The following is a 111,044-nucleotide window of genomic DNA, read 5'->3' on the forward strand; positions in this document are numbered from 1 at the left end:
CCGGCGGTGAGGAAGAAGCCCACGGCGTTGTGCCCGTACCACCACTGGACCATGGCGTCGGTGGCGCCGGCGTACAGCGAGTAGGACTTGGTGAAGGTCACCGGCAGCTCGAGGTTGTTCACCACGTGGAGCATGGCGACGGTGAGGATGAACCCGCCGAAGAACCAGTTGCCCACATAGATGTGCTTGACCTTGCGCTTGACCAGGGTGCCGAAGAACACCACCGCGTAGGCGACCCAGACCACCGTGATCAGGATGTCGATCGGCCACTCCAGCTCGGCGTACTCCTTGGACGAGGTGTAGCCCAGCGGCAGGCTGATGGCGGCCAGCAGGATCACCAGTTGCCAGCCCCAGAAGGTGAAGGAGGCGAGGGTGTCGGAGAACAGTCGCACCTGGCAGGTGCGCTGCACCGCGTAGTAGCTGGTGGCGAACAGCGCGCAACCGCCGAAGGCGAAGATCACCGCGTTGGTGTGCAGCGGGCGCAGGCGGCCGAAGCTCGTCCACGGCAAGCCGAAGTTCAGGTCGGGCCATACCAACTGGGCGGCGATCAGGACACCGACGGTCATGCCGACGATGCCCCAGACCACGGTCATGATGGCGAATTGGCGGACCACCTTGTAGTTATAGGCGGACTCTGGGTTAGTGGTGCTCATGCTATGGGCTTCCATCCACGGTTATACGCTATGGCTTTTCCGGCAGTTGGGATGCCGGGCGTCCCCCCATTGGGGCTGGTCTAATTGGCGTAATTAGCGAGAGGAAGCATGGATAATGGGCCGTTATGAAATATTGATCGGGATCAATTGGCTTCCCGACCCCCACTGCATACGAGGTGTGGCAAGTTGTCGCTGAAATGGAACCGCCCGGCCGGCTCGCTGTCGGCCACCCTGATTCTCGCCCATGGTGCCGGGGCGCCGATGGACAGCCCGTTCATGGAGCGCATCGCCGAACTGCTCGCGGCCCAGGGCATCGCCGTCGCGCGCTTCGAGTTTCCCTACATGGCCCAGCGCCGCGAGGACGGCCGCAAGCGTCCGCCGAATCCGCAGGCGCAGTTGCTCGACTGCTGGCGGCGGGTCCATGCGCAGGTCCGCGAGACCCTGGACGGGCCCTTGGCCCTGGGCGGCAAGTCGATGGGCGGGCGCATGGCCAGCCTGCTGGCCGACGAGCTGGGCGCGGATGCCCTGGTCTGCCTCGGCTACCCGTTCTACGCCGCCGGCAAGCCGGAGAAGCCGCGGGTCGCGCACCTCGCCGGGCTGCGCACGCCGACCCTGATCGTCCAGGGCGAGCGCGACGCCCTGGGCAACCGCGAGGCGGTGGGGGGATATGCGCTGGCGCCGACGATCCGCCTGCACTGGCTGGCCGCGGCGGACCACGACCTCAAGCCGCTGAAGGCCTCCGGCCTGACCCACGAGCAGCACCTGGCGGCAACGGCGCGGGAGGTGGCCGGCTTCCTTCGCGGGCTCCAGGGCCATTAACGGTTCCTTAAGGCATCCCCTCATAAGCTGCGGCGCAACCACCCTCGCATCGAGGCGTGGGCGACTGACTTCTCTGAGGGGGGAAGACATGAACATGCATGCCGACGGTGAGCAGATCACCGCTATCGATACCCGCGAACGCATCCTGCTGACGGGGGCCACCGGCTTTCTCGGCGGTTCGGTCGCCGCCCAGCTGATCGCCGCCGGGCACGGCGCCAACCTGTCCTTCCTGGTCCGCGCCGAGTCCCGCCAGCAGGGGCTCGAACGCCTGCGCGGCAACCTGCTGATGCATGGCGTCGACGAAGCCGACTGCCTGGCACTGCGGGCGGAGCAGATCCTCTGCGGCGATTTCCTCGACACCTCCTGGCTGGCCCGCGAGACGCCGCGCCTGATGCAGGTGGAGCGGGTGATCAATTGCGCCGCCGTAGCGTCGTTCTCGAAGAACCCGACCATCTGGCCGGTCAACGTCGACGGCACTTTCGCCTTCGCCGACGTGCTGAGCCGTTCGAAGCGACTGAAGCGTTTCCTCCACGTCGGTACCGCGATGTGCTGCGGACCGCAGCGAGAGTCGCCGATCAGCGAGTCCTGGGAATTCCCGGCGGCGGAGCAGCAACTGGTGGACTACACCGCGTCCAAGGCGGAAATCGAGCGGCGTATGCGCGAGGAACTGCCGGGCCTGCCCCTGGTGGTGGCGCGGCCATCCATCGTGGTGGGCCACCGTACCCTTGGCTGCCAGGCCTCCGGCAGCATCTTCTGGGTCTTCCGCATGGGCTTCGCCCTGGAAAGCTTCACCTGCGGCCTGGACGAGCAGATCGACGTGATCCCGGTCGACTACTGCGCCGAGGCGCTGATCGGCCTGGCGCTGAAGCCGTGCCTGGGGCACAGCCTCTACCATATCTCCGCCGGCCATCGCGCGGCCTGCACCTTCGGCGAGATCGACGAGGCCTTCGCCCGCGCCAACGGGGCGGCGCCGGTAGGCGAGCGCTACCGCAAGGTGGAGGTGGACGACCTCAAGGAACTGGCGAAGAGCTTCGAGTCGCGCATCGGCCCGGCCAATCCGCGTCTGGTCCTGCGCGCGTTGCGCTTGTACAGCGGCTTTGCCGACCTCAACTACCTGTTCGACAACAGCCGTCTGCTTGAGGAGGGGATCTCCGCGCCACCGCGCTTCACCGACTACCTCGACGTCTGCGTGCAGTCGTCCAGCGCGGTGAGCATCCCGGCGCAGATGCAATGGGACTTCAAGTGACGGCAGGCGCGGGGAGCTTCCTCCCCGCGGCCTGATCTCAGCGGTTGAAGCGCTCGACCAGGGAATACTGGCTCTGCGCGGTGGTGGTCAGTTCCTCGCTCAGTTTCGCCGTGCGCAGCGCCTCGTCGGAGGTCTGCTCGGCCAGGGCGGCGATGGTGCTGATGTTGCGGTTGATTTCCTCGGCCACCGCGCTCTGTTCTTCCGCGGCGGCGGCGATCTGGGTGGTCATCTCGGTGATGTTGCTGACCGCCTCGCTGATGCCGACCAGCGCGCTGTCGGCTTCCAGCACCCGCTGGACCCCTGCTTCGGCCTGCTGCAGGCCGCTCTCCATGGTATGCACCGCATCGTTGGCGGTGTTCTGCAACTTGGCGATCAGATGGTGGATCTGCTCGGTGGAGGCCGCGGTGCGTTGCGCCAGCGAGCGCACTTCGTCGGCTACCACGGCGAAGCCGCGCCCCTGGTCGCCGGCCCGCGCCGCCTCGATGGCGGCGTTGAGGGCGAGCAGGTTGGTCTGGTCGGCGATGCCCTTGATCACATCGACCACACCGCCGATCTCGTTGCTGTCCTGGGCCAGGCGACTCACCGCGGCCCCGGTCTCGCCCACCGACTCCGACAGGCGCTGGATGGCGTTGCGCGTCTCCGCGGCGATGTCGCGGCCGCGCGAGGTCAGTTCGTTGGCCTTCTGTGTGGCGTCGGCGGTCAACTGGACATTGTTCGCCACTTCCTGGGTGGTGGCGGCCATCTCGTTGACCGCGGTGGCCACCTGTTCGGTCTCTGCGCGCTGCTGTTCCAGACCGGCGGAGCTGTGGTGGGCCAGGGTGTCGGCCTGGCGCGCCTGTTCGGTGAGGTATTCGGCGGTGTCCTGCAGGCGCGTCAGGCAGGTCTTCAGACGCGCGTCCTGGCTGAGGATGGCCATTTCCAGGCGCGCCTGGTCGCCGCGGCTGTCGGTGTACATCTGCGCGATCAGCGGGTCGGAGGTGGTCTGTTCGGCGAGCCGCATCAGGCGCTTCAGCCCGCGCTTCTGCCAGCGCAGTCCGGCCAGGCCGAGCGGAACGGCGAGCAGGCCGGCGAGGATGAAGCCCCACCAGGAGTTCAGCCAGATACCGATGAGGAAGCCGATCTGGCTGATCAGGATGAACGGCAGCCAATCGAGCAGTACCGGCAGCCAGCGGTCGCGCCGGGGGATCGCCGGCTTGCCGGCGCCGAGGCGACGGTAGAGGGCCTCGGCGCGCTGGATCTGTTCGGCGGTCGGCTTGACCCGCACCGACTCGTAGCCGACCACCGCGCCCTGGTCGTAGATCGGCGTGACATAGGCGCTGACCCAGTAGTGGTCGCCGTTCTTGCAGCGGTTCTTGACGATCCCCATCCACGGGCGGCCGGCTTTGAGGGTGGTCCACATGTGGGCGAACACCGCCGGCGGGACGTCGGGGTGACGGATCAGATTGTGCGGCGCGGACATCAGCTCCTCGCGACTGAAGCCGCTGATGTCGATGAAGGCTTCATTGCAGTAGGTAATGATGCCTTTGAGATTGGTGGTGGTGATCAGGCGTTGCTCCGCCGGATAGACGCGCTCGTGCTGGGTGATCGGTTGATTGTTGCGCATGGGCCTTCCAAAACAAGTGAAGCATTTACCTCTGCATCGGCGAAAACGCCTTTCACATGAGGGATTTGTGAATGCTTTCACGAGGAAAAACAGATAGCTATTGACCCAAAGCATGAGAACCGACCACGTGGTCGGATAGATGGCGGATTCGCTGATGGAGGTCAATACGTTACGGTTTCGTGTCATTCCCGGCGGCGCGCATGGGCTGGGGAGGGGCCTGGCGGATAAGCGCGAGGCGGCCATTCGCCGGTACTGCGGGGTATCGGCGGATGACGCAGGGGCGTTGTTCGCCCTGCGAAGCGCCCGCCGCCCCGGGCGCCGGAATGAAAAAGGGGTGGCCGAAGCCACCCCTCCGCGCGTACCGCCGCTGCCTCAGAGCATGCTGCGCAGCACGTAGTGGAGGATGCCGCCGGCCTTGAAGTACTCGACCTCGTTGAGGGTGTCGATGCGGCAAAGGACCTTGAAGCTGTCCTGGCTGCCGTCCTCGCGGGTCACTTCCACGCTGAGCGGCATGTGCGGCTTGAGTTCGCCGCCGAGGCCGCGGATGTTCAGCACCTCCTTGCCGGTCAGCTTCAGGCTCTTGCGGTCCTGGCCGTTCTCGAACTGCAACGGCAGCACGCCCATGCCGACCAGGTTGGAGCGGTGGATGCGCTCGAAGCTCTCCGCGATCACCGCCTTCACGCCCAGCAGGTTGGTACCCTTGGCCGCCCAGTCGCGCGACGAGCCGGTGCCGTATTCCTTGCCGGCGACGATCACCAGCGGGGTGCCGTCCTGCTGGTAGCGCATGGCCGCGTCGTAGATCGCCAGTTTCTCGCCGCTGGGCACGTACAGGGTATTGCCGCCTTCCTCGCCGCCGAGCATCTCGTTCTTGATGCGGATGTTGGCGAAGGTGCCGCGCATCATCACCTCATGGTTGCCGCGACGGGAGCCGTAGGAGTTGAAGTCCTTCGGTTCCACGCCGTGCTCGCGCAGGTAGCGGCCGGCCGGGCTGTCGGCCTTGATGTTGCCGGCGGGGGAGATGTGGTCGGTGGTCACCGAGTCGCCCAGCACCGCCAGCACCCGCGCCTGCTCGACGTCGGCGATGGCCGGCGGCGCCTCGGCGATGTGTTCGAAGAAGGGTGGATGCTGGATGTAGGTGGAGTCGGCCTGCCACTCGTAGGTGTCCGACTGCGGCACCTGGATCGCCTGCCATTTCTCGTCGCCGGCGAAGACCTCGGCGTACTCCTTGTGGAACATCTCGGTGTCGACCTTCTGGATCGCCTCGGCGATTTCCTTCTGGCTCGGCCAGATGTCCTTCAGGTAGACCGGCTGGCCGTCCTTGCCGGTGCCCAGCGGTTCCTCGCTGAGGTTGATCCGCACGCTGCCGGCCAGGGCGTAGGCCACCACCAGCGGCGGCGAGGCCAGCCAGTTGGTCTTCACCAACGGGTGCACGCGGCCTTCGAAGTTGCGGTTGCCGGAGAGTACCGAGGCGACGGTCAGGTCGGCCTGCTGGATGGCTTTCTCGATCGGCTCCAGCAGCGGGCCGGAGTTGCCGATGCAGGTGGTGCAGCCGTAGCCGACCAGGTCGAAGCCGAGTTCGTCGAGGTAGCGGGTCAGGCCGGCGGCCTTGAAGTAGTCGGTGACCACCTTGGAGCCCGGCGCCAGCGAACTCTTCACCCAGGGCTTGCGTTGCAGGCCTTTCTCCACCGCCTTCTTCGCCAGCAGGCCGGCGGCCATCATCACGCTGGGGTTGGAGGTGTTGGTGCAGGAGGTGATGGCGGCGATCACCACCGCGCCGTTCTTCAGGCGGTGGGTCTGGCCGTCGTGCTGGTAGTCGATCTCGCCGAAGGCGGCGTTGGCGCCGACCGCGGTGCCGCCGCCGCCCTCGCTGAGCAGGCGGCCTTCTTCGGTGCTGGAGGGATGCAGTTGCAGGCCGAGGAACTCGTTGAAGGCGCTGGCGACGTTCTGCAGGGCCACGCGGTCCTGCGGGCGCTTCGGTCCGGCCAGACTGGCCTCGACTTCGCCCATGTCCAGGTGCAGGGTGTCGGTGAACACCGGCTCGTGGCCCTTCTCGCGCCACAGGCCCTGTTCCTTGCTATAGGCCTCGACCAGCTTGACCGTGCTTTCCGGACGCCCGGACAGGCGCAGGTAGCCGAGGGTGATCTCGTCCACCGGGAAGAAGCCGCAGGTGGCGCCGTATTCCGGGGCCATGTTGGCGATGGTGGCGCGGTCCGCCAGGGGCAGGTCGGCCAGGCCGTCGCCGTAGAACTCGACGAATTTCCCCACCACGCCCTTCTTGCGCAGCATCTGCGTGACGGTCAGCACCAGGTCGGTGGCGGTGATGCCCTCGCGCAGCTTGCCGGTGAGCTTGAAGCCGATGACCTCGGGGATCAGCATCGATACCGGCTGGCCGAGCATGGCGGCTTCCGCCTCGATGCCGCCGACGCCCCAGCCGAGCACGCCGAGGCCGTTGATCATGGTGGTGTGGGAGTCGGTGCCGACCAGGGTGTCGGGGAAGGCGTAGGTCCTGCCATCCTCGTCCTTGGTCCAGACCGTGCGGCCCAGGTACTCCAGGTTGACCTGGTGGCAGATGCCGGTGCCCGGCGGTACCACGCTGAAGTTGTCGAAGGCGTTCTGGCCCCAGCGCAGGAAGGCGTAGCGTTCGCCGTTGCGCTGCATCTCGATCTCGACGTTCTGTTCGAAGGCCGATTCGCTGGCGAACTTGTCGACCATCACCGAGTGGTCGATGACCAGGTCCACCGGCGACAGCGGGTTGATCTTCTGCGGGTCGCCGCCGGCCTTGGCCATGGCCGCGCGCATGGCGGCCAGGTCGACCACCGCGGGCACCCCGGTGAAGTCCTGCATCAGGACCCGCGCCGGGCGGTACTGGATCTCGCGGTCGGAACGGCGCTCCCTGAGCCAGCCGGCGAGGGCCTTGAGGTCGTCGCCGGTGACGGTGCTGCCGTCCTCCCAGCGCAGGAGGTTTTCCAGCAGGACCTTCAGCGACATCGGCAACTTGCCGAGATCGCCCAGGGTCCGGGCGGCTTCCGGGAGGCTGTAGTAGTGGTAGGTCTTGCCGTCCACAGCGAGACTGCGAAGGGTTTTCAGGCTGTCCAAAGCAGGCATTTCTGATTTCCTCACGGCGGGCCCGGGGGCGGCGGGCCTGGCCTCGTCCTGACGCCAGGCCCGTCGTCGAGCCGATAGTGCCTGGCTTCGCCCGGGACCCGCGGCGTCCGCGGACGCCAGGGTGCCGTTACCTCGGTAATGCGCGGTGGCCCGATCCCATCGGTACCGGCCGCTGGCGAGAGTCAGACTTTGGGATAGCGTTGTTCGAAACCTTCAAGCTAGACCGGCTCGAGGGCTCCTGCCATATACACTGGACCGACGAACGGTCGCTGCAGTTCCCTTGAGGCATGCCCGGCACTATAGTGCGCGGCCAAGGAGACAACCCCATGAATACCCTGTTGATGCACTGCCGGCCAGGCTTCGAAGGTGAAGTCTGCGCCGAAATCGCCGAGCATGCAGCCACTCTCGAGATTCCCGGCTACGCCAAGAGCAAGCCGGCCAGCGCCCACGTCGAGTTCGTCTGCCAGGACGCCGACGGCGCCGAGCGCCTGATGCGCCGCCTGCGTTTCGCCGACTTGATCTTCCCGCGCCAGTGGGCGCGCGGACCCGGCTTCATCGAATTGCCGGAAAGCCAGCGCATCGAGGTGCTGCTGGCGGAACTGGCGAGTTATCCGGTCTGCGGCAGCCTCTGGCTGGAGGTGCTGGACACCAATGCCGGCAAGGAGGTCTCGACCTTCTGCCGCAAGTTCGAGAAACCGCTGCGCGCCGCGCTGGTGAAGGCCGGGCGGTTGCAGGAGGACCCGGCGCTGCCGCGCCTGCTGCTGACCTTCCGCTCCGGCCGGGAAGTCTTCGTCGGCCTCGCCGAGCCGCGCAACAGCGCGCTCTGGCCGATGGGCATCCCGCGCCTGAAGTTTCCCCGCGAGGCGCCGAGCCGTTCGACGCTGAAGCTGGAGGAAGCCTGGCACCAGTTCATCCCGCGCAGCGAATGGGACAAGCGCCTGGCGCCGGACATGCTCGCCGTGGACCTCGGTGCGGCGCCGGGCGGCTGGACCTGGCAACTGGTTAACCGGGAGATGCGGGTGACCGCCGTGGACAACGGGCCGATGGCGGAGAACCTGATGTATTCCGGGCTGGTCGACCACCAGAAGGTCGACGGCTACCAGTACCGCCCGCGCCAGCGGGTCGACTGGATGGTCTGCGACATCGTCGAGAAGCCGGCACGCACCGGTGCGTTGATCGAGACCTGGATCGGCGAAGGGCTTTGCCGCGAGGCGGTGGTCAACCTCAAGCTGCCGATGAAGCAGCGCTACGCCGAGGTGCGCAAGATCCTCCAGCGCCTGCGCGAGAGCTTCGACGCGCGCGGCCTGAAGGTAGCGATCGGCTGCAAGCAGCTGTATCACGACCGCGAGGAAGTGACCTGCCATCTACGCCGCCTCGAACGCTGAGGGGCGGCGGCATTCCGGCCGGGGACAGGTGACCGGCCGCGCCGCATGCGCGACAATGCGCGGATTCTGTTGCGGAGTTTCCCGATGACCCATTCTGTCGACGCCATTCTCGACGCCACCGGCCTGAACTGTCCCGAGCCGGTGATGATGCTGCACAACAAGGTCCGCGACCTGGCGCCCGGCGGCCTGCTCAAGGTGATCGCCACCGATCCCTCGACCCGCCGCGACATCCCCAAGTTCTGCGTGTTCCTCGGTCACGAGCTGGTCGAGCAGCAGGAAGAGGCGGGCACCTATCTCTACTGGATCCGCAAGAAGGCCGACTAGGCCTTCCGCGGACCCCGCCATCCCACGCGCTTCAGCGCAGCTTCTCCATGAGCTGGTAGTACCACATCCCGGCGGCCAGCATCGGATTGCCGAAGAGGTCGCCCAGCGGCACCTTGAGGTGCTTGCAACGGGCGAAGGTGTCGAACTGCTCCAGGCTCCCGCTCATCGCCTTGGCCATGATCTCGCCCATGATGTGGCTGGTGGCCACGCCATGCCCCGAGTAGCCCTGGCAGTACCAGACGTTGTCGGAGAGCTTGCCGAGCTGGGGGATCCGGTTCATCACGATGCCCATGGCGCAGCTCCACTGGAACTCGATCTCCACGCCCTTCAGGCGCGGGAAGGTGCGCTCGATGCATGGCCGCAGCTCGGCGGCGATGTCCCGCGAGTCGCGGCCCGAGTAGTTGGCGCCGCCGCCGAACAGCAGGCGGCCGTCGGCGGTGGGGCGGTAGTAATCGAGGACGAAGCGGCAATCGTAGACCGCCAGCCCCTGCGGGTTGATCTCCCGTGCCAGCTCGCCCAGCGGGCGGGTGGTGACGATTCCGCCCATGGCCGGGAAGATCATGCCCTTGAGCTGCCTGCGTTCGAGCTTGTGGTAGACATCGCCGGCAAGCAGGATCTGCTGCGCCTCGATCCTTCCCTCGCGGGTGATCACCGCCGGCCGCGGGCCGTGGACGATATCCAGGACCTCGGAATGTTCGAAGATCAGCGCGCCGAGGCCGGCCGCCGCCCTGGCCTCGCCGATGCACAGGTTGAGCGGGTGCAGGTGCATGTTGCGGGTGTTCTTCAGCGCGCCGCAGTACAGCTCGGTCTCCAGGTGGGCCTGGACGCCGGCCTTGTCCAGCAGGAGCACCTGGTCGCCCATGCCGCGGCGCACCGCCTCCTCGTAGGAGGCCTGCAGCTCGCCCATGTGGCTGGCCTTCATCGCCGCGTGCAGGTGGCCATGGCGGAGGTCGCAGGCGATGCCGTACTTCTCCACCCGCTGGCGGATGATCTCGTGGCCGCGCCAGCGCAGGTGCCAGATGAAGTCCTCGACCTCGGCGCCCAGCCACTGGCGCATCTGCTTGTGCATCGCCGCGTCGCCGGACAGGCTGCCGGTGACCTGGCCGCCGTTGCGCCCGCTGGCGCCCCAGCCGATGCGATGGGTCTCGACCAGGGCCACCTTGTAGCCACGCTCGGCCAGTTCGACCGCCGTGGCGACGCCGGTGAAGCCGCCGCCGATGATGGCGATGTCGACCGTCACCGCGCCCAGCAGGGTCGGATAGTCGGTTTCCTCGTTGAGCGTGGCGGCGTAGTAGGACGGCGCGCGTTCCGCGGCCGGACGGGGATGGATTGCTGCGTTCATCGGGTATTCCTTGTTCCAGTGCGGCGCGTCCTGCCGGCGCGCCGCCGTATGCGGGCGGGTCCGGGGTGGCTCAGGCCTGGGTCAGGTACCAGCGCCAGTCCTGCTCGCCGACCTCGCCCATGAATTGCCGGTATTCCGCGCGCTTCACCGCCAGGTAGACGCCGAGGAACGGCTCGCCGAAGGCTTCCCGCGCCCACTCGGAGCCTTGCAGGGCGTCGAGGGCGGTCAGCCAGTCGGTGGGCAGGCGCTTGCCGGCCTGGGCGTAGCCATTGCCCTCCACCGGCGCGCCCGGATCGATGCCTTCGCGGATGCCGCGGTGGACCCCGGCGAGAAGCGCCGCGGCGGCCAGGTAGGGGTTGGCGTCGGCGCCGCAGATGCGGTGCTCGATATGCCGACTGGAGGCCGGGCCGCCCGGCACGCGCAGGCTCACGGTGCGGTTGTCGACGCCCCAGGTCTGCGCCAGCGGCGCGTAGCTGTTGGCCTGGAAGCGCCGGTAGGAGTTGGCGTTGGGACAGAACAGCAGGAGCGAGTCGAGCAGGCTGGCGAGCATGCCGCCGACCGCCTGGCGCAGCAACGGCGTGCCGGCGGGGTCGTCGCTGGTGAACAGGTTGTGGCCTTGTTCGTCGGCCAGGCTGACGTGCAGGTGCATGCCGGTGCCGGCCAGGTCGTCGAACGGCTTGGCCATGAAACAGGCGAGCATTCCGTGCTTGTGCGCGACGCCCTTGACCAGGCGCTTGTAGCGGATCGCCTGGTCCATGGCGACTAGGGCGTCACCGTGGTCGAGGGTGATTTCCACCTGGCCCGGGGCGTATTCCGAGATCGCCGTGCGTGCCGGCAGGCCCTGTGCCTTGCAGGCGGCATAGAGGTCGGCGAGGAACGGCTCGATCTGCTCCAGTTCGCGCAGGCCGTAGACCTGGGTCGCCCGCGGGCGGCCGCCATCGGCGTCGCGAGCCGGTTGCGGGCGGCCGTTGGCGTCGCGCTGACGGTCGAGCAGGTAGAACTCCAGCTCGGCGGCCATCACCGGGTGATAGCCCTCGCTCTTCAGCGCGTCGATGGTGCGCACCAGGAGGTGGCGCGGATCGGCGACGCTGGCGGGCAGGCCCTCGCTCGGGTGCATGCTGACCTGCACCGCCGCCGTCGGGATCTGCCGCCAGGGCAGGCGCACCAGGCTGCCGGACAGGGGGTAGGCGCGGCAGTCGATGTCGCCGACGTCCCAGACCAGGCCGGAGTCCTCGACATCCTCGCCGTTCATCGTCAGCCCCAGGATGGTGCTCGGCAGCGGCCGGCCGCTGCGGTAGACGGCCAGCAGTTCGTCGCGGTGCAGCAGCTTGCCGCGCGGCACGCCATTGGCGTCGAGGATGAACAGTTCGAAGAGTTCGATATCGGGATTGGCGGCCAGGAAATCCTGGGCTTCTTGTTCGCAGGCGAAGTTCATGGGGCTCTCTTGTCGGTCTTGTCCGGTAGCGTCGCGACGCTCGCAGCGGCGCTCCGGCGACGGCAGCGTCGCGGAACGGCATGCAAGCGGCAGGCCGGCCCCGCCGTTGCGCGGGGCCGGAGGGAAATCAGGCGTGACGAGCGTCCGGCGGACGCGCGTGGCGGCAATGCCAGAGCGCCCAGAAGGCCAGTTCGAGAGGGAGGGCGAGCGGCTCCAGTTCCAGCCAGCGGCTGTGCTTGCGGGGTAGACGCGCGGGCGTTCCGGCCGGGTTGGCGGAAGGCTGGTAGGGCAGGGTGCGCGTCGTCGGTAGGTGCATGAAGGAAAACTGGGCCAGGGGTTGGAACAGCCTCGCACAGGCTGACGGGTGAATTAAATGCGCTTTTTACGACCTTTGCTTGAGCGAAATCGAAACCGAAGGAAAAAGAAGGGCACCCCCGAGTGGGCTGAAGAGGCGCCCGGAAAGCGGCTCAACCCTTGTCGGCCTTGCCCGCGGCGGCGGCGAACCTGGCCAGGCGTACGTCGAGATGACGCGGGCGCCGTCCGACGTCTTCGGCGCGCTCCTTGCGGCGGATCGCGTTGCGCACCATCAGCGAACCGACATAGCGGATCGGCTCCGGCGGGAAGCGACCGAGCGGTCCCTGGGTCAGCGGCGAACGGGTCCAGGGATTGTCCAGGCCGAGCGCCAGCGAAGAAAGGATCTGCCCGCCCATGTGGCATGGGCCGACGCCGCTGCCGGAGTAGCCGAAGCCGTAGAACACATTGTCGCGGCCGTCGAGCCGGCCGAAGAACGGCAGGCCGGTCACCGAGCGATCCGATGGACCGTTCCAGCTGGCCTCGATGGCGACCTCGGCGAACTCGGGGAAGAACTCCCGCAAACTGCCGCGTAGTTGCCCGAGATACGGTGAGGGGCGGTCGAACACCGGCAGCATGCGTCCGCCGTAGGCGAAGGTGTTGCCGCCCTTGCCGAGCATCAGCCGGCCGTCCGGGGTGTTGTGGTAGTAATGCACGAAGATCCGCGAGTCGAGCACGCTGACCCCGCTGGTCAGGCCGATCTCCTGCAGCAGGTCCGGTCGTGGCTCGGTGATGAGCATGTCGCTGGAGACGATCGCCACGCTGCGTTCGAATTGCGGGAAGGCCCTCGCCATCCAGGCGTTCAGCGCCAGCACCACGCGGTCGGCGACGACCCGCCCGTGGGGGGTGACCACTTCCGCCGGGCGGCCGTGCTCCAGTCCTCGCATCGGCGTACCTTCGTACAGGCGTACCCCCAGTTGCAGGGCGACCCGGCGCAGGCCGCGAACCAGCTTGCCTGGCTGCACCGTCGCGGCAGCCGGCGAGAACCAGCCTTCCAGGTGCCGGCGCGAGCCGGCCAGGCGTTGCACGTCGGCCAGCGGGCGCTTGACGAAGGAGTTGATGCCATGGCGTTCCAGGGCGGCGATCACGCTGTCGGTGCTGCCGACCTGGGCCGGGTTGGTGGCGGTATAGAGGGTGCCGTCCAGCCGGTAGTCGGCCTCGACGTCGTAGCGCTGGCAGAAGGCGCCGATGGCCCGGATGCTGTCCTCGGAGGCCTTGACCAGGCGGATCGCCTCGGTGAGCCCGAACAGCCGTTCCAGGGTGAAGAACTTGGCCGACCAGGACAGCGCGCAGCCGCCGTTGCGGCCGCTGGCGCCGGCGCCGCAGAGGTCGGCCTCGACCAGCACCACGTCGAGCCCGGGATTGTGCTCCTTGAGCATGATGGCGGTCCACAGGCCGGTGTAGCCGCCGCCGACGATGCACAGGTCGGCGCGGGTATCGCCGGCCAGCGGCGGGCAGGGGGCCGCATGTTCGGAGCGTAGGGCCTGGTCCAGCCAGAAGGGTCGGAAGGTCATGGCTGTGCTCTCACTGCGGACGGGCGGCGACGACGATCATTTCCACCCGCCAGCGCGGGTCGATCAGCTCGGCCAGGCTGCAGGCGCGGGTCGGCGCCCGGCCTTCGGGAAACCACTGGTCCCAGACCTGGTTGAGACCGGCGTAGTCCTCGCGGTGGGCGAGCAGGATGCGTACCGAGAGCACCTGGCCGCGGTCGCTGCCGACGCTCTGGAGCAGCCGGTCGATGTTCTCCAGGACCTGGCGGGTCTGGTCCTGGATGTCACCGCTGGGATCGTCGGCGACCTGGCCGCCGATGTAGAGGGTGTTGCCGTGCAGGGCCATTTCGGCCCGGCGTTTGACGACTTCGAAGCGTTCGATATGCATGAGGGTTTCCCTGGCTTGAAAAGACGCTGGTGGCGCGGCGGGCGCGCCGGAGTCAGGAGCGGATCGGGCGGAAGTCCCCCAGGCTGGGGATGTTCCTGTGGCCTTTCACAACACCGTCGGGTCGGCTGTTCCAGTGCGGGAGGAGCACCGCGGTGGCGATCAGGGCGGCGACGGTGAAGCCGATGAACACCGTGTAGGTGTCGAAATAGCCGGGCAGCAGGCCACCGAGGATCGCGCCCACCGAACCGCAGCCATTGACGAAGCCGGAGGCGGTGCCGGCGGCCTCGCCGGTGCCGAAGTCGATGGCGGCGGAGCCGCAGATCATCGAGTCCGGGCCGTACAGGGTCAGTCCCATCATGAACAGCAGGCCGACCACTATCGGAATGCTGCCGGTGGTCATCGCCGGGACGAACAGCGCCAGGCAGACGGTCAGCGCCAGCAGGCTGATCACGCAGGCCGGCATGCGCCGTGCGCCGAACAGCTTGTCCGAGGCGAAGCCGATCAGGATCGGGCCGAGCAGGCCGGCTACCTCGAAGGCGGTGGGAACGATCGCCGCGCCGACCTTGCCGAGCGCCGGCATGCGTTCGTAGACGATCACCGGTCCCCACAGGAGGATCGCGTAGCGCGCCGGCTTGAGCAGGAAGTAGGCCAGGCCGAGGCAGAGCACCGTGCGGTTGCGCACCACCTTGGCGAGTACCTGCAGGCTGCCGCCGTTGCCGCCTTCCGGCCTGAAGCCGGCATAGCGCACGGCCTCGCTCGCGACCTGCGGTTCGACGGGTGGATGGCCGACGTCCTCCGGGCGGTTGCGCTGCAACAACAGGAACAGCAGGGCCACGCCGCCGACCACCGCGGCGCTGGAGTAGAACGCCGCGTGCCAGGTACCGAACACGCTGTACGCCCACCAGCCGGCGAACGGCGAGGCGACCAGTCCGCCGAAGGCGTAGCAGGTGCTCCACAGGCCGAGCACCCGACCGCGTTCGTGGGTGGCGAAGAAACTGCCGATGTTCTTGCACAGCCCCGACCAGCCGGTGGACTGCGCCAGTCCCTGGACCACCATGCAAGTGGCGAAGATCGGCAGGGTGGCGAAGGTGCCCATGACCACCGCGGCCAGTGCGGAGATCAGCAGGCCGCCGAACACCACGATGCGCGGGCCGAAGCGGTCGGCCAGCACGCCCCAGGTGAACTGGCCGACGGCATAGGCGGCGAGGTAGATGGCGTCGAGATCGGCCATCGCCATCTTGTCCAACTGGAAGCCCGGATCTTCGGCGATGCCGAGCTTGGCGACGGAAAAGGCCTTGCGGGTGAAATAGAAGGCGGCGTAGGCCAGCCAGGTGATCGCGAATATCTGCAGGCGCCAGCGCTGGAAGCTGGACACGGGAGAGGACGGCAGCGCCGTCCCGGGACGTTGATTCATGGTTCTGACCTCGATCTTGTTATCGGTGCCGGCAGGTGTGAGGGGAACACGCCTTGTTGTTGTTCTGATGAGCACTTCCGCACCGCCATGTCGCGGTGCTTGGTCAGAGGGATCTGGAGTCGGCTTCACCTCCTGGGTAAGGGTTGCGGATGCCCAGGCAGGGGCTGGCTGCCGAGGCGCTGGCGCGCTGTGGTGAAGCGATGGAAACAATTCCGGATAAATAAATGAAATCGATTTATCAAATTTTAAATATAAGTTTTACTTGTTTGTCCGTAGGCCTGGCGCGGCGTGGGTCGAGGAAGTTGACCGAACGGTCATCCCCGTGTGCGCCGCCCATGGCGCGGAACCCCTTGTCCTGCCTGGAGTGGTGAAGGTCCATGTCGGTATCCCATGCGCAGTTGAAGGCTTTCCATGCAGTCGCCGTGTACGGCAGCTTCACGCGCGCCGCCGAGCGCCTGTTTCTCACCCAGCCGGCGGTTTCCGACCAGGTGCGCAAGCTGGAGGAGCGTTACGGCGTGCTGCTGTTCCACCGTAACAAGCGCTCGGTGCGCCTGAGCGAACTGGGCGAGCGCCTGCTCGCGGTGACCCAGCGGCTGTTCGCGATCGAGGCCGAGGCGGAGGAGCTGTTGTCCGCCTCCAGCGCCCTGCAGACCGGCACCCTGACCCTGGCGGTGGATGCGCCGGTGCACGTATTGCCGCAGATCGCGCGTTTCTGCGAGCGCTATCCGGGCATCGCGGTGCGGGTGGAGACCGGCAATACCGACGAGTCTCTGCAGCGACTGTTCAGCTACCAGGCCGACCTGGCCCTGTTGGGCCGGGACGTCAGCGACGAGCGGTTGCTTTCGCTGACCCTGCGCAACGATCCGATCGTCGCCTTCGTTTCGCTCAGCCATCCGTGGGCCGGGCGCGAGTCGATCCGCCTCGCCGATCTCGACGACATGCCGCTGGTGCTGCGCGAGCAGGGCTCGGTGACCCGCCAGACCCTGGAGGAGGAGATGAGCCGCGCCGGCCTGCGGATCCGCCCGGCGATCCAGGTCGAGGGCCGCGAGGCCTCGCGCGAGGCGGTGGTGGCGGGGATCGGCGTGGGGGTGGTGTCGGCCGCGGAGTTCGGCGCCGACACGCGGGTCCATGCGCTGCCCATCGTCGATTGCCAGCGACGCCTGACCGAGACCCTGGTGTGCCTGCGCGAACAGCGCTCGCGGCGGATCGTCGAGACCTTCCTCGACCTGGTCGGCGAGGACCTGTCGGCGCCGAGCTAGGGCGCGGCTTCGCGCAAGCGAAAAAAAGCCCGGCGGATGCCGGGCTTCGAAGTCGTGCTGGCGGGCACTCAGGCCTGCTTCTGTTCCTGCTCCAGGGACCTGTCCAGCTCGCGGCAGGCGCGCTGGATCATCACCTCGGTGATCGGGATTTCCCGGCCCTGGGCGTCGATGATGGCGCCACCGCTGTGCTGCTGCGTATTGAAGGGGATCACGCGGCGCTTGGCGGTATCGGTGTGTTGCGAATTCATTGCCCGTCTCCTCATCAGGTTTATCGGCAGTCTAGGGAGCGCAGATGAAACCGCCGTGACAAACGGCGGATGTCGTGCCGCTCCAACGCGAAAGCCATGGACCATAGCAATCTTGCAGCCGGCGTGCCAGCTTGCCGGCTACCGCTGGGTTTTTCTGGTTATAGTGGTCCGACCGGTGTGGGCGCCCTGGAGTTCGCCCGAGGATGAGTATGGACATGTTTCGCCTGGGATTGGTGGTCAATCCCCTGGCCGGGCTGGGTGGCCCGGTCGCCTTGAAGGGCAGCGACGGGGTGGCTGCCGAGGCCCTGGCCAGAGGCGCCGAACCACGTGCGCTGGAGCGCACCCGGATAGCCCTGGAGTGCCTGTTGCCGCTGGTCGAGAAGATCGAGTTCCTGACCTTTCCCGGGGCCATGGGCGGCGAGTTGCTCGAGCGCATGGGCTTCCGCCATCGCCTGCTCGGCGAGTGGCAGGGAGCGGTCAGCAGCGCGGCGGATACCCGGTTGGCGGTCGAGCGTTTGCAGGAGGCCGGTGTCGCCCTGATCCTGTTCGCCGGTGGTGATGGCACAGCACGGGATGTTGCCGGGGTGGTGCGCGAGCAACAGCCGGTGCTCGGCATTCCGGCCGGGGTGAAGATCCACTCCGGGGTCTATGCCATCAGTCCGCGCGCGGCCGGCGAATTGGCCAGGCGCCTGGTCGAGGGCGGCCTGGTGCGCCTGGCCAGCGGCGAGGTGCGCGACCTCGACGAAGAGGCGCTGCGCGCCGGCCGCGTCGCCGCGCGTTGGTACGGCGAGATGACTGTGCCGGAGGAGGGCCACTTCATGCAGCACGTGAAGCAGGCAGGGATGGAGTCCGAGGAACTGGTGCTGGTGGACCTCGCCGATTGGCTGGCGGAAAGCTGGGAAGACGGCGTGCGTTATGTGCTCGGACCGGGCTCGACCCTGCATGGCCTGGCGCGCAACCTCGGCCTGGAAACCACCCTGCTGGGCGTCGACGTGCTGGAGAATGGCGCGGTGCTCGCCCGCGACGTCGACGAGGCGCGGCTGTTCGAACTGGTGGACGGTCATCCGGCGTTCCTGCTGGTCACCGCCATCGGCGGCCAGGGCCACGTGATCGGTCGCGGCAACCAGCAGATCAGTCCCCGGGTGTTGCGCGCCATCGGCCTGGAGCGCATGCGGGTGGTCGCCACCAAGCGCAAGCTGGGGACCCTCGGGGGCCGCCCGTTGCTGGTCGACAGCGGCGACCCGGTGCTGGACGACAGCTTCCCGGACGCCATCCGGGTCTGGGCCGGCTACAAGGAAGAACTGCTGTATCCGCTGGGATACGGGAAGGACCAGGACGCGCCCGCGGGCGCCTAGGAGGAAAGGATGGACAAGGACGTATCCGGCGCGCTGCGCCGCCTGTTGCTGCTCGCCATGCTCGGACTGCCGCTGGCGGCGGCCGCTGCGGTCGAACCGCAGCGACTGGTGGATGCGGCGCGTGCCCAGGTGGGCGTAACCCTGGGCTACGACCCGGCCTACCGGCAACTGGACTATCCGGGCGGCGACGTGCCGCTGCAGACCGGGGTCTGCACCGACGTGGTGGTCCGTGCGCTGCGTGGACAGGGGCTGGACCTGCAGAAGGCGGTGCACGAGGACATGCGTCGCCACTTCGCGGCCTACCCGCAGCAATGGGGGATGAAAGGCACCGACCGCAACATCGATCACCGCCGCGTACCGAACCTGATGACCTGGTTCAGCCGCCAGGGCCTGGCACTGACGCCGAGCCGCGACGCCTCCGCCTACCGGGCCGGAGACATCGTCGCCTGGCGCCTGGACAACGGCCTGCTGCATATCGGCGTGCTTTCCGATCGCAGGCTGGAGGGCAGGCCGCTGGTGTTGCACAACATCGGTGCCGGCGTGCGGGAAGAGGACCTGCTGTTCCGCTACCAGGTCATCGGCCACTACCGCTTCCCGCAGGGCTGAATGGGCTAGGCAAGCCGCTCCAGCGGCGGATGAGCGTACCGATCCCTCCGCCGCCGCTGGACGGCGGCCAAGAAAAAACCGGCCTGCGGCCGGTTTTCCTGTCTGCCCGGGCTCAGCGGTATTCGCAGAGGTAGGCGGTGTCCTGGGCGACCTTGAGCTGGAACTTGCTGTTCGCCGGGACGGTGAACTGGCTGCCGCTGGCGTATTCCTGCCACTCGTCGCTGCCCGGCAGCTTGACCGTCAGCGCGCCGGCGACCACATGCATGATCTCCAGCTGGCTGGTGCCGAATTCGTATTCGCCTGCCGCCATCACGCCGATGGTGGCCGGGCCGGCGGTCATGTCGAAGGCGATGGATTTGACGGTGCCGTCGAAGTATTCGTTGACCTTGAACATGGGCTTCTCCTGAAGGGGTGAACAGGCGGGTTTGAAAAGGCCCGCCAGTATGCCCAAGCCTCGGAAAGGCGTCACTAGGCGGCGCGGGCCTCGTTCAATGCTCCACCGGCAATACCAGCGGCAGCAGCCGTGCGGTATTGCGGGCATCCTCCAGGGCGCGGTGCTGCTGGCCCTGGAAACTCATCCCGGCCAGTTGCAGGGCCGCGTTCAGGCCGACCGGGCGGGGCAGTTGGCGGACTTCGCCGAAGCGTTGCTTGAGATTGACGTGCGGCACTTCGCTGAGCTGGCTGGTCAGCCCGTGCTGGCGCCACTCCTGCTCCAGCTGGCGGCGGTCGTAGTCGCCCCAGCTGGCCCAGCCGGCCAGTCGCGGACGATGCTGGGCGAGCCAGCGCTCGAAGGCTTCCCAGACCGTGTCGAGATGGGCGGCGCCATCGACGTTGGCCTGGCTGATATGCGTGAGGTCGCGGCAGAAGTGGGTCAGCAGCGGCCGCCTGACCGGTCGTACGAAACGCTGGAAGTGGTCCAGTTCGCGGGCGTCCGCGGCGGCGACCAGGGTGGCGCCGATCTCGATGATTTCCATTTCCTCCAGGGGCCAGCCGCCTTCCGCGGTAGTGGCCTCCAGATCGATTACCAGCCAGTGAGGCATCGGAGCTATCCATACCAGGGTCCGCGCTGAGTATGGCGGGGCTTCCGGACCTCGGCAAACCGCTGTGCTAGGCTGCGGGATCGGATTTCGAGGAGATGACGGAATGACTGCGGTCGCATTTCTCGGCCTGGGCACGATGGGCTACCCGATGGCCGGGCACCTGCAGCGCGAGGGCTATCGCGTCTGCGTCTACAATCGCTCGTCGGCCAAGGCGCTGCGCTGGGTCGAGGAGTACGCCGGACGATACGCCGATACGCCGCGCGAGGCCTGTGCCGGCGCCGAACTGGTGTTCTGCTGCGTCGGTAACGACGACGACCTGCGTGCCGTGGCGCTGGGCGAGCAGGGCGCCTTCGCCGGAATGGCGCCGGGCAGCCTGTTCGTCGACCACACCACCGCTTCGGCGGAAGTCGCCCGCGAGCTGTCGCTGCTGGCTGCCGAGCGTGAGCTGGGCTTTCTCGACGCGCCGGTCTCCGGCGGCCAGGCGGGCGCGGTCAACGGCGCCCTGACGGTGATGGTCGGTGGCGAGGAGGCCTTCTATCGACGCGCCGAACCGCTGCTGCGCAGCTATGCGCGGATGGTCCGGCGAATGGGCGACGTGGGTAGCGGGCAATTGACCAAGATGGTCAACCAGATCTGCGTCGCGGGGCTGCTCCAGGGCTTGGCCGAGGCGCTGCACTTCGCCCAGTGCGCCGGTCTCGACGGCGAGGCGGCGATGCAGGTGATCGGCAAGGGCGCGGCCCAGTCCTGGCAACTGGAAAACCGCCACCAGAGCATGCTGGCCGGAGAGTTCGACTTCGGCTTCGCCGTGGACTGGATGCGCAAGGACCTGTCGATCCTGCTCGCCGAGGCGCGACGCAACGGCGCGCAGTTGCCGGTCACGGCGCTGGTCGACCAGTTCTACGCCGAAGTGCAGGCGATGGGCGGCGGTCGTTGGGATACCTCCAGCCTGATCGCCCGGCTACGTTCGTGACGCGGCTCAGGCGCGGAAGATGAAGTACACCGCGCCGAGCAGGCACAGGCCGGCCCAGAGGTAGTCCAGTTTCAGCGGCTGCTGCATGAAGTAGACGCTGAACGGGACGAAGACCGCCAGGGTGATGACTTCCTGCATGATCTTCAGTTGGCCGACCGAGAGTTCGGTGTAGCCGATGCGGTTGGCCGGCACCTGCAGCAGGTATTCGAACAGCGCGATACCCCAGCTGATCAGGGCGGCGATGATCCAGGGCTTGCTGTTGAGGGTCTTCAGGTGGCCATACCAGGCGAAGGTCATGAACAGGTTGGAGCAGGCTAGCAACAAGGCGGTTTGCAGCCAGACAGGCATGATGGATGGGCTCCGGAGGGCTGGGACGGCGCAGCCTAATTGGCTGCGGCGATAAAACCAAGTGGGCAGGCATCGGTCGGTAGGGGTTGGTGCTCGGAAAAGGATGAAAGGTATGCGGTTGCACAAGCGCTCGCTGGTCTGGGGCCTCGCCTTGAGCGGGCTGGCCGTCGTGCTGGCGGCCGCCTGGTGGGCGAGCCAGGCGTCGCGGGAGCCGGCTCTGTGGAGCGAGCTGCGGGTGCCGCCGGCGTTTGCCATCCCGCGCGATTTCAACCTGGGCGAATACCGCTTGAGCTGGGGCGGCAAGAGCCTCGCCCTGTCAGTGGCGGGTAGCGCCCGGCCGCCGTTGTGGGAGAGCGAGGGCGGTTTTCTCGGGGCCGGGCGGGAAAGCGCCGGTCGCCTGCAGTTGCGCTGCCAGGAGCAGAGCCTGGAGAGCTTCGAGCTGGTCGGTCGACGCTTGTCCCTGAAGGGCCACCTGCGCTGCGCCGATGGCCGGCTCAGCGCCTACGAGCTGTCGTTCGAGCCGCGCCAGGGCGGCGTGGAGGTGCGCGTCGCGCTGGCGGACAGCGAGCTGAACCGGGTCGCCCTGTCCTGGCGGCGTGGAGCGGGGGAGCGCTTGTCCGGTATCGTCGATGACGAGGCGGAAGGTCGCTCCTGGGTCTTGCCGGCCGGGGTCGCCGGCTACTGGAGTTCCGCTGGCAACGCCTTCCTCGGCCACTCGATGGCGGCGCAAACCCTCGACCTGCGCAAGCCGGGCCGGGTGCAATGGCGGGCTGCGACCGAGTCGGCCAGGGCCTGGCTGTTCGCTGCCGGCAACCGCGAGCAGTGGCAGCTTCGTAGCGCGCGTCTCGAGGCGGAAACGCGCCGCTGATCCGCCGGGCTTGGCGGCGGCCTGGCCGGTCCGTATTCTTTGCGCCCGTTCCGGACGGCTGTCCTGGCCGCTCCTCTGCCAACTTTCGGGCGAGATCCTTCCCATGCAATGTAGAGCCGGCTGCGGCGCCTGCTGCATAGCACCGTCGATTTCCTCTCCGCTGCCGGGCATGCCGGCCGGCAAGCCCGCGGGCGTACGCTGCCTGCACCTGGACGAAAACCATCTCTGCGGGCTGTTCGGCCGACCGGAGCGACCGGCTGTGTGCGGCCAGTTCGGCGCCGATCCGGAAATCTGCGGCGACAGCCGTGAGCAGGCGCTGGCCCTGATCGCGGAGTGGGAAGTCATCACTGCCGCGTGAACGGGTTGGAAGTCTGGCTGTCTCACGCCATACTGCTGCGCATCCTGCGCCGAAGGCTCAGGATCGCGGCTTGCAGGGCGTCGACCGCCCGGCCGGCGAACCGAAAATAACCATAAAGAGAGGAACAGGAACGATGCGTGGCATTTTGCGTATGACCGTGCTGGCTGCCGCAGTGTTCGGGGTGGCCGGCAATGCGCTGGCCGAAGACTGGAAGCTGGCCAAGGACGAGGACGGCGTGAAGGTCTACCTCAGCAGTGTCCAGGGCTCCAAGTACAAGGCTTATCGCGGCGTTACCGACATCAAGGCCGACGTGGCGACCATCGAGGCGCTGCAGGAGGACGTCAAGGGTTCCTGCAAGTGGATCCATGCCTGCGCCGAGATGAAACTCCTGAAGCAGGAAGGCGCCGACGCCTGGACCTACTCGAAGATCGACATGCCCTGGCCGGTCACCGGTCGCGACGTGGTCATCCATGTCACCACCGAGAAGACCGCGGATGGCACCGTGATCCGTCACCTTAAGGCCGATCCGACCTATATCCCCGAGGAAAAGGGCCAGATCCGCGTGCCCAAGCTGGTCGGCGAGTGGAAGTTGCAGCCGAAGGGGCAGGGCGTGACGGAAGTGACCTACCAGGTGGAAACCGAGCCGGGTGGCAGCATTCCTTCCTGGTTGGCCAACAGCTTCGTGGTCGACGCGCCGCTGAACACCCTCAAGGGCCTGCGTAGCGCCGCCGAGAAGCGCTGAGCGCGCCTTCCTTGCAAAAAGACCGCCTCCGGGGCGGTTTTTTTGTGTCCGGCGGAAAGGGGGCGGGCACAAAAAAGGCTGCCGAAGCAGCCTTTCTCGCCGGGCGTGACGGGTTTCAGCCGCGATCCTTGAGGGCGGTGAAGTCGCGCTGGGTGTGGCCGGTATAGAGCTGGCGCGGGCGGCCGATCTTGTAGGGGCCGGAGAGCATTTCCTGCCAGTGCGAGATCCAGCCGACGGTACGCGCCAGGGCGAAGATCACGGTGAACATGCTGGTCGGAATGCCGATCGCCTTGAGGATGATCCCCGAGTAGAAGTCGACGTTCGGGTACAGGTTGCGTTCCACGAAGTAGGGGTCGTGGCGGGCGATTTCTTCCAGCTTCATCGCCAGTTCCAGTTGCGGGTCGTTGATGCCCAGTTCCTGGAGGACCTCGTCGCAGGTCTGCTTCATGACCTTGGCGCGCGGGTCGAAGTTCTTGTAGACACGATGGCCGAAGCCCATCAGCTTGAACGGATCGTTCTTGTCCTTGGCCTTCTCGACGAACTTGTCGATGTTGGACACGTCGCCGATCTCGTCAAGCATGCGCAGCACCGCTTCGTTCGCGCCGCCATGGGCCGGTCCCCACAGGGCGGCGATGCCGGAGGCGATGCAGGCGAACGGATTGGCGCCGGAGGAGCCGGCCAGACGCACCGTGGAGGTGGAGGCGTTCTGCTCGTGGTCGGCGTGGAGAATGAAGATGCGGTCCATGGCCTTGGCCAGCACGGGGCTGATCGGCTTGGTCTCGCAGGGGGTGTTGAACATCATGTGCAGGAAGTTTTCCGCGTAGTTCAGGTCGTTACGCGGATACATCATCGGCTCGCCCTTGGAGTACTTGTACACCATGGCGGCGATGGTCGGCATCTTGGCGATCAGGCGATGCGCGGAGACTTCGCGATGCTTCGGGTTATTGATGTCCAGGGAGTCGTGGTAGAAGGCCGAGAGGGCGCCGATCACGCCGCACATCACGGCCATCGGATGGGCGTCGCGGCGGAAGCCGTTGAAGAAGGTCTTCAGCTGCTCGTGAACCATGGTGTGGTTCTTGATGGTGCCGACGAACTGTTCCTTCTGCGCGGCGGTGGGCAGCTCGCCGTTCAGCAGCAGGTAGCAGGTTTCCAGGTAGTCGGATTTCTCCGCCAGTTGCTCGATGGGGTAGCCGCGATGGAGGAGGACGCCTTTGTCGCCGTCGATATAGGTGATCTTCGACTCGCAGGAGGCGGTCGACATGAAGCCAGGATCGAAGGTGAAGTGGCCCGTGGCGGTGAGGCCCCGTACATCCACTACATCGGGACCCATGGTACCGGATAGGACGGGCAGTTCGACGGGGGCTGAGCCCTCGATGATCAACTGCGCTTTTTTGTCAGCCATGATGGCCTCCTATTTATGCTTGAAATCATCAGTACCCCCCACGCAGGGCCCGCACCACTATAGAGGGATAAATTCGAAAGTCAATTTGCGCGAATCCATGCCGTAGAGCCTTTCGTTGCGGGGTTTTCGCAGAAAAAGGGGGCTATTTACGCCTTTTATAAAAGGCCCGCAATCAACCATTTGGCGATGGGTGTTTTCGTTGTCATTAGTAGCCTAACTGTCTATACTCGGCGTCCGACCGCAAGGGGTATTCCTGGCCCGCTTTCATAGACGGTCGCCACTCCCTGGTGATGGGTACCTGACAAGTGCACTTCCCGACAACTAGCCCTGTTCGTTAGGGCTCTCAGTGTGAAAAAAGCCGTGAATAGCAAACGACCTGTAAACCTAGACCTAAGGACCATCAAACTCCCTGTCACCGCTTACACGTCCATTCTCCACCGTATCTCTGGCGTCATCCTGTTCCTCGGTATTGCCGTGCTGCTGTTCGCGCTCGACAAGTCGCTGAGTTCGGAAGAAGGCTTCGAGCAGGTGAAGGCGTGCCTGACCAGTCCCCTGGCCAAGCTGGTGATCTGGGGCCTGCTGTCTGCGCTGCTGTACCACCTGGTGGCCGGTGTTCGCCACCTGGTCATGGACGCTGGCGTCGGCGAGACGCTGGAAGGCGGTAAGCGTGGCTCCAAAATCGTCATCGCCATCGCGGTGGTGCTGATCGTTCTGGCGGGGGTATGGGTATGGTAACTAACGTCACAAACTTCTCGCGCTCCGGCCTCTACGACTGGATGGCCCAGCGCGTTTCCGCGGTCGTTCTCGCGGCTTATGTCATTTTCCTGCTGGGCTACCTCATTGCTCACCCCAACATTTCCTACGCGGACTGGCACGGCCTGTTCTCGCAGGGTTGGATGCGCATCTTCAGCCTGTTGACCCTGGTTGCCCTGAGCGTCCATGCGTGGGTCGGTATGTGGACCATCTCCACCGACTACCTGACTTCGATGGCTCTCGGCAAGGCGGCGACAGTCGTGCGTTTCCTCTTCCAGGCGGTTTGCGGCATGGCGATGTTCGCATTCTTCGTCTGGGGTGTGCAGATTCTTTGGGGTATGTGATCCATGGCTAGCATTCGTACACTTTCCTTTGACGCCATCATCGTCGGTGGCGGTGGCGCCGGCATGCGTGCCGCGCTGCAACTGGCCCAGGGCGGCCACAAGACCGCCGTGGTGACCAAGGTCTTCCCGACCCGTTCCCACACCGTATCCGCACAGGGCGGCATCACCTGCGCGATCGCTTCGGCCGACCCGAACGACGATTGGCGTTGGCACATGTACGACACCGTCAAGGGTTCCGACTACATCGGTGACCAGGACGCGATCGAATACATGTGTTCCGTCGGTCCCGAGGCCGTGTTCGAGCTCGAGCACATGGGCCTGCCGTTCTCCCGTACCGAAACCGGCCGCATCTACCAGCGTCCGTTCGGCGGCCAGTCCAAGGACTTCGGCAAGGGTGGCCAGGCCGCCCGTACCTGCGCCGCCGCCGACCGTACCGGCCACGCGCTGCTGCACACCCTGTACCAGGCCAACCTGAAGAATGGCACCTCGTTCCTCAACGAGTGGTACGCGGTCGACCTGGTGAAGAACCAGGACGGCGCGGTGGTCGGCATCATCGCCATCTGCATCGAGACCGGCGAGACCGTCTACATCCGTTCCAAGGCCGTGGTCCTGGCCACTGGCGGTGCCGGCCGTATCTACGCCTCCACCACCAATGCGCTGATCAACACCGGTGATGGCGTGGGCATGGCCCTGCGTGCCGGCGTGCCGGTGCAGGACATCGAGATGTGGCAGTTCCACCCGACCGGCATCGCCGGCGCCGGTGTACTGGTCACCGAAGGTTGCCGCGGCGAAGGCGGTTACCTGATCAACGCCCACGGCGAGCGCTTCATGGAGCGTTATGCGCCGAACGCGAAGGACCTGGCCGGCCGCGACGTGGTCGCCCGTTCCATGGTCAAGGAAGTCCTGGCCGGCAACGGCGTGGGCCCGAACAAGGACCACGTGCTGCTGAAGCTCGACCACCTCGGCGAGGAAGTCCTGCACAGCCGCCTGCCTGGCATCTGCGAACTGTCCAAGACCTTCGCCCACGTCGACCCGGTCGTCGCGCCGATCCCGGTGATCCCGACCTGCCACTATATGATGGGCGGCGTTGCCACCAACATCCATGGCCAGGCCATCACCCAGGACGCCAACGGCAACGACCAGATCGTCGAAGGCCTGTTCGCCGTGGGCGAAGTGGCCTGCGTATCGGTACACGGCGCCAACCGCCTGGGCGGCAACTCGTTGCTCGACCTGGTGGTATTCGGCCGTGCCGCCGGTCTGCACCTGGAAAAAGCGCTGAAAGAGGGCATCGACGCCCGCGGCGCTTCCGAGAGCGACCTGGAAGCCTCCTTCAAGCGCCTGAACGGCGTGAACGAGCGCACCAGCGGCGAAGAAGTCGCTCCGCTCAAGCGCGAGCTGCAAAGCTGCATGCAGAACTACTTCGGTGTGTTCCGCACCGGCGAGTACATGCAGAAGGGCATCGCCCAGCTGGCCGACCTGCGCGAGCGTATCGCCAACGTCAAGATCAACGACAAGAGCCAGGCATTCAACACCGCGCGCATCGAAGCGCTGGAACTGCAAAACCTCCTCGAGGTGGCCGAGGCCACCGCGATCGCGGCCGAGCACCGCAAGGAGTCCCGTGGCGCCCACGCCCGTGAAGACTTCGAGGAGCGCGACGACGAGAACTGGCTGTGCCACACCCTGTACTTCCCGGGTGAGAAGCGCGTATCCAAGCGTTCCGTCAACTTCGCGCCGAAGACCGTTCCGGCATTCGAACCCAAGGTTCGGACTTACTAAGGGTGCCCGCCATGTTGCAAGTGAGTGTTTATCGTTACAACCCCGACAAAGATGCTGCGCCGTACATGCAGGATTTCCAGGTCGACACCAACGGCAAGGACGTGATGGTCCTCGACGTGCTGGCGCTGATCAAGGAACAGGACGAGGGCTTCTCCTACCGTCGTTCCTGCCGTGAAGGCGTCTGCGGCTCCGATGGCATGAACATCAACGGCAAGAACGGCCTGGCCTGCATCACCCCGCTGTCGGCCGCCGGCCTGAAGGGCGGCAAGCTGGTGATCCGTCCGCTGCCCGGCCTGCCGGTCATTCGTGACCTGGTCGTGGACATGAGCATCTTCTACAAGCAATACGAGAAGGTGAAGCCGTTCCTGCAGAACGATACGCCGGCCCCGGCCATCGAGCGTCTGCAGACCCCGGAAGAGCGCGAGAAGCTGGACGGTCTGTACGAGTGCATCCTGTGCGCCTGCTGCTCGACCTCCTGCCCGTCCTTCTGGTGGAACCCCGACAAGTTCCTCGGTCCGGCCGCACTGCTGCAAGCCTATCGTTTCCTGGCCGACAGCCGTGACACCAAGACCGAAGAGCGCCTGGCTTCGCTGGACGACCCGTTCAGTGTGTTCCGCTGCCGCGGAATCATGAACTGCGTGAACGTTTGCCCGAAGGGTCTGAACCCGACCAAGGCGATCGGCCACGTGCGTAATATGCTGCTGCAGAGCGGAACCTGATCCTCTCGCAGTTGTTATATGAGTTGTACCTAGCAACACCTGTGGCGCCGGAGTTCTTCCGGCGTCGCAGCAACTAAGCGGGCCAAGCTCACAAAGCCATGGCCCAGATTTGAAAAATATGACCAGCAGGGGCATCCGGGCTGGTACCCGGACTATCTGCGGGATCTGTAGTGGCCATACCGATGTCGCTGCCTGAGGACTTCGGAGCCTTCAAGGTTTCGCCAGGTGGTTGTCCCCTTACCGAGGGTGACCTAGCATGCACGAAAGCGTAATGCAGCGGATGTGGAACAGTGCCCATCTATCCGGTGGTAACGCTGCCTACGTCGAAGAGCTCTACGAGCTCTACCTGCACGACCCTAACGCTGTGCCAGAAGAGTGGCGCACGTATTTCCAGAAGCTTCCCGCCGATGGCAATCCCGCCCCCGACGTCTCGCACTCCACAGTGCGCGATCATTTCGTCCTGCTGGCCAAGAACCAGCGCCGTGCCCAGCCGGTTTCCGCCGGTAGCGTGAGCAGCGAGCACGAGAAGAAGCAGGTCGAAGTCCTTCGTCTCATTCACGCTTACCGTCTCCGCGGCCACCAGGCTTCCACCCTCGACCCGCTCGGCCTGTGGCAGCGTCCCGCGCCTGCCGACCTGTCGATCGACCACTACGGTCTGACGGGTGCCGACCTGGACACCACTTTCCGCACCGGTGAGCTTTACATCGGCAAGGAAGAGGCGACCCTGCGTGAAATCGTCGACAGCCTGAAGAGCACCTATTGCGGTACCTTCGGCGCCGAGTTCATGCACATCGTCGATTCCGAGCAGCGCAAGTGGTTCCTCCAGCGCCTGGAAAGCGTGCGTGGCCGTCCCGGCTTCTCCGCCGAGGCGCGTGCGCACCTGCTCGAGCGCCTGACCGCGGCCGAAGGCCTGGAGAAGTACCTGGGCACCAAGTACCCGGGCACCAAGCGTTTCGGCCTGGAAGGCGGCGAAAGCCTGATCCCGATGGTCGACGAGATCATCCAGCGCTGCGGTTCCTACGGCGCCAAGGAAATCGTCATCGGCATGGCCCACCGCGGTCGCCTGAACGTCCTGGTCAACACCCTGGGCAAGAACCCGCGCGACCTGTTCGACGAGTTCGAAGGCAAGAAGATCGTCGAGCTGGGCTCCGGTGACGTGAAGTACCACCAGGGCTTCTCCTCGAACGTGATGACCAGCGGCGGCGAAGTCCACCTGGCGCTGGCGTTCAACCCGTCCCACCTGGAAATCGTTTCCCCGGTGGTCGAGGGTTCCGTTCGTGCCCGCCAGGACCGTCGCAAGGACAGCTCCGGCGACAAGGTGGTACCGATTTCCATCCACGGCGATGCCGCCTTCGCGGGGCAGGGCGTGGTCATGGAAACCTTCCAGATGTCGCAGACCCGCGCCTACAAGACCGGTGGCACCATCCACCTGGTGATCAACAACCAGGTCGGCTTCACCACCAGCCGCCAGGACGATGCGCGTTCCACCGAGTACGCCACCGACGTGGCGAAGATGATTCAGGCGCCGATCTTCCACGTCAACGGCGACGATCCCGAAGCCGTGCTGTTCGTCACCCAGCTGGCCGTCGACTATCGCATGCAGTTCAAGCGTGACGTGGTCATCGACCTGGTCTGCTACCGTCGCCGCGGCCACAACGAGGCGGACGAGCCGAGCGGCACCCAGCCGCTGATGTACCAGCAGATCGCCAAGCAGCGTACTACCCGCGAGCTGTACGCCGATGCGCTGGTGAACGCCGGCGTGCTCAGCGCCGAGCAGGTTCAGTCGAAGATCGACGACTACCGCGATGCCCTGGACAACGGCCTGCACGTGGTGAAGAGCCTGGTCAAGGAGCCCAACAAGGAACTGTTCGTCGACTGGCGTCCGTACCTGGGCCATGCCTGGACCGCCCGTCACGACACCCGCTTCGACCTGAAGACCCTGCAGGAACTGTCCAGCAAGATGCTGGAAGTGCCGGAAGGCTTCGTGGTTCAGCGCCAGGTTTCGAAGATCTACGAAGATCGCCAGAAGATGGCGGCCGGTGGCCTGCCGATCAACTGGGGCTTCGCCGAGACCCTGGCCTACGCGACCCTGCTGTTCGAAGGCCATCCGGTACGGATGACCGGCCAGGACGTCGGCCGTGGCACCTTCTCGCACCGTCACGCGGTGCTGCACAACCAGAAGGACGACTCGGTCTACGTACCGCTGGCCAATCTGTTCGATGGCCAGCCGCGCCTGGATATCTACGATTCCTTCCTTTCGGAAGAGGCCGTGCTGGCGTTCGAATACGGTTTCGCCACCACCACGCCGAATTCGCTGGTGATCTGGGAAGCCCAGTTCGGCGACTTCGCCAACGGCGCCCAGGTGGTCATCGACCAGTTCATCACCAGTGGCGAAAGCAAATGGGGCCGACTCTGCGGCCTGACCATGCTGCTGCCGCACGGCTATGAGGGGCAGGGTCCGGAACACTCCTCCGCGCGCCTGGAGCGCTACCTGCAGCTCTGCGCCGAGCAGAACATCCAGGTCTGCGTGCCGACCACCCCGGCTCAGGTCTACCACATGCTCCGCCGTCAGGTGATCCGCCCGCTGCGCAAGCCGCTGGTGGTGATGACGCCGAAGTCCCTGCTGCGTCACAAGCTCGCCATCTCGACCCTGGAAGATCTGGCCAACGGTTCCTTCCAGACCGTGATCCCGGAAATCGACAGCCTGGATCCGAAGAAGGTCGACCGCGTCGTGCTGTGCAGCGGCAAGGTGTACTACGACCTGCTGGAGAAGCGTCGCGCGGAAGGCCGCGAAGATACCGCGATCGTCCGTATCGAGCAGCTGTATCCGTTCCCGGAAGACGACCTGGCGGAAGTTCTGGCTCCCTACAAGAACCTCAAGCACATCGTCTGGTGCCAGGAAGAGCCGATGAACCAGGGCGCCTGGTTCTGCAGCCAGCATCACATGCGTCGTGTCATCGCCGCGCACAAGAAGGGCCTCAATCTCGAGTATGCCGGCCGCGAAGGCTCCGCTGCTCCGGCTTGCGGCTACGCCTCGATGCACGCCGAGCAGCAGGAAAAACTGCTGCAAGACGCCTTTACTGTTTAACGCCTACGCGCTGAAGAAACCGAATTTAAGGAAACGCACACAATGGCTATCGAAATCAAAGCCCCAACCTTCCCGGAATCGGTCGCCGACGGCACCGTCGCCACCTGGCACAAGAAGCCGGGCGAAGCGGTCAAGCGCGACGAACTGATCGTCGACATCGAGACCGACAAGGTGGTCATCGAGGTTCTCGCCGAGGCTGACGGCGTGCTGGCCGAGATCATCAAGAACGAAGGCGACACCGTTCTGAGCAACGAGCTGCTCGGCAAGCTGAACGAAGGCGGCGCCGCCGCTCCGGCCGCTCCGGCTGCCGCTGCGCCCGCCGCCGCTCCGGCTGCCCAGGCCGCCGCTCCGGCCGCCGCTGGCGGCGACGACGCCATCCTGTCCCCGGCCGCGCGCAAGCTGGCCGAGGAGGCCGGTATCGATCCGAACAGCATCGCCGGCACCGGCAAGGGCGGTCGCGTGACCAAGGAAGACGTGGTCGCTGCGGTCGAAGCGAAGAAGAACGCCCCGGCCGCCCCGGCCAAGCCTGCCGCCCCGGCTGCCGAGGCGCCGATCTTCGCCGCCGGCGACCGTGTCGAGAAGCGCGTGCCGATGACCCGCCTGCGGGCCAAGGTCGCCGAGCGCCTGGTCGAGGCGCAGTCCGCCATGGCCATGCTGACCACCTTCAACGAGGTCAACATGAAGCCGATCATGGACCTGCGTTCGAAGTACAAGGACCTGTTCGAGAAGAAGCACAACGGCGTGCGCCTGGGCTTCATGTCCTTCTTCGTCAAGGCCGCCACCGAGGCGCTGAAGCGCTTCCCGGGGGTCAACGCTTCCATCGACGGCAACGACATCGTCTACCACGGCTACCAGGACATCGGCGTTGCCGTTTCCAGCGACCGCGGCCTGGTGGTTCCGGTACTGCGTAACGCCGAGTTCATGAGCCTGGCCGAGATCGAGGGCGGCATCGCCAACTTCGGCAAGAAGGCGAAGGAAGGCAAGCTGACCATCGAAGACATGACCGGCGGCACCTTCACCATCTCCAACGGTGGCGTGTTCGGTTCCCTGCTGTCGACCCCGATCGTCAACCCGCCGCAGACCGCCATCCTCGGCATGCACAAGATCCAGGAGCGCCCGATGGCCGTGAACGGCCAGGTGGTGATCCTGCCGATGATGTATCTGGCGCTGTCCTACGACCACCGTCTGATCGACGGCAAGGAAGCGGTGAGCTTCCTGGTGGCGATCAAGGACCTGCTGGAAGATCCGGCTCGCCTGCTGCTGGACGTCTGATTTAGCGTTTCTCTTCACGGCGGCCCCCTCGTGGGGCCGTCCGGTTTCACCCGAATAAGGATTGAGATATGAGCCAGAAATTCGACGTGGTAGTGATTGGTGCCGGCCCCGGCGGTTACGTTGCCGCCATCCGCGCTGCCCAGCTGGGCCTGAAGACCGCCTGCATCGAGAAGTACATCGGCAAGGAAGGCAAGGTGGCGCTCGGCGGTACCTGCCTGAACGTTGGCTGCATCCCGTCCAAGGCGCTGCTGGACAGCTCCTACAAGTACCATGAGGCCAAAGAGGCCTTCAAAGTCCATGGTATCGAAGCCAAGGGCGTCACCATCGACGTTCCGGCGATGGTTGCGCGCAAGGCCAACATCGTCAAGAACCTGACCGGCGGCATCGCTACCCTGTTCAAGGCCAACGGCGTGACCTCCTTCGAAGGCCACGGCAAGCTGCTGGCCAACAAGCAGGTGGAAGTGACCGGTCTGGACGGCAAGACCCAGGTCCTGGAAGCCGAGAACGTGATCATCGCTTCCGGCTCCCGCCCGGTGGAGATCCCGCCGGCCCCGCTGACCGACGACATCATCGTCGACTCCACCGGCGCCCTGGAATTCCAGGCCGTGCCGAAGAAGCTGGGTGTGATCGGCGCCGGCGTCATTGGCCTGGAGCTGGGTTCGGTATGGGCCCGCCTGGGTGCCGAGGTGACCGTGCTGGAAGCCCTGGACAAGTTCCTCCCGGCTGCCGACGAGCAGATCGCCAAGGAAGCCCTGAAGGTCCTGACCAAGCAAGGCCTGAACATTCGCCTGGGCGCCCGCGTGACCGCTTCGGAAGTGAAGAAGAAGCAGGTCACCGTGACCTTCACCGATGCCAACGGCGAGCAGAAGGAAACCTTCGACAAGCTGATCGTCGCGGTCGGCCGTCGCCCGGTGACCACCGACCTGCTGGCCGCCGACAGCGGCGTGACCCTGGACGAGCGTGGCTTCATCTACGTCGACGACCACTGCAAGACCAGCGTTCCGGGCGTCTTCGCCATCGGTGACGTGGTTCGCGGCGCGATGCTCGCGCACAAGGCCTCGGAAGAGGGCGTGATGGTCGCCGAGCGCATCGCCGGCCACAAGGCGCAGATGAACTACGACCTGATCCCGTCGGTCATCTACACCCACCCGGAAATCGCTTGGGTCGGCAAGACCGAGCAGACCCTCAAGGCCGAGGGCGTCGAAGTCAACGTCGGCACCTTCCCGTTCGCCGCCAGCGGTCGCGCGATGGCTGCCAACGACACCACCGGCCTGGTCAAGGTCATCGCCGATGCGAAGACCGACCGCGTCCTGGGCGTCCACGTGATCGGCCCGAGCGCCGCCGAGCTGGTACAGCAAGGCGCGATCGGCATGGAATTCGGCACCAGCGCCGAAGACCTGGGCATGATGGTCTTCTCCCACCCGACGCTGTCCGAGGCCCTGCACGAAGCTGCCCTGGCGGTGAATGGCCATGCCATCCACATCGCCAACCGCAAGAAGCGCTGAGTGATCCGACGCCCCGGTTCACGCCAGGGGCGTCACAGCGACGCGGGACGCGTCGTCCGTCAGGCCAGGACAGGTTCCTGGCCTTGTCGGGTCCGGGTTCTGTAGAATCCACGGTTTGCCGCCTGCGTCGGGATGACGCAGGCGGCAGACTTTCAGAAGAACCACGGCGGGTGAGCGCCGGCGACCGTTGCGAGGTGGCCGCGGGCGTATGCCGCCGGACTGTTTTTTCGCGAGCCGGGTGGTTCGCGAAGCGACGGTCACAGGTGGTGGGGTGCCACGAGCGCTCCGCCGAAATGCGCAATACCTAGACGAATAACGGTAGACAAGCATGAATCTCCACGAATATCAGGGTAAGCAGCTGTTCGCTGAATACGGCCTGCCTGTATCCAAGGGCTTTGCCGTAGACACCCCCGAAGAGGCCGCAGAAGCCTGCGACAAGATCGGCGGCAGCGAGTGGGTCGTCAAAGCTCAGGTGCACGCCGGCGGCCGCGGTAAAGCGGGCGGTGTGAAGCTGGTGAAGAGCAAAGAGGACGCCAAGGCGTTCGCCCAGCAGTGGCTGGGCAAGAACCTGGTGACCTACCAGACCGACGCCAACGGCCAGCCGGTCAGCAAGATCCTGGTGGAGTCCTGCACCGACATCGACAAGGAGCTGTACCTCGGCGCCGTCGTCGATCGTTCCAGCCGCCGCATCGTGTTCATGGCTTCCACCGAAGGTGGCGTGGACATCGAGAAGGTCGCCCACGACACTCCCGAGAAGATCCTCAAGGCCACCATCGACCCGCTGGTCGGCGCGCAGCCGTACCAGGGCCGCGAGCTGGCCTTCCAGCTGGGCCTGAAGGGCGACCAGATCAAGCAGTTCACCCATATCTTCGTCGGCCTGGCGAAGCTGTTCCAGGACTACGACCTGGCCCTGCTGGAAGTGAACCCGCTGGTGATCAAGAAAGACGGCAACCTGCACTGCCTGGATGCCAAGATCAACATCGACAGCAACGCCCTGTACCGTCAGCCGAAGCTGCGCGCCATGCACGACCCGTCCCAGGACGACGCCCGTGAAGCCCATGCGCAGAAGTGGGAGCTGAACTACGTCGCGCTGGAAGGCAACATCGGCTGCATGGTCAACGGCGCCGGCCTGGCCATGGGTACCATGGACATCGTCAACCTGCACGGCGGCAAGCCGGCCAACTTCCTCGACGTTGGCGGCGGTGCGACCAAGGAGCGCGTGACCGAAGCGTTCAAGATCATCCTGTCCGACAGCAACGTGAAGGCTGTCCTGGTGAACATCTTCGGCGGCATCGTGCGTTGCGACATGATCGCCGAAGGCATCATCGGCGCCGTCAAAGAAGTCGGCGTGAAGGTTCCGGTTGTCGTCCGCCTGGAAGGCAACAACGCTGAACTGGGTGCCAAGGTCCTGGCCGAAAGCGGCCTGAACATCATCGCGGCAACCAGCCTGACCGACGCTGCCCAGCAAGTCGTCAAGGCCGCGGAGGGTAAGTAATGAGCGTCCTGATCAACAAAGACACCAAAGTCATCTGCCAAGGCTTCACCGGTAGCCAGGGCACCTTCCACTCCGAACAGGCTATCGCCTACGGCACCAAGATGGTCGGCGGCGTGACCCCCGGCAAGGGCGGCACCACCCACCTCGGCCTGCCGGTGTTCAACACCGTCAAGGAAGCCGTGGAAGCCACCGGCGCCGAAGCCTCGGTCATCTACGTTCCGGCTCCGTTCTGCAAGGACTCGATCCTGGAAGCGGCATTCGGCGGCATCAAGCTGATCGTCTGCATCACCGAAGGCATCCCGACCCTCGACATGCTGGACGCCAAGGTCAAGTGCGACGAGCTGGGCGTACGCCTGATCGGCCCGAACTGCCCGGGCGTGATCACTCCCGGCGAGTGCAAGATCGGCATCATGCCGGGTCACATCCACCTGCCGGGCAAGGTAGGCATCGTGTCGCGTTCCGGCACCCTGACCTACGAAGCCGTGAAGCAGACCACCGACGCCGGCTTCGGCCAGTCCACCTGCGTGGGCATCGGCGGCGACCCGATCCCGGGCTCCAACTTCATCGACATCCTGAAGCTGTTCCAGGAAGATCCGCAGACCGAAGCCATCGTCATGATCGGCGAGATCGGCGGTTCCGCCGAAGAAGAAGCCGCGGCCTTCATCAAGGCCAACGTGACCAAGCCGGTGGTGTCCTACATCGCTGGTGTGACTGCCCCTCCGGGCAAGCGCATGGGCCACGCCGGCGCCATCATCTCCGGCGGCAAGGGCACCGCGGACGAGAAGTTCGCCGCCCTGCAGGACGCCGGTGTGAAGACCGTGCGTTCCCTGGCCGACATCGGCAAGGCCCTGGCCGAGCTGACCGGTTGGGAAGTGAAGAAGGCCTGATTTCCCGGGTTTTCTGAGTTCCAGGACGAAGGCCACCGCCTCACAGCGGTGGCCTTCGTCGTTCTATCGCATCCGTCAAACGAATGTTGCCGCGATGCGCTATCATTGCCAACGGTTCGTGTCCGACAAAACCCCGGGCGCGCCACGCATCATCCCGCAGGCCAGCGCGCCTGCAGCTATAGCGCCACATGGCCCTCAAAAGGGGTCGGGCGGCTTGACCGGTCCTCCTCATCCGGAAGGACGATGTTTCCTAACACCCCCAAAGGGAAACCCCGAACAACCGAGACTTCTGCCAGTGGTACATCCTCCTATGACTCATTTGAAAGGGTTCGACCTGCTCGCCCTTGGCTTCATGACGTTCGCGCTTTTTCTCGGCGCGGGTAACATCATCTTTCCTCCCAGTGCCGGCATGGCGGCGGGCGAACACGTATGGAGCGCGGCTTTCGGCTTCCTCCTTACCGGTGTCGGCCTGCCGTTGCTGACGGTGGTCGCCCTGGCCCGGGTCGGAGGCGGTATTGGCCGCCTGACCCAGCCGATCGGGCGGCGCGCGGGAGTGGCGTTCGCCATCGCCGTCTATCTTGCCATCGGCCCGCTGTTCGCCACCCCGCGTACAGCCGTGGTGTCCTTCGAGATGGGCGTCGCGCCTTTCACCGGGGACGGCGGCGCGCCGTTGCTCGTCTATACCGTCGCTTACTTCTCCGTGGTTCTGTTCCTGGTGCTGAACCCGGGTCGCCTTGTCGACCGGGTCGGAAAGGTCATCACGCCGGTGCTGCTGTCGGCCCTGCTGGTTCTTGGCGGCGCGGCGATCTTCGCGCCGGCGGGAGCGATCGGCAGCAGTTCCGGCGAGTACCAGAGCGCGCCCCTGGTGCAGGGTTTCCTGCAGGGCTACCTGACCATGGATACCCTCGGTGCCCTGGTCTTCGGTATCGTCATCGCCACCGCCATTCGCGACCGCGGCATCAGCGACAGCCGGCTGGTCACGCGCTATTCCATGATCGCCGGGATCATCGCCGCCACCGGCCTGTCCCTGGTCTACCTGGCGCTGTTCTATCTTGGCGCCACCAGCCAGGGCATCGCCGGCGACGCCCAGAATGGCGTACAGATCCTCACCGCCTATGTGCAGCAGACCTTTGGCGTTTCCGGCAGCCTGTTGCTGGCGGTGGTCATCACCCTGGCCTGCCTGACCACGGCGGTAGGGCTGATCACGGCGTGCGGCGAGTTCTTCAGCGACCTGCTGCCGGTTTCGTACAAGACGGTGGTGATCGTGTTCTCGCTGTTCAGCCTGCTGGTCGCCAACCAGGGACTGACTCAGTTGATCAGCCTTTCGGTACCGGTTCTGGTGGGACTCTATCCGCTCGCCATCGTGCTGATCGCCCTGAGCCTGTTCGACCGCCTCTGGGTGTCGGCCCCGCGGGTGTTCGTGCCGGTGATGATCGTCGCGCTGCTCTTCGGCATCGTCGACGGGCTGGGGGCGGCCAAGCTGAACGGGTGGGTGCCGGACGTCTTCGCCAAGCTCCCGCTCGCCGATCAAAGCCTTGGCTGGCTGCTGCCGGTATCCATTGCGCTGGTCCTGGCAGTCGTTTGCGATCGGCTGCTGGGCAAGCCGCGCGAAGCGGTCGCCTGAGACGTCAGGCGAACCCCAGGAAGGCCGCCTCCGGGCGGCCTTTTTCATGAGCCGACGAAAGTCGTGTCCTGGCCGCGGTGAGCGGCGTCCCAACGGCGCGAAACAACGGCGGGGCGATTCCCGGCCGGCTCAAGAGGGAGTTTTCATGACCGCCGAACTCGGCATTTTCAACGGGCACCTGCCGCAACACCTGCTGGCGGCGCTCTGGTTCCTGTTCTGCTGGGTGGGCTACACCCGCTACGCCACCTGGAAGGGCCGCGACACCGCCTGCCTGGCCAGCGTCCTGCACCTCTACCGGGAGGACTGGATGCGCCGGCTGCTGCTGCGCGACAACCGTATCGCCGACGCCAGCGTGATCGGCAACCTGGAGCGCAACGCGTCGTTCTTCGCTTCCAGCACGCTGATCATCCTCGCCGGCATCCTCACCCTGCTGGGCTCCACCGATCGCGCCGTCTCGGTACTGGCCGACCTGCCGTTCGTGGAGGAGGCCAGCCGGGGACTGTCGGAACTGAAGCTGCTGTGCCTGGCAGTGGTCTTCGTCTATGCCTTCTTCACCTTCAGCTGGTGCATGCGCCAGTACAACTTCGCGGCGATCCTGGTCGGCTCGGCACCGATGATCGGCGAGCGCAACGTCGGCGAGCTGGAGCGCAAATCCTTTGCCGAGCGTGCCGCCCGGGTCATCTCGCTGGCGGCCAACCAGTTCAACTTCGGCTTGCGCTCGTACTATTTCGGCCTGGCCATGCTCGCCTGGTTCATCAACTCCTGGTTCTTCATGCTGGTGACGGCCGGCGTGGTGCTGGTCCTGTATCGCCGCGAGTTCCATTCGGACGTGCTGGAGGTGATGGTCTACACCGAGACCGCAATCGCCGAAAGCCCGCGGGAAGGCGAGGGCGAGGTGCCCAGAGGCTGAATCCCGGGCATGAAAAAGCCCGCTTGCGCGGGCTCTTTCAGGGTACGTCAACGAGAACTTATTGCTGGTTCTGTTGCGGTTGCTCCGGAGTCGGTGCCGGAGTCTGCGGGGTTGCCGGAGTGTCGCTCGACGGCGCCGGGGCGCTGGGCTCGGCAGGGGGAGTAGCCGGAGCGCTCGGCTGGGTCTCGGTAGCCGGAGCTGCCGGGGCCGCTGCCTTGTCTTCCTCTTTCTTGTCGCAAGCGGCCAGGCCAAGGCTGGCAGCGAGCAGCAGGGCAAGAGTTACGGTCTTTTTCATCGTTTAGCCTCCATGTGCGGCTTTCCTCGTTGTAGCCCTTTGAACATTTGCGCTGGCGTGAAGTTCCACACACTTCGACTATTTCGATCGTTATGTCCAAAACCCCGGCTGTCGGGGCTTTGGCGGCAGGGTATGATTCGCCCTCCAGAAAACTCCCAGCAAGGTCGCCGTCATGTCGGAAAATCCTCTCCTCGAGCGCGCCCGGCGCTTTCTCTCGGCCTTGCGTCATTGCCAGGTGCTGGGGTTGACGGTCGAGGCCGCCGACGAGAAAGGACTGACCCTGCGCCTGCCCTACAGCCAGGCGATCATCGGCAACCCGGAAAGCGGGGTCGTCCACGGCGGCGCGATCACCACCCTGATGGACACCACCTGCGGTATTTCCACGGTCTGCGTGCTGCCGGACTTCGAGATCTGCCCGACGCTCGACCTGCGCATCGACTATATGCATCCCGCCGAACCGCACAAGGATGTCTATGGCTTCGCCGAGTGCTACCGGGTCACGCCGAACGTGATCTTCACCCGCGGCTTCGCCTACCAGGACGATCCGGGCCAGCCCATCGCCCATGTCGTCGGCGCCTTCATGCGCATGGGCGGTTCGGCTCGCTCCGGGGCAGCCAGGCCGGCCGCGCAGGGAGGTGCGGCATGAGCCCGACCAGCCTCGAGCAACTGGTCCGCGACGCGCGCCGGAACAACGACTACAGCCCGCTGGTGGAGCTGATCCCGTACGCCAAGCTGCTCGGCATCGAATGCCTGCGCCTGGGCGACGACATGGTCTTCCGCCTGCCGGCGAACAAGGACAACATCGGCAACCCGACCCTGCCGGCCATCCATGGCGGTGTGATCGCCGGCTTCATGGAGCATGCGGCGATGTTGCACCTGCTGACTTTCATGAGCATTCCGCACCTGCCGAAGATCATCGATTTCTCCATCGATTACCTGCGTGCCGGGCACTTCCGCGATACCTACGCGCAATGCCAGGTCTGGCGCCAGGGGCGACGGGTGGCGAACGTCGCGATCAACGCCTGGCAGACCACCCAGGGCGAGCCCATCGCCACCGCGCGGGCGCATTTCAAGGTGGACGAGCCGTGAGCCGTACGCTGCGGAAAGTGGGCTGAGGATATCGCGATGGATGCCTTGCTGATTCTGGGCGGCCTGCTGCTGATGGTCGCCGGCTATATCTGGGTCATCGTCCTGGCCTTCGGTACCGGTCTGCTGTGGGGTTACGGCAGCCTTTTCCCGCCGGTGGCGCTGGCCTATATCGGCGTGCACTGGCGTACGGCGCGCAAGGGCGTCGGGCTGGCCGCGCTGGGTTGCATCCCGCTGGTGGTCGGCCTGGCGCTGCTGGCCAGTCACGACGCTGCGCGACTGGAGGCGATCCTCAGCCTGCGCTGGCTGAAGCCGGAGGCCAGGCCGCCGGCGGAACTGGCCATCGCGCTCAGCGGGGAGTTCAACGGCAAGCCTTTCGCGCCGCAGAGCGGCGAGTTGATCGGCGGCGTGCTGAGCCTGCGCCAGGGGCACGATTTCTACGCCCAGCGCGAGCTGCAGATCCGCCTTCCGGCACAGCCGCTCGGGGCGCTGCGCCTGGACGTGCTGCCCGAGGACGGCGGCGCGTTGCCAGAAGTCGAGCTGAGCTGGCTGCAACCGGAGCAGGACCTGCCCGAGGCGCGTCGTCTCCTGCGTGGCTATACCTTGCACCTGGACCTGCGGCCCAAGGCGCCGAACCGCCTGGAGGGCGAGTTCCACCTGAGCCTGCCGAGCGACTACCGGACCACCCTCAGCGGCCACGTCGAGCTGTATACCGACCGGCTGCGCTATCGGCACGGCAAGGTCGACCTGGGCTACGACTCCGACGATACCCTGGCCCTGGTCTTGCGCGACTATCTGCAGCGACGCTTCGCCAGCCGCGACGTCAGCCTCGTGCGGGCGCCGTCCTGGCGCGCGGCCAGCCATGCGCGGCCGCTGCGTATCGAGGCCCTGGTGGCCGGCCAGACTCAGGTGCTGGAGCTGACGCTGGAGAAGAACGCCCGGCGGGAGTGGACGGTGCGCGGCGACGCGTTCCCCGCCTTGCCGGCGGAGCCTGCGACCGTGGCCGCGGCGGCGCCGCCCGAGCCGCAGGCGCTGCCGGCGCCGGGCAACGCCACCCTCGACCTGGAGCTGGTCCAGGTCGAACCGCAGCGCTACAGCCAGCGCCTGGTCAAGGCCACTACGGTACGCGGGCGTATCGCCGAGGGCCGTTTCACCGGCCTCGACAGCGAGGGGCGCCTGGTGATCCGCCGGGAAATGCCCGGTGCGGGGGAGGCGAGCTACCTGTTGCGCCCGGCGGAGATCGCCCGTCTCGAACTGCTCGAACGCTAGTCGTCGCACGACGGTGCGCGGTTTTTTCGCATAAGCGCTTGAAAAGCCGGAAGAAGGCCCCACCTAGGGGACATCCGCCGTGGTACGCGGCTTATGTCATTGATGGAGCTTGGAGCGATGAGCGTGGAAACCCAAAAAGAGACACTGGGCTTTCAGACTGAAGTGAAGCAACTGCTTCACCTGATGATTCATTCTCTCTATTCGAACAAGGAAATCTTCCTCCGCGAGCTGATTTCCAACGCCTCGGACGCCGCCGACAAGCTGCGTTTCGAAGCCCTGGCCAATCCCGAGCTGCTCGAGGGCGGCGCCGAGCTGAAGATCCGCGTCAGCTTCGACAAGGAAGCCAACACCGTCACCCTGGAAGACAACGGCATCGGCATGAGCCGCGAGGATGTGGTGACTCACCTGGGCACCATCGCCAAGTCCGGGACCGCCGACTTCCTGAAGAACTTGTCTGGCGACCAGAAGAAGGATTCGCACCTGATCGGCCAGTTCGGCGTCGGTTTCTACAGCGCCTTCATCGTCGCCGACAAGGTCGACGTCTACTCCCGTCGCGCCGGCCAGCCGGCCAGCGAAGGCGTGCACTGGTCGTCGAAGGGCGAGGGCGAGTTCGACGTCGCCACCATCGACAAGCCCGAGCGCGGCACCCGCATCGTCCTCCACCTGAAAAAGGGCGAGGAGGAGTTCGCCGATGGCTGGCGCCTGCGCAACGTGATCAAGAAATACTCCGATCACATCGCTTTGCCGATCGAGCTACCCAAGGAATTCCACGGCGAAGAGGCCGACAAGCCCGCCGAGCCGGAATGGGAAACGGTCAACCGCGCCAGCGCGCTGTGGACCCGTCCGCGCGCCGAGGTGAAGGACGAGGAATACCAGGAGTTCTACAAGCACGTCGCCCATGACTTCGAGAACCCGCTGAGCTGGAGCCACAACAAGGTCGAAGGCAAGCTGGAATACACCTCGCTGCTCTACGTGCCGGGCCGCGCGCCGTTCGACCTGTACCATCGCGAAGCGCCGCGAGGCCTGAAGCTGTACGTACAGCGCGTGTTCATCATGGACCAGGCCGACGAGTTCCTGCCGCTGTACCTGCGCTTCATCAAGGGTGTGGTCGACTCCAACGACCTGTCGCTGAATGTCTCCCGGGAAATCCTGCAGAAGGATCCGGTGATCGACTCGATGAAGTCGGCGTTGACCAAGCGCGTGCTGGACATGCTGGAGAAACTGGCGAAGAACGAGCCGGAGCAGTACAAGACCTTCTGGAAGAACTTCGGCCAGGTCCTCAAGGAAGGCCCGGCGGAAGACTTCGGCAACAAGGAGAAGATCGCCGGCCTGCTGCGCTTCGCCTCCACCGGCGACGATTCGGGCGAGCAGAGCGTAGCGCTGGCCGACTACATCGGTCGGATGAAGGAAGGCCAGGACAAGATCTACTACCTCACCGGCGAGAGCTACTCGCAGGTGAAGAACAGCCCGCACCTGGAAGTCTTCCGCAAGAAGGGCATCGAGGTGCTGCTGCTCACCGATCGCATCGACGAGTGGCTGATGAGCTACCTGCCGGAGTTCGACGGCAAGCAGTTCGTCGATGTCGCCCGCGGCGACCTGGACCTGGGCAGCCTGGACTCGGAAGAGGACAAGAAGGCCCAGGAAGAAGTCGCCAAGAGCAAGGAAGGCCTGATCGAGCGCCTGAAGAAGGTGCTCGACGAGCAGGTCAGCGAAGTCCGCGTCTCCCACCGCCTGACCGATTCGCCGGCGATCCTCGCCATCGGCGAACAGGACCTTGGCCTGCAGATGCGCCAGATCCTCGAGGCCAGTGGGCAGAAAGTGCCGGACTCGAAGCCGATCTTCGAGATCAACCCGCAGCATCCGCTGATCGAGAAGCTGGATGCGGAGCCGGACGAGGACCGCTTCGGCGAGCTGTCGCATATTCTCTTCGACCAAGCCGCCCTGGCCGCGGGGGACAGCCTCAAGGATCCGGGCGCCTACGTACGCCGACTGAACAAGCTGCTGGTGGAGCTGTCCGCTTAAGCAGTAGCCCCGACAAAGCCCGCTTCGGCGGGCTTTGTCTTTTCCAACTCTCGCAGGAGCAGTACCCATGAGTGAGATTCGTGTAGAGCCGGTCGCCTACGACATCGATGGGCAGCCGTACGAAGGTCAACTGGTGTACGACGCCAGCCACGCGGGACCGCGCCCGGGCCTGCTGATGGCGCCGAACTGGATGGGCGTGAGCGCCGCCGCGCTGGACATCGCCCGGCAGGTCGCCGGTCGTGGGCACGTGGTGCTGGTGGCGGACCTCTACGGCAGGGACGTGCGTCCGCAGAACGGCGACGAGGCGGGCGCGGCGATGATGCCGCTGAAGAACGACCGGGCCCTGCTGCGCAAGCGCATGCAGGCAGCGCTGGCGGCCTTGCGCGGACAGGCGCTCGCGGCTGTCGATACGACCCGCCAGGCCGCCTTCGGTTTCTGCTTCGGCGGTTGCTGCGCGCTGGAGCTGGCTCGCGACGGCGCCGAGCTGAAGGCCTTCGTGTCCTTCCATGGCACCCTGGATACGCCGGACCCGGCGCATGCCAGGAATATCAAGGGCGCGGTACTGGTCCTCGACGGCGCCTCCGATCCGCTGGTGCCGCGCGAGCAGTTGCCGGCCTTCGCCAGGGAGATGACCGATGCCGGCGTCGACTGGCAGCTCACCAGCTACGGCGGCGCGGTGCATTCCTTCACCGATCCGAACGCCAAGGTGCCGGGCAAGATGCACTATGACGCCAGGACCTCCCGGCGTGCCTTCCAGGCGATGGATGACCTGCTGGCGGAAGTCTTCGCCTGAGACCGCCGGCTCACTCGCGCATGGCGAAGCAATGCCTGGCCTCGGGGAAGCGCCTTTCGCGCACGTCCTCGGCGAAGCGCCGGGCCGCCTCGTCGATTTCCCGGTCGAGGCGCGCGTAGCGTTCGACGAAGCGCGGTACCTGTTCGCCGCTTAGCCCGAGCAGGTCCTCGCTGACCAGTACCTGGCCGTCGCAGGCCGGCGAGGCGCCGATACCGATGCAGGGGATCGCCAGTTCTTCGCTAAGGCGACGGGCCAGCGGCTCGCCTACGCCTTCGATGACCACCGCGAAGGCGCCGCCGCGCTGCATGGCGAGGCCGTCGCGGCGTACCCGTTCGGCGCTTTCCGGGTCACGCCCCTGGGCCTTGAAGCCGCCCATGGCGTTGACCTGCTGCGGCATCAGGCCGATATGGGCGAGCACCGGTATGCCACGGCGTACCAGGAAGTCCACGGTTTCTTCCATTTCCTCACCGCCTTCCAGCTTCACCGCCTGGGCGCCGCTGTCGGCCAGCAGGCGTGCGGCGTTGCGGAACGCCTGTCGGGGCGATTCCTGGTAGCTGGCGAACGGCAAGTCGGCCACCACGCAGGCGCGCCGGCTGCCGCGCATCACCGCCAGGGTGTGGGCGACCATCATCTCCAGGCTCACTCCCAGGGTACTGGGCATGCCATAGAGCACCATGCCCAGCGAATCGCCGACCAGCAGCAGGTCGGCGTGCGGATCGAGGAGGCGGGCCATGGGCGTGCTGTAGGCGGTCAGCGCCACCAGGCTGCCGGCACCCTTGCGGCGCTGGATATCGGGAACGGACAGGCGATGTTGCGGGCGATGACTGCTCATGGCGTGGCTCCGGTTTGTCTATGGGGAGCCACACGCTACCATCGGCCACGCACCGCTCACTCGACGGATGGGGACAACCGATGCCGCAAACGGGACAAGAACGCGACCTGCCGCGATTCCGCAGCCTGCCCTGCGCGGTGTACCTGCGCGCCTTCGAGATGCCCGCCGGGCACCGGGTGGAGATGCACGACCACCCCTGGGGCCAACTGATGTACGCCGCCAGCGGCACCTTGCGCGCCAGCACCGAGCGGCACAGCTATCTGGTGCCGGCGCAGCGGGCGCTGTGGATTCCGCCGGGCGTCCGGCACGCCGCGGAGGCTTGCAACCCTGTGCTGTTCCGCAGTCTCTACCTGGATCGTTCGCTGCCCGGCGGTTGCCGGGTACTGGAGGTGTCCGGCCTGCTGCGCGAACTGTTGCTGCGGGCGGCGGAGTTTCCCCGTGAATATCCGCCGGGTGGCGAGGCCGAGCGTCTCATGCAGGTGGTCGCCGATGAGGTCGGGCGCCTTCGCGAGGCGCCGCTGAACCTGCCGTTGCCTGGCGACCCGCGCTTGCGCCGGATCACCGACGCGCTACAGGCGGATCCCGCCGATCCGCGTGGCATCTCGGATTGGGCGGGACTGGTGGGGGCTTCCCGACGGACCCTGGCGCGGCTGTTCCGCGAGCAGACCCAGTTGTCGTTTCGCGAGTGGCGCCAGCGCCTGCGTCTGCTCAACGCGGTCGCCGCGCTGGAGGAGGGCGCCAGCGTGACGCGGGTGGCCAGCGACCTTGGCTACGACTCCACCTCGGCGTTCATCAGCCTGTTCCAGCGTCATTTCGGCCAGACCCCCGGTTGCTTCGCCCGCTCCCTGCGCTTGCCCAACTGAGCCGCATGCTTCAGGGCGCCGCCTGTTGGCGCAGGCTTGCCGCCTTGGCCGCGAGGTCCGGCCAGGCGGGCTTGCCGGCGAAACGCTCGCGCAGGTAGTTGGCCAGGGCGGCGACTTGCCGGTCGTCGAGGCTGTGGCGGAAGCCGGGCATATAGCCGAGGTCGCCGGTGGCCGGGCTGTGGATGCCGTCGAGGATGATCCGCAGCAGGTTGTCCGGGCTGTCCGCATGCACATTGCTGTTCAGCGCCAGGGATGGACGCACGCCGAAGAAGCGCGGTCCGTCGCCGTCATGGTGGCAGGCCAGGCAGGCCCCGGCGAACAGGCGCGCGCCGCTGCCGCTGGGCGGTTGCACGCGGCCGTAGCCCTGCCGGTCGAGGCGTTGCGCCTGTTGCTGATCGGTTTCCCCGGCCGGGGCAGCGGCGTAGGACGCAAGGTAATGGGCCAGGGCCCGCAGGTCCTCGTCCGACTGCTTGGCCAGGCCTTCGCCGACCACTGGCGCCATCGGCCCGCTGGCGACCCCGTGGTAGGCCGAATAGCCGTGGCGGAGGTAGGCGTAGAGGGCCTCCTCGCTCCAGGCGATGGGCGCCGGCGAACTGGCGTTCAAGGCTGGCGCGGTCCAGCCCTCCGCCTCGCCGCCGGCGAAGTGCGCGCTGCCGGACTTTTCCGCGCCGAGCGCATTGCGCGGCGAGTGGCAGGCGCTGCAATGGCCGAGGCCTTCGGCGAGATAGGCGCCGCGGTTCCATTGCTGGTTGCGCGTCGGCTCGTCGCGGTAGGCGCCGGGCTCCAGGAACAGCAGGTTCCAGCCGGCCATCAGCTGGCGTTGGTCGAAGGGGAACGGCAGCTGGTTGGCAGGCGTTTCGCTGTGCACCGCCGGCTGGCTCATCAGGTAGGCGTACAGGGCCTTCAGGTCTTCGTCGCGAGTCCTGGTGAAGGCGGTGTAAGGGAACGCCGGATACAGGTAGCTGCCGTCGCGGGCCACGCCATGCCGCATGGCCCGCTCGAAGGCGGGGTAGGACCAGCCACCGATGCCGCTCGCGCGATCCGGCGTGAGGTTGCTGCTGTAGATCGTCCCGAACGGCGTCGGCAAGGCCCGTCCGCCGGCGTTGCGCGGGCCGCCTTCGCGAGTGTGGCAGACCGCGCAGTCGCCGAGGGCGGCGAGGCGTTCGCCGCGGGCGATCTGCTCGGCGCTGAAGGGACCGGGTGTGCCTTCCAGTGGCCCGATGGCCGGTTGCCAGGCGTAGCCGAGGGCGATGGCGGCGAGCGCGACGAGGCTGCCGGAGGCCCAGAGGCCGATGCGTGTTGCCTTCTTCATCTGTCAGTCATCCACTGCGCGGGGCGCCGCGGCGCCCCGGGGAAAAGAATCAGGCCTGCGCGCTGCGCAGCGCCGCGAGTACGCGTTCCGGAGTGAACGGCACCTGTCGCAGGCGCGCCCCGGTAGCGTCGAAGATCGCATTGGCGATGGCCGCGGCGCTGGGCACCGAGGCTGACTCGCCAGCGCCCATCGGTGGCTGCTCGGGGCGGTCGAGCAGCAGTACGTCGATCTCCGGCAGTTCGGGGAAGCCGAGGATCGGGTAGCCGCCCCATTCCAGGCTGGTGACGCCACGGCGGTCGAAGGTGGCGAACTCCTTGAGTACCCGGCTGGTGGACTGGATGACGTTGCCGTGGACCTGGTGCCTGACCCCATCGGGATTGACCATCTGCCCGCAGTCATGGGCGACCCAGACCTTGGCGACGCGCACCGCGCCGTTCTCCGGGTTCACCTCGACGTCGACGATCCAGGCGGCCCAGGCGGCGCCGAAACCGGGAAACTTGCTGTGGAAGTAGCGCGCATAGGCGAAGCCGCGTCCCTTCAGCAAGCCGTCCCGGCGCGCCTCTGGGTTGGGGGAGGTGCGTGGCTGCCAGCCGGCGCGGGCGACCAGGGCGTCGATCAGCGCCAGGGCGCGCTGGTCGTCCAGGTAGCGGCGGCGGAAGGCGATGGGGTCGATGCCGGCCAGGTGCGCCAGTTCGTCGACGTAGGACTCATGGGCGAACACGTTCGGCAGCGCCGAGACGCCGCGCATCCAGGACGCGCGGACGATAGGGGCGGCGTCGTTGGCCACCACCCGCATCCGCGGGTAGCGGTATTGCGGGATCGCGGTGCGGTCGCCCATGTCGGCCACCTGCGGGGTGGCCGGGATCCGCCCGGTGAGGAGCAGGGCCAGGGTCGGCGCGCCGTTGGAGGGGTAGCAGGTGGCGAAGTCGTAGGCCGCCACCCGGCCTTGCTCGTCGAGACCGCCGCGGACCTCGATCAGTTGCGCGGTGCCTTTCGGTTCCCAGCCATGTTCCTGTTCGCGCATCAGTTGTACCCGCACCGGCCGGCCCACTGCCTGCGCCAGGAGCACGGCGTCGGCGCTGACGTCGTCGGCGCCGTTGCGTCCGTAGCAGCCGGCGGCTTCCATGCGGATCACCTCGATGTCCCCGGTCTCGCGCTGCAGCAGCCTGGCCAGGTCGTTGCGCAGGTCGTGCGGGTTCTGCGTGCCGGACCAGACGCGAGCGCGCTGCGCATCGACCTTGGCGAGGGCGCAGGAAGGGCCGATGGAGGCGTGCAACTGGTAGGGCCAGACATAAGTGGCCGACAGCGGCCGGGCGATGCCCGCGAGGTGCTGCTCGAGACCGGGCGAGTCGTGCAGCGTGCGTGGCTTCTTCGGATGCCGGCGAAGCGTGTCCTCGAGCCGGTCGGGTTCCAGCGGCGGCAGGCCCTGCCAGTCCTTCCAGCGCACCTTGAGCTGGCGCGCGGCGCGGATCGCCTGCTCCTCGCGTTCGCAGACCACGCCGACGAAGTCGCCGATCACGACCACCTTGACCAGCCCCGGCAGCCCGGCGACCGAGCTTTCGTCCACCGCCAGCAGGCCGCTGCCGAGCGGGGCGCTGACATCCGCGCCGGTATAGGGCGGGCGTACCACTCGCCCATGCAGCATGCCGGGCAGGCGCATGTCGTGGACATAGGTCAGTTGGCCGGTCAGCTTCGCCGGGATGTCCACCCGACGCACCGGCTTGCCGACCAGGCGGTACTCGCTGCGCGGCTTGAGCGGCGCCTTGCCGTCGATGTTCAGGTTGAAGCGCTGGCCTCGCAGCAACTCGCCGTAGCCGATCCGTCGCTGCGGATTGGCGGCGGCGAAGACCTGGCCGTTTTCGCTGCGCAGGCTGTCTGGATGCACCGGGAAATGGCTTCCGGCCTGGCGCAGGAGGAAGCGCCGGGCTTCGGCGGCGGCCTGGCGCAGAGGCACGGCGCTGACCTGGATGCTGGCGCTGGCGATGGTCGGCCCCTGGTCCGGTGTGCGACGGGTGTCGCCGAGGATCATCTCGACCTGCTCGAACGCGACGTCCAACTCTTCGGCGACGATCTGCGCCAGTGCCGTGCGGATGCCGGTACCAAGGTCGACGTGGCCGCAGAAGGCGGTGACCTTGCCGTCCGCGGCAATGGCGATGAACGAGTCGACCTGGTCCAGCGGCAGGTCGGTGGCGCCCTGCTCGGCAAGGGCGAGCAGCGGGGCGGGCAGGTTGACGGTGACCAGCAGCAGGCCGCCGGCCTTGAGGAAGCCGCGTCGCGAGGGATTGGCCAGGCTCATGCCGGGTGCTCCTCCTGACGCTCCTTCAGGCTCTCGGCGGCACGCCGCACGGCCTTGAGAATCTCCACATGGGTGCCGCAGCGACACAGGTTGTAGGCCAATTCCTGGCGGATCTCGCCGTCGCAGGGGTTCGGGTTGCGATCCAGCAACGCCTTGGCGGTCATCACCATGCCGTTGATGCAGTAGCCGCATTGGGCGGCCTGTTCGTCGATGAAGGCCTGTTGCAGCGGATGCGGATGGGCGGCATCGCCGAGTCCTTCGAGGGTAACTACCCGGCGGCCCACGGCGGCCTCCACCGGGGTGATGCAGGAGCGGGTGGCGACGCCATCCATCAGCACGGTGCAGGCCCCGCACTCGCCGAGGCCGCAGCCGAACTTGGGACCGTTCAGTTGCAGGTCGTTGCGCAGGACATAGAGCAGGGGGGTATCGGGGGCGACATCGAGGCGCAGGGACTGACCGTTGACGGTCAGGGCAAGGGCATCGCTCATGGCGGTTTCTCCCCATGCCGGGGGCATGGCTGTTCATCAGGCGGATGTCCCGTCGGCCGTGCCTGGTAGCGTGCGGCTCTGCGGGAATTTGTTTGTATACAAACATGTTATGGATGCCTGCGGCGAACTGTCAATGGCAGGCCGCTACGACGAAAGGCGCAGCTCCGGACGACGTAACGCGGAAAAAAAGATAGACCGCAATGGCCTCAGATCAGGCGAGCGAGCAACCCGCGCAGGGTTTCCTGTTCTTGCGGGGAGAGGGGAGCCAAGGCCTGCCGGTTGATCTCGCGGGCGGCCGCCAGGCCGGCCTCGAGTTCGGCACGTCCGGCAGGACTGAGGCTGACCAGCAGGCGCCGGCCGTCGTCCGGATCGGCGCTGCGCTGGATCAGTCCCCGTTTGTCCAGGCGCTCGACGACGCCCTTGATGGTCGCGGCGTCCATGGCGGTGAGTCGGCCGAGCTGGTTCTGCGGGCAGGGTCCGGTCTCGCCGAGGCGGACCAGGGCGGCCCACTGGGTGGGGGTCAGGCCGTTGCCGATGCCATTGGCGAACAACGCCGCATAGCGCTGGTTGGCCTGGCGCAGGATGAAGCCGATCTGGTCGTCGAGGCGGTACGGGGCGTTACGGGACATGCTGGACATCGGTGGTGGCGTGAGGGCTTCATTCTAGCTCACGGCCGGTACCAGAGTGCCTCGCGCTGAAAGGGAGTTTTTCCTGGAAGATAGGGGTTTTTCAGCTCGATTATTCTCCGCTGCCGAAGGGCAAGCTTGCCCAGCCGCGTCTTGAAATGTCGCTCGAACAGCCGTTCGAAGCTACCGTCGGCAATCGCCTTCTCCAGGCCCTGGCGAATGGCCTCGGCCAGTTCCGGGCGTTGACGCGAAACGAAGAAATAGAAGGCCGCGGGGTAGTGCAGGGCCACGTGCTGGTCGATCGCCAGGTGCAGCCCGGCGCGGGAGGCGTCCTCCAGTTCTCCGTCGATCACTACGACCTCGCGGGGGAAGACCTCGAAGCGACCGGCATCGAGCATGCGGAACAGGCTCTCGTAGTTCTGGCTGGTCTTCACCTCCAGGCCGTTGGCGCGCAGGATCGGTGTGTCGGCCCAGTCCTGGCGCTGGCCGAAGCGCAGGCGGCGGAGATCGTCGAGGGTCCGCGCCGAGGCCAGGATATCCTTGTTGGCGGCGCTGACCAGGGGAATGCGCCAGCCGATCAGGCCGCGATAGATCGGAATGCGGATCGGCAGCAGGGTCTCTTCCAGGTCGTCGCGGGACTGCGCCCACATCACCTGCAGGCCCGGATCGTCCTGCTCCAGGCGCAGTTGCGCACGGGACTGCGGCATGGGCTGCGCGCTGGGCTCCAGGCGGTAGTCGCCGCCGCTCCTGGCCAGCGCCAGTTGCAGCAGCTCGACGACGTAGGGTTCGGGGTTGCGCCCTTCGGAATGGCGCGGATAGATCACCCGTTCGCCAGCCCCGGCATGCCAGGCCAGCAGGCCGAACAGCAGGGCCAGCCAGCGGAGCGGCGAACCCTGGCCGAGCGGCAGCGGTCTATGTTCACTCAGGCCTATCAGGAGGAATGCCATGGCTGGCCCCCGTACGCGTGCCCTGTTTTCGACATTGTTCGCCCTGTCCCTGGTGACATCCTTGACCCATGCCAGGGATTATCGCTACAGCGACGCTCACGTGCACTATGTGGATTTTTTCCAGGAAAGCGAAGGCATGCCGCGGCTGCTGGAGGCGATGGACAAAGGCCGGGTCGACCATGTGATGCTCAGCGGCGTCGCGGTCGCCAAGAAATGGCACGAGGACGAGCCGAAGCGGCCGCGCTACTACGCTGGTGACGATGCCGGAGCCTATTGGTACAGCGCCACCGACGTGATCGTGGCGGCGGCGGTGAAATCCCTGCCAGCCGAGCAGCGGCGGCGCGTGCATCCGTTCCTGACCGGTTTCAACCCGACCGACAAGAACGCCGACGCGCACATCCGTCGCATGCTGGAGCTGGACCCGGGACTCTGGCAGGGCATCGGCGAGATCTTTACCCGTCACGACGACCTCACCGCGCTGACCTACGGCGACGTGCCGAGGGCCAACAACGAGGCGCTGGCGCGGGTCTATCACCTGGCCGCCGAATTCGACCTGCCGGTGTTGCTGCACGCCAACGTCACTTCCAAGCGCGAACGCAACCCGCTGTACCTGGCGGAAATCGAGGAGCCCCTGCGCAATCACCCGCATGTGCGGTTCATCTGGGCCCATGCCGGGACCAGCATGGAGATCCATCGCCACCAGAAGAAACTGGACTTCCTCCTGCCGACCCTTCGGCGTCTGCTACAGCGCTACCCGAACCTCTACATCGACCTGTCCTGGTCGGTGTTGCGCCCGTACCTGCTGGACGAGCAGGGCAAGCCCGATCCGCAGTGGCTGGCACTGGTCGAGCGGTTTCCGCAACGCTTCATGCTCGGTTCCGATGTGGTCGGCCAGTTCGACAGCCTGCCCGAGTTGATGGCGAGCTTCGATCCGTTCCTCGACGCCTTGCCCGAGCAGGTCGCTCGCCAGGTGGCGCGGGACAACTTTCTGGCGGTGCTGCCGCGCCAGCCCGCCGATCCGCGAGGCGAATAACCCGGATTCGTCATCAGTCTGTCATGCCGGCGTCATAGGCTCGCGCCAGTCCCATCCAGGAGTGAGTCATGTCCTTCATCCGTTCTTGCATCAGTCGTTCCGTCTTCCTGCTCGGCGCCGGCGTCGCCGTGGCGGCGCAGGCCGAGGTGCGTATCGACGGCCCCATCGAATATGGCGTGTTCGAAAGCCGCTACCAGGATTTCCAGCCCGGCGAACGGGTATTGACCCGTAGCGAGCAGAACATCCAGCAGACCACCGAAGTCCCGGCCAAGCTCGGCACCAAGTTCGGCATGCGTTATCAACTCAGCGGCAAGCAGGAAGGCGATACGCCTTTGACGCTGCTCTACCTCACCCCGGGCGTGGTCACTCCGGATGGTCAGCGGCATGACAAGTTCGAAGTGGTGCAGAAGCTGGTGCCGGGCGCGCCGACCGATGTCATGGCCTACGAATTCACCGAGCCGCACGAAGTGGTGAAGGGCGAATGGCGGTTGATGGTGTTCCAGGGCGATCGCCTGCTGGCGGAGAAATCCTTCGACGTGCGCTGAGCGCGAGCCATGCAAAGCGCTGGTTTTCTTGTGTGGCGTGGATAACGCGGAGGCGCCATTCGCTCTACCGGGCAAGGGTTGCCTGCGTGCGGTAGGGCGGATAACCGCCTGCGGTTATCCGCCGTTTGGGCGGCGTACGAACGGATGCCGACGGTAGCCTGTTCGTCCTTCGATCAGTCCCTGCTGACCCGGGTATCTTCCGCGGCGAGCGGACTGCCGTCGCCGGCGCGTACCTGCAGGCGCGGCACCGGCTGGCCGCTGTCGCGCTCGACCAGGCGGACATGGGATTCGTCCGGGGCGAAGAAATAGTCCTCGCCCCACTGCCGAATCGCCACCAGCAGGGGGAAGAGCGCGCGTCCCTTGTCAGTCAGGCGGTATTCCTGGTGACTGCCGCTTTCGGCCGGGACCGCCACCATCACGCCGTGCTCCACCAGGTTGCGCAGGCGCGCCGCCAGGATGTTCTTGGCCAGGCCGAGGCTCTTCTGGAATTCGCCGAAGCGCGTCAGTCCTTCGAAGGCATCGCGCACGATGAGCATCGACCAGCCGTCGCCGATCACGTCCAGCGGGCGGGCGACTGGACAACTGGCTTGCTTGTGGCTGGTGCGCTTGACCATCTGGGCGGCTCCGGAGGGGGAGAGGATCGGGTTTCATGGTAAAACCCGGGCTCCACGCTGGGCAACCGGAGGAAGTGCGCCGCCGTGAGACGGCGCACGGCATGGTCAGACGACGAAGCGGGTGACCATGTTGTTCAGGTCGATGGCCAGTTGCGACAGTTCCTGGCTGGCGGCGGCGGTCTGGTTGGAGCCGGCGGACGTCTGCAGCGAGATGTCGCGGATGTTCACCAGGTTGCGGTCGACCTCGCGGGCCACCTGGGCCTGCTGCTCGGAGGCGCTGGCGATCACCAGGGTACGCTCGTTGATCTGGCCGACCCGCTCCGCGATCTCGTTCAGCGCCAGGCCGGCGGCTTCGGCGATCTCCAGCATGTTGCGGGCGCGTACGCTGCTGCTGTCCATGGCGCCGACCGCGGCGCCGGTGCCTTCCTGGATGTTGGCGATCATCTGCTCGATCTCGCGGGTGGATTCCTGGGTGCGATGGGCGAGGGCGCGAACCTCGTCGGCGACCACGGCGAAACCGCGGCCCTGCTCGCCGGCGCGAGCCGCCTCGATGGCCGCGTTGAGCGCCAGGAGATTGGTCTGTTCGGCGATACCGCGGATCACGTCGAGGACCTTGGAAATGTCCTGGGCCTTTTCCGCCAGGCCGCCGACCAGCGCCGAGGTATTGTCCACTTCTTCGCTCATCAGGCGGATCGCCTGGACCGTCTCCAGTACCCGCTGGCGTCCGTTCTGCGCCGATTGCTCGGAGGCGGACGAGGCGTCCGAGGTGGAGCTGGCGTTGCGCGCCACTTCCTCGACGGCGGCGGTCATCTCGTTGACCGCGGTGGCGGCCATCTGGATTTCGTCGTTCTGCTGGGTCAGCGAGCGGTTGCCCTGCTCGGTGACGGCGCTGAGTTCCTCCGCGGCGGAGGCCAGTTGGGTCGCCGAGCTGCCGATCTGCTGGATGGTCTGGCGCAGTTGTGCCTGCATGCTCTGGAGGGCGACCAGCAGCTTGGCCGGTTCGTCGCGGCCAGAGGTGTCGATGCGGCTGGTGAGGTCGCCGGAAGCGATCACCTCGGCCACTCGCAGCGCCTCGCCGATCGGTTGGGTGATGCTGCGGGTGAACAGCCAGGCCAGTACCACGGTAGCGAGGCCGGCGACCAGCAGTACGCCGATCACTGCGGCGAAGGCGCTGTCATAGACCTCATCGGCCGTGTGGCTGGCCTGGCTGGCGCCCTTGACGTTGAAGTCGATCAGCGCCTGCAGTTGCTGCTGGGTGGCGCGGTACTGGTCGAGCAAGGTGCTTTCGGTGTACTGGCGGGTCTCTTCCAGCGGCTTGCTGCGCGACATCTGCACCAGGGTCTGCTGGCTTTGCAGGAGCGTCTGCCGGGTAGCCAGGTAGCGCTCGTAGATCGAGCGCTCGTCGGCACCACTGATCAGCCGTTGGTAGGCGCCCTCGCGATCGGTCAGTTCCTTGCCGATTTCCGTCATGCGGCTTTCCAGGAAGCGCTTGCTGCTATCGTCCGCCGCCAGCACATGGGCCAGTTGCACCTGCCGCAGTTCGGCGAGCAGAACGTTCAACTCGGCGCTTTCGCGGACGCTAGGCAGCCAGTTGTCGCTGATGTCCGAAGAGGCTTCGTTGAGCGAGCCCATCCGGTTCAGGGAAAAGATGCCGGTAATGACCAGCAGAGCGGTGATCAGGGCGAAACTCAGGGCGGCACGGGTCGCGATGGGCATACTGCGCAAAGACATGATGGCGGATTCCAGGGGGCAGGAAGAGGGACGGGGCTGACCAGTACTATCGGCAGGCAGGGCGGGAGGTTTAGCCCGTTCATGCAGTCCGGGTAAAGAAACGCTGGGTACAAAAAAGCGCCCCGGAGGGCGCTTCATGCGGCGATGGAGGGAATCAACCCTGCCAGCGCTTGAGGACCAGGGTGGCGTTGGTGCCGCCGAAGCCGAAGCTGTTGCTCATGACGGTATCGAGCTTGGCGTTCTCGCGGGTCTCGCGGAGAATCGGCAGGTCGGCCACTTCCGGGTCGAGTTCGTCGATGTTGGCGGAGCCGGCGATGAAGCCGCCTTCCATCATCAGCAGGCAATAGATCGCCTCGTGTACGCCGGCGGCGCCCAGCGAGTGGCCGGACAGGCTCTTCGTCGAGCTGATGGCCGGCGCCTTGTCGCCGAACACTTCGCGCACGCCTCGGATCTCGGCGACGTCGCCGACCGGGGTGGAGGTGCCGTGGGTGTTCAGGTAGTCGATCGGCGCGTCGACGGTGGCCAGCGCCTGCTGCATGCAGCGGATCGCGCCTTCGCCGCTCGGGGCGACCATGTCGTAGCCGTCGGAGGTGGCGCCGTAGCCGACGATCTCGGCGTAGATCTTGGCGCCGCGCTTGAGCGCATGCTCCAGCTCCTCGACCACCACCATGCCGCCGCCGCCGGCGATGACGAAGCCATCACGCTTGGCGTCGTAGGCGCGGGAGGCCTTTTCCGGCGTCTCGTTGTACTGGGTGGAGAGGGCGCCCATGGCGTCGAACAGGCAGCTCTGGCTCCAGTGTTCCTCTTCGCCGCCGCCGGCGAAGACCACGTCCTGCTTGCCCAGCTGGATTTGTTCCATGGCCTGGCCGATGCAATGCGCGCTGGTGGCGCAGGCGGAGGAGATCGAGTAGTTGACGCCCTTGATCTGGAACGGCGTGGCCAGGCAGGCCGATACGGTGCTGCCCATGGTGCGGGTCACGCGGTATGGGCCGATGCGCTTGACGCCTTTCTCGCGCAGGGTATCGATGGCTTCCATCTGGTTCAGGGTGGAAGCGCCGCCGGAGCCGGCGATCAGGCCGGTGCGGGGGTTGGAAATCTGTTCCGGAGTCAGGCCGGAGTCCTTGATCGCCTGCTCCATCGCCAGGTAGGCGTAGGCGGCGGCATCGCCCATGAAGCGGAAGACCTTGCGATCGATCAGCTCTTCGAGGTTCAGGTCGACCGAACCGGAAACGTGGCTGCGCAGGCCCATCTCGGCGTAGGACGGATTGAAGCGAATGCCGGGCCGACCCGCACGGAGGTTGGCGGAAACGGTGTCTTTGTCATTGCCGAGGCAGGAAACGATGCCCAGACCGGTGATAACGACGCGACGCATGCGGATAACCCTTAGAAGCTGTCAGTGGAGGTGAACAGGCCGACGCGGAGGCCTTCGGCACTGTAGATTTCGCGGCCATCGACGCTGACGGTGCCGTCGGCGATGGCCAGGACCAGCGAACGATTGATCGTGCGCTTGATATGAATGTTATACGTGACCTTCTTCGCTGTCGGCAGAACCTGACCGAAGAACTTCACTTCGCCCGAACCCAGGGCGCGGCCGCGGCCGGGGTTGCCCTGCCAGCCGAGGTAGAAACCGACCAGCTGCCACATGGCATCCAGGCCCAGGCAACCGGGCATGACCGGATCGCCTTCGAAGTGACAGGCGAAGAACCACAGGTCCGGGTTGATATCCAGCTCGGCGACCAGCTCGCCCTTGCCATACTTGCCGCCGACATCGCTGATGTGAACGATGCGATCGATCATCAGCATGTTGGGGGCGGGAAGTTGCGCGTTACCCGGGCCGAACAGCTCGCCGCGACTGCAGCGCAGCAGGTCTTCTCGGGTGAAGGCGTGTTGTTTGGTCATGCGAGCTCCTCAAAAATCCCTGAACTGCAGGGTTGTGGCGGTTCGTCCAGCGGCCGTCGCGCCGGGTTATTGTATCGGCGTCGCAGCGGCAGCCTAGTCATAGACTGTTGCGTTGCGGTGAAAGTCACAGTGTCCGGCGAACAGATGTTCACTTTATTCCCGCGTCCGCTTGCCGCCCTTGTCGTAGATCATTCCGGCTCCCCTCGTCCGGTTTCGTTCGACGTCACGGGGAGTTCCGGCTGCGAGCCGATCCAGCGTTGCAGTATGCGTTGCAATTCCGCCCGTTTGAATGGCTTGGCCAGGTAATCGTTCATTCCCGCCTGCAGGCAGTTCTCCCGATCGCCCTGCAGGGCGTTGGCGGTCAGGGCGATGATCGGTACCCGCCGGCCGTTCTCCTGGGCCCTGATTTCCCGTGTCGCCGAGTAGCCGTCGAGCACCGGCAGGCGGCAGTCCATCAGGATCGCGTCGTAGCGCTGGCGCTCGGCGCTGCGTACCGCCTGGATACCGTCGGCGACCAGGGTGACGTGATAGCCGAGGCTGCGCAACATGGCTTCTATGACTGTCTGGTTCACCGGATTGTCCTCGACCAGGAGGATTTCCTGACCGGCGGCGACCGGGGCGGCGTCGCCGGCGGCCTGCTGCCGGTGCGCCGGCGACTGCTGGAAGGGCAGCGGAATCTCCAGGGTGAAGGTCGATCCCGAGCCTTCCTTGCTCTCTGCCTGCAGGGTGCCGCCCATCCGTTCCGCCAGGGTCCTGGCGATCGCCAGGCCGAGCCCGGTGCCGCCGTAGCGCCGGGAAATCGACGAATCCGCTTGCTGGAAGGCGTCGAACATATGTTCCAGGCGTTCCGGCGAGATGCCGATGCCGCTGTCGTGCACCGCGCAGGTCAGCCACAGTACGTCGTGATCGAGCGCCTGCCACTCCAGGCTGAGATGGATGGCGCCTTCCTCGGTGAATTTCAGCGCATTACCCAGCAGATTCACCAGGATCTGTCGGATCCGCGTCGGATCGCCGCAGACCTCGATATTCTCCAGGCCGGCCTGGATCTGCAATTCCAGCGCCAGTCCGCGTTGCTGGGCGCTGTGCTGGAACACCAGGGCGGAGCCTTGCACCAGTTCCAGCAGGTTGAAGGGAATGCACTCCAGTTCCAGCGCGCCGCGTTCGATCCTTGAGAAATCGAGAATGTCGTTGATGACCTTCAGCAGGTGTTCGGTGGACTCGGTGGCCAGCGCCGTGTACTCGGCCTGTTCGCGGGTCTGCTCGGTGGTTTCCAGCAGTTGCAGCATGCCCAGCACGCCGTTCATCGGGGTGCGAAGCTCGTGGCTCATCATCGCCAGGAAGTCGGACTTCGCCCGGTTCGCCTGCTCCGCTTCCTCGCGGGCGCTGATCAATTGGCCGATCGCCTGTTCCTGTTCCCGGCTCGCGCGGTCCAGCCCGCTGGCGAGATTGTTGATGTGACGGGCCAGGTCGCCGATCTCGCCGTCGTCGAGGATCGGCAGGCTGGTCTTGTAGTCGCCGCTCTGGATCGCCTCGACCGCCTGGCCCATGGTGCTGATCGGCGCCGACAGGCGCTGCGCCAGGCGGCGCGCGACGAGGAAGGTGAGGATCAGGGCGAAGGCGGCCAGCAGGGCGGCCTTCAGGAGGATTTCCTGTTGCCGCTGGCTGAAGGCGTCGTTGGACATGCCGACCACCACCCGGCCGAGGTAGTCCTCGCCGGACTGGCCGTCGCCTTCGCTGGCGCCGTCCAGCAGCGGGTCGCTGGCCAGGGCGATGCGCTGGCGCTGGATGGTGGAGTGGAAGATGTCGATCGGCGCGGCGTTCTGCAACGCGCCGGACAACTGTTCGACGTACACCAGGATATTGTCGTTGCGGTCGCGTACCTCGATGAAGCGCACATGCGGGGTGTCGAGGGTGGCCTGCAGCAGCTTCTGCAGCACGGGCGTGTTGCCGGCGATCACGCCGTATTCGGCGGCCGGCGCCAACTGGTCGGCGATCAACTGGCCGGTATGGGTCAGTTCCTGGCGCAGGTCCTGCAAGCGGGAGTAGGTGAAGTAGGCGGTGAGCAGCAGGGTCAGCAACAGCGCCGGGCCCAGGCTGATCGCCAGCATGCGGGTACGGATGTCCCAGCCGTGGCGCTGGCTCATGGTTCTTCTCCTTCGGCGAGGCGCCGGCCGAGGTCGGCGTCGCTGGCCAGGTCGATACCCAGGGAGCGGGCTACCTGCCGATTGCCGAGCACCTTGAAATGTCCTGGATAGAGGCTGAGGGGCCAGTGCCTGGGCGCCTGGCCGAGCAGTTCGTCGAGGGTGTCCAGCCAGTCCTCCTGGTCGCTGTAGCTGCTCGCCAGGCTGCCGGCCTTGACGAAGGCTGCGGTGGGTCCGAGCAGCGCGCGGTTCTTGGCGTAGCTGCCGAGCAGCAGGCTCTTGATGCTCTGCGAGTTGTACAGCTGTTTGTCGTCGATGCCGAGCAGCAGGTCACTATTGCCGAGCAGGAACTGCAGCGGGCGCGGGTCGTCGTTGCCGCTGCTGCTGGCGACGAACAGCTCGAGCCCCTGGCTGCGGGCCTCGCGACGAAGCTCGTCGAGGAGGAATTCGCTGTCCTTGCCGTAGAGCACGCCGATGCGCTGGATGCCCGGCAGGATCAGGCGCGCCAGGCGGAGCTGGCGGGCCGCCGGCGGGTCGCTCCAGAGTACGCAGAGCCCTCCGACGCCGTGTCCGCCATGCCCGTTGGCGCCTGGCAGCAGGCGCTGGCCATCGACCCGGTTGAGCAGCAGCGCCAGGGTCGGTGGCGCCCGGTGCTGGCGCAGGCGCCAGGCCAGGGCCTCGGGGCCGAGCAGGAGCAGGCGGGTGTCGTCGTTGAAGACCATCCCCTCCGCCAGGGCCGCGGGCGTGCGCAGTTCCACCTGGTCCTGCGGCCGTCGCTGCGACAGGGCGTCGCGAAAGGCGTTCACCGCGGCCCCCTGGTTGGCGCTGACCAGGACCAGTTGCGCGGCCTCGCCGACATGCGCGAGACAGCAGACGACGAGCGCGAGCAGCGCCTGGAAAGCCCGACGGGCGGGGCGCAAGCGACGCATCTAGAACGTCACCTCGGCGCTGAAGTAGAGCAGGTGGCGGCTGTCGTAGCGGTTGTCGGGAAACGTCAGCGGTTGGTCGTCGAGACGCTGTTGGAGCACGCCGGCCAATTCCAGGGCGGCCTTGCCCAGGGTAATGCGCTTGGCCAGGCGCAGGTCGACGCGTTCGAAACGATGTCCATTGAGCGAATCGTCGCCGTAATAGAAGAGGGCGCTGGACCAGCCTTGGCCCCAGTCGTGCATCCAGCCGGCCGAGCCGCCGTGGCGGGCGGTCAGGCGCCGGTCGTAGCGACTGGTGGCGTCGTAGTCGAGATAGGCGTAGGTGGCGCGCAGGCGGTCGCGTAGGCCCAGGCGCCAGTCGAGCTGGCCTTCCGCGCCGGAGAAGCGGATGCGATCGCCGTTGTCCGGACTGAAGTCGACGACGCTGAGCGGATCGCTGATCAGTCCGGTGATTTCCTCGTGGAACAGGCGTACATCCACGGCCAGTCCGGTCTCGCGGAAAAAACCGTTGTAGCCGATCTCGCGCGAACGGGTGTGTTCCTTGCCCAGGTCGCCGGGGCCGTGGGCGCTGGCGAAGTAGTAGGCTTCGCTCTGCCCATAGGGCGTCGGTGTCAGGTGGCGGACCCGGTAGCGCCAGTCGACGTCGTTTTCGTACATGCCCGGTGACCGCACTGCCTCCGAATAGACCGCGCGCAGGCTGTGCTGGGGGTTGAACAGGTAGTTCACCGCCAGCCGCGGGCTGAACGAACTGCCGGAGCCCTCGACGTCTTCGAGCATCCCCCCGCCCTGCAGCAGCCAGTGTTCGCCGGCATGCCACTCCAATTGGCTGAACAGCCGCCAGATCTGGCTGCTGACCCTGCCGCCGTAGAAGGTCTCGGAGTTTGCCTGGTCGTAGCGGTAGCTCAGGCCGTTCAGCAGGCGCAGGTTGTCGCCCAGGCTGAGGGTGTCCTGCATCTCCAGGTCGTAGCGGCTTTCCCGGATGTTGCGGTCGACCCGTCCGCAGACCGGACGCAGTCCGCCATTGCGTAGCTGGTCGAGGACCTGGGTCGCCAGTTGCAACTCCTGGGCGCTGCCGGGCGGCAGCCGGGTCGGATCGTCGGCGAACCTGCGCAGGTAGTCCGGGTTCAGTTCCCAGAGCTGCGCCAGTTGCGGGCTGAAGGCAATGGCCGCCTCGCAGGCGTTCCATTCCTGCCGGCGCTCCCAGTGCTGTGCGTAGCCTTGTATATAGAAGCTGTGGCGCGGGTCGAGGTCGACATTCCAGCGCAGCGAACCGGCATAGTCGTGGGCGAGCGTATCGGAGTTGTCGATGTCGTCGGGAACCTGGGGAAACGGCGAGCGGTAGGCGTAGGGGTGCTGGTTCGAGCCTTCCTTGGCCGCCAGTTGCCACTCCAGGCTCTGGTTCGGCGCCAGGCTGTGGCTGGCGTTGAGGTTGAAGCGGCTGAGCCGGCGGCCGTCGCGCAGGGCGTGACCGTCGTGGTCGCGGTCGAAGCCGTCGTCTTCCTGGCCGGACAGCGACAGGCGGAAGTCGCTGTCTTCCAGGGCGATGCTCTGGCTGGCGTACCAGTCGCGGATGCCGCGCTGGCCCGCCGTGTACTTCAGGCGCGTGCCGGGCGACTCGCCGGGGGCGCGGGTGATGATGTTGATCACCCCCATCAATGCGTTGGCGCCGTAGCTGACGGTATTCGGCCCACGGAACACTTCGATCCGCTCGACATCCTCGAGGGCCAGCGGCAGGTCGCTCCAGTCGACGCTGGCAAGGCCCGGGCGGTACACCGAGCGGCCGTCGATCAGCACCTGCAGGCGCCGCGCCCCCGACATGCTGGTGCCGTGGTAGTTGACCGTGGGCTGGTTGCCGGACAGGTAGCCGACCATCATGCCCGGGACCAGGCGCATCAGTTCGGGAATGTCGCGGGCGCCGCTGGCGACGATCAGCTCGCGGTCGAGCACGCTGATGCTGCCGGGAACTTCCGCCGGGGATTGTTTCAGGCGTGTCGCGGTCAATACTTCGGGAACGCCGCTGGGATCGTTGAACAGGTCGGCGGCCGCGAGCTTGCCGCCGAACAGCAGGGCCAGCAGGGTCAGGGAGGCGGGAGCACGCGAAGCGATGGGCACGGAACGACCTTGTTCTCGATAGGTATTGTCTGGCCCGGGCATGGTAAACGAGGCGCGGGCTTTTGCCAGCGCCGGCGTCAAGACTGGTCGGCCGGCTGGCCGACCGTATAATGGCGTGATTGCCGCGTGGCGGCCAGAAATGGATGAATCATGACAGAGCAGCAACCGATTGCCGTGCTCGGCGGCGGCAGTTTCGGCACCGCCATCGCCAACCTGCTGGCCGAGAACGGCCAGGCGGTCCGCCAGTGGATGCGCGACCCGGAGCAGGCCGAGGCGATCCGCAGCCGACGCGAGAACCCGCGCTACCTGAAAGGGGTCAAGGTGCATCCCGGGGTCGAGCCGGTCACCGACCTGGAGCGCACCCTGGCCGATTGCCAACTGATCTTCGTCGCCTTGCCCTCCAGCGCCCTGCGCAAGGTGCTGCAACCACACCAGGCGGCATTGACGGACAAGCTGCTGGTGAGCCTGACCAAGGGCATCGAGGCGCACACCTTCAAGCTGATGAGTGAGATCCTCGAGGAAATCGCCCCGCAAGCCCGCATCGGGGTGATTTCCGGCCCGAACCTGGCGCGCGAGATCGCAGAGCACGAGCTGACCGCCACGGTGGTCGCCAGCGAGGACGACGAGCTGTGCGCCCGCGTCCAGGCGGCCCTGCACGGCCGCACCTTCCGCGTCTACGCCAGCCGCGACCGCTTCGGAGTGGAACTCGGCGGTGCGCTGAAGAACGTCTACGCGATCATGGCCGGCCTGGCCGCGGCGATGGATATGGGCGAGAACACCCGCAGCATGCTGATTACCCGCGCGCTGGCGGAAATGACCCGGTTCGCCGTCAAGCTCGGTGCCAACCCGATGACCTTTCTCGGCCTCGCCGGCGTCGGCGACCTGATCGTCACCTGTTCCTCGCCGAAGAGCCGCAACTACCAGGTCGGCCACGCCCTCGGCGAGGGACTCAGCCTGGAGGAGGCGGTATCGCGCATGGGCGAGACCGCGGAGGGTGTGAACACTCTCAAGGTACTCAAGGAAAAGTCCGACGAGATGCAGGTGTACATGCCGCTGGTCGCCGGTCTCCATGCGATCCTCTTCGAAGGCCGCACCCTGGCACAGGTCATCCAGCTGCTGATGCGCGGCGAGCCGAAGACCGACGTCGATTTCATTCCCACCACCGGCTTCTGACGAGGAGACCGCCATGTCCGCAGACCCGCAAGCACGCGAATCGATCGCCATCCGCATCCTCTGGATGCTGCTGTTCGTCCTGGTCTGGCAGGTCGCCGAACTGCTCCTCGGGGCGGTGGTGGTGATCCAACTGGTCTACCGACTGATCTACGGCGCGCCGAACGGCAGCCTGATGGCTTTCGGCGACAGCCTCAGCCAGTACCTGGCGCAGATCGGCCGTTTCGGTACCTTCCACAGCGACGAGAAACCCTGGCCGTTCGCCGACTGGCCGAGCGCCCGCGCCGCCGAGGGCGAGGCCGCCCACAGCGTGCCGCCCGCCGCGCACCCGGCGCGCGACGAAGAGCCGAAGTTGTGAAGCTCTGGCTGTTGCGCCACGGCGAGGCCGAATCGCACGCCAGCCGGGACTCCGAGCGGCGCCTGACCGCCCATGGACGCAAGGAGGTGCTGCAGAGCGCCGCGCGGCTGGCCGGGTTGCCGCTGGACGGGATTCTCGCCAGCCCCTACGTGCGCGCCCAGCAGACCGCCGAGCTGGTGCGCGAGGCACTGGGGCTGGTCGAGCCGGTCGGTACCGCCCCCTGGTTGACCCCCGACGACGATCCGCGCGAGGTGCTCGGCTTCCTCGACGAGCGCAGCGAGCGCAATCTCCTGCTGGTCAGCCACCAGCCCCTGGTCGGAGCGCTGGGCGGTCTGCTGGTGCATGGCAACCGGCGTGATCCGTTGCCGATGAGCACTGCCTCGCTGGCCGAGCTGGAAGGCGACTTCGCCGCCGCCGGGCTGATGACCCTGGTCTCGCTGCATCACCCGCGGCACGGCTAGGAAGCGCCTGGCGCAACGACTACAAACCGAAACATTTCCCGGCTTGCCTGCGGTTGGCTGTGATGGAATATTCGACCAAGCAAGTGCTTGGTCGATCTCCCAGAACAACAACAACGGAGGCGGTACGTGGTCACTGCAAATCGTCTGCCGCTCGAAGTCTTCTTCGAGCGCGAAAAGCGTCATCCGCAACGGCGTTACCTGGTGCAGCCCATCGGTGGCGGCCGGGTCGAGGAGCTGAGCTGGGGCGAGGTGGGCGACCAGGCGCGGCGTGCAGCCGCCTGGTTGCGCAGCCTGGATCTCCCCGCCGGCAGCCGTATCGCGATCATCTCGAAGAACTGTGCGCACTGGATCGTCACTGACCTGGCGATCTGGATGGCCGGGCACGTTTCCGTCCCCCTCTATCCCAATCTCACCGCCGAGTCGGCGCGCCAGGTGCTGGAGCATTCCGAGTCGGCGGTGGTCTTCGTCGGCAAGCTCGACGACTGGCCGGCGATGGCGCCCGGAGTCCCCGAGGGCATACCGACCGTGGCCATGCCGTTGCACCCGGAAGGGCGTTTCGACCGCCAGTGGAGCGACCTGCAGGCCTGCGCGCCGCTCGAAGGCGACACGCCGACCGCCGCCGAGCAACTCGCCACCCTGATCTACACCTCTGGAACCACCGGCGTGCCCAAGGGGGTGATGCACAACTTCAGCAGTTTCGCCTTCGCCGCCAGCCGCGGCGTGGAACTGTTCGGCACTCGCGAAGACGACCGGATGCTCTCCTACCTGCCGCTGTGCCACGTGGCGGAGCGGATGTTCGTCGAGATGGGGTCGCTCTACGGGGGAACCACGGTGTTCTTCGCCGAAAGCCTGGACACCTTCGTCGAGGACATGAAGCGTGCGCGGCCGACCCTGCTGTTCGGCGTGCCGCGCATCTGGACCAAGTTCCAGATGGGGGTGTATTCGAAGATGCCGGCGCAGAAGCTCGACCGCCTGCTGAAGCTGCCGATCCTCGGCCGCATCGTCGGTCGCAAGGTGCTCGCCGGGCTAGGCCTGGACGCGGTGCGCTACGCGCTCTGCGGCGCGGCGCCGGTACCCGAGGCGCTGCTGCTCTGGTATCGCCGCCTGGGCCTGGACGTGCTCGAGGTCTACGGGATGACCGAGAACAGCGGCTACTCCCACGTCTGCCGGCCCGGCCGGCAGAAGACCGGCTGGATCGGCCAGAACAGCCCCGGCGTCGAGGTACGCATCAGCGACGAGGGCGAGGTGCAGGTGCGTAGCGGCGCAACCATGGTCGGCTACTACAAGGAGCCGGAGAAGACCGCCGAGGTGCTCACCTCCGACGGTTTCCTGCGCACCGGCGACAAGGGCGAGCAGGACGCCGACGGCAACCTGCGCCTGACCGGGCGGATGAAGGAAATCTTCAAGACCAGCAAGGGCAAGTACGTGGCGCCGGCGCCGATCGAGAATCGCCTGGCGGTGCACGATCGCATCGAGCAGGTCTGCGTGGTCGGCGAGGGCCTCAGCGCGCCGCTGGGGCTCTGCGTGCTCTCCGAGGTCGGTCGCCGGGAGGCCCTTAACGGTACCCGCGGGGCGCTGGAAAGCAGCCTGCGGGCGCACCTGGAACAGGTCAACGGTGCGCTCGACAAGCACGAGCGCCTGGTCGGCCTGGTCCTGGTGCAGGAAACCTGGGCGGTGGACAACGGTTTCCTCACGCCGACCTTGAAGATCAAGCGCAATATGGTGGAAGGTGCCTATGGCTCGCGCTTCCACGAATGGGTGGAACGCCGCGAGGCCGTGCTCTGGCACGAATGACTCCCACCGACGGGAAGCCCTTCCGGGCTTCCCCCTTGCGCAAGGAATTCCCATGAGCCTCTGGCGACAAACGCCCGACCTGGAGCAACTGAACGCCTCGCAGAAGAACAGCATCGGCGACCTGCTTGGCATCCGCTTCGAAGCCTTCGACGACGAGTCGCTGACCGCCAGCATGCCGGTCGACTCGCGTACCCACCAGCCGTTCGGCCTGCTGCATGGCGGCGCCTCGGTGGTCCTCGCGGAAAGCCTGGGCTCGATGGCCAGCTACCTGTGCGTCGACACCAGCCAGTACTACTGCGTCGGCCTGGAAGTGAACGCCAACCACCTGCGCGGCCTGCGCAGCGGCCGGGTCACTGCGGTGGCCAGGGCGATCCACCTGGGGCGTACCACCCATGTCTGGGACATCCGCCTCAGTGGCGACGACGGCAAGCCGAGCTGCATCGCCCGCCTGACCATGGCGGTGGTGCCGCTGGCGGGCAGGGCGGGCTGAGCGCGGTCCGCAATTTTGTCCAAGATCGTTCCGTCCCGCTGGCGGTAGAGTAGCGGGATGGAGCAGATCACCCATCTCAGCAGCGGGATTCCCGGCGTACGCCTGATCGACGCCGAGCACAACCGCTTTTCCTTTCCCCGGCACTTCCACCTGGAGTACCACATCGGCTTGCTGCTGCAGGGCCGGCATCGCTATGCCGCCGGCGGCGAACGGCGCCTGGCCGGGGCCGGCGACGCGTTGCTGATGGCGCCGGAAAGCATCCACGACGGCAGCAGCGCCGGCGAGGAGGGCTACCGTATCCGCGTCCTGGCGCTCGATGCCGACTGGCTGGAGCGCGCCAGCCGCGACTTCAGCGACGGCCGCCGGGGGGCGCCGCGCCTGACCAGCAGCCTGGTCCGCGACGAGCGTCTGCAGCAGCGCCTGCGTCAGTTGCACCTGGGCATGCTCGGCGGCGCGGCGGCGCTGGAGAACCGTCTGGCCCTGGAAGAGCATCTCTGGCAGGCGCTGGCCTGCCTGCTCAGCCTGGGCAGCAGCCTGCGCCTGGAGGAGGGTGACCGGCAAGGCTTCGGCCGGCGCGACTGGACGCGGCTGCGCGACTGGCTGGAGTCGCGCCTGGAATACCCGCCGAGCCTGGAGGAACTGGCCGCCTTCTGCGGCCTGAGCCCCTGGCAGGCGCTGCGGCGCTTCCGCCGTCACTGTGGCCTGCCGCCCCACCAGTGGCTGACCCAACTGCGTCTGGAGCGCGCCTTGCCGCTGGTACTGCGCGGCGAGCAGCCGTTGAGCCAGGTGGCCCAGCAGTTCGGTTTCTACGACCAGGCGCACTTCAGCCGTCTGTTCCGTCGCACCTACGGGTTACCGCCGGCGCGCCTGCGCCAGCGCTGAATCGCGTTTTCCTTTCCGATCCCTTTTTCGTGGAGTAGCCATGCAGGAATTGTCTGTCTTGCTGACCCTGGCGGCGGTGTTCGCCGTCGCCCTGGTCAGCCCCGGTCCCGATGTCGCCCTGGTGGTGCGCACGTCCCTGCACCAGGGGCGGCGGGCCGGCCTGGCCAGCGCGCTGGGGCTGGCCTGCGGGATTCTCCTGCATACCACCCTGGTGCTGACCGGCGTGTCGCTGCTGCTCAGCCGTACGCCTGTGCTGTTCGCCATCCTGCAGGCGCTCGGCGCGCTGTACCTGGCCTGGCTCGGCGTCGGCGCGCTGCGCGCCTGGCTGCGGCGCGGCGACGGCCAGCCGGGCCGGCTCGACGGGGCGCTGCCGCCGTCGCCCCTGGGGCCCTGGCTGCGCGGGGTGGCGACCAATCTGTTCAATCCCAAGGCGCTGGTGTTCTTCATCGCCTTGCTCGGCAGCCTGATTCCCGCGCAGATGTCGCTCGGCGGCAAGCTGGCGGTGGCGGCGCTGCTGTTCGGCATGGGCGCCTGCTGGTTCGGCCTGCTCAGCCTGACCCTTACCCGCCCGGCCCTGCAGGCCCGCCTGTTGCGCGCGGTGCCCTGGCTGGACGCGGCCTGCGGGGTGGTGTTCCTGCTGGTGGCGGCGGCGATCCTCGAGCATCTCGTCCGCTCTGCCTGAGGTTTTGGCCGCTTCGCCGTGCAAGGCAGCCGGCAAAGCCATTGCCGCCTCGGCGAGGCTGCCGGAGAATCCCTGGCATCAGTCCTGTCGAGACGTCGCGCATGTCGCAATCGGTTTTCTTCGCCCACGCCAACGGCTTCCCGTCGGCTACCTACGCCAAGCTGTTCGAGGCGTTGGCGCCGGAGTACCGGGTGGATCACCTGGAAATGCACGGGCACGACCCGCGTTTCCCGGTGAACGACAACTGGGACAACCTGGTGGACGAACTGCTGCACCACCTCGCCAGCCTGGAACAGCCGGTCTGGGGCGTCGGCCATTCCCTCGGCGGCGTGCTGCACTACCACGCGGCGCTGCGCCGGCCGGAACTCTACCGCGGCGTGGTGATGCTCGATTCGCCGGTGCTGACCCTCGCCGACCGCCTGGTGATCCGTGCCGCCAAGCGCTTCGGCTTCATCGACCGGATCACTCCGGCCGGGCGCACCCTGGGGCGTCGCGAGGCGTTCCCCGACCTGGAAGAGGCGCGGGCCTACTTCTCCGGCAAGGCGCTGTTCCGCCGTTTCGACCCCGACTGCCTGGAGGCCTACGTACGCCACGGGCTGGCCGACAGCGGCGGCGGTTCCGGCCTGCGCCTGCGCTTCGATCCGGCCACCGAGATCAGCATCTACCGCAGCGTGCCGCACAGCAGTCCGGGGCGTGCGCGGCAGTTGCAGGTGCCGCTGGCGATGGTGCGCGGGCGGCACAGCAAGGTGGTGTTGCCGCACCACACCCGGCTGATCCGGGCGATGCCGCGCGGCGAGTTCATGTCGCTGCCCGGCGGCCACATGTTCCCGCTGGAGCGCCCGCGGGAAACCGCCGAACTGCTGAAAGGCGTGTTCGATCGCTGGTCGCGGGCGACCGAGGAGCGTTCGGCATGAGCCTGCAGGTCGAGGAAGTACGCATCAGCCTGCCGCACATCGAACTGGCCGCGCATCTGTTCGGTCCGCCGGACGGCAAGCCGGTGATCGCCCTGCATGGCTGGCTGGACAACGCCATGAGCTTCTCGCGCCTGGCGCCGAAGCTCGCCGGGCTGCGTATCGTCGCCCTCGACTTCGCCGGCCACGGGCATTCCGCGCATCGTGCCGAGGGTGCCAGCTACCTGCTCTGGGACTACGCGCTGGACGTGCTGATGGTGGCCGAGCAACTGGGCTGGGAGCGGTTTTCCCTGTTGGGGCACTCGATGGGCGCCATCGTCTCGGTGCTGCTCGCCGGGGCCTTGCCCGAGCGCATCGAGCGGCTGGCGTTGATCGATGGCCTGATTCCCTACACTGGCGAAGCCGACAAGGCGCCGCAGAAGCTCGGCGAAGCGCTGAAGGCGCAACTGGCGCTACGCCACAAGCGCAAGCCGGTCTATGCCGAGCTGGAAAAAGCCGTGGAAGCGCGGATGCGCGGGGTCGGCGAGATCTCCCGGGAGGCCGCCGAACTGCTTGCCCAGCGCGGCCTGGAACCGGTGCCCGGCGGCTATACCTGGCGCACCGACGCGCGCCTGACCCTACCGTCGCCGCTGCGCCTGACCCAGGCCCACGCGCTGAACTTCGTGCGCAGCGTGGAATGCCCGGTCAGCCTGGTACTGGCCGAACAGGGCATGCTGGCGGTGGAGCCGCGCATGCGGGCGCTGCTGGAGACCCTGCCGTTCGAGCGGCACCACCTGCCGGGCGGGCATCACCTGCATCTGGACGACGAGGCCGGGGCGCAGGCGGTGGCCAGGGTCTTCGCGGCCTTCTTCGCGCGCTGAAACACCGGCTTGCCGTTGTTTCCTTGACTATTCCGGGTCCAGCCGTAAGGCTGGACGGATCGTTACGGAGAGTCACCGCATGATCGATCTCTACACCGCCGCCACGCCGAACGGCCACAAGGTTTCCATCGCCCTCGAGGAAATGGGCCTGCCCTACAGGGTGCACGCGCTGTCGTTCGACAAGAAGGAGCAGAAGGCTCCGGAATTCCTCAGGATCAATCCCAACGGCCGCATCCCGGCCATCGTCGACCGCGACAACGACGACTTCGCCGTCTTCGAGTCGGGCGCGATCCTCATCTACCTCGCCGAGAAGACCGGGCAACTGATGCCCGCCGACGTCAAGGGCCGCTCGCGGGTGATCCAGTGGCTGATGTTCCAGATGGGCGGGGTCGGCCCGATGCAGGGGCAGGCCAACGTGTTCTTCCGTTATTTCCCGGAGAAGTTGCAGGGCGCCATCGACCGCTACCAGCATGAGACCCGGCGCCTCTACGAAGTTCTCGACGGTCGCCTGGGCGAGGCCGAGTACCTCGCCGGCGACTACAGCATTGCCGACATCGCCACCTATCCCTGGGTGCGCATCCACGACTGGTCCGGTGTCGCCGTCGACGGGCTGGACAACCTGCAGCGCTGGATCGCCGCCATCGAGGCGCGTCCCGCGGTGCAGCGCGGACTGCTGGTGCCGCGGCGGGAGAAGGAGGGCGACGACGCCATCCGTACCGCCCAGTCGATGCTGACCCGTTGAGGGCCGGTATGCGAGGGTTCCTGTTGCTATCCCTGGGCGTTTTCAGCTTTTCGGCGCTGGCCGCCGACCTTCCCGGCAGCCATGACCTGGACGTCCTGCCGCGCTTCCCGCGCGCCGAGATCGTCGACTTCCGCCAGGCGCCGAGCGAGGAGCGGATCTACCCGCTAGGGGCGATCAGCCGCATCAGCGGTCGCCTGCGCATGGAGGGCGAGGTGCGCGCCGAAGGCGAGCTGACCGCGCTGACCTACCGCTTGCCGCCCGAGCACAGCAGCCAGGAGGCGTTCGCCGCGGCGCGCACCGCGCTGCTCAAGGCCGACGCCACGCCGTTGTTCTGGTGCGAGCGGCGCGACTGCGGCTCCAGCAGCCTGCTGGCCAACGCCGTGTTCGGCAATGCCAAGCTGTACGGCCCGGACGAGCAGCAGGCCTACCTGCTGGTGCGCCTGGCGGCGCCACAGGAGAACAGCCTGGTGGCGGTCTACTCGATCACCCGCGGCAATCGCCGCGCCTACCTGCAGGCCGAGGAACTCAAGGCCGATGCGCCGCTGGGGGAACTGCTGCCGAGCCCGGCGACCCTGCTGCGCCTGCTCAAGGCCAACGGCGAACTGACCCTCAGCCATGTGCCGGCGGAGCCGGCCGGCTCCTGGCTGGAGTTGCTGGTGCGGACCCTGCGCCTGGATACCGGGGTGCGGGTCGAGCTGTCCGGCAAGCACGCCCAGGAGTGGCGCGACGCCCTGCGCGGGCAGGGCGTGCTGAACAGCCGCATGGAGCTGGGCCAGTCGGAGGTCGAGGGCCTGCACCTCAACTGGCTGCGTTGAACGCGTTCGCCCGGGCCTGCGGGCCCGGGCGATGGTGAAAATGCCTTCGGCAAGGCCGCCCGCCAGAGTAGACTGCCTTTCCCCCGCGCCCCACGCTCCGGCTGGAAACGGCGCACGCCGAGCGCTGTCTATCGGTGTATCCCCCTTTGAGGAAGGCCTGCCTTGATGTTCGATAACGATCGGCTGTTGCTTCGCGTGCTGTTGTTCGGCCTGCTCGGTGCCAGTCTCTGGGTGCTGGCGCCATTCTGGTCGGCGCTGTTCTGGGCCGCGGTGCTGGCTTTCGCCAGTTGGCCGCTGATGCGTATGCTCACGCGCCTGCTCGGTGGCCGCGAGTCGCTGGCGGCGGGCCTGCTGACCCTGGGCTGGATCGTCCTGGTGGCGTTGCCGCTGATCTGGCTCGGCTTCGGCCTGGCGGACAACGTTCGTTCGCTGATGGAGCTATTGAAGAATCTCCAGGTCGAGGGCCTGCCGCCGCCGCCTTCGTGGATGGCCGGCGTTCCGCTGATCGGCGACCGCCTGATCGGCTGGTGGAACTCCATCGACCAACAGGGCGTGGCGTTCTTCTACGTGCTCAAGCCCTATGTCGGCGAGGTCGGCAACTGGCTGCTGGCGCGCAGCGCGAAGATCGGTGGAGGGATCCTGGAACTGGTCCTCAGTCTGATCCTGATCTTCTTCTTCTACCGCGACGGGCCGCGCCTGGAGTCCATCGTCCACCGTGCCCTGGAACGCCTGATCGGCAACCGCGCGGAGCACTATCGCGACCTTGTCGCCGGCACCGTACAGCGGGTGGTCAACGGGGTGATCGGCACCGCCGCGGCGCAAGCCCTGCTGGCCTGGATCGGCTTCACGATCGCCGGCGTACCGGGAGCCATGCTGCTCGGCCTGCTGACCTTCGCCTGCAGCCTGCTGATGGTCCCGCCGCTGGTCTGGGGCCCGGCCACCGCCTGGCTGTTCTTCAAGGGCGACTATGGCCACGGGGTGTTCCTCGGCCTGTGGGGCTTCTTCATCATCAGCGGGGTGGACAACATCCTCAAACCCTACCTGATCAGCCGTGGCGGCAACCTGCCGCTGGTGGTGGTGCTGCTCGGGGTGTTCGGCGGCCTGCTGGCGTTCGGCTTCATGGGCCTGTTCCTCGGCCCGATCCTGCTGGCAGTGGCCTACAACCTGCTCAGCGACTGGATCGCCAGCACGCCGCGGACGCCGCCCGGCGAAGGGCGCGGCCCGGATGCCTGAGTGACGAAGGAGAAAAAGCCCCGCGATGCGGGGCTTTTTGCGTCTGCGGGGCTACAGGTGTTCGCTGCGGGCCGCCACGTACTGGCTGCGCCCGGCGCCGAGGCCGAACAGGGTAGCGGCGATGGCGACGCCGATGAAGATATAGCCGACCGCGTTCCAGCCGCCGGTCAGGTCGTGGACCACGCCGACCATGAACGGTCCCATGGCCGCCAGGGTGTAGCCGACGCCCTGGGCCATGCCCGACAGATGCGAGGCGACGTGGGCGTCGCGCGAGCGCAGGACGATCAGCGCCAGGGCGATGCTGAAGGTGCCGCCCTGGCCGAGGCCGAGCAGGACCGCCCAGCCCCAGATGGTCGGCAGCGGCGCATAGAGGAAGCCGAGCAGGCCGGCGAGGGTGGTAGCCATCACCAGCACCACCGCCAGGCGCTGGTCCCTGGCGCGAGCGGCGAGCCAGGGCGCGAGCAGGGCGGTGATCAGTTGCAGCATCACCGAGCCGGACAGCACCAGGCCGGCTTCCACCGCAGTCATGCCGCGGTCGATCAGGATCGACGGCAGCCAACCGAAGACGATGTAGGCCAGGGACGATTGCAGGCCCATGTACAGCGTGACCTGCCAGGCCAGCGGGTCGCGCCACAGGCCGACGACACGGAAGGCCTGGCGATGGGCGTGCTGGCCCTGGCGGGTCTGCGGCAGCCAGAAGGCGGCGGCGAGGATCGCCGGCAGCGACCAGAACGCCAGCGCCAGTTCCCAGTTGCCGAAGAGCTTCTCCAGCGGCGCGGTGGCGCCGGCGGCGAGCGCGGCCCCCAGGCACAGGGCCATGGTGTAGACCCCGGTCATCACCCCGGCCTGGCGCGGGAAGTCGCGTTTGACGATGCCCGGCAGGAGCACGCCGATGATGCCGATGCTGGCGCCGGCCAGGACGCTGCCGGCGAACAGGCCGAACACCGGGAACAGGCTGCGCAGGACGATGCCGCCGGCCAGGCAGAAGAGGATCAGCAGCACGCTGCGTTCGGCGCCGATACGCCGGGCCAGGCGCGGCGCGAGCGGCGCGAACAACCCCAGGCAGAGTACCGGCGCGGTGGTCAGCAGGCCGGCGGCGGCGGCCGAGAGGCCGGTATCGTCGCGTACCTGGTTGAGCAGGGGGGCGAGGCTGGACAGCGCCGGGCGCAGGTTCAGCGCCACCAGCACCAGGCCCAGCAGGAGCAGCCAGGGGCGTAGCGGCGGCGCCGGCGGGGCTGGTTCGTCGTCGACTTCGGCATCGATCAGCAGTTCTTCCGGAGGATGGCCGGGGTGCGCTCCCGGCCGGGCATTCAAGGCGTGAGTCATGGGTCTGTCCCGGGTTCAGATCAGCAGTGCGCGGTTGGCCGCGGCGGCAGCGTCCGGGTCTCCGCGTTCTATGGCATCGAGCAGTTGCTGGTGCAGCTCGAAGCAGGGCTGGGCCCTTTGTGGGTCGGCCATGGTGCGTTCCAGCGAGGTCCGGATGACCTGCGAGAAGTAGCGGTAGAGTTCGCTGAGCACCGGATTGTGGGCGGCATCGACCATCCGTTGGTGGAAGCGGACGTCGTGCTCGATGTAGTCCTGCAGGTCGTCGCTGCCGTAGCGCTGGCGCGATGCGTCGAGATACTCGCGCAATGCGCTCAGGTCGCTGTCGTCGCGGCGAACGGCAGCCAGGCGCGCCGCCTCGATCTCGATCATCCCGCGTGCCTCCAGGGAGTGCTGCACCGCGCTGCGCGCCAGCACCAGCATGGTTTCCAGCGGATCGGCGCAGGCGCGCACGTAGGTGCCGTCGCCCTGGCGGACTTCCAGCACGCCGGAGAAGGTCAGCACGCGCACCGCTTCGCGCACGGTGTTGCGGCTCATGCCGAGCAGCTCGGCGAGTTCCGGCTCCGGCGGCAGGCGCTGGCCGAGCGGCCAATGGCCGGCGTCGATGCGCTGGCGGATCTGCTCCAGGGCGATGTCCACCAGGGAGCGCTTGAGGGGAATGGTCACGGAAGAAACATCCAATCATCGGATGAATTTGCGCGCAGGATACCTCGGCAGCTGCAAGCCCGGAAAGCGTCGCTCGGGGAAAACGCGTTGGCCTGGCGGCGAGACGCATGGCGCTGCGCCGCCAGGTCGCCGATGCGTCAGTCTACGGCGGCGGTTTCGCCGGCGCGCAGGGACATGCCCAGTTGCGCTCGTCGGCGCAGCCAGGGACTGGGCCGGTAGCGCGGGTCACCGGTAAGCGCCTGCAAGCGCTGGAGAATGCTCAGCAGGCGCCGCGGGCCGAGGCGGTCGCCCCATTCCAGCGGGCCGTGGGGATAGCCGAGGCCGAGGTGCACCGCCTGGTCGATATCCTCGACGCTGGCAATGCCCTGCTGGGCGATGTCGCAGGCGAGGTTGACGATCATCGCCAGTACCCGCTGGACGACGAAGCCGGGACTGTCGCGCAGCACCGTGACCCCGACGCCGTCGCCAGCCAGTAGCGCGTGTGCCGCGTCGCGCATGGCCGGGGCGGTCAGCGGCGAGAGCATCAGGCAGCGCCGGCGCTCGAGGTCGCAGAGCAGGTCGATGCCGACGCTGCGCTCGGCGGGACAGGCGAAGCGCTGCACGGCGCTGCTCAGGTCCTCGCCCCAGGCGGCCAGCAGGCAGAGCGCTGCGGCGGAAGGGCGTTCGCCGGTTTCCGGCTCGACGCCGAGGCGATGCAGCAGTTCGGCGAGCGTGCGGCGGTCGTCCTCGTTTTCGCAGCCCAGCCACACCGGTGGTCGGGCGGCGGCCTGCGGCACCGGTTGCGGACCGGGCTTGTCCTGCGGCTGGCCGTCGACGTAGCGATAGAAACCCTGGCCGCTCTTGCGCCCGAGACGGCCGGCGGCGAGCAACTGGCGGGTCAGCGGGTGCGGGCGGTAGCGCGGTTCCTGGTAGTACTGCTGGTAGATCGATTCCATCACCGGGTGCGACACGTCGAGGCCGGTAAGATCGAGCAGTTCGAACGGCCCCATGCGGAAGCCGGCGCACTCGCGCAGCACACGGTCGATCTCGGCGCATTCGGCGACGCCTTCGCCGAGGATGCGCAGGGCCTCGGTGCCATAGGCGCGGCCGGCATGGTTGACGATGAAGCCGGGGCTGTCCTTGGTCCGTACACCGCGGTGGCCCAGGCGCGCGGCGAGGGCGAGCAGGGCGTCGCCGACTTCCGGAGCGCTGGCCAGGCCGTCGACCACCTCGACCACGCGCATCAGCGGCACCGGGTTGAAGAAGTGAAAGCCGGCGACCCGCTGCGGCCGCTCGCAGGCGGCGGCGATGGCGGTGATCGACAACGACGAGGTATTGCTGGCGAGGATGGTCTCCGGCGCGACTATGGCTTCCAGCCGGCGCAGCAATTCCTGCTTGGCCTCCAGGCGCTCGACGATGGCCTCCACCACCAGTTCGCAGTCGCCCAGTTGTTCCAGGCGTTCCGCCACCCGCAGCCGGTTTTGCGCGGCCTCGGCGTCGGCGGCGCTCAGCTTGCCTTTGCCGCACAGGCCCTCGAAGGTCTGCCGCAGGCGCTGGCGTGCCTCGGCGGCGGCCTCGGCGCGGCTGTCGAACAGCCACACAGTCAGGCCGGCCTGGGCGGCGATCTGGGCGATCCCGGTGCCCATCGCACCGGTACCGACCACGGCGATACAACGAATATCGGGCATCGTCTATTTCCCCTGGTAGTTCGGCGGGCGTTTCTCCAGGAAGGCGTGCATGCCTTCCTTCTGGTCCTGCGAGTCGAACAGCAACTGGAACGCCTTGCGTTCCAGGGCCAGGGCACTGTCCAGCGGCAGGTCGGCACCGGCCAGGACCACCTCCTTGATCTGCGCCAGCGCCAGAGGGGGCAGGCGGGCGATCTCCGTGGCCAGTTCCAGGGCGCGCGCCAGCGTCGACTCGTCCGCCACCACTTCGCTGACCAGGCCCATGGCCAGCGCTTGCGGAGCCTTCACCAGGCAGCCGGTGAACAGCATGCGCAGCGCCTGGAACTTGCCCACCGCCCGTACCAGGCGCTGGGTGCCGCCGGCACCCGGCATCACCCCGACCTTGATCTCCGGCTGGGCGAACTGTGCCGACTCGCCGGCGACGATCAGGTCGCAATGCATCGCCAGTTCGCAGCCGCCGCCCAGGGCGAAGCCGTTGACCGCGGCGATCACCGGCTTCGGGCAGCGCGCGATGGCTTCCCAGTAGCGCTCGCTGTGGCGGCCGTACAGGCCGATCGCCGTGCTCGTCGAGAGATCGCGGAGATCGGCGCCAGCTGCAAAGCAGCGCGAGTCGCCGGTGAGCACGATGACGCGGATCGCCGGATCCGCGCCGAGCGTCTGGAAGTGGCTGGCGAGGCGCTGGCGCACTTCGTCGTTCAGCGCGTTCCTGGCTTGCGGACGATTGAGGCGAAGCAGGGCGATATCGGCTGCGGGAAATTCGAGCAGGACCACGGGCGAAGGATCGGCGGACATGGAAGCTCCGATGAATTGATATTTCGCTATGCGAAATAGAGTTTCATGATTTATCGAAAATAATCAGCGCCAGCCGTGGCGTTGTAAATACTCGCCTCGGATTTCGGACGATCTACTTATACAATTTACTGTTTTAAAAGGTTTTTATTTTCGTTGTTGAAAGTGCATGGGTTCTTCTATTAGTTTCGCTATGCGAAATATGATTTTGTTTTATTGATTTTTTGAAAAAGAGGTCCCTACTATGCGCGGCAACGACGAGCGCCGGAGTCCGGCGGAAGGTGCCAGTACGGAAGCGGAAGTGTCCGCCTTCGAAGCTGTGCTGATCGACCCGATGCAGGAGAAAGACGAGGAACTCAAGGACCGCCAGTTCGTCACCGCGCTGGCCCGCGGGTTGGAATTGCTGCGCTGTTTCACACCACGGGAAAGCCTGCTGGGCAACCAGGAACTGGCGAAGAAGACCGGCCTGCCGAAGCCGACGGTGTCGCGTCTGACCCACACCCTGACCCGGCTGGGCTATCTGCGTCACCTGCCGCATAGCGGCAAGTACCAGTTGGAAGTGGGCGTGATGTCGTTCGGCTACGCGATGCTCTCGAACCTGTCGATTCGCGCGCTCGCCCGCCCGTTGATGGAAGAGATGGCCGGCTACGCCAAGGCCGCGGTGGCCATGGCGGCCCGCGACCGGCTGAGCATGGTCTACCTCGACGTGGTGCATGGCGAGGCCAACCTGACCATGCGTCGCCAGGTCGGCAGCCACCTCTCGCTGCACCGCAGCGCGATCGGCCGGGCCTGCCTGGCGGCGATGCCGGAGGACGAGCGGGAGTTCATCCTCGGGCACATCCGCAAGCGCCACCCGGAAGACTGGCCGGAAGTGCGCAAGGGGCTGGAGCGGGCCTTCCGCGACTATGCCGACTACGGCTTCTGCCTGTCGCTCGGCGAGTGGCAACGCGACGTCAACGCGGTGGGCGTGGCCTTGCACCACGAGAGTCATGGGCTGCTGGCGTTCAACTGCGGCGGGCCGAGTTTCCACCTCAAGCGCGAGAAACTGGAGGACGACATCGGCCCGCGCCTGCTGCACATGGTCCACAACATCGAGGCCGCCACCCGCTGACCGAGGCCGGTGACGGAATCATGGCAACCGGCCTAAGGGCCTATTGGAGTGAGCATGATTCGTGATCCGGAAACCCTGAACCTGCTGCTGGACAGCATCCGCCAGTTCGTCCGCGAAAGCCTGGTGCCTCATGAGCAGGAAGTGGCGGAAACCGACCGCATCCCCGAGGCGATCATCGCCCGCATGCGCGAGATGGGCCTGTTCGGCCTGTCGATCCCGGAGGCCTACGGCGGCCTCGGGGTGACCATGGAGGAAGAGGTGAGCATCGCCTTCGAACTGGGGCGGACCTCGCCGGCATTCCGTTCGCTGCTGGGCACCAACAATGGCATCGGCTCCCAGGGCATCGTCATCGACGGCACCGAAGAACAGAAGCGGCGCTACCTGCCGCGCCTGGCGTCGGGCGAACTGCTCAGTTCGTTCTGCCTCACCGAACCGGACTCCGGTTCCGACGCCGCCTCGCTGAAGACCACGGCGGTGCGTGACGGCCAGCACTACGTGCTCAACGGTACCAAGCGCTTCATCACCAACGCCCCGCAGGCCGGCATCTACACCGTGATGGCGCGCACCGACCCGGCGATCCGTGGCGCCGGCGGAATCTCCGCTTTCGTCGTCGAGCGCGGTACGCCCGGGCTGTCCCTGGGCAAGCCGGATCGCAAGATGGGACAGAAGGGTGCGCATACCTGTGACGTGATCTTCGACGACTGCCGGGTGCCTGCCAGCCAGTTGATCGGCGGGGTCGAGGGCGTCGGCTTCAAGACCGCGATGAAGGTGCTCGACAAGGGCCGCCTGCACATCGCCGCGGTCTGCGTGGGGGTCGCCGAGCGGATGCTCGAGGATGCGTTGCGCTATGCCCTGGAACGCAAGCAGTTCGGCCAGCCGATCGCCGAGTTCCAGTTGATCCAGGCAATGCTCGCCGACAGCAAGGCCGAAGCCTACGCGGCGCGCTGCATGGTCATCGACGCCGCGCGGCAGCGCGACGAAGGCCGCGATGTCGGTACCGAGGCTTCCTGCGCCAAGCTGTTCGCCTCGGAAATGTGCGGCCGCGTCGCCGACCGCGCGGTGCAGATCTTCGGTGGCGCCGGCTATATCGGCGACTACGGGATCGAGCGCTTCTATCGCGACGTGCGACTGTTCCGCATCTACGAGGGCACCACGCAGATCCAGCAACTGCTGATCGCCCGCAACATGATCCGCGCCGCCCAGGGCTAGCGTCGATCCTTCGCCTTGTCACCGGCCGTGGCGCAGTCCCCGGCCGGTTGCTCTCCCAGGCGCTGTCCGCGCCACTCTTTACGCTTTCTTTATGCCGTCCGGCGCGGCCCGGAATCGCTTCTTTACGCCCCCTTTGCGGAGACTTTCCCTCAAGCGGCAGAGGCCGTTCGAAGGAGAGATCGCACACATGACCGTTCTGGATTGGTTGTCCCTGGCCCTGGCCACGGGACTGTTCGTCTATTTGCTGGTGGCGCTGCTACGCGCCGACCGTGCCTAGGGGAGGGCACATGAACAGCCACGAGATTCTCTTGATCCTGGCCTTTTTCGCCCTGGTCCTGGTGCCTGCACCGTTCCTCGGGCGCTACTGCTTCAAGGTGATGGAAGGCCAACGCAATCTCCTCAGCGCGCCGCTGGCGCCACTGGAGCGCGTCTGCTATCGCCTGTTCGGCGTCGATCCGGCGAGCGAGCAGGACTGGAAGACCTACACCCTGGCGCTGCTGGCATTCAACCTGGCCGGCCTGGTCCTGCTGTTCTCGATCCTCATGCTGCAGGGCAGCCTGCCGCTGAACCCGCAGCACCTGCCGGGCCTGGAATGGACCCTGGCGTTCAACACCGCGGTCAGTTTCGTCACCAACACCAACTGGCAGGCCTACAGCGGCGAGGCCTCGCTGAGCTACTTCAGCCAGATGGTCGGCCTTACGGTGCAGAACTTCGTCAGCGCGGCGGTCGGCCTCTGCGTGCTGGTGGCCCTGGCGCGCGGCATCAGCCGCCGCTCCACACGACAGCTGGGCAACTTCTGGGTCGACCTGACCCGCGGCACCCTCTACGTGCTGCTGCCGCTGTGCCTGCTGCTGGCGTTGCTGCTGGTCTGGCAGGGCGTGCCGCAGACCTTCTTCGACTACGTCCATGCCACCACCTTGCAAGGCGCCGAGCAGACCATCCCGCTCGGCCCGGCGGCCAGCCAGATCGCCATCAAGCAGCTGGGCACCAACGGCGGCGGCTTCTTCGGCGTCAACTCGACTCATCCGTTCGAGAACCCGAGCGCCTGGAGCAACCTGTTCGAAGTGGCCTCGATCATCCTGATCCCGGCGGCGCTGGTATTCACCTTCGGCCATTACGTGAAGGACCTGCGCCAGAGCCGCGCGATCCTCGGCTGCATGCTGCTGCTGTTCTGCCTCGGCCTGGGCCTGTCGCTGTGGGCCGAATACCAGCCGAACCCGGCGCTGGCGCAGTTGCCGGTCGAGCAGGGCGCGCCGATGGAGGGCAAGGAGAGTCGCTTCGGCACCGCCGCCAGCATGCTCTGGGCGATCACCACCACCGCCGCCTCGAACGGCTCGGTGAACGCCATGCACGACAGCCTGAGCCCCCTGGGCGGCATGCTGCCGCTGCTGAACATGATGCTCGGCGAGGTGATCTTCGGCGGCGTCGGCGCCGGCCTCTACGGCATGCTGCTGTTCGTCCTGATCGCGGTGTTCCTCGCCGGCCTGATGGTCGGGCGGACGCCGGAGTACCTGGGCAAGAAGCTCGAGGCGAAGGAGGTCCGCCTGCTGGTCTTCACCCTGCTGGTGATGCCTGTCGGCGTGCTGGTGCTCGGCGCCATCGCCGCCAGCCTGCCGGGACCGGCCTCGGCGGTGACCAACCCCGGCCCGCACGGTTTCAGCCAACTGCTCTACGCCTACACCTCGGGGAGCGCCAACAACGGCTCGGCGTTTGCCGGTTTCGGTGCCAATACGCCGTTCCACAACCTGATGATCGGCCTGGCCATGCTCATCGGCCGCTTCGGCTACATCCTGCCGATCCTCGCCATCGCTGGCAGCCTGGCGGCGAAGAAGGCCAGCCCGGTGGGGCCGAACAGTTTTCCGACCCATGGTCCGCTGTTCGTCAGCCTGCTCACCGTGACCATCCTGCTGGTCGGCGGCCTGACCTTCCTGCCGACCCTGGCCCTCGGCCCGATCGCTGAACAACTGAGCCTCGGCTTCTGAAGGAATCGCACATGAACGCTCAGACCCAGGCGTCCAAGAACGCCTTGCACAAATCGCTCGAACGTCGCAACAACGCGTCCACCAGCCTCGCCGCCTTGTGGCGGCCGGCGCTGCTGCAAGCCTTCGTCAAGCTCGACCCGCGCCAGTTGCTGCGCTCGCCGGTGATGCTGGTGGTCGAACTGACCGCCGTGCTCACCACCTTGCTGTGCTTCGTCCCCGACCAGGCGGTGCCGACCTCGGTGGCGCTGCAGATCGCCCTCTGGCTGTGGTTCACCGTGCTCTTCGCGAATTTCGCCGAAGCGCTCGCCGAGGGGCGTGGCAAGGCCCGCGCGGACAGTCTCAAGGCCGGCAGCCAGGGCCTCTCCGCCAATAAGCGGCGCGCCGACGGCAGTTTCGAGAGCGTCGCTGCCAGCAGCCTGCGCAAGGGCGACGTGGTACGGGTCCAGGCCGGCGAGATGATTCCCGGCGACGGCGAAGTCATCGAAGGCGTGGCGGCGGTCAACGAGGCCGCCATCACCGGTGAATCGGCGCCGGTGATCCGCGAGTCCGGCGGCGACCGCTCGGCGGTGACCGGCAACACCCAGGTGGTGTCCGACTGGCTGCTGGTGCGGATCGGCGCCAACCCGGGCGAGTCGACCCTGGACCGGATGATCGCCCTGGTGGAAGGCGCCAAGCGGCAGAAGACCCCCAACGAAGTAGCGCTGGACATCCTGCTGATCGGCCTGACCCTGATCTTCCTGCTGGTGGTGGTGACCCTCAAGCCGTTCGCCCTGTTCGCCGGCGGCAACCTGCCGCTGGTGTTCCTGGTGGCGCTGCTGGTGACGCTGATCCCGACCACCATCGGCGGCCTGCTCTCGGCCATCGGCATCGCCGGCATGGACCGCCTGGTGCGCCTGAACGTGATCGCCAAGTCCGGTCGCGCGGTGGAGGCGGCCGGCGACGTCCACGTGCTGCTGCTCGACAAGACCGGCACCATCACCTTCGGCAACCGCCGCTGCAGCGCGCTGTACGCCGCGCCGGGGGTGAGCGGCAAGGAACTGGCCGAGGGCGCGTTGCTGGCCTCGCTGGCCGATGACACGCCGGAAGGCAAGTCGATCGTCGAATACCTGCGCATCCTGCATCCGATCGAGGAGCCGCGCCGCGAGGAGCTGACGCCGATCGCCTTCAGCGCGGAAACCCGCTTGTCCGGGGTCGACTGGAACGGTCAGGTGTACCGCAAGGGGGCGGTGGATGCGGCGCTGCGCTTCATCGACCTGCCGCGGGAGAAGATGCCCGAGGTGCTTTCGCGAGAGGTGGACAAGATCGCCCAGAGCGGCGGCACCCCGCTGCTGGTGGTAGCCAACGGCCGGCTGCTCGGCGCCATTCACCTGAAGGACGTGGTCAAGCCGGGCATTCGCGAGCGCTTCGCCGAACTGCGCCGGCTGGGCATCCGCACCGTGATGGTGACCGGCGACAACCCGCTGACCGCCGCTGCCATCGCCGCCGAGGCTGGGGTCGACGACGTGATCGCCGAGGCTACCCCGGAGAAGAAACTGGCGCGGATTCGCCAGGAGCAGGGCGAAGGTCGCCTGGTGGCGATGTGCGGCGACGGTGCCAACGACGCCCCGGCGCTGGCTCAGGCCGACGTCGGCATGGCCATGAACGACGGCACCCAGGCCGCCCGCGAGGCGGCCAACCTGGTCGACCTGGACAGCGACCCGACCAAGCTGCTCGACGTGGTCCAGGTGGGCAAGGAGTTGCTGGTCACCCGCGGCGCGCTGACCACCTTCTCCATCGCCAACGACGTGGCCAAGTACTTCGCCATCCTGCCGGCGCTGTTCGTCGGCATCTACCCGCAGCTCGACGTGCTCAACGTGATGCGCCTGCAAAGCCCGCAGAGCGCGATCCTGTCGGCCATCGTGTTCAACGCGCTGATCATCGTCGCGTTGATCCCACTGGCCTTGCGCGGCGTGCGGGTGCAGGCGGCGGACGCTTCGCAACTGCTGCAGCGCAACCTGCTGATCTATGGCGTCGGCGGCCTGGTGGCGCCGTTCCTCGGGATCAAGGCGATCGACCTGCTGCTGACCGCCGTCGGCCTGGCATGAACAACGGCCCTCGCCGTCGGGCGAGGGCCTGGGACTGAAGAGAGGATCTGCACATGTTCAAGCAACTCCGTCCGGCACTGGCGTCACTGCTGGTGCTGAGCCTGGTCACCGGCGTGGCCTATCCGCTGCTGGTCACCGGTATCGCCCAACTGGCGTTCCCCGAGCAGGCCAATGGCAGCCTGCTGCGCGACGCCGAGGGCAAGGTGCTCGGCTCGCGGCTGATCGCGCAGAAGTTCGACGGCGAGGAGTGGTTCCATTCGCGGCCTTCGGCGGGCGACTACGCCACCGTTTCCAGTGCCGCGAGCAACCTGGCGCCGAGCAACCCGGCACTGGCCGAGCGCATCGCCAGGGACGCCGCCCAGGAGCGTATCGCCGACCAGGGGCCGGTGCCGCTGGCGCTGGTCACTACCTCCGGTAGCGGACTCGATCCGCAGCTGCCGCCGCAGGCCGCGCGTTACCAGGCGCTGCGGGTGGCCACGGCGCGCGGGCTGCCGCTGCGGCTGGTGGAAGACCTGGTGGAAAGCCACACCGAGCGGCCGCTGGTGGGGCCGGCGGTGGTCAACGTGCTGGCGCTGAACATGGCGCTGACGGGGTTGAAGCGCTAGGTTTCCCCAGAGACCCACGCAAGGGCTTGCAATATCGCCGCATCGGCGGATGATCGCCGGCGATCGTCCGCCCCGCGCGGCGCAGAGCAACGGAGTACGACCGATCCATGACCGACACCGCACGCGCCGACGCGCTGCTGGCCGACCTGCCCGCTGACGGGCGCGGCCGCCTGAAAGTCTTTCTCGGCGCGGCGCCGGGGGTGGGCAAGACCTTCGCCATGCTGCAGGCCGCCCAGGCCCAGTTGCGCCAGGGCGTGAAACTGCGCGCCGGGGTGGTCGAGACCCACTCGCGGGCGGAAACCGAGTCCCTCCTCGCAGGCGTGCCGCAGCAGCCGCTGCGCAGCCTCGAGTATCGAGGGATGAAACTGCAGGAAATGGACCTCGACGGTCTCCTCGCCGACCCGCCGGCGCTGGCCCTGGTCGACGAACTGGCCCACAGCAACGTTCCCGGCAGCCGCCACGCCAAGCGCTGGCAGGACATCCAGGAGTTGCTGGCGGCGGGAATCGACGTCTACACAACGGTCAACGTCCAGCACCTGGAGAGCCTCAACGACCAGGTCCGCGACATCACCGGCGTGCAGGTCCGCGAGACGGTGCCGGACTGGGTGTTGCAGGAGGCCTACGAGATCGTCCTCATCGACCTGCCGCCGCGCGAGCTGCTGGAGCGCCTGCGCGAGGGCAAGGTCTACGTGCCGGAACAGGCGCGGGCGGCGATCGACGCGTTCTTCTCGCAGACCAACCTCACCGCGCTGCGTGAACTGGCGATGCAGACCGCCGCCGCGCGGGTCGACGCCGACCTCAACCACCGCTACCGCCAGCGCGGCGAGGAAGCGCCGGCGTTGCGCGGGCGGCTGCTGGTGGGCATCGACGGTGACGAACAGGCCGAACGCCTGGTGCGCCACGCCTGCCGGGTCGCCGAACGTCGGCACCTGCCCTGGAGCGTGGTACACGTCGATACCGGCGGCTTGCGCGGCGAGCACGCGCGGATGCGCCTGCAGGGTGCGCAGCAACTGGCCGAGCGGCTCGGCGGCGAGATCGTCGTGCTGCGCGCCGGCGAGGTGGCGCGGACCCTCCTGCAACATGCCCGCGAGCGCCGCGCCAGCCTGGTCCTGGTTGGCCAGTCGCGGCGCCGCTGGTACCGCCGGGCCTTCGGCGGTGGTCTCGCCGGGCGCCTGCTGCGCGACGGCCAGGGCCTGGAGATCAGCGCCCTGGACAGCGAGGCCGACCTGCGCCCGGCGGAACCGCGGCCACGCTATCCGGTGGTGTGGAACGACTATCTGCTGGCGCTGCTGGCGACCGCCCTGGCCAGCGGCCTGGCCTGGATCGTGGCGCACCTGCTGGAGCTGCCGAACATCTCCCTGGTGTTCCTGATGGCGGTGCTGCTGGTGGCAGTGCGCAGCAGCCTGATGCCGGCACTGCTGTGCGCGGTGGCGTCGTTCCTGGCCTATGACTTCCTGTTCATCCCACCGCATTTTTCCTTCGCCATCCATCGCCATGAAGACCTGCTGAGCCTGGCGTTCTTCCTGTTCATGGCCGGCCTCACCGGCAACCTGGCGGCACGCCAGCGGCGCCAGCTGGAGGCGCTGCGTGATACCCAGGAGGAAACCAGCCTGCTGCTGGAGCTGTCGCGCAAGCTCACCGCCGCCACCGACCGCCAGGCGGTGCTGGCCGCCGCCGCCCAGCAGTTCGACGACTGGAAGGACGTCGAGGTCTGCCTGCTCGGTCAGGTCAATGGCGAGTGGAAGACCGAGGCCGGCGTGCAGCGGCAACTCGCCGACCAGGAACGGGTCGCCGCCGACTGGGCCTGGGCCCACGACCAGCCGGCCGGCCTCGGTACTGGCACGCTGCCCGGAGGACGCTGGTGGTGGTGGCCGCTGTCGGCGGAAGAGGGGCCGCTGGCACTGCTCGGCGTCGCGCCGCTGGACGGCCAGCCGCTGAGCCCGCAGCGCCGGCGCCTGCTCGCCGCCCTCGGCCAGCCCCTGGCCCAGGCCCTGGCGCGGGCTCGCCTGGCCGAGGACCTGGAGGCCGCGCGCCTGCACGGCGAAACCGAGCAACTGCGCAGCGCCTTGCTCGCCTCGGTGTCCCACGACCTGCGCACGCCGCTGACGGCCATGCGCGGTTCCATCGACAGCCTGCTGGCGCTGGGCGAGGCGATCCCGCCGGCGGATCGTCGCGAACTGCTGGAAAGCACCCGCGACGAGGCCGAGCGACTGGACCGCTATATCCAGAACCTGCTCGACATGACCCGTCTCGGCCACGGTGGCCTGAAGCTGGCGCGCGACTGGGTGGCGCCGGGCGACATCGTCGGCAGCGCGCTGAACCGCCTGCGTGCGGTGCTGGCGCCGTACCGGGTGCAGGCGATCGTGGCCAACGACCTGCCGTTGCTCTACGTGCATGCGGCGCTGATCGAACAGGCGCTGATCAACGTGCTGGAAAATGCCGCGCGCTTCTCGCCGAGCCACGGCCGGTTGCGCATCGAGGTCAGCCAGGATGCCGCCGAGCTGCGTTTCGCGGTGAGCGACGAGGGGCCGGGGATTCCCGAGGCCGAGCGGGAGAAGATCTTCGACATGTTCTACACCGCTGCCCGTGGCGACCGCGGTGGCCAGGGCACCGGCCTGGGCCTGGCGATCTGCCAGGGCATGATCGGCGCCCACGGCGGGCGCATCAGCGTCGGCGAAGGCCTCGACGGTCGCGGCACCACGCTGGTCCTGCACCTGCCGCTGCATCCGCAGCCGGACCTCGGGCAACTGGAGGGCGACGAATGAGCCCGGCGCACTTGCCTGGCGCCCGCGCTCGCGCTATTCCTGCCGTTTCCGCGACGCCGCCGCTGGCTCGTCGCCGTGTTCACCTGCCGTGCCGAGTGCCATGACCCAATTGCAGAACAGCATCCTGCTGATCGACGACGAACCGCAGATCCGCAAGTTCCTCCGTATCAGCCTCAATGCCCAGGGCTACCGGGTACTCGAGGCCGGCACCGGCGAAGAGGGGCTGGCCCAGGCCGCGCTGAACCGGCCGGACCTGGTGGTGCTCGACCTCGGCCTGCCGGACCGCGACGGCCAGGACATCCTCCGCGACCTGCGCGAATGGTCGCAGGTGCCGGTGCTGGTGCTGTCGGTGCGCGCCAGCGAGGGCGAGAAGGTGCTGGCCCTGGACGGTGGCGCCAACGACTACGTGACCAAGCCGTTCGGCATCCAGGAGTTCCTCGCCCGCGTGCGCGTCCTGCTGCGCCAGGCGGCGCAGGGCGAAAGCCCGGAGGCGGCGGTGGCGGTCGGCCCGTTGCAGGTGGACTTCGCCTATCGCCGGGTCACCCTGGAGGGTGCGGAAGTGGCGCTGACGCGCAAGGAGTACGCGGTGCTCGCCGCGCTGGCACGCCATCTCGGACGGGTAGTGACCCAGCAGCAACTGCTCAAGGATATCTGGGGCCCGACCCACGTCGAAGACACCCATTACCTGCGGGTCGTGGTCGGCCACCTGCGGCAGAAACTCGGCGACGATCCGGCCAGCCCGCGCTTCCTGGTGACCGAGGCGGGCGTCGGCTATCGCCTGCGCGACAGCTGACGCGCAGCGCAATTCTGCGCGAGGGGCATGCCTCCCGCGCGTTCATCGCCTATGATGCCGCGCATTCGCGCTGGCCCGGATGCGCCGGGTCGGCGCCCCGGTGTCACGACGAAGGTCATCATGCAGCAACTGTTGAACGAGATTCTCGATGAAGTCCGCCCGCTGATCGGGCGCGGCAAGGTCGCCGACTACATTCCCGCGCTCGCCGGCGTCGAGCCGAACCAACTGGGGATCGCCGTGTACAGCCGCGACGGCGAGCTGTTCCATGCCGGCGACGCCCTGCGGCCGTTTTCCATCCAGAGCATTTCCAAGGTGTTCAGCCTGGTCCAGGCGATCCAGCATTCCGGCGAGGACATCTGGCAACGCCTCGGCCACGAGCCCTCCGGCCAGCCTTTCAACTCCCTGGTGCAGCTGGAGTTCGAGCGCGGCAAGCCGCGCAATCCGTTCATCAATGCCGGCGCCCTGGTGATCTGCGACATCAACCAGTCGCGTTTCGCCGCGCCGGCGCAATCGATGCGCGATTTCGTCCGGCGCCTGTGCGGCAACCCGGAAGTGGTGTCGGACTCGGTGGTGGCGCGCTCGGAGTACCAGCACCGCTCGCGCAACGCGGCGGCGGCCTACCTGATGAAATCGTTCGGCAACTTCCACAACGACGTCGAGGCGGTGCTGCTCAGCTATTTCCATCATTGCGCGTTGCGCATGAGCTGCGTCGACCTGGCGCGGGCGTTCTGCTTCCTCGCCGACAAGGGCTTCTGCAAGCACAGCGGCGAGCAGGTGCTCAACGAGCGGCAGACCAAGCAGGTCAACGCGATCATGGCCACCAGCGGGCTCTACGACGAGGCCGGCAACTTTGCCTACCGGGTCGGCCTGCCGGGCAAGAGCGGCGTCGGCGGCGGCATCATCGCGGTGGTGCCGGGGCGCTTCACGGTCTGCGTCTGGTCGCCGGAGCTGAACGCCGCGGGCAATTCGCTGGCGGGTATCGCCGCGCTGGAGAAACTCAGCGAGCGGATCGGCTGGTCGATCTTCTGAAACCGCCGCCCGTCGTGGTGGCGCTCGAATTCCCGGCGCCGCTGCGCTATGTTCTGCGGCTACCGCTTGCCGGCGCCGGATGCGCCGGTCCACTCGCCAGGATGGTCGCCATGTCCCGCCCGATTCCCGTTTCCCGTGTCTTCGCCTGCCTCACCGTTCTCGCCGCCTGCGCGCACGCCGGCGCCGCCGAGCCGGACTGGCGTGGCTATACCAGCGACCAGCAGCAGCGCAGCGTGCTGGCCGTCGAGCAGGACGCCGAGGCCATCAACAAGCGCTACTACGACAGTGCCTTCGAGGAATTCCTGCCGGAACTGGAGCAACTGGAACTCAGCCTGGCGCAGCCCGTCGTCGCCGTCGACGAGAAAGGCCTGCTGGGCGACTGGAAGTGCCGCTCGACCCAGGCCGACCAGTACGGCATCTATCGCTATCCGAACTTCCAGTGCCGCATCCGGCGTACCGACCGCGGCCTGTTCCTGGAGAAGACCAGCGGTTCGCAGCGGGTCAGCGGCTACCTGTTCCGCGAAGGCACGCAGCGCTACGTGTTCCTCGGCGGCGCCACGGTCAACGACGAGCCCCAGGTGGCCTTCAGTGGCCTGGCCCACGGCGCGCCGGCTGAGTCCGACGTGGTCGCGCTGCTGCGCCCGCACGCCGGCGGCTTCCTCCTGCTGTTCCCGGAACGGCGCGGCGGCTACGAGGTCCTCGAGTTCAGCCGCTGAGGCTCAGGCGTTGTCTTCCTCGTAGCGGTCCAGGGTGTCGCTGGCGATCTGCCGGCCGAGGGCGATCAGCTCCGGCGCCTTGTAGAACTCGAAGAAGCGGCAGACCCGCTTCGGCACGTTGATCAGGATGTCCGGCGGGTAGCCGGCGATCTTGTACTGCGCCAGCGAGGTCTGCATCACCTCGAAGCTCTGGTTGACCAGTTCCAGCAGTGATGCCGGACCGCTGCTTTCCACCACCGTGGTGCCGCTGGCCGACTTCGGCGAGTCCTTGCCTTGCGGCGCCGCGGCCGGCTGTTGCAGTTGCGGCTCGGCGGGCTCCTCGGATTCCGCCGGAACCGGATGGAGCAGGGCGTCGGCGCTCAGCTCCGGCGGGGTATTGTCGTCGCCGTGGCGGCGGAAGAACGAGAGTTTGTGGCCGAGGCTCTCGATCATGCTGTCGAAGCGCCCCTTGAGCGCGGCCGGACGCTCGATCACCGGCAGGTGGTATTGCTTCTGGTTGGTGGCGTTGAGGTTGACCGCGATGATCAGGTCGCTGTGGGCCGACACCACCGGCACGATCGGCAACGGGTTGAGCAGGCCGCCGTCGACCAGCATGCGGCTGCCCTGCATGACCGGGGTGAACAGGCTGGGGATCGCCGCCGAGGCGCGCATGGCCTGGTGCAGGCAGCCTTCCTGGAACCAGATTTCCTGCTGGTTGGTGAGGTCGGTGGCAACCGCCGTGTAGGGGATCGACAGGTCCTCGATGTTCACCTCGCCGAGGATCTCGTGGATCTTGCCGAACACCCGCTCGCCGCGGATTGCGCCGAGGCGGAAGCTGACGTCGAGCAGGCGCAGCACGTCGAGGTAATCCAGGCTTTCCACCCACTCGCGGTACTCGCGCAGCTTGCCGGCGGCGTAGATGCCGCCGATCACCGAGCCCATGGAACAACCGGCGATGCAGGTGATCTCATAGCCGCGCGCCTCGAGTTCCTCGATCACGCCGATGTGCGCGTAGCCGCGCGCACCGCCGGAGCCCAATACCAGGGCGACCTGTTTGCTCATCTGCAACCCCTTGCCAATACTGCGTGACGAAGCGAAAACGATACGCGTGTCGCCCGGCCGCCGCCAAGTGCGTCGCGGCGATGCGCGGCCCTTTCCCTGTCCGGAGATCGTTCGATGAAAACCTGGATCGTTCTGCCCGTCCTTGCCCTGACCCTGGCCGGCTGCGCTGGCAAGACCGCCTACCGGGAGAACTGCGCCGACCAGCTGGACGCGGCCTGGAAGGAACTCGACCTGGCCAAGGCCGAAGGCTTCGCCGGCACCGTCAGCTACTCGAAGGCCCTGACCCTGCTCACCGGGGCCAAGACCCAGCAGCAGTTCGAAGCCTACGAGGGCTGCACCAGCAAGGCCGAGAAGGCGCGCTTCTATATCCGCGAGTCGCGCGCCGGGCGCTGAGCCGGGCGCGGCGATCGGCCCTCTGGCGGCGGCGCCGGCTTTGCTAGAATGGGCACTTTTCCGACATCCACGGGAGTACACCGATGAGCGAGGCGATCCGCCTGACCCAGTACAGCCACGGCGCCGGCTGCGGCTGCAAGATTTCGCCCAAGGTACTGGAGGTGATCCTCGCCGGCAGCGGCGCGCAGAACCTCGATCCGAAGCTCTGGGTCGGCAACGCCTCGCGCGACGACGCGGCTGTCTACGCTCTCGACGAGGAGCGCGGGGTGGTCTCCACCACCGATTTCTTCATGCCGATCGTCGACGACCCCTTCGATTTCGGCCGTATCGCCGCGACCAACGCCATCAGCGACATCTACGCCATGGGCGGCGACCCGCTGATGGCCATTGCCATCCTCGGCTGGCCGGTCAACGTGCTGGCCGCGGAAGTCGCCCGCGAGGTGATCGCCGGCGGCCGCAAGGTCTGCGAGGAAGCCGGCATCCCGCTGGCCGGCGGACACTCCATCGACGCCCCCGAGCCGATCTTCGGCCTGGCCGTGACCGGCGTGGTGGAGAAGCGTTTCATGAAACGCAACGACACCGCCGAGGCCGGCTGCAGGCTGTACCTGACCAAGCCGCTGGGCATCGGCATCCTCACCACTGCCGAGAAGAAGGCCAGGCTGCGCGCCGAGGACGTCGGCGTGGCGCGCGACTGGATGTGCACCCTGAACAGGCCCGGCGCGCGCTTCGGTCGATTGGCCGGGGTCAAGGCGATGACCGACGTCACCGGTTTCGGCCTGCTCGGCCACCTGGTGGAAATGGCCGACGGCAGCAAGCTCACCGCGCGCGTTGAGTACGCCGCGGTGCCGCGCCTGGCCAGTGCCGAATATTATCTGGAGCAGGGCTGCGTGCCCGGCGGCACCCTGCGCAACTTCGACAGCTATGGCGAGCGCATCGCGCCACTGCCGGAGGTGCAGAAGCTGTTGCTTTGCGATCCGCAGACCAGCGGCGGCCTGCTGGTGGCGGTGGCTCCGGAAGGCGAGGCGGAGTTCCTCGCCGTGGCGGCGGAACTCGGCCTGCAACTGGCGCCGATCGGCGAACTGGTCGAGCGACAGAGTCTCGCGGTACAGGTGCTGTAATGCGCGACAACACCCAGCACTACCGCGAGCTATTTCTCGACGATATCCCCCTGATGGATGTGCGCGCCCCGGTGGAGTACCACAAGGGCGCCTTTCCCAACACGGTCAACCGGCCGCTGATGAACGACATCGAGCGGCAGAAGGTCGGCACCAGCTATAAGCAGCACGGCCAGCAGGCCGCCATCGCCCTTGGTCACGAACTGGTCTGCGGGGCGCTCAAGGCCGAACGGCTGGCGGCCTGGAAAGCCTTCGCCGAAGCCAACCCGAACGGCTACCTGTATTGCTTCCGCGGCGGCCTGCGCTCGCAGATCGTCCAGCAGTGGCTGAAGCAGGACGCCGGCATCGACTACCCACGGGTGATCGGCGGCTACAAGGCGTTGCGCAACTTCCTTTTCGAAACCACCCGAGCGGCGGTCGACGAGTGCGATTTCGTGCTGGTCGGCGGCCTCACCGGTTGCGGCAAGACCGAGGTGATCGCGGCGCTGGACAACAGCCTCGATCTCGAAGGCCACGCCAACCACCGCGGCTCCAGCTTTGGCCGGCGAGCCACGCCGCAGCCGGCGCAGATCGACTTCGAGAACCGCCTGGCCATCGACATCCTGAAGAAGCGTCATCGTGGCGTCGGCCAGTTCGTCCTCGAGGACGAGGGGCGGATCGTCGGCAGCTGCTCCTTGCCGCTGGAGCTGTACCAGGGCATGCAGGGCTACCCGCTGGTCTGGCTGGAGGATGCCTTCGAGCAGCGTGTCGAGCGTATCCTCAGGGACTACGTGATCGACCTGCGCAGCGAGTTCGAGCGTGTGGTGGGCGTGGAGGAGGGCTTCGCCGCCTTCTCCGCCTACCTGCAGAAGAGCCTCGCCGGCATCGTCAAGCGCCTCGGCGGCGAGCGCTACCAGCGGCTGGCGGCGATCCTCGTGCAGGCGCTGGAAGAGCAGGGCCGCGACGGCTCGGTGGATACCCATCGCGGCTGGATCGAGGGGCTGCTCAAGGAGTACTACGACCCGATGTACGCCTTCCAGCGGCAGAGCAAGGAAGACCGCGTCGAGTTCCGCGGCAACCAGGCCGAGGTGATCGGCTACCTGCGCCAGCGTCAGGCGTTGCGGCCATCGTAGTGCTGTACCGGGAGCGCGTTGGCGTCGATGTCCTCCAGGCAGCGCGCGTTGACCGCGGCCATCGCCTGGCCGTCCGGGCCTATGCCTTCGCTGAACGGCGCGCAGCCGCAGGTGGGGCAGAAGTGGTGCTGCAGGCGATGGGTGTTGAAGGTGTAGGTGTGCATCGCGCTGGCCGGCGTCTTCAGCGCCAGCCGCTCGCGCGGGACGAACCACAGCAGCCAGCCGCGCCGGCTGCACAGTGAACAGTTGCATTGGATCACCTGGTCGAGGTCGCCTTCGACTTCGTAGGCGATGGTTCCGCAGTGGCAGCTTCCTCGATAGTTCATGGCAGGGCTCCTGGGTGAGGGTAGGGCAAGTCTAGCCGCTGCCTCCAGGTGGCGCAGGGCCGCGGCGCAGACGGTCGCGAGAGCTGCGGGGCTGCGGCATAATCGGCGTCCCCTCCGTCGATTTCCGCGAGACCGCCATGCAACTGGACTTCACCACCATCGCTCCCGCCGAGGCCTATCGCTGGTTGGCTTCCACCGTCACCCCGCGACCGATTGCCTGGGTCTCGACCCTGTCCGCCGAGGGTGCCAGCAACCTGGCCCCGTTCAGTTTCTTCCAGGTGATCAGCGACGAGCCGCCGACCCTGATGGTCAACGTCAGCCTGCGCGACGACGGCAGCCTCAAGGACACCCTGCGCAACGTCCAGGCCACCGGGCAGTTGGTGATCCACCTGGTCGGCGCCGCCCAGGCCGAGACCATGAACGCCACCTCCGCCTGGCTGCCCCATGGCGTGAGCGAGATCGAGACGGTCGGCATCCCTACCGTGTCCAGCGTACGCGTGGCGCCGCCGCGGATCGCCGCGGCGGCGGTGGCCTTCGAGTGCGAGGTGGCGGAGATCAAGCCGTATCCGGAGGAGAACCCCAATTGCCACCTGATCTTCGCCCGCGTGCTGCTGGCCCATGTCGATGATGCCGTGCTGGCCGACGAACGCCATGTGGATAGCGACAGGCTCGACCTGGTCGGTCGCCTGGGCGGCAGCCACTACAGCTATACCCGCGACACGTTCAGCATGATCCGGCCCAGGTAGTCGGACTCAGTCCGGCGCCCGCAGGCACTCGTCGACCGTGCGCCGGCACACCGGCGCCTGGCCCGCGGCCTGGCGTTCCTGCCACTGGCGATAGGCGAACTGGTAGCTTTCCGGATACACCCCGCCGCGTTTCAGCGGCGCCACGATACTCGCGCGCAGCGCCTGTTCGGTCAGCGCCAGGTGCGCGGCCAGGCGCTGGAACTGCCAGGGCTGCTGGCCCTGGCGGCGCTCCAGGACCTCGACGTGGTACAGGCCGTCGGCCGCCGCGCTCGACAGGTTGTGTACGATCAGCCAGCGCGACAGGCCCGGCGCCGCCGGCAACGACCAGAGCGGCTGCTCGATCGGGCCGCTCCAGTCGGCCAGGGCGGGGGTGCACAGACTCAGCGACAGCAACAGCGGCAATACGGGACGCATGGCAAGCTCCTTTTTCCATGGGGCGCCCAGTATGGCGCCGCGCCCGCCCGACGTCAGCCCGGATATCCTGGAAACGACCTGCGCATATCTCTCCTGGCCATTATCGTGCCACTACCTTGCCCGGCCGCTCAGGTTCGGCGAAAAACGCGCGACACAGCGGGAAATGCGCACGCAGACGGCGCGTCACGGGGGAGGGGAGTCATGCTGGGGTTGCTGCGCAGGCGTCTGGCCGATCTCGGCACGGCGAAGAAACTGGCCATCGGTTTTACCCTGGTCCTGCTATTGACCGCGCTGGTGGCCGCGCTCGCGGTGCTCTCGCTGCATGCGCTGGGGCAGCGCTTCGCGCGCCTGCAGGAGATGAGCGCGATCAATCGCGACGTGCTGGAGGTTCGCCAGGCCGAGAAGGACTTTGCCCTGCACGGGGAAAAGAGCGACGCCGAGCGCTTGCGCCAGCGCCTGGCCGCGACCCTTGAACGGGTGGGCCGGCTCAAGGCCGACGGCGACGCCGATCAGGCGCTTGGCATGGCCGAGGTGGAGCAGGTGCTGGCGGCATACCTCGAAGCGTTCGGCCGCTTCGAGCAGTCCATCCAGGGACGCCAGTTGGCTTGGGAAAGCGCCAGTTGGTCGCTGAACGGCGCCGCCAACAGCCTCGATATCCTCCAGTCCAGCCTGGCCGAGGATGGCGCCTATGCGCTGAAGGAGAGCCAGGGACGCGACGGCGAACCGCTGTTGCAGCAGGCGGCCCAGGTCGCCCAGGTCAATCGCCTGGTCCTGCAGGGGCTGGACGAGGCCCGCTCGCGTCTCGAAGCGCGCGCCGCGGATGCGCAGGAGGGGCCGCCGAAATCGCTGCGCGAGGCGCTGGAGCTGGCCGCCCGGCTGGAGCAGGCGATCACCGACGATGCCTACGTGTCGGTGGTCAAGGACGTGCTGACCAATATCCGCGGTTTCGCCGACAAGCTCGCCGAGTATCGCGCCAGCCAGCGCCAGGAGCGGCAGATGTACGCCGCCATGGGCGAGCGTGCCGGGCAGGTGATGGCGCGTGTCGACCGTAGCTGGGAGGCGCAGCAGCAGGCCATGCTCCACAGCCTGCGGACAAACTCCCTGCTGATCGTCGGCGCCGCCGTGCTGGCGCTGCTGGCGCTGCTGGTGGGCCTGGGCGCGGCCTTCGGCATCAGCCTGCTGATCGTCCGTCCGCTGCGCCAGGCGATGGGCGTGGCGCAGCGGATCGCCGAAGGCGACCTGGCGGTGCGGGTCGACAGCGAGCGGCGCGACGAGGTTGGCCAACTGATGGCCGCGATGCGCGCCATGACCGGCAGCCTGCGCGGTATCGTCAGCCAGTTGCAGGACGGCGTCGGGCGGATTGCCGGCGCTTCCGAGGCGCTGTCCGGCGTTACCACGCGCACCCGCCTGGGAATCGACAGCCAGCGGGCGGAAACCGAACAGGTGGCCACGGCGATGAACCAGATGGCCGCCACCGTCCATGAAGTGGCGCACAACGCCGAGGAAGCCGCGGGGTCGGCGGAAAGCGCCGACGGCAAGGTCAGCGTCGGCCAGGAGGTGGTACGCCAGACCCTGGAGCGGATCGAGCGACTGGCCGAGGCGGTGCGCGCGGCCACCGCCAGCGTCGAGGCGCTGAGCGCCGACAGCCAGCGCATCGGCAGCGTGCTGGACGTGATCAAGAGCGTGGCCGAGCAGACCAACCTGCTGGCGCTGAACGCCGCCATCGAGGCGGCGCGGGCCGGCGACCAGGGTCGAGGCTTCGCCGTGGTCGCCGACGAGGTGCGGGCGCTGGCGCGGCGCACCCAACAGTCCACGGCCGAGATCGAGACCCTGATCGGTGCCTTGCAGAATGGCACGCAGCAGGCGGTGCAGCGTATGCAGCGCAGCCACCAGTTGGTGGACCAGAGCGTCGACGACGCGCTGCAGACCGAGGCGGCGCTGGGCAACATCGCCACGGCGGTGGCGCTGATCCAGCAGATGAACCAGCAGATCGCCGCGGCCTCCGAGCAGCAGAGCGCGGTCGCCGAGGAGATCAACCGCAGCGTCACGGCGATCCGCGAGGTGGCCGATCAGTCGGCCCAGGCCATGCAGTCGACGGCTTCGTCCAGCGAACAACTGGCGGAGCTGGGGCGCGAACTACAGGGCATGGTCAGGCATTTCCGCTTGTAGCCGCGGCCTGGGCGGCGAGTCTTTCCTGCTGGCGCAGCCAGTAGCGATAAGCACTGACCCCCGAGCGCACCGAGCTGAACACCAGCGGCGGCTTGATCTCGCCGAGCATGCTCGAGCGTTGCAGCAGGTCCAGCGTCTGCCCGGTCACCCGCGCCAGCGACAGGTGCACGCCCTGGGCCTTGAGGATCTGTTGCACCTCGTGGAGGGTGGCCAGGCCGCTGATGTCGAGGTTGGTCATGGCTTCGGCGTTGAGCAGCACCGCATTCGGCCGCTCGCTGCCGTCCACCACGGCAAGCACCCGCTGCTTGAAGTAGTCGGCGTTGAAGAACAGCAGGGGGGCGTCGAAGCGGTAGATCACCAGGCCGGGAAGAGTGGTGGCCTGCGGGTACTTGGCCAGCTCGACCTGGCCGTCGATGCCGTGCATCCAGCCGAGCACCGCGTCGCTAGGGCGATAGGTGTAGTAGAGCAGGCGCAGTACGGCGATGCTGACGGCGACGAAGATTCCCGGCAGCACGCCGACGCTGAGTACGCCGACGGTGGTCAGCAGGCAGAGGCTGAACTCGAAGCGGCTGAGCTTCCAGAAGCCCTTCAGCGCCTGCACGTCGATCAGGCCCCAGCCGGCCAGCAACAGGACCGCGCCGAGCGCCGGCATCGGCACCCAGCCCAGGGGCTTGTTCAGCAGCAACAGGGTGGAGGCGATCACCAGCGCGGCGACCACGCCGACCAGTTGGGTCTTGCCGCCGACCATGTCGTTCACCGCGGTGCGGGAGTCGGCGCCGCTGATGGCGAAGCCCTGGGAGACCCCGGCGCCGATGTTGGCCAGGCCGAGGGCGACGAATTCGTGGTTGGCGTTGATGCTGTAGCCGTGGCGGGCGGCGAAGCTGCGCGCGGTGAGCATGGCGCTGCAGAAGCTGACCACGGTGATACCGGTGGCGTCGCGCAGCAGGCTTTTCAATTCCTCCAGGCTGGTCTGCGGCCAGCTCAGTTGCGGCAGCCCGGCCGGTACCTCGCCAAGCAGTTCCACGCCGTAGCGATCCAGGCCCAGCAGCGCCGCGGCGAGACTGGCCAGGAGGACGCCGCAGAGCGCCCCGGGCAACTGCGGGAAGCGCCGCGGTAGCAGCACCATCAGCAAGAGCGAGAGGCTGCCGAGGATCAGCGTCGGCCAATGGATGTGCAGCAGGTTCTCCAGCAGCGCGAGGATGCCGGCGACGAAGCCGCTGGTCGCCGCCTCGTAGCCGAACAGCTTGCCCAGTTGCCCGACCAGCAGGCTCAGGCCGATGCCGTTGAGGTAGCCGACCAGGATCGGTCGCGAGAGGAAGCTGGCGATGAATCCGGCGCGGGCCAGGCCGGCGACGATGGAGAACAGCCCGACCATGATCGCGACGATCATCGACAGGTCCACCAGGCGCTGCGGGTCGCCCGCCGCCAGCGGGGTGATGGCGGCGGCGACCATCGCCGCGGTCGCCGCGTCGGGGCCGACCATCAACTGTCGCGAGCTGCCGATCAGGGCGTAGATCAGCATCGGCAGGATGCACGCATAGAGGCCTACCTGGGGCGGGAAGCCGGCGATCTGGGCGTAGGCGATGGCAGTGGGGATCTGGATCGCCGCCACCGACAGCCCGGCCTGGACATCCGGACGGAACCAGGCGCGGCGGTAGTGGAGCAGGCTATCGAGTCCGGGTACCCAGCGGGCGAGTGGCATGCGGCTGATTCCTTGCAGGCGCGGATGCCGCAGCTTAGCCCGAAGGACAGGCGGCAGGATTGCCGGGAATCATTATTTCTTCAGTGCACACGCTCTTCGAGGCGAGGCGCAGGGCGGATAGCGCAAGGCGCTATCCGCCGCTTCTTCGCGCCGGCGGCGGACCTCAGACCTTCAACACCAACTTGCCGAAGTTTTCCCCGCTGAACAGCTTGAGCAGCGTTTCGGGGAAGGTCTCCAGGCCTTCGACGATGTCCTCGCGCGATTGCAGCTTGCCTTCCGCCAGCCAGGTGGCCATCTCCTTCAGGCCTTCTGGGAAGCGCTGGGCATAGTCCATCACCACCATGCCTTCCATGCGCGCCCGATTGACCAGCAGCGACAGGTAGTTGGCCGGGCCGCGCACCGCTTCCTTGTTGTTGTACTGGCTGATCGCCCCGCAGAGGACGATGCGTGCCTTGAAGGCGATACGGGTGAGCACCGTGTCGAGGATTTCGCCGCCGACGTTGTCGAAGAACACATCGATGCCCTTCGGGCATTCGCGCTTGAGTCCGGCGGCGAGGTCTTCGTTCTTGTAGTCGATGGCGCCGTCGAAGCCCAGCTCCTCGACCAGGAAGCGACATTTCTCGGCGCCGCCGGCGATGCCCACCACCCGGCAGCCCTTGAGCCTGGCGATCTGCCCGGCAACGCTGCCCACCGCACCGGCGGCGCCGGAGATCACCACGGTCTCGCCGCTCTTCGGCTGGCCGACGTCGAGCAACGCGAAGTAGGCGGTCATGCCGGTCATGCCCAGCGCCGAGAGATAGCGCGGCAGCGGCGCGCGGGACGGGTCGACCTTGTAGAAACCCTTGGGCTCGCCGACGAAATAGTCCTGCACGCCGAGGGCGCCGTTGACGTAGTCGCCGGCCTGGAAGCCGGGGTGCTTCGAAACCAGCACCTTGCCGACGCCGAGCGCGCGCATCACCTCGCCGATCCCCACCGGCGGGATGTAGGAGCGGGCGTCGTTCATCCAGCCGCGCATCGCCGGGTCCAGCGACAGGTACTCGTTCTTCACCAGGATCTGGCCCTCGGCCGGTTCGCCGAGCGGGGTCTCGACGAAACTGAAGGTGTCGCGGCCGGGCAGCCCGCTGGGACGCTGGGCCAACTGGTATTGCCGATTGATCTGGGAGGTCATGGCAGGGCACTCGAATGTCGGGAAACAGGCCCCTAGGGATAGCCGGCGCCGGCGCCGGCGGCAAGCGAAGGCGAGTGCGGAAATGACCGGTCATCTATGCCGATGATTCGCCGCCATCAGTCTTATCAGCGGGCTGGATGGCCCATCCTCCAGTCCCCTGATAGTGCTATGCCTTGCGCCGGCCCTGGCTAGACTGGCGCGGCCCGGTTCCGTCGCGGTTGGCGGAAGGCGATTTTCCGAGGAGCAGCAGATGAGCAAACTTCTTTCCGGCCAGGTCGCACTGGTCACTGGCGGTGCGGCGGGCATCGGCCGCGCTACCGCGCTGGCCTTCGCCGCCGCCGGGGTCAAGGTGGTGGTCGCCGACCTGGACAGCGCCGGCGGCGAGGGCACGGTCGAGGCGATCCGCCAGGCAGGTGGCGAAGCCCTCTTCATTCGCTGCGACGTCACCCGCGACGCCGAGGTCAAGGCACTGGTAGAGGGTTGCGCGGCGGCCTACGGCCGTCTCGACTACGCCTTCAACAACGCCGGCATCGAGATCGAGCAGGGCAAGCTGGCCGACGGCAACGAAGCCGAGTTCGACGCCATCATGGCTGTCAACGTGAAGGGCGTCTGGTTGTGCATGAAGCACCAGATCCCGCTGATGCTGGCCCAGGGCGGCGGCGCGATCGTCAACACCGCCTCGGTCGCCGGGCTCGGCGCGGCGCCGAAGATGAGCATCTACGCTGCTTCCAAGCACGCGGTGATCGGCCTGACCAAATCGGCGGCGATCGAGTACGCGAAGAAGGGCATCCGCGTCAACGCCGTGTGTCCGGCGGTGATCGACACCGACATGTTCCGCCGCGCCTACGAGGCCGATCCGCGCAAGGCCGAGTTCGCCGCCGCGATGCATCCGCTGGGTCGGGTCGGACGGGTCGAGGAAATCGCCGCCGCGGTGCTCTACCTGTGCAGCGACAACGCGGGCTTCACCACCGGTATCGCCTTGCCGGTGGACGGCGGGGCGACGGCGATCTGAGCGGGCGGCGATACAATCGGGATGCCCCGGCGCGGGGCATTCGCATTCTGTTACAGGTCGGCGCGCGGTTTGGCGCGCCAGGCCACTGCCGGGGGACTAACCTGGGTCGAGAATCCGGGGCCTGAGCCCGTCTCCATCGCATCGGAGCAATAACAATAATGACCGCCGATCCCATCCTGACCCTGTTCCTCCCCATCGCCCTGGGCATCATCATGCTCGGTCTCGGACTGTCCCTGACCCCGGCCGACTTCCTCCGCGTGGTGCGCTACCCGAAGCCGGTGCTGGTCGGCCTGGTGTGCCAGATCGTCCTGCTGCCCCTGGCCTGTTTCCTGATCGTCCAGGGCTTCGCCCTCGAGGCGGCCCTGGCGGTCGGCATGATGTTGCTGGCGGCCTCGCCCGGCGGCACCACCGCCAACCTCTACAGCCACCTGGCGCATGGCGACGTGGCACTGAACATCACCCTGACCGCGGTGAACTCGGTGATCGCCATCCTCACCATGCCGCTGATCGTCAATCTGTCGCTGCAATACTTCATGGGCGACGGGCAGGCGATTCCCCTGCAGTTCGGCAAGGTCATGCAGGTGTTCGTCATCGTCCTCGGCCCGGTGGCCATCGGCATGCTGGTGCGCAACCGCCTGCCGGCCGTGGCGGATCGGCTGCAGAAGCCGGTGAAGATCCTTTCCGCGCTGCTGTTGCTGGTGATCATCCTGCTGGCGCTGGCCAAGGACTGGCAGACCTTCGTCACCTACGCGCCGGTGGTCGGGCTGGCCGCGCTGGCCTTCAACCTGCTGAGCCTGGCGGTGGGCTACTGGGTACCGCGCCTGCTGCGCCTGCCGAAGGCCCAGGCGGTGGCCATCGGCATGGAGATCGGCATCCACAACGGCACCCTGGCGATCGCCCTGGCGCTGAGTCCGAGCCTGCTGAACAACAGCACCATGGCGATTCCGCCGGCGATCTACGGGGTGTTGATGTTCTTCACCGCGGCGGCCTTCGGCTGGTGGGTCAGCCGTGGCCACCAGGCCGCGCCGGCGCCCGTGACGGCGCCGGACTGAGGTCGGTCAGCCGCGCCGCCAGTTGAGCACGAACTGAGTCAGCAGGCCGGCCACCAAGCCCCAGAACGCCGAGCCGATGGACAGCAGGGTGAAGCCGGAGGCGGTGACCATGAAGGTCACCAGCGCGGCCTCGCGCTGGCGCTCGTCGGCCATCGAATTGGCCAGGCCGTTCATGATCGAGCCGAGCAGGGCGATAGCGGCGATGGACAGCACCAGTGCCTTGGGGAACGCCGCGAACAACGCTGCCAGGGTGGCGCCGAAGGTTCCCGCGACGCAGTTGAAGAAGCCGCACCAGAGCGCCGCGGTATAGCGCTTGTGCGGGTCCTCGTGGGCCGAAGGACCGGTGCAGATCGCCGCGCTGATCGCCGCCAGGTTGATCCCGTGGGAGCCGAACGGCGCCAGCAGGATCGAGGCGATGCCGGTGCTCGAGATCAGCGGCGAGGCCGGCACCTGGTAGCCGTCGGCGCGCAGCACGGCGATGCCGGGCATGTTCTGCGACGCCATGGCGACGATGAACAACGGGATGCCGATGCTGATGGTGGCGGCCAGGGAGAAGCTCGGCGTGGTCCACTCCGGTACCGCCAGTTCCAGGCGGAACCTGCTGAAGTCCAGTTGGCCCAGTATCCCGGCCAGCAGCACCCCCACCAGTAGCGCAGCGAACACCGCATAGCGCGGCGAGAAGCGTTTGCACAGCAGATAGCTGAAGAACATCGCCAGCACCAGCAGGGTCTGTTGCTCGGCGGCGTTGCAGATCTCGATGCCGATGCGGAACAGCACCCCGGCCAGCAGCGCCGAGGCCAGCGAGGAGGGAACCTGGCGCATCAGGCGTTCGAAGCTGCCGGTGACGCCGCACAGGGTGATCAGGAGGGCGCAGACGATGAAGGCGCCGATCGCCTCGCTGTACGGCACTCCGGGCAGGCTGCTGATCAGCAGCGCCGCGCCGGGGGTGGACCAGGCGATCACGATCGGCACCCGGTAGCGCAGGGTCAGGCCGATGGTCGCCAGGCCCATGCCGATCGACAGGGCCCAGATCCACGAGGAAATCTGCGCGCTGCTGAGACCGGCGTTCTGCCCGGCCTGGAACATCAGTACCAGCGAGCTGGTGTAGCCGGTGAGCATGGCGACGAAGCCGGCCACCACGGCGGCGGGAGAGGAGTCGGCGAACGGACGCAGACGAGGCTGGGGCTGGGTGGTTTCGGTCATGCCGGGTACTTCCATGGAGTGTGCGGGACGACCGGGCACGGCGGTGGGCGGAGCCACGGGGCAGGTTGCGCGAGGCGCGGAGTGCCGATCATCTTTTTCTGTTTTGCGCAGCCTAAACAGCCGGCCAGGGGCTGTCCCGGTACAGCCGCAGACATAGTTGGCCATACAGTCGCAGCTGCCGGAAGCTGGCGGAGCTGGTAACTTCCCGGCATTTGCCGAGGAGCTTCGCCATGGATGCAAACCCCTACGCCACGCCGCGTGTCGAATTGGTCGAGCAGGGCATACCGGATGCTTTCCGCCGGCGCTGGACGCCCGCGCAACTGCGCATCCTCGCCTGGCTCTGCCTGGCCTCGATAGCCGGCGGCGTGGTGCTGATGGTGCTCAGCCTGCTGGAGGCATTCGGCGATGGCGCCGCGTTCGGGGTCTACGCCGACTGGCTGGGCCTGCTCCTCAGCCTGCTCGGCGCCTACCTGCTGCTGCGGCTCAAGCACCTGGTCGAGTCGCGCTTTCGCGGCCCCTCGCTGGCCTGGCCGGTATGGTTGTCGATTCTCCTGACCCTGCTGGGCGAGGGCTGGAGCCTGCTGGCGGTTACCGACGATGCGCTGCAGGGTTGGAACTGGCAGGCGCTGGTGTACTTCGCGCTGCTTGCGCTGATCGGCGCTACCACCCTCTGGCTGGGCCTGCGTCTGCTCAAGCAGGAAAACCTCTATCCGTCGCTGCGGATCATGGCCTGGCTGGACATCGCCGGCGGCGCGATGCTGGCTTCGGTGCTGTTGCTGGTGCTGGCGGTACTGCCGCTGCTGGCCGCCACCCTGGCCATGGCGCTGGCCTGCTGGCGCGCGGCGCGGGAGCTGGAGCGGGGCTAGCGGGCAGCCGGTCGGCTTGCCGAGCGTCCAGGCGCCAGGCCCATGGGCGTCAGTCGGCGGCCTCCGTCGCCGCTTCGCCGCGGCTGCCTGCATGCGCCCGAGCCAGGGTGCGATTGACCGCCAGCCAGCCGGAGACCGCTTCGCCGCCGGCTTCCTCGAAGCAGCGTTGGAGCAGCCGCGACTGCTCGCGACGCAGCGCCTTTTCCAACCGCACGCCCTCGGCGGTGAGGCCGAGGAGGCGTTTGCGCTTGTCGTCGTCGGCGGTGGCGCTGCCGATCAGGTTCATCTCCAGCAACTGGCGCAGCGGGATGTTCAGCGCCTGCTTGGTCACGCCGAGCAGGGCCAGCAGTTCCTTCACGCTGAGGCCCGGATAGCGGGCGATGAAGAACAGCACGCGGTGGTGCACGCGACCCAGGCCGCGGCGGGCGAGCATCTCGTCAGGCTTGGTGGTGAAGGCCTGGTACGCGAAGAAGAAGGCTTCCATCATGGCCTGCTGCTGGACGGCGTGGTTTTTCAGGTCAGGCATATTGACGCTTCCGGGCGCGGCATCGTAGTTTCGGTCAAGCAGTTTGACTCATTTTTTCCCGCCTACGCTACCGGTGATCCCATGGCCTTCTCTGAACGCATCTCCCGCCTGAAAAGCTCCTTGATCCGCGAAATCCTTGCCGCGGCGCAGCGTCCGGAGGTGATGTCGTTCGCCGGCGGGCTGCCGGCCGAGCCGATGCTGCCGAAGGTGCAGTGGGAGCAGATGCCGGCCTCCATGGGCCAGTACGGCATGAGCGAAGGCGAGCCTGCCCTGCGCGAAGCCATCGCCGCCGAAGCGCGCGCCCTCGGCGTCCCCTGCGAGGCGAGCCAGGTGCTGATCGTCAGCGGTTCGCAGCAGACCCTCGACCTGGCCAGCAAGCTGTTCATCGATCCGGGCACCGAGGTGCTGCTCGAGGCGCCGACCTACCTCGCCGCGCTACAGGCCTTCCAATTGTTCGGCGCCGATTGCGTGACCGTGCCGCTGGGTGCCGAGGGCCCCGACCTGGTTGCCCTGCGGCAGCGCCTGGAGCGACACAAGCCGGCTTTCGCCTACCTGATCCCGACTTTCCAGAATCCGTCCGGCGTGCGCTACAGCGAGGGACGCCGCGACGCGGTGGCGGCGCTGCTCGACGAATTCGGCGTGACCCTGATCGAAGACGAACCCTATCGCGAACTGGTGTTCGACGAGGGCCGCGCAACCCCGCTGGTCAGCCGCCTGCGCAAGTCCAGCTGGATCTATACCGGCACGGTGTCGAAGACCCTGCTGCCGGGCCTGCGCGTCGGTTTCCTGATCGCCACCCCGGACCTGTTCCCCCACCTGCTGCGGCTGAAACAGTCGGCCGACCTGCATACCAACCGGGTAGGGCAGTGGCAGGCGCTGCAATGGTTCGGCAGCGAGGCCTACCGCCAGCACCTGGCCGAACTGCGCGAGTTCTACCGGGTCCGCCGCGACGCCATGCAGGAGGCGCTGCTGGAGCACTTCGGTGAGCTGGCCGAATGGAATATCCCGGAGGGCGGGCTGTTCTTCTGGCTGACCCTCAGGCAGCCGCTGGATACCCGCACCCTGCTCCAGCCGGCGCTGGCCGCCGATGTCGCATTCATGCCCGGCGAACCTTTCTTCGCCGAGCCGGAGCAGAACCTCGGGCGTCTGCGGCTGAACTTCAGCCACGTCGCCCCGGAGCGCCTGCACGAAGGCATGCGGCGCCTGGCCAAGGTCGTCCGCGACGCCCAGGCCGCCGAAGCGGCCTGAACCCTCATCGGCGCTCCTCCCGGGGCGCCGGCCATCCGATCCGAGGAGCGACACGATGTACAAGGTCTACGGTGATTACCGTTCGGGCAACTGCTACAAGATCAAGCTGGCCATGTCGCTGCTCGGCATCGACTACCAGTGGGTACCGGTGGACATTCTCAAGGGCGAGACCCAGACCCCGGAGTTCCTGGCGAAGAACCCCAACGGCAAGATACCGGTGCTGGAGCTGGAGGACGGCAGTTGCCTGTGGGAGTCCAACGCCATCCTCAACTTCCTCGCCGACGGCAGCGCCCTGTTGCCCAGCGAACCGCGCCTGCGCACCCAGGTGCTGCAATGGCAATTCTTCGAGCAATACAGCCATGAGCCCTATGTGGCCGTGGCGCGCTTCATCAAGCTCTACCTCGGCCTCCCGGAAGCCCGCCGCGCCGAGTTCGAAGAGAAGAAGATCGGCGGCTACAAGGCCCTCGACGTCATGGAGAAACAGCTGTCGCGCACGCCATTCCTGGTCGGCGAACAGTTCTCCATCGCCGATATCACCCTCTACGCCTACACCCATGTCGCCCATGAAGGCGGCTTCGACCTGACGGCCTACCCGGCGATCCGCGCGTGGATCAAGCGAGTGGGGGAGGTGCCGGGGTATGTGGGGATGCTGGATTGAGGGGAGATTCGATCAGCGGTTGGCGAGGCAGTGATTTCTGTCATGAGCGGGAATTTCGGGTAGAGCGAAATTTCCACTCATTGGGCAAGATGCGTGAACTTCCTGAGCCAGGGAAAATTCCCGGCAGTGTTGGGCCAGGTCATGAGTAAGTGTGCGTTATCTCAGCTGGATTCATACTTGCTCATGGTGCTTTGCTAGCGTTTCGTCGGAGCGATCCTGGTTCGCTGGCATCCTCCAGCTTTTCTGTTTATTCGAGAAAAGAACATGTCAACTTTCCGATGTATGATTCCCATGGATAGGGGGGGGCATTTGCTTCTGTCTTTTGGTTTTTTATATAACCTTCCCTAAGGCTGATTTTCAGTTATTCGGATATTAATATCTCAACAACTATTTTTGAATAGTCGATGTCTCCATTTGGCTTGGGCTTTTTTAGTGGGTCGAAAGCATATTTTATGGTGATTTTTTTTCCTGCTTCGTAATGCTTTCTGTCGGTATTCTTGTTTGTGTAAGTGCCCTCCGTGCAGAGGGTTTTGTTTTCTGTTTCTATATCTATCGTGTTGAAATCTTCGGTGTTGTCTTGCCCCGTTAAATATACTTTCTTTATGGTTCCGGAAATTTCTTTTTGTGGAATTGATCCGTTTTCAAGATTGTCCCACCATTCCTTTGAGCCCAGTAGTCCATAAGTCCCTTTAAGGCCAGCTTTAGGCTTCGTTGTATTCAAAGTGAGTTCATGGGCTTTTCGAATGTACTCGGGGTCTTCTTTGATACGCTGTTTGAAGTTGTAAATGGTTTTCATGAGGTTTCTCTAGTCTATTACTTCGAAGTCTATTAGGTTCTTGTTGAAAATCTCTAGGGCTTTTCCATCCCCAAGGCCAGTGTTGATAACGCCGCCTCCTTCATTTATCGTTGGCTTTTTTAGTGCTTCGAGTTTGAATAGTGCGTTGTTCTGTTTCCAGCCCTTTCGGGCGGGAGGGAGATCTGGAAGCAATAGGCCGGTTCCGGAATTTGCAGTTACTCCAATTTTAGACAGCTCATTCATGGTGCCTGGACTGGCTGTAAGTCTTACTAATTTCCCATCATACTCTTGGGAGTAGGATTGTAGCGGGGAGATGAAGGTCTCACTCGTCGGAGGTACTTCAAAGTTGTTCCTCAGTATCTCAAGGTGCTGCTCGCTTAGTGTTCGGTAGTAAATCTCGTTTCCCTGCGCATCCAGCTCTACGATTGGTCCTGCCGGCTTTTTGCTGCCGGATGTGGAGTTAATCCCTTTGCGGGGATTATTGTCTAATGCTTCGGGACAGCGAGTTTTATTTGAGGCCAGCCCCAACGGGTCCGCCCACCCCGTCGGATTCGGCACGTACCGGTAGCTGTTCAACCCACCTGCCAGCCTGATCGGATCGGGGGTCAGGTAGCGTCCCGTGCTTGGATTGTAGTAGCGATGGCGGTTGTAGTGCAGCCCGGTCTCGGCGTCGAAATACTGGCCCTGGAAGCGCAGTGGGTTATCCACTTCGGCGATGTCCAGCTTGAGCACATTGCCGTAAGCCCGGTAGCGCGCCGACCAGCAGAGGCGGCCATCGGCGCGGGTCAGTTCCTGCGGGGTACCGAGGTGGTCGAGTTGGTAGTAGCAGGGTTCGACCTGTTCCGGGCCTTCGCCGTCGAGCAGGGCCAGCGGGCGGAAGCTGTCGGGTTCGTAGAGATAGGTGCGGTAGTGCCGGTCGCCGCTCTCGGCGAGCAGGCGTTCGCCGAGCCAGAGGAACTCGGTATTGCGCCCGTCGACCTGCTTGGCAATGCGTCGGCCGAAGGCGTCGTAGCGGTAGACGACCTGGCGCCCGTCCGGCAGGCTGACGCCGATCAGGCGGTGTTGGCAGTCGTAGCTGTATTCGGTGACCAGCTTCTGCCCGGTGCCGCGGCGTTCGCGAACGAGATTGCCGTGGGCGTCGTAGTCGAAATGCCGGTCGCCCTGCGTCAGCAGGCGATTTCCGCGAACCTCCATCTGTCGCGCGTCGAATTGCCCGCCCTGGGCGAGCAGGTTGCCGGCCGGGTCGTGCACGAAGCTTTCCGGGGTTTCACCGCGTACGCCGAGCAGGCGGTCCAGCGGGTCGTAGTGGAAGCTGCGAATGCCCTTGCGGCTGTCCTCGATGGCGGCCAGGTTGCCGCTAGCGTCATAGCGGTACTGGCGCTGGTAGAGATGGCGCTGCCGCTGACTGACCTGGTGGGCCAGCAGGCGGCCCTGCTCATCGTAGTGGTATTGGCTGAGCAGTTCGCCCTGCTGGCGCTGGCGTTCGCGACCGCTACCGAACTGGTGCCGGGTCAGGGACTGGCCGTTGAGATCGATTGCCGAGAGGGTGCCGCCGGTCTGGTAGCGGTAGTCGACGCGGTTGCCGTCGGGCAGTCGGCAGTGGATCAACTGGCCGAGGGCGTCGTAGGCGTAGTGAAGGGTGGCCCAGCCCTGGTGCTCGCGGACCAGGCGGTCCCGTAGGTCGTATTCGTAGGCCAGCGGCCAGGTGCCGTCGTCGACGGCGACCAGGCGTCCGAGCGTATCGTAGCGGTAGTCGACCCGATTGCCGTCGGGCAGTGTCTTCGCCAGCAGGCGCCCGGTACTGTCGCGCTGGTAGGTGGTGCGCAGTTCGCTGCCGTCGTCGCCGTACTCGGTTTTCTCCAGAAGCTGGCCTTTGAGGTCGTAGCGATAGGCGGTGCGGCGGCCGTCGAAGCCGGTTTCCTGGCTGATCAGGCCGTTGCCGTGGTAATCGAGGCGATAGCGTTCGCCGCGTTCGTTCTCGATCTCGCTGAGCAGTAGCCGGGCGTTTTCGTAGCGGTAGCGCAGCTGACTGCCGTCCGGGTTGATCCGCCGGCTGACCAGGTGCAGGTCGTCAAGATATTCGTAGCGGGTCATCCGGCCCTGTTCGTCGCACTCGCTGGTGACCTTGCCGTAAGCGTTGTAGCGGTACATGCGGCTGGCGCCACCGGGCAGGGTGATCTGGCTCAGGCGGCCTGCTGCATCCCACTGGAACCGGGTGATGGCGCCGCTTTCGTCCTGGCGGGTGATCTGTCTACCCAGTGTGTCGTAGCGATAGCGGCGCACGCTACCGTCCGGAAGCTGTTCTTCTATCAACTGGCCGAGCGGATTCCAGGTCAACTGGTGCAGGCTGCCGTCGGCATGGGTGATTTCCACCAGACAGCCGCGGTGGTCGTAGGCGTAGTGGGTGACGTTGCCTTCGGGATCGGTCTGGCGGGTGATGTCGCCCTGAGTGTTGCGCTCGTACTTCCACTGCGCCTCGCCGCGGCGCACGCTGCGCACGAAGCCGTCGAAGTAGCTATAGCAGGTTGGCTCGCCTTCGGCCGGGAGCAGTGCCTCCAAGCGTCCGGCCTGGTCGTAGCGGTACTCGGTGATCGTTCCCAACGGATCGCGTTCGGCGACCAGTTGGCCCTTCTCGTCGTAGTGCCTGAGGGTTTCGCCTCCGTCGGGATCGACCTGGCGTACCAGGCGCGCGTTGTCGTCGTGGACATAGACTTCCTCGCTGCCGTCGGCGTTGATCGCGGTAACGCTGCCGTCTTCGTTCCAGACGTAGCGCGAGTCCATCTGCGGGAAGCTGGCCCAGTGATGGACCGCGCGGGCCTGCTTGCCTTCGCCTTCCCATTCCCAGAAGAACGAGGCGCCGCCGGCCAACTGGCGCTCGAGGATGACATTGCGCGCGTCGTAGCGATAGCGTTCGGCCTCGTAGAGTGCGTTTCCGGCTTCGATCAACTGGCCACGTTCGTTGCAGCGGTAGCGGGCGAGTACCTGGGTGGTGTGCCAGCAGGCCTCCAGGTTATCGGCGGGCTGGTACACCTGATACTCGACGCGCTCGATGTGCCTGCCCTGGTAGCACAGCAGTAGCGCGCGCCCGGCCTTGTGGCTGAGGCGGCGCGGCCGGCCGAGGCGGTCGCGACTCAGTTCCAGGCGGTTGCCGTAGGCGTCGCTGATGGCGATCAGGTAAGCGCCGTCCGGGTCTTTGCGGAAGTGGTAGAAGCGCGGCTTTTCGCCGGCCTGGGCAAGGATCAGTTCGGATGGGTCGCCGCCGAGGTAGATGGCGGCGCGCGACAGTCGGTTGGTGATCGCCGGGCGCTGGGCGTCAGGGATCGGGAAGCGGGTCCGGCGGTTCTCGTGATCGGTCCATACCAGCTCGTCGCCGTCGCGATCGAGGCGATGGGAGAGGGCATGGCTCCAG

103 protein-coding genes (1 of these 103 running past the window's edge) are annotated in these 111,044 nt (G+C 66.7%); 62 read left to right on the forward strand and 41 right to left on the reverse strand.

The annotated features are described in order from the left end of the window. Positions 1-653, reverse strand: a 653-nt coding sequence (locus HMPREF2924_RS09475; protein ID WP_171949107.1) for a cbb3-type cytochrome c oxidase subunit I, incomplete at its 3' end; no start/stop codon positions are given. A 186-nt stretch (positions 654-839) separates the two neighbouring features. On the opposite strand from HMPREF2924_RS09475, the gene HMPREF2924_RS09480 reads away from it, so the two are divergent. After that, a complete protein-coding gene (locus HMPREF2924_RS09480) occupies positions 840-1,472 on the forward strand; it encodes an alpha/beta hydrolase family protein (protein ID WP_003132953.1) in 633 nt (210 codons plus the stop codon). Between the two features lie 88 nt (positions 1,473-1,560). After that, positions 1,561-2,718 carry a cationic peptide resistance protein CprA gene (gene cprA / locus HMPREF2924_RS09485; protein WP_003087328.1) on the forward strand — a complete coding sequence of 386 codons (1,158 nt, stop codon included), beginning with the start codon at positions 1,561-1,563 and terminating at the stop codon, positions 2,716-2,718. Positions 2,719-2,755: 37 nt separating this feature from the next. Here the strand turns inward: cprA and HMPREF2924_RS09490 are convergent, their stop codons facing one another. Both HMPREF2924_RS09490 and acnA read right to left on the reverse strand, forming a co-directional pair. After that, on the reverse strand, positions 2,756-4,321 hold the full coding sequence (locus HMPREF2924_RS09490; RefSeq protein WP_003087330.1) for a methyl-accepting chemotaxis protein: 1,566 nt from the start codon (positions 4,319-4,321) through the stop codon (positions 2,756-2,758). Positions 4,322-4,693: 372 nt separating this feature from the next. Then, positions 4,694-7,426, reverse strand: coding sequence for an aconitate hydratase AcnA (gene acnA / locus HMPREF2924_RS09495; RefSeq protein ID WP_003132952.1), 2,733 nt, complete (start codon positions 7,424-7,426; stop codon positions 4,694-4,696). A gap of 326 nt (positions 7,427-7,752) precedes the next feature. Between acnA and rlmM the strand changes: the two genes are divergently transcribed. After that, on the forward strand, positions 7,753-8,811 hold the full coding sequence (rlmM, locus tag HMPREF2924_RS09500) for a 23S rRNA (cytidine(2498)-2'-O)-methyltransferase RlmM (RefSeq protein WP_003087345.1): 1,059 nt from the start codon (positions 7,753-7,755) through the stop codon (positions 8,809-8,811). Between the two features lie 84 nt (positions 8,812-8,895). Next, positions 8,896-9,135, forward strand: coding sequence for a sulfurtransferase TusA (tusA, locus tag HMPREF2924_RS09505; RefSeq protein WP_003105999.1), 240 nt, complete (start codon positions 8,896-8,898; stop codon positions 9,133-9,135). 31 nt (positions 9,136-9,166) lie between these two features. Here the strand turns inward: tusA and HMPREF2924_RS09510 are convergent, their stop codons facing one another. The 6 genes from HMPREF2924_RS09510 to HMPREF2924_RS09530 form a co-directional block, all read right to left on the reverse strand. After that, positions 9,167-10,477: an NAD(P)/FAD-dependent oxidoreductase gene (locus HMPREF2924_RS09510; protein ID WP_003132950.1), complete on the reverse strand. Its 1,311-nt coding sequence runs from the start codon at positions 10,475-10,477 to the stop codon at positions 9,167-9,169. A 70-nt stretch (positions 10,478-10,547) separates the two neighbouring features. Continuing rightward, positions 10,548-11,912 (reverse strand): glutamine synthetase family protein, encoded by a 1,365-nt coding sequence (locus tag HMPREF2924_RS09515; protein ID WP_023094784.1) that lies wholly within the window; start codon positions 11,910-11,912, stop codon positions 10,548-10,550. 127 nt (positions 11,913-12,039) lie between these two features. Then, positions 12,040-12,228: a hypothetical protein gene (locus HMPREF2924_RS34185; protein WP_011666714.1), complete on the reverse strand. Its 189-nt coding sequence runs from the start codon at positions 12,226-12,228 to the stop codon at positions 12,040-12,042. Positions 12,229-12,379: 151 nt separating this feature from the next. Further along, the gene (locus tag HMPREF2924_RS09520) at positions 12,380-13,777 is read right to left on the reverse strand and encodes an FAD-dependent oxidoreductase (RefSeq protein ID WP_003132943.1); all 1,398 of its coding nucleotides are present in this window, start codon (positions 13,775-13,777) and stop codon (positions 12,380-12,382) included. A 10-nt stretch (positions 13,778-13,787) separates the two neighbouring features. Further along, positions 13,788-14,141, reverse strand: a complete 354-nt coding sequence (locus HMPREF2924_RS09525) for a RidA family protein (protein WP_003087359.1) — start codon at positions 14,139-14,141, stop codon at positions 13,788-13,790. 52 nt (positions 14,142-14,193) lie between these two features. Beyond that, a complete protein-coding gene (locus HMPREF2924_RS09530) occupies positions 14,194-15,555 on the reverse strand; it encodes an MFS transporter (protein WP_003132942.1) in 1,362 nt (453 codons plus the stop codon). Between the two features lie 377 nt (positions 15,556-15,932). On the opposite strand from HMPREF2924_RS09530, the gene HMPREF2924_RS09535 reads away from it, so the two are divergent. Continuing rightward, the gene (locus tag HMPREF2924_RS09535) at positions 15,933-16,814 is read left to right on the forward strand and encodes a LysR substrate-binding domain-containing protein (protein ID WP_003132941.1); all 882 of its coding nucleotides are present in this window, start codon (positions 15,933-15,935) and stop codon (positions 16,812-16,814) included. 68 nt (positions 16,815-16,882) lie between these two features. Here HMPREF2924_RS09535 and HMPREF2924_RS09540 read toward each other — a convergent pair whose 3' ends face one another. After that, complete coding sequence (locus tag HMPREF2924_RS09540; RefSeq protein WP_003087367.1) at positions 16,883-17,062, reverse strand: PA1571 family protein; 180 nt, start codon at positions 17,060-17,062, stop codon at positions 16,883-16,885. 209 nt (positions 17,063-17,271) lie between these two features. Here HMPREF2924_RS09540 and HMPREF2924_RS09545 point away from each other — a divergent pair, with 209 nt between their 5' ends. Both HMPREF2924_RS09545 and HMPREF2924_RS09550 read left to right on the forward strand, forming a co-directional pair. Further along, positions 17,272-18,417: an ATP-NAD kinase family protein gene (locus HMPREF2924_RS09545; protein WP_003132940.1), complete on the forward strand. Its 1,146-nt coding sequence runs from the start codon at positions 17,272-17,274 to the stop codon at positions 18,415-18,417. Positions 18,418-18,426: 9 nt separating this feature from the next. Next, positions 18,427-19,023 (forward strand): DUF1287 domain-containing protein, encoded by a 597-nt coding sequence (locus HMPREF2924_RS09550; protein WP_003087371.1) that lies wholly within the window; start codon positions 18,427-18,429, stop codon positions 19,021-19,023. Positions 19,024-19,135: 112 nt separating this feature from the next. On the opposite strand, the gene HMPREF2924_RS09555 is transcribed toward HMPREF2924_RS09550, so the two are convergent. Both HMPREF2924_RS09555 and HMPREF2924_RS09560 read right to left on the reverse strand, forming a co-directional pair. Then, positions 19,136-19,417, reverse strand: coding sequence for a pyrimidine/purine nucleoside phosphorylase (locus tag HMPREF2924_RS09555; RefSeq protein ID WP_003087375.1), 282 nt, complete (start codon positions 19,415-19,417; stop codon positions 19,136-19,138). Positions 19,418-19,511: 94 nt separating this feature from the next. Further along, positions 19,512-20,063: a 3'-5' exonuclease gene (locus HMPREF2924_RS09560; RefSeq protein ID WP_003087377.1), complete on the reverse strand. Its 552-nt coding sequence runs from the start codon at positions 20,061-20,063 to the stop codon at positions 19,512-19,514. Positions 20,064-20,166: 103 nt separating this feature from the next. Here HMPREF2924_RS09560 and HMPREF2924_RS09565 point away from each other — a divergent pair, with 103 nt between their 5' ends. Next, complete coding sequence (locus HMPREF2924_RS09565) at positions 20,167-21,033, forward strand: NAD(P)-dependent oxidoreductase (RefSeq protein ID WP_003132935.1); 867 nt, start codon at positions 20,167-20,169, stop codon at positions 21,031-21,033. Positions 21,034-21,039: 6 nt separating this feature from the next. Here the strand turns inward: HMPREF2924_RS09565 and HMPREF2924_RS09570 are convergent, their stop codons facing one another. Beyond that, entirely contained in the window at positions 21,040-21,381 is a 342-nt protein-coding gene (locus tag HMPREF2924_RS09570) for a DMT family protein (RefSeq protein WP_003087393.1), read from the reverse strand. Positions 21,382-21,493: 112 nt separating this feature from the next. On the opposite strand from HMPREF2924_RS09570, the gene HMPREF2924_RS09575 reads away from it, so the two are divergent. The 3 genes from HMPREF2924_RS09575 to HMPREF2924_RS09585 all read left to right on the forward strand — a co-directional run bounded on the left by HMPREF2924_RS09575 (position 21,494) and on the right by HMPREF2924_RS09585 (position 23,349). Beyond that, the gene (locus HMPREF2924_RS09575) at positions 21,494-22,249 is read left to right on the forward strand and encodes a hypothetical protein (protein ID WP_023094783.1); all 756 of its coding nucleotides are present in this window, start codon (positions 21,494-21,496) and stop codon (positions 22,247-22,249) included. 103 nt (positions 22,250-22,352) lie between these two features. Continuing rightward, on the forward strand, positions 22,353-22,607 hold the full coding sequence (locus HMPREF2924_RS09580; RefSeq protein ID WP_003087397.1) for a YkgJ family cysteine cluster protein: 255 nt from the start codon (positions 22,353-22,355) through the stop codon (positions 22,605-22,607). 133 nt (positions 22,608-22,740) lie between these two features. Then, the gene (locus tag HMPREF2924_RS09585; protein ID WP_003104390.1) at positions 22,741-23,349 is read left to right on the forward strand and encodes an START domain-containing protein; all 609 of its coding nucleotides are present in this window, start codon (positions 22,741-22,743) and stop codon (positions 23,347-23,349) included. Positions 23,350-23,464: 115 nt separating this feature from the next. Here the strand turns inward: HMPREF2924_RS09585 and gltA are convergent, their stop codons facing one another. Next, positions 23,465-24,751 carry a citrate synthase gene (gene gltA / locus HMPREF2924_RS09590; RefSeq protein ID WP_003087400.1) on the reverse strand — a complete coding sequence of 429 codons (1,287 nt, stop codon included), beginning with the start codon at positions 24,749-24,751 and terminating at the stop codon, positions 23,465-23,467. A gap of 348 nt (positions 24,752-25,099) precedes the next feature. Between gltA and sdhC the strand changes: the two genes are divergently transcribed. The 11 genes from sdhC (at position 25,100) to HMPREF2924_RS09645 (ending at position 39,124) form a co-directional block, all read left to right on the forward strand. Beyond that, the gene (gene sdhC / locus HMPREF2924_RS09595) at positions 25,100-25,486 is read left to right on the forward strand and encodes a succinate dehydrogenase, cytochrome b556 subunit (RefSeq protein WP_003104388.1); all 387 of its coding nucleotides are present in this window, start codon (positions 25,100-25,102) and stop codon (positions 25,484-25,486) included. Beyond that, on the forward strand, positions 25,480-25,848 hold the full coding sequence (gene sdhD / locus HMPREF2924_RS09600) for a succinate dehydrogenase, hydrophobic membrane anchor protein (RefSeq protein ID WP_003104386.1): 369 nt from the start codon (positions 25,480-25,482) through the stop codon (positions 25,846-25,848). The genes sdhC and sdhD overlap by 7 nt, the downstream gene beginning before the upstream one ends. Positions 25,849-25,851: 3 nt before the next feature. Then, the gene (gene sdhA / locus HMPREF2924_RS09605) at positions 25,852-27,624 is read left to right on the forward strand and encodes a succinate dehydrogenase flavoprotein subunit (RefSeq protein ID WP_003087407.1); all 1,773 of its coding nucleotides are present in this window, start codon (positions 25,852-25,854) and stop codon (positions 27,622-27,624) included. An 11-nt stretch (positions 27,625-27,635) separates the two neighbouring features. After that, entirely contained in the window at positions 27,636-28,343 is a 708-nt protein-coding gene (locus HMPREF2924_RS09610) for a succinate dehydrogenase iron-sulfur subunit (protein ID WP_003087410.1), read from the forward strand. 256 nt (positions 28,344-28,599) lie between these two features. Continuing rightward, positions 28,600-31,431, forward strand: coding sequence for a 2-oxoglutarate dehydrogenase E1 component (locus HMPREF2924_RS09615; RefSeq protein WP_003087413.1), 2,832 nt, complete (start codon positions 28,600-28,602; stop codon positions 31,429-31,431). 42 nt (positions 31,432-31,473) lie between these two features. Continuing rightward, the gene (gene odhB, locus HMPREF2924_RS09620; protein WP_003114264.1) at positions 31,474-32,703 is read left to right on the forward strand and encodes a 2-oxoglutarate dehydrogenase complex dihydrolipoyllysine-residue succinyltransferase; all 1,230 of its coding nucleotides are present in this window, start codon (positions 31,474-31,476) and stop codon (positions 32,701-32,703) included. 68 nt (positions 32,704-32,771) lie between these two features. Next, the gene (gene lpdA, locus HMPREF2924_RS09625) at positions 32,772-34,208 is read left to right on the forward strand and encodes a dihydrolipoyl dehydrogenase (protein ID WP_003087422.1); all 1,437 of its coding nucleotides are present in this window, start codon (positions 32,772-32,774) and stop codon (positions 34,206-34,208) included. Positions 34,209-34,536: 328 nt separating this feature from the next. Next, positions 34,537-35,703: an ADP-forming succinate--CoA ligase subunit beta gene (gene sucC / locus HMPREF2924_RS09630; RefSeq protein WP_003087425.1), complete on the forward strand. Its 1,167-nt coding sequence runs from the start codon at positions 34,537-34,539 to the stop codon at positions 35,701-35,703. Further along, entirely contained in the window at positions 35,703-36,590 is an 888-nt protein-coding gene (sucD, locus tag HMPREF2924_RS09635) for a succinate--CoA ligase subunit alpha (RefSeq protein ID WP_003087428.1), read from the forward strand. Before sucC ends, sucD begins: the two co-directional genes overlap by 1 nt. 310 nt (positions 36,591-36,900) lie before the next feature. Continuing rightward, positions 36,901-38,214 carry a branched-chain amino acid transport system II carrier protein gene (brnQ, locus tag HMPREF2924_RS09640; RefSeq protein ID WP_003132922.1) on the forward strand — a complete coding sequence of 438 codons (1,314 nt, stop codon included), beginning with the start codon at positions 36,901-36,903 and terminating at the stop codon, positions 38,212-38,214. A gap of 145 nt (positions 38,215-38,359) precedes the next feature. Then, on the forward strand, positions 38,360-39,124 hold the full coding sequence (locus HMPREF2924_RS09645; protein ID WP_003111671.1) for a DUF599 domain-containing protein: 765 nt from the start codon (positions 38,360-38,362) through the stop codon (positions 39,122-39,124). Between the two features lie 58 nt (positions 39,125-39,182). Here the strand turns inward: HMPREF2924_RS09645 and HMPREF2924_RS09650 are convergent, their stop codons facing one another. After that, entirely contained in the window at positions 39,183-39,419 is a 237-nt protein-coding gene (locus HMPREF2924_RS09650) for a hypothetical protein (RefSeq protein WP_003087435.1), read from the reverse strand. Between the two features lie 172 nt (positions 39,420-39,591). Between HMPREF2924_RS09650 and HMPREF2924_RS09655 the strand changes: the two genes are divergently transcribed. The 5 genes from HMPREF2924_RS09655 to HMPREF2924_RS09675 all read left to right on the forward strand — a co-directional run bounded on the left by HMPREF2924_RS09655 (position 39,592) and on the right by HMPREF2924_RS09675 (position 44,589). Further along, positions 39,592-40,065, forward strand: coding sequence for a PaaI family thioesterase (locus HMPREF2924_RS09655; protein WP_003087438.1), 474 nt, complete (start codon positions 39,592-39,594; stop codon positions 40,063-40,065). Then, positions 40,062-40,508, forward strand: coding sequence for a PaaI family thioesterase (locus HMPREF2924_RS09660; protein ID WP_003087441.1), 447 nt, complete (start codon positions 40,062-40,064; stop codon positions 40,506-40,508). The genes HMPREF2924_RS09655 and HMPREF2924_RS09660 overlap by 4 nt, the downstream gene beginning before the upstream one ends. Positions 40,509-40,544: 36 nt before the next feature. Next, on the forward strand, positions 40,545-41,774 hold the full coding sequence (locus HMPREF2924_RS09665; RefSeq protein WP_009877910.1) for a hypothetical protein: 1,230 nt from the start codon (positions 40,545-40,547) through the stop codon (positions 41,772-41,774). A 117-nt stretch (positions 41,775-41,891) separates the two neighbouring features. Continuing rightward, a complete protein-coding gene (htpG, locus tag HMPREF2924_RS09670) occupies positions 41,892-43,796 on the forward strand; it encodes a molecular chaperone HtpG (protein WP_003087446.1) in 1,905 nt (634 codons plus the stop codon). Positions 43,797-43,863: 67 nt separating this feature from the next. Next, complete coding sequence (locus HMPREF2924_RS09675; RefSeq protein WP_003087448.1) at positions 43,864-44,589, forward strand: dienelactone hydrolase family protein; 726 nt, start codon at positions 43,864-43,866, stop codon at positions 44,587-44,589. A gap of 10 nt (positions 44,590-44,599) precedes the next feature. Here the strand turns inward: HMPREF2924_RS09675 and panB are convergent, their stop codons facing one another. Beyond that, positions 44,600-45,421, reverse strand: a complete 822-nt coding sequence (panB, locus tag HMPREF2924_RS09680) for a 3-methyl-2-oxobutanoate hydroxymethyltransferase (protein ID WP_003087450.1) — start codon at positions 45,419-45,421, stop codon at positions 44,600-44,602. Between the two features lie 80 nt (positions 45,422-45,501). Here panB and HMPREF2924_RS09685 point away from each other — a divergent pair, with 80 nt between their 5' ends. Next, entirely contained in the window at positions 45,502-46,284 is a 783-nt protein-coding gene (locus HMPREF2924_RS09685; protein WP_003097919.1) for an AraC family transcriptional regulator, read from the forward strand. A gap of 10 nt (positions 46,285-46,294) precedes the next feature. Here HMPREF2924_RS09685 and HMPREF2924_RS09690 read toward each other — a convergent pair whose 3' ends face one another. The 5 genes from HMPREF2924_RS09690 to HMPREF2924_RS09710 form a co-directional block, all read right to left on the reverse strand. Beyond that, complete coding sequence (locus HMPREF2924_RS09690) at positions 46,295-47,596, reverse strand: cytochrome c (protein WP_003132914.1); 1,302 nt, start codon at positions 47,594-47,596, stop codon at positions 46,295-46,297. 49 nt (positions 47,597-47,645) lie between these two features. Continuing rightward, on the reverse strand, positions 47,646-49,892 hold the full coding sequence (locus HMPREF2924_RS09695; protein WP_003132913.1) for a xanthine dehydrogenase family protein molybdopterin-binding subunit: 2,247 nt from the start codon (positions 49,890-49,892) through the stop codon (positions 47,646-47,648). After that, the gene (locus HMPREF2924_RS09700) at positions 49,889-50,380 is read right to left on the reverse strand and encodes a (2Fe-2S)-binding protein (RefSeq protein ID WP_003132912.1); all 492 of its coding nucleotides are present in this window, start codon (positions 50,378-50,380) and stop codon (positions 49,889-49,891) included. The genes HMPREF2924_RS09695 and HMPREF2924_RS09700 overlap by 4 nt, the downstream gene beginning before the upstream one ends. A gap of 206 nt (positions 50,381-50,586) precedes the next feature. Then, a complete protein-coding gene (locus HMPREF2924_RS09705) occupies positions 50,587-51,009 on the reverse strand; it encodes a MarR family winged helix-turn-helix transcriptional regulator (RefSeq protein WP_003132911.1) in 423 nt (140 codons plus the stop codon). Positions 51,010-51,047: 38 nt separating this feature from the next. Then, complete coding sequence (locus HMPREF2924_RS09710; protein WP_003097899.1) at positions 51,048-51,953, reverse strand: substrate-binding periplasmic protein; 906 nt, start codon at positions 51,951-51,953, stop codon at positions 51,048-51,050. Between HMPREF2924_RS09710 and HMPREF2924_RS09715 the strand changes: the two genes are divergently transcribed. Together HMPREF2924_RS09715 and HMPREF2924_RS09720 are read left to right on the forward strand one after the other, a co-directional pair. Continuing rightward, on the forward strand, positions 51,952-52,986 hold the full coding sequence (locus tag HMPREF2924_RS09715; RefSeq protein ID WP_003097898.1) for an amidohydrolase family protein: 1,035 nt from the start codon (positions 51,952-51,954) through the stop codon (positions 52,984-52,986). The genes HMPREF2924_RS09710 and HMPREF2924_RS09715 overlap by 2 nt on opposite strands. Before the next feature lie 68 nt (positions 52,987-53,054). Beyond that, a complete protein-coding gene (locus tag HMPREF2924_RS09720) occupies positions 53,055-53,531 on the forward strand; it encodes a DUF3859 domain-containing protein (protein WP_003087466.1) in 477 nt (158 codons plus the stop codon). A 173-nt stretch (positions 53,532-53,704) separates the two neighbouring features. Here HMPREF2924_RS09720 and HMPREF2924_RS09725 read toward each other — a convergent pair whose 3' ends face one another. From HMPREF2924_RS09725 to HMPREF2924_RS09755, 7 genes are all read right to left on the reverse strand, one after another. Continuing rightward, positions 53,705-54,145, reverse strand: coding sequence for a biofilm oxidative stress transcriptional regulator BosR (locus tag HMPREF2924_RS09725; RefSeq protein ID WP_003087468.1), 441 nt, complete (start codon positions 54,143-54,145; stop codon positions 53,705-53,707). Positions 54,146-54,250: 105 nt separating this feature from the next. Next, entirely contained in the window at positions 54,251-55,876 is a 1,626-nt protein-coding gene (locus tag HMPREF2924_RS09730) for a methyl-accepting chemotaxis protein (RefSeq protein ID WP_003132910.1), read from the reverse strand. Between the two features lie 154 nt (positions 55,877-56,030). Next, entirely contained in the window at positions 56,031-57,248 is a 1,218-nt protein-coding gene (gene fabB / locus HMPREF2924_RS09735) for a beta-ketoacyl-ACP synthase I (RefSeq protein ID WP_003087471.1), read from the reverse strand. 11 nt (positions 57,249-57,259) lie between these two features. Next, positions 57,260-57,775 (reverse strand): 3-hydroxyacyl-[acyl-carrier-protein] dehydratase FabA, encoded by a 516-nt coding sequence (gene fabA / locus HMPREF2924_RS09740; protein WP_003087475.1) that lies wholly within the window; start codon positions 57,773-57,775, stop codon positions 57,260-57,262. Positions 57,776-57,963: 188 nt separating this feature from the next. After that, a complete protein-coding gene (locus tag HMPREF2924_RS09745) occupies positions 57,964-59,919 on the reverse strand; it encodes an ATP-binding protein (RefSeq protein WP_003132908.1) in 1,956 nt (651 codons plus the stop codon). Beyond that, positions 59,916-60,674: a hypothetical protein gene (locus tag HMPREF2924_RS09750; protein WP_003132907.1), complete on the reverse strand. Its 759-nt coding sequence runs from the start codon at positions 60,672-60,674 to the stop codon at positions 59,916-59,918. Before HMPREF2924_RS09750 ends, HMPREF2924_RS09745 begins: the two co-directional genes overlap by 4 nt. 171 nt (positions 60,675-60,845) lie before the next feature. Then, a complete protein-coding gene (locus tag HMPREF2924_RS09755; RefSeq protein ID WP_003132906.1) occupies positions 60,846-62,954 on the reverse strand; it encodes a TonB-dependent receptor plug domain-containing protein in 2,109 nt (702 codons plus the stop codon). A gap of 150 nt (positions 62,955-63,104) precedes the next feature. Here HMPREF2924_RS09755 and HMPREF2924_RS09760 point away from each other — a divergent pair, with 150 nt between their 5' ends. The 12 genes from HMPREF2924_RS09760 (at position 63,105) to HMPREF2924_RS09815 (ending at position 73,352) form a co-directional block, all read left to right on the forward strand. After that, on the forward strand, positions 63,105-64,127 hold the full coding sequence (locus tag HMPREF2924_RS09760; RefSeq protein ID WP_003097883.1) for an NAD(P)H-dependent glycerol-3-phosphate dehydrogenase: 1,023 nt from the start codon (positions 63,105-63,107) through the stop codon (positions 64,125-64,127). 13 nt (positions 64,128-64,140) lie between these two features. Continuing rightward, complete coding sequence (locus HMPREF2924_RS09765) at positions 64,141-64,482, forward strand: DUF4389 domain-containing protein (RefSeq protein ID WP_003097882.1); 342 nt, start codon at positions 64,141-64,143, stop codon at positions 64,480-64,482. After that, positions 64,479-64,943, forward strand: a complete 465-nt coding sequence (gene sixA, locus HMPREF2924_RS09770; protein WP_003087483.1) for a phosphohistidine phosphatase SixA — start codon at positions 64,479-64,481, stop codon at positions 64,941-64,943. The genes HMPREF2924_RS09765 and sixA overlap by 4 nt, the downstream gene beginning before the upstream one ends. A gap of 126 nt (positions 64,944-65,069) precedes the next feature. Then, on the forward strand, positions 65,070-66,737 hold the full coding sequence (locus HMPREF2924_RS09775; protein ID WP_003132905.1) for an AMP-binding protein: 1,668 nt from the start codon (positions 65,070-65,072) through the stop codon (positions 66,735-66,737). A gap of 52 nt (positions 66,738-66,789) precedes the next feature. Next, entirely contained in the window at positions 66,790-67,227 is a 438-nt protein-coding gene (locus HMPREF2924_RS09780; protein WP_003087490.1) for a hotdog fold thioesterase, read from the forward strand. A gap of 57 nt (positions 67,228-67,284) precedes the next feature. Then, a complete protein-coding gene (locus tag HMPREF2924_RS09785; RefSeq protein ID WP_003109956.1) occupies positions 67,285-68,109 on the forward strand; it encodes an AraC family transcriptional regulator in 825 nt (274 codons plus the stop codon). Between the two features lie 40 nt (positions 68,110-68,149). After that, positions 68,150-68,791: a LysE family translocator gene (locus HMPREF2924_RS09790; RefSeq protein ID WP_003120430.1), complete on the forward strand. Its 642-nt coding sequence runs from the start codon at positions 68,150-68,152 to the stop codon at positions 68,789-68,791. 101 nt (positions 68,792-68,892) lie between these two features. Further along, positions 68,893-69,705, forward strand: a complete 813-nt coding sequence (locus HMPREF2924_RS09795) for an alpha/beta fold hydrolase (RefSeq protein ID WP_003087496.1) — start codon at positions 68,893-68,895, stop codon at positions 69,703-69,705. Further along, positions 69,702-70,562, forward strand: coding sequence for an alpha/beta fold hydrolase (locus tag HMPREF2924_RS09800; RefSeq protein ID WP_003097867.1), 861 nt, complete (start codon positions 69,702-69,704; stop codon positions 70,560-70,562). The genes HMPREF2924_RS09795 and HMPREF2924_RS09800 overlap by 4 nt, the downstream gene beginning before the upstream one ends. A gap of 79 nt (positions 70,563-70,641) precedes the next feature. Continuing rightward, positions 70,642-71,304 (forward strand): glutathione S-transferase family protein, encoded by a 663-nt coding sequence (locus HMPREF2924_RS09805; RefSeq protein WP_003087500.1) that lies wholly within the window; start codon positions 70,642-70,644, stop codon positions 71,302-71,304. An 8-nt stretch (positions 71,305-71,312) separates the two neighbouring features. Continuing rightward, complete coding sequence (locus tag HMPREF2924_RS09810; RefSeq protein WP_003087504.1) at positions 71,313-72,119, forward strand: DUF4892 domain-containing protein; 807 nt, start codon at positions 71,313-71,315, stop codon at positions 72,117-72,119. Positions 72,120-72,284: 165 nt separating this feature from the next. After that, complete coding sequence (locus tag HMPREF2924_RS09815; RefSeq protein WP_003087507.1) at positions 72,285-73,352, forward strand: AI-2E family transporter; 1,068 nt, start codon at positions 72,285-72,287, stop codon at positions 73,350-73,352. A gap of 51 nt (positions 73,353-73,403) precedes the next feature. On the opposite strand, the gene HMPREF2924_RS09820 is transcribed toward HMPREF2924_RS09815, so the two are convergent. The 4 genes from HMPREF2924_RS09820 to HMPREF2924_RS09835 form a co-directional block, all read right to left on the reverse strand. After that, the gene (locus tag HMPREF2924_RS09820; RefSeq protein ID WP_003136147.1) at positions 73,404-74,678 is read right to left on the reverse strand and encodes a CynX/NimT family MFS transporter; all 1,275 of its coding nucleotides are present in this window, start codon (positions 74,676-74,678) and stop codon (positions 73,404-73,406) included. A gap of 15 nt (positions 74,679-74,693) precedes the next feature. Beyond that, positions 74,694-75,341 carry a FadR/GntR family transcriptional regulator gene (locus HMPREF2924_RS09825; protein WP_003087512.1) on the reverse strand — a complete coding sequence of 216 codons (648 nt, stop codon included), beginning with the start codon at positions 75,339-75,341 and terminating at the stop codon, positions 74,694-74,696. A 137-nt stretch (positions 75,342-75,478) separates the two neighbouring features. Then, the gene (locus HMPREF2924_RS09830) at positions 75,479-77,008 is read right to left on the reverse strand and encodes a 3-hydroxyacyl-CoA dehydrogenase (protein ID WP_003136149.1); all 1,530 of its coding nucleotides are present in this window, start codon (positions 77,006-77,008) and stop codon (positions 75,479-75,481) included. Between the two features lie 3 nt (positions 77,009-77,011). Further along, entirely contained in the window at positions 77,012-77,797 is a 786-nt protein-coding gene (locus HMPREF2924_RS09835) for an enoyl-CoA hydratase (protein WP_003087516.1), read from the reverse strand. 241 nt (positions 77,798-78,038) lie between these two features. Here HMPREF2924_RS09835 and HMPREF2924_RS09840 point away from each other — a divergent pair, with 241 nt between their 5' ends. The 10 genes from HMPREF2924_RS09840 to HMPREF2924_RS09885 all read left to right on the forward strand — a co-directional run bounded on the left by HMPREF2924_RS09840 (position 78,039) and on the right by HMPREF2924_RS09885 (position 90,088). Continuing rightward, positions 78,039-78,905, forward strand: a complete 867-nt coding sequence (locus HMPREF2924_RS09840) for an IclR family transcriptional regulator (protein ID WP_003097851.1) — start codon at positions 78,039-78,041, stop codon at positions 78,903-78,905. Between the two features lie 54 nt (positions 78,906-78,959). Next, positions 78,960-80,114, forward strand: coding sequence for an acyl-CoA dehydrogenase family protein (locus HMPREF2924_RS09845; RefSeq protein WP_003109952.1), 1,155 nt, complete (start codon positions 78,960-78,962; stop codon positions 80,112-80,114). Between the two features lie 187 nt (positions 80,115-80,301). Beyond that, complete coding sequence (locus HMPREF2924_RS09850; RefSeq protein WP_003097848.1) at positions 80,302-80,391, forward strand: K(+)-transporting ATPase subunit F; 90 nt, start codon at positions 80,302-80,304, stop codon at positions 80,389-80,391. A 10-nt stretch (positions 80,392-80,401) separates the two neighbouring features. Next, the gene (gene kdpA / locus HMPREF2924_RS09855) at positions 80,402-82,096 is read left to right on the forward strand and encodes a potassium-transporting ATPase subunit KdpA (protein WP_003087524.1); all 1,695 of its coding nucleotides are present in this window, start codon (positions 80,402-80,404) and stop codon (positions 82,094-82,096) included. 11 nt (positions 82,097-82,107) lie between these two features. Further along, positions 82,108-84,180: a potassium-transporting ATPase subunit KdpB gene (kdpB, locus tag HMPREF2924_RS09860; protein WP_003109951.1), complete on the forward strand. Its 2,073-nt coding sequence runs from the start codon at positions 82,108-82,110 to the stop codon at positions 84,178-84,180. A 53-nt stretch (positions 84,181-84,233) separates the two neighbouring features. After that, positions 84,234-84,785 (forward strand): potassium-transporting ATPase subunit KdpC, encoded by a 552-nt coding sequence (gene kdpC / locus HMPREF2924_RS09865; protein ID WP_003136152.1) that lies wholly within the window; start codon positions 84,234-84,236, stop codon positions 84,783-84,785. A 107-nt stretch (positions 84,786-84,892) separates the two neighbouring features. After that, positions 84,893-87,550 (forward strand): sensor histidine kinase, encoded by a 2,658-nt coding sequence (locus HMPREF2924_RS09870; protein ID WP_003120423.1) that lies wholly within the window; start codon positions 84,893-84,895, stop codon positions 87,548-87,550. A 100-nt stretch (positions 87,551-87,650) separates the two neighbouring features. Further along, positions 87,651-88,343: a response regulator gene (locus HMPREF2924_RS09875; RefSeq protein ID WP_003087534.1), complete on the forward strand. Its 693-nt coding sequence runs from the start codon at positions 87,651-87,653 to the stop codon at positions 88,341-88,343. Positions 88,344-88,463: 120 nt separating this feature from the next. Continuing rightward, complete coding sequence (gene glsB / locus HMPREF2924_RS09880; RefSeq protein ID WP_003087537.1) at positions 88,464-89,372, forward strand: glutaminase B; 909 nt, start codon at positions 88,464-88,466, stop codon at positions 89,370-89,372. Positions 89,373-89,482: 110 nt separating this feature from the next. After that, positions 89,483-90,088: a DUF4893 domain-containing protein gene (locus HMPREF2924_RS09885; protein ID WP_003110632.1), complete on the forward strand. Its 606-nt coding sequence runs from the start codon at positions 89,483-89,485 to the stop codon at positions 90,086-90,088. A 3-nt stretch (positions 90,089-90,091) separates the two neighbouring features. On the opposite strand, the gene HMPREF2924_RS09890 is transcribed toward HMPREF2924_RS09885, so the two are convergent. Further along, positions 90,092-91,129, reverse strand: coding sequence for a patatin-like phospholipase family protein (locus HMPREF2924_RS09890; protein WP_003087542.1), 1,038 nt, complete (start codon positions 91,127-91,129; stop codon positions 90,092-90,094). Between the two features lie 114 nt (positions 91,130-91,243). Between HMPREF2924_RS09890 and HMPREF2924_RS09895 the strand changes: the two genes are divergently transcribed. The 3 genes from HMPREF2924_RS09895 (at position 91,244) to mnmH (ending at position 93,749) form a co-directional block, all read left to right on the forward strand. After that, positions 91,244-91,522: a hypothetical protein gene (locus HMPREF2924_RS09895; RefSeq protein WP_003097836.1), complete on the forward strand. Its 279-nt coding sequence runs from the start codon at positions 91,244-91,246 to the stop codon at positions 91,520-91,522. Between the two features lie 83 nt (positions 91,523-91,605). Beyond that, positions 91,606-92,640, forward strand: a complete 1,035-nt coding sequence (gene selD / locus HMPREF2924_RS09900; protein WP_003087546.1) for a selenide, water dikinase SelD — start codon at positions 91,606-91,608, stop codon at positions 92,638-92,640. Further along, positions 92,640-93,749, forward strand: coding sequence for a tRNA 2-selenouridine(34) synthase MnmH (mnmH, locus tag HMPREF2924_RS09905; RefSeq protein ID WP_003087548.1), 1,110 nt, complete (start codon positions 92,640-92,642; stop codon positions 93,747-93,749). Before selD ends, mnmH begins: the two co-directional genes overlap by 1 nt. Here mnmH and HMPREF2924_RS09910 read toward each other — a convergent pair. Further along, positions 93,728-94,075, reverse strand: a complete 348-nt coding sequence (locus HMPREF2924_RS09910) for a GFA family protein (protein WP_023094782.1) — start codon at positions 94,073-94,075, stop codon at positions 93,728-93,730. The two genes, mnmH and HMPREF2924_RS09910, sit on opposite strands and share 22 nt — an antisense overlap. 137 nt (positions 94,076-94,212) lie before the next feature. Here HMPREF2924_RS09910 and HMPREF2924_RS09915 point away from each other — a divergent pair, with 137 nt between their 5' ends. Further along, positions 94,213-94,821 carry a flavin reductase family protein gene (locus tag HMPREF2924_RS09915; protein WP_023094781.1) on the forward strand — a complete coding sequence of 203 codons (609 nt, stop codon included), beginning with the start codon at positions 94,213-94,215 and terminating at the stop codon, positions 94,819-94,821. A 6-nt stretch (positions 94,822-94,827) separates the two neighbouring features. Here HMPREF2924_RS09915 and HMPREF2924_RS09920 read toward each other — a convergent pair whose 3' ends face one another. Then, positions 94,828-95,235, reverse strand: coding sequence for a DUF5086 domain-containing protein (locus tag HMPREF2924_RS09920; protein WP_003136158.1), 408 nt, complete (start codon positions 95,233-95,235; stop codon positions 94,828-94,830). A 201-nt stretch (positions 95,236-95,436) separates the two neighbouring features. Here HMPREF2924_RS09920 and HMPREF2924_RS09925 point away from each other — a divergent pair, with 201 nt between their 5' ends. Further along, on the forward strand, positions 95,437-97,404 hold the full coding sequence (locus HMPREF2924_RS09925) for a methyl-accepting chemotaxis protein (RefSeq protein WP_003136160.1): 1,968 nt from the start codon (positions 95,437-95,439) through the stop codon (positions 97,402-97,404). Here HMPREF2924_RS09925 and HMPREF2924_RS09930 read toward each other — a convergent pair. Further along, the gene (locus HMPREF2924_RS09930; RefSeq protein WP_003136162.1) at positions 97,385-99,106 is read right to left on the reverse strand and encodes a SulP family inorganic anion transporter; all 1,722 of its coding nucleotides are present in this window, start codon (positions 99,104-99,106) and stop codon (positions 97,385-97,387) included. The two genes, HMPREF2924_RS09925 and HMPREF2924_RS09930, sit on opposite strands and share 20 nt — an antisense overlap. Before the next feature lie 163 nt (positions 99,107-99,269). Then, positions 99,270-100,274, reverse strand: a complete 1,005-nt coding sequence (locus tag HMPREF2924_RS09935) for an NADP-dependent oxidoreductase (RefSeq protein WP_003110637.1) — start codon at positions 100,272-100,274, stop codon at positions 99,270-99,272. A 250-nt stretch (positions 100,275-100,524) separates the two neighbouring features. On the opposite strand from HMPREF2924_RS09935, the gene HMPREF2924_RS09940 reads away from it, so the two are divergent. Both HMPREF2924_RS09940 and HMPREF2924_RS09945 read left to right on the forward strand, forming a co-directional pair. Then, the gene (locus HMPREF2924_RS09940; protein ID WP_003087566.1) at positions 100,525-101,286 is read left to right on the forward strand and encodes an SDR family oxidoreductase; all 762 of its coding nucleotides are present in this window, start codon (positions 100,525-100,527) and stop codon (positions 101,284-101,286) included. Between the two features lie 158 nt (positions 101,287-101,444). Further along, positions 101,445-102,338: a bile acid:sodium symporter family protein gene (locus HMPREF2924_RS09945; RefSeq protein ID WP_003097823.1), complete on the forward strand. Its 894-nt coding sequence runs from the start codon at positions 101,445-101,447 to the stop codon at positions 102,336-102,338. A 6-nt stretch (positions 102,339-102,344) separates the two neighbouring features. Here HMPREF2924_RS09945 and HMPREF2924_RS09950 read toward each other — a convergent pair whose 3' ends face one another. Further along, entirely contained in the window at positions 102,345-103,541 is a 1,197-nt protein-coding gene (locus HMPREF2924_RS09950; RefSeq protein WP_003087572.1) for a benzoate/H(+) symporter BenE family transporter, read from the reverse strand. 230 nt (positions 103,542-103,771) lie between these two features. On the opposite strand from HMPREF2924_RS09950, the gene HMPREF2924_RS09955 reads away from it, so the two are divergent. After that, positions 103,772-104,407 carry a hypothetical protein gene (locus HMPREF2924_RS09955; protein ID WP_003087573.1) on the forward strand — a complete coding sequence of 212 codons (636 nt, stop codon included), beginning with the start codon at positions 103,772-103,774 and terminating at the stop codon, positions 104,405-104,407. Between the two features lie 49 nt (positions 104,408-104,456). Here HMPREF2924_RS09955 and HMPREF2924_RS09960 read toward each other — a convergent pair whose 3' ends face one another. Further along, positions 104,457-104,933, reverse strand: a complete 477-nt coding sequence (locus HMPREF2924_RS09960; RefSeq protein ID WP_003097819.1) for a MarR family winged helix-turn-helix transcriptional regulator — start codon at positions 104,931-104,933, stop codon at positions 104,457-104,459. Positions 104,934-105,014: 81 nt separating this feature from the next. Here HMPREF2924_RS09960 and HMPREF2924_RS09965 point away from each other — a divergent pair, with 81 nt between their 5' ends. Next, positions 105,015-106,181: an aminotransferase-like domain-containing protein gene (locus HMPREF2924_RS09965; RefSeq protein WP_003136166.1), complete on the forward strand. Its 1,167-nt coding sequence runs from the start codon at positions 105,015-105,017 to the stop codon at positions 106,179-106,181. Positions 106,182-106,236: 55 nt separating this feature from the next. Further along, complete coding sequence (locus HMPREF2924_RS09970) at positions 106,237-106,839, forward strand: glutathione S-transferase family protein (RefSeq protein WP_003097816.1); 603 nt, start codon at positions 106,237-106,239, stop codon at positions 106,837-106,839. Positions 106,840-107,200: 361 nt separating this feature from the next. Here the strand turns inward: HMPREF2924_RS09970 and HMPREF2924_RS34200 are convergent, their stop codons facing one another. Both HMPREF2924_RS34200 and HMPREF2924_RS09975 read right to left on the reverse strand, forming a co-directional pair. Then, positions 107,201-107,635 carry a hypothetical protein gene (locus tag HMPREF2924_RS34200; protein WP_016254153.1) on the reverse strand — a complete coding sequence of 145 codons (435 nt, stop codon included), beginning with the start codon at positions 107,633-107,635 and terminating at the stop codon, positions 107,201-107,203. A 9-nt stretch (positions 107,636-107,644) separates the two neighbouring features. Continuing rightward, on the reverse strand, positions 107,645-111,044 hold the 3' portion of the coding sequence (locus HMPREF2924_RS09975) for an RHS repeat-associated core domain-containing protein (RefSeq protein ID WP_023094780.1). The gene runs 1,445 nt beyond the window's last position; the window shows 3,400 of its 4,845 coding nt (coding positions 1,446-4,845); its start codon lies off the right edge, out of view — the gene reads right to left on this strand; its stop codon occupies positions 107,645-107,647.

The sequence above is a fragment of the Pseudomonas sp. HMSC063H08 genome, from assembly GCF_001813645.1.
GTDB classification, from domain to species: Bacteria; Pseudomonadota; Gammaproteobacteria; order Pseudomonadales; family Pseudomonadaceae; genus Pseudomonas; species Pseudomonas aeruginosa.

Excerpts from the sequence above, each read along its gene's own strand:
- cprA (WP_003087328.1), top strand. The coding sequence starts at position 1,561 with ATGAACATGCATGCCGACGGTGAGCAGATCACCGCTATCGATACCCGC.
- HMPREF2924_RS09490 (WP_003087330.1), bottom strand. The coding sequence starts at position 4,321 with ATGCGCAACAATCAACCGATCACCCAGCACGAGCGCGTCTATCCGGCG.
- acnA (WP_003132952.1), bottom strand. The coding sequence starts at position 7,426 with ATGCCTGCTTTGGACAGCCTGAAAACCCTTCGCAGTCTCGCTGTGGAC.
- rlmM (WP_003087345.1), top strand. The coding sequence starts at position 7,753 with ATGAATACCCTGTTGATGCACTGCCGGCCAGGCTTCGAAGGTGAAGTC.
- tusA (WP_003105999.1), top strand. The coding sequence starts at position 8,896 with ATGACCCATTCTGTCGACGCCATTCTCGACGCCACCGGCCTGAACTGT.
- HMPREF2924_RS09510 (WP_003132950.1), bottom strand. The coding sequence starts at position 10,477 with ATGAACGCAGCAATCCATCCCCGTCCGGCCGCGGAACGCGCGCCGTCC.
- HMPREF2924_RS09515 (WP_023094784.1), bottom strand. The coding sequence starts at position 11,912 with ATGAACTTCGCCTGCGAACAAGAAGCCCAGGATTTCCTGGCCGCCAAT.
- HMPREF2924_RS34185 (WP_011666714.1), bottom strand. The coding sequence starts at position 12,228 with ATGCACCTACCGACGACGCGCACCCTGCCCTACCAGCCTTCCGCCAAC.
- HMPREF2924_RS09520 (WP_003132943.1), bottom strand. The coding sequence starts at position 13,777 with ATGACCTTCCGACCCTTCTGGCTGGACCAGGCCCTACGCTCCGAACAT.
- HMPREF2924_RS09525 (WP_003087359.1), bottom strand. The coding sequence starts at position 14,141 with ATGCATATCGAACGCTTCGAAGTCGTCAAACGCCGGGCCGAAATGGCC.
- HMPREF2924_RS09530 (WP_003132942.1), bottom strand. The coding sequence starts at position 15,555 with ATGAATCAACGTCCCGGGACGGCGCTGCCGTCCTCTCCCGTGTCCAGC.
- HMPREF2924_RS09535 (WP_003132941.1), top strand. The coding sequence starts at position 15,933 with ATGTCGGTATCCCATGCGCAGTTGAAGGCTTTCCATGCAGTCGCCGTG.
- HMPREF2924_RS09540 (WP_003087367.1), bottom strand. The coding sequence starts at position 17,062 with ATGAATTCGCAACACACCGATACCGCCAAGCGCCGCGTGATCCCCTTC.
- HMPREF2924_RS09545 (WP_003132940.1), top strand. The coding sequence starts at position 17,272 with ATGGACATGTTTCGCCTGGGATTGGTGGTCAATCCCCTGGCCGGGCTG.
- HMPREF2924_RS09550 (WP_003087371.1), top strand. The coding sequence starts at position 18,427 with ATGGACAAGGACGTATCCGGCGCGCTGCGCCGCCTGTTGCTGCTCGCC.
- HMPREF2924_RS09555 (WP_003087375.1), bottom strand. The coding sequence starts at position 19,417 with ATGTTCAAGGTCAACGAATACTTCGACGGCACCGTCAAATCCATCGCC.
- HMPREF2924_RS09560 (WP_003087377.1), bottom strand. The coding sequence starts at position 20,063 with ATGCCTCACTGGCTGGTAATCGATCTGGAGGCCACTACCGCGGAAGGC.
- HMPREF2924_RS09565 (WP_003132935.1), top strand. The coding sequence starts at position 20,167 with ATGACTGCGGTCGCATTTCTCGGCCTGGGCACGATGGGCTACCCGATG.
- HMPREF2924_RS09570 (WP_003087393.1), bottom strand. The coding sequence starts at position 21,381 with ATGCCTGTCTGGCTGCAAACCGCCTTGTTGCTAGCCTGCTCCAACCTG.
- HMPREF2924_RS09575 (WP_023094783.1), top strand. The coding sequence starts at position 21,494 with ATGCGGTTGCACAAGCGCTCGCTGGTCTGGGGCCTCGCCTTGAGCGGG.
- HMPREF2924_RS09580 (WP_003087397.1), top strand. The coding sequence starts at position 22,353 with ATGCAATGTAGAGCCGGCTGCGGCGCCTGCTGCATAGCACCGTCGATT.
- HMPREF2924_RS09585 (WP_003104390.1), top strand. The coding sequence starts at position 22,741 with ATGCGTGGCATTTTGCGTATGACCGTGCTGGCTGCCGCAGTGTTCGGG.
- gltA (WP_003087400.1), bottom strand. The coding sequence starts at position 24,751 with ATGGCTGACAAAAAAGCGCAGTTGATCATCGAGGGCTCAGCCCCCGTC.
- sdhD (WP_003104386.1), top strand. The coding sequence starts at position 25,480 with ATGGTAACTAACGTCACAAACTTCTCGCGCTCCGGCCTCTACGACTGG.
- sdhA (WP_003087407.1), top strand. The coding sequence starts at position 25,852 with ATGGCTAGCATTCGTACACTTTCCTTTGACGCCATCATCGTCGGTGGC.
- HMPREF2924_RS09610 (WP_003087410.1), top strand. The coding sequence starts at position 27,636 with ATGTTGCAAGTGAGTGTTTATCGTTACAACCCCGACAAAGATGCTGCG.
- HMPREF2924_RS09615 (WP_003087413.1), top strand. The coding sequence starts at position 28,600 with ATGCACGAAAGCGTAATGCAGCGGATGTGGAACAGTGCCCATCTATCC.
- odhB (WP_003114264.1), top strand. The coding sequence starts at position 31,474 with ATGGCTATCGAAATCAAAGCCCCAACCTTCCCGGAATCGGTCGCCGAC.
- lpdA (WP_003087422.1), top strand. The coding sequence starts at position 32,772 with ATGAGCCAGAAATTCGACGTGGTAGTGATTGGTGCCGGCCCCGGCGGT.
- sucC (WP_003087425.1), top strand. The coding sequence starts at position 34,537 with ATGAATCTCCACGAATATCAGGGTAAGCAGCTGTTCGCTGAATACGGC.
- sucD (WP_003087428.1), top strand. The coding sequence starts at position 35,703 with ATGAGCGTCCTGATCAACAAAGACACCAAAGTCATCTGCCAAGGCTTC.
- brnQ (WP_003132922.1), top strand. The coding sequence starts at position 36,901 with ATGACTCATTTGAAAGGGTTCGACCTGCTCGCCCTTGGCTTCATGACG.
- HMPREF2924_RS09645 (WP_003111671.1), top strand. The coding sequence starts at position 38,360 with ATGACCGCCGAACTCGGCATTTTCAACGGGCACCTGCCGCAACACCTG.
- HMPREF2924_RS09650 (WP_003087435.1), bottom strand. The coding sequence starts at position 39,419 with ATGAAAAAGACCGTAACTCTTGCCCTGCTGCTCGCTGCCAGCCTTGGC.
- HMPREF2924_RS09655 (WP_003087438.1), top strand. The coding sequence starts at position 39,592 with ATGTCGGAAAATCCTCTCCTCGAGCGCGCCCGGCGCTTTCTCTCGGCC.
- HMPREF2924_RS09660 (WP_003087441.1), top strand. The coding sequence starts at position 40,062 with ATGAGCCCGACCAGCCTCGAGCAACTGGTCCGCGACGCGCGCCGGAAC.
- HMPREF2924_RS09665 (WP_009877910.1), top strand. The coding sequence starts at position 40,545 with ATGGATGCCTTGCTGATTCTGGGCGGCCTGCTGCTGATGGTCGCCGGC.
- htpG (WP_003087446.1), top strand. The coding sequence starts at position 41,892 with ATGAGCGTGGAAACCCAAAAAGAGACACTGGGCTTTCAGACTGAAGTG.
- HMPREF2924_RS09675 (WP_003087448.1), top strand. The coding sequence starts at position 43,864 with ATGAGTGAGATTCGTGTAGAGCCGGTCGCCTACGACATCGATGGGCAG.
- panB (WP_003087450.1), bottom strand. The coding sequence starts at position 45,421 with ATGAGCAGTCATCGCCCGCAACATCGCCTGTCCGTTCCCGATATCCAG.
- HMPREF2924_RS09685 (WP_003097919.1), top strand. The coding sequence starts at position 45,502 with ATGCCGCAAACGGGACAAGAACGCGACCTGCCGCGATTCCGCAGCCTG.
- HMPREF2924_RS09690 (WP_003132914.1), bottom strand. The coding sequence starts at position 47,596 with ATGAAGAAGGCAACACGCATCGGCCTCTGGGCCTCCGGCAGCCTCGTC.
- HMPREF2924_RS09695 (WP_003132913.1), bottom strand. The coding sequence starts at position 49,892 with ATGAGCCTGGCCAATCCCTCGCGACGCGGCTTCCTCAAGGCCGGCGGC.
- HMPREF2924_RS09700 (WP_003132912.1), bottom strand. The coding sequence starts at position 50,380 with ATGAGCGATGCCCTTGCCCTGACCGTCAACGGTCAGTCCCTGCGCCTC.
- HMPREF2924_RS09705 (WP_003132911.1), bottom strand. The coding sequence starts at position 51,009 with ATGTCCCGTAACGCCCCGTACCGCCTCGACGACCAGATCGGCTTCATC.
- HMPREF2924_RS09715 (WP_003097898.1), top strand. The coding sequence starts at position 51,952 with ATGGCTGGCCCCCGTACGCGTGCCCTGTTTTCGACATTGTTCGCCCTG.
- HMPREF2924_RS09710 (WP_003097899.1), bottom strand. The coding sequence starts at position 51,953 with ATGGCATTCCTCCTGATAGGCCTGAGTGAACATAGACCGCTGCCGCTC.
- HMPREF2924_RS09720 (WP_003087466.1), top strand. The coding sequence starts at position 53,055 with ATGTCCTTCATCCGTTCTTGCATCAGTCGTTCCGTCTTCCTGCTCGGC.
- HMPREF2924_RS09725 (WP_003087468.1), bottom strand. The coding sequence starts at position 54,145 with ATGGTCAAGCGCACCAGCCACAAGCAAGCCAGTTGTCCAGTCGCCCGC.
- HMPREF2924_RS09730 (WP_003132910.1), bottom strand. The coding sequence starts at position 55,876 with ATGTCTTTGCGCAGTATGCCCATCGCGACCCGTGCCGCCCTGAGTTTC.
- fabB (WP_003087471.1), bottom strand. The coding sequence starts at position 57,248 with ATGCGTCGCGTCGTTATCACCGGTCTGGGCATCGTTTCCTGCCTCGGC.
- fabA (WP_003087475.1), bottom strand. The coding sequence starts at position 57,775 with ATGACCAAACAACACGCCTTCACCCGAGAAGACCTGCTGCGCTGCAGT.
- HMPREF2924_RS09745 (WP_003132908.1), bottom strand. The coding sequence starts at position 59,919 with ATGAGCCAGCGCCACGGCTGGGACATCCGTACCCGCATGCTGGCGATC.
- HMPREF2924_RS09760 (WP_003097883.1), top strand. The coding sequence starts at position 63,105 with ATGACAGAGCAGCAACCGATTGCCGTGCTCGGCGGCGGCAGTTTCGGC.
- HMPREF2924_RS09765 (WP_003097882.1), top strand. The coding sequence starts at position 64,141 with ATGTCCGCAGACCCGCAAGCACGCGAATCGATCGCCATCCGCATCCTC.
- HMPREF2924_RS09780 (WP_003087490.1), top strand. The coding sequence starts at position 66,790 with ATGAGCCTCTGGCGACAAACGCCCGACCTGGAGCAACTGAACGCCTCG.
- HMPREF2924_RS09785 (WP_003109956.1), top strand. The coding sequence starts at position 67,285 with ATGGAGCAGATCACCCATCTCAGCAGCGGGATTCCCGGCGTACGCCTG.
- HMPREF2924_RS09790 (WP_003120430.1), top strand. The coding sequence starts at position 68,150 with ATGCAGGAATTGTCTGTCTTGCTGACCCTGGCGGCGGTGTTCGCCGTC.
- HMPREF2924_RS09795 (WP_003087496.1), top strand. The coding sequence starts at position 68,893 with ATGTCGCAATCGGTTTTCTTCGCCCACGCCAACGGCTTCCCGTCGGCT.
- HMPREF2924_RS09800 (WP_003097867.1), top strand. The coding sequence starts at position 69,702 with ATGAGCCTGCAGGTCGAGGAAGTACGCATCAGCCTGCCGCACATCGAA.
- HMPREF2924_RS09805 (WP_003087500.1), top strand. The coding sequence starts at position 70,642 with ATGATCGATCTCTACACCGCCGCCACGCCGAACGGCCACAAGGTTTCC.
- HMPREF2924_RS09810 (WP_003087504.1), top strand. The coding sequence starts at position 71,313 with ATGCGAGGGTTCCTGTTGCTATCCCTGGGCGTTTTCAGCTTTTCGGCG.
- HMPREF2924_RS09815 (WP_003087507.1), top strand. The coding sequence starts at position 72,285 with ATGTTCGATAACGATCGGCTGTTGCTTCGCGTGCTGTTGTTCGGCCTG.
- HMPREF2924_RS09820 (WP_003136147.1), bottom strand. The coding sequence starts at position 74,678 with ATGACTCACGCCTTGAATGCCCGGCCGGGAGCGCACCCCGGCCATCCT.
- HMPREF2924_RS09830 (WP_003136149.1), bottom strand. The coding sequence starts at position 77,008 with ATGCCCGATATTCGTTGTATCGCCGTGGTCGGTACCGGTGCGATGGGC.
- HMPREF2924_RS09835 (WP_003087516.1), bottom strand. The coding sequence starts at position 77,797 with ATGTCCGCCGATCCTTCGCCCGTGGTCCTGCTCGAATTTCCCGCAGCC.
- HMPREF2924_RS09840 (WP_003097851.1), top strand. The coding sequence starts at position 78,039 with ATGCGCGGCAACGACGAGCGCCGGAGTCCGGCGGAAGGTGCCAGTACG.
- HMPREF2924_RS09845 (WP_003109952.1), top strand. The coding sequence starts at position 78,960 with ATGATTCGTGATCCGGAAACCCTGAACCTGCTGCTGGACAGCATCCGC.
- HMPREF2924_RS09850 (WP_003097848.1), top strand. The coding sequence starts at position 80,302 with ATGACCGTTCTGGATTGGTTGTCCCTGGCCCTGGCCACGGGACTGTTC.
- kdpA (WP_003087524.1), top strand. The coding sequence starts at position 80,402 with ATGAACAGCCACGAGATTCTCTTGATCCTGGCCTTTTTCGCCCTGGTC.
- kdpB (WP_003109951.1), top strand. The coding sequence starts at position 82,108 with ATGAACGCTCAGACCCAGGCGTCCAAGAACGCCTTGCACAAATCGCTC.
- kdpC (WP_003136152.1), top strand. The coding sequence starts at position 84,234 with ATGTTCAAGCAACTCCGTCCGGCACTGGCGTCACTGCTGGTGCTGAGC.
- HMPREF2924_RS09870 (WP_003120423.1), top strand. The coding sequence starts at position 84,893 with ATGACCGACACCGCACGCGCCGACGCGCTGCTGGCCGACCTGCCCGCT.
- HMPREF2924_RS09875 (WP_003087534.1), top strand. The coding sequence starts at position 87,651 with ATGACCCAATTGCAGAACAGCATCCTGCTGATCGACGACGAACCGCAG.
- glsB (WP_003087537.1), top strand. The coding sequence starts at position 88,464 with ATGCAGCAACTGTTGAACGAGATTCTCGATGAAGTCCGCCCGCTGATC.
- HMPREF2924_RS09885 (WP_003110632.1), top strand. The coding sequence starts at position 89,483 with ATGTCCCGCCCGATTCCCGTTTCCCGTGTCTTCGCCTGCCTCACCGTT.
- HMPREF2924_RS09890 (WP_003087542.1), bottom strand. The coding sequence starts at position 91,129 with ATGAGCAAACAGGTCGCCCTGGTATTGGGCTCCGGCGGTGCGCGCGGC.
- HMPREF2924_RS09895 (WP_003097836.1), top strand. The coding sequence starts at position 91,244 with ATGAAAACCTGGATCGTTCTGCCCGTCCTTGCCCTGACCCTGGCCGGC.
- selD (WP_003087546.1), top strand. The coding sequence starts at position 91,606 with ATGAGCGAGGCGATCCGCCTGACCCAGTACAGCCACGGCGCCGGCTGC.
- mnmH (WP_003087548.1), top strand. The coding sequence starts at position 92,640 with ATGCGCGACAACACCCAGCACTACCGCGAGCTATTTCTCGACGATATC.
- HMPREF2924_RS09910 (WP_023094782.1), bottom strand. The coding sequence starts at position 94,075 with ATGAACTATCGAGGAAGCTGCCACTGCGGAACCATCGCCTACGAAGTC.
- HMPREF2924_RS09915 (WP_023094781.1), top strand. The coding sequence starts at position 94,213 with ATGCAACTGGACTTCACCACCATCGCTCCCGCCGAGGCCTATCGCTGG.
- HMPREF2924_RS09920 (WP_003136158.1), bottom strand. The coding sequence starts at position 95,235 with ATGCGTCCCGTATTGCCGCTGTTGCTGTCGCTGAGTCTGTGCACCCCC.
- HMPREF2924_RS09925 (WP_003136160.1), top strand. The coding sequence starts at position 95,437 with ATGCTGGGGTTGCTGCGCAGGCGTCTGGCCGATCTCGGCACGGCGAAG.
- HMPREF2924_RS09930 (WP_003136162.1), bottom strand. The coding sequence starts at position 99,106 with ATGCCACTCGCCCGCTGGGTACCCGGACTCGATAGCCTGCTCCACTAC.
- HMPREF2924_RS09935 (WP_003110637.1), bottom strand. The coding sequence starts at position 100,274 with ATGACCTCCCAGATCAATCGGCAATACCAGTTGGCCCAGCGTCCCAGC.
- HMPREF2924_RS09940 (WP_003087566.1), top strand. The coding sequence starts at position 100,525 with ATGAGCAAACTTCTTTCCGGCCAGGTCGCACTGGTCACTGGCGGTGCG.
- HMPREF2924_RS09945 (WP_003097823.1), top strand. The coding sequence starts at position 101,445 with ATGACCGCCGATCCCATCCTGACCCTGTTCCTCCCCATCGCCCTGGGC.
- HMPREF2924_RS09950 (WP_003087572.1), bottom strand. The coding sequence starts at position 103,541 with ATGACCGAAACCACCCAGCCCCAGCCTCGTCTGCGTCCGTTCGCCGAC.
- HMPREF2924_RS09955 (WP_003087573.1), top strand. The coding sequence starts at position 103,772 with ATGGATGCAAACCCCTACGCCACGCCGCGTGTCGAATTGGTCGAGCAG.
- HMPREF2924_RS09960 (WP_003097819.1), bottom strand. The coding sequence starts at position 104,933 with ATGCCTGACCTGAAAAACCACGCCGTCCAGCAGCAGGCCATGATGGAA.
- HMPREF2924_RS09965 (WP_003136166.1), top strand. The coding sequence starts at position 105,015 with ATGGCCTTCTCTGAACGCATCTCCCGCCTGAAAAGCTCCTTGATCCGC.
- HMPREF2924_RS09970 (WP_003097816.1), top strand. The coding sequence starts at position 106,237 with ATGTACAAGGTCTACGGTGATTACCGTTCGGGCAACTGCTACAAGATC.
- HMPREF2924_RS34200 (WP_016254153.1), bottom strand. The coding sequence starts at position 107,635 with ATGAAAACCATTTACAACTTCAAACAGCGTATCAAAGAAGACCCCGAG.